Annotated in this window: 83 protein-coding genes, 1 other RNA gene, 3 pseudogenes, 1 riboswitch and 1 other annotated feature (1 of these 89 only partly in view); of the genes and pseudogenes, 78 read left to right on the top strand and 9 right to left on the bottom strand. The window is 39.7% G+C overall.

The window, feature by feature from the left end:
- The 10 genes and pseudogenes from ACIQYG_RS01615 to yajC form a co-directional block, all read left to right on the top strand.
- A pseudogene (locus ACIQYG_RS01615) lies at positions 1-679 on the top strand (hypothetical protein); the annotation flags it as partial.
- Positions 669-1,616, top strand: coding sequence for a phosphotransferase (locus ACIQYG_RS01610; RefSeq protein ID WP_402835200.1), 948 nt, complete (start codon positions 669-671; stop codon positions 1,614-1,616). The pseudogene ACIQYG_RS01615 and the gene ACIQYG_RS01610, both read left to right, overlap by 11 nt.
- A gap of 102 nt (positions 1,617-1,718) precedes the next feature.
- Positions 1,719-2,318: a YhcN/YlaJ family sporulation lipoprotein gene (locus ACIQYG_RS01605; protein ID WP_402835199.1), complete on the top strand. Its 600-nt coding sequence runs from the start codon at positions 1,719-1,721 to the stop codon at positions 2,316-2,318.
- A 100-nt stretch (positions 2,319-2,418) separates the two neighbouring features.
- Complete coding sequence (locus tag ACIQYG_RS01600) at positions 2,419-2,928, top strand: BofC C-terminal domain-containing protein (RefSeq protein ID WP_402835198.1); 510 nt, start codon at positions 2,419-2,421, stop codon at positions 2,926-2,928.
- A gap of 344 nt (positions 2,929-3,272) precedes the next feature.
- Positions 3,273-3,887: a Holliday junction branch migration protein RuvA gene (ruvA, locus tag ACIQYG_RS01595; RefSeq protein WP_402835197.1), complete on the top strand. Its 615-nt coding sequence runs from the start codon at positions 3,273-3,275 to the stop codon at positions 3,885-3,887.
- Positions 3,888-3,898: 11 nt separating this feature from the next.
- Entirely contained in the window at positions 3,899-4,897 is a 999-nt protein-coding gene (gene ruvB / locus ACIQYG_RS01590) for a Holliday junction branch migration DNA helicase RuvB (protein WP_034308811.1), read from the top strand.
- On the top strand, positions 4,894-5,100 hold the full coding sequence (locus ACIQYG_RS01585; RefSeq protein ID WP_034308809.1) for a DUF2905 domain-containing protein: 207 nt from the start codon (positions 4,894-4,896) through the stop codon (positions 5,098-5,100). Before ruvB ends, ACIQYG_RS01585 begins: the two co-directional genes overlap by 4 nt.
- Before the next feature lie 38 nt (positions 5,101-5,138).
- The gene (queA, locus tag ACIQYG_RS01580) at positions 5,139-6,167 is read left to right on the top strand and encodes a tRNA preQ1(34) S-adenosylmethionine ribosyltransferase-isomerase QueA (RefSeq protein WP_402835196.1); all 1,029 of its coding nucleotides are present in this window, start codon (positions 5,139-5,141) and stop codon (positions 6,165-6,167) included.
- A 36-nt stretch (positions 6,168-6,203) separates the two neighbouring features.
- Entirely contained in the window at positions 6,204-7,343 is a 1,140-nt protein-coding gene (gene tgt / locus ACIQYG_RS01575) for a tRNA guanosine(34) transglycosylase Tgt (protein ID WP_034308807.1), read from the top strand.
- 43 nt (positions 7,344-7,386) lie between these two features.
- Entirely contained in the window at positions 7,387-7,671 is a 285-nt protein-coding gene (gene yajC / locus ACIQYG_RS01570) for a preprotein translocase subunit YajC (protein WP_402835195.1), read from the top strand.
- A gap of 46 nt (positions 7,672-7,717) precedes the next feature.
- Here yajC and ACIQYG_RS01565 read toward each other — a convergent pair whose 3' ends face one another.
- A complete protein-coding gene (locus ACIQYG_RS01565) occupies positions 7,718-8,089 on the bottom strand; it encodes a TIGR04086 family membrane protein (protein WP_096337820.1) in 372 nt (123 codons plus the stop codon).
- 193 nt (positions 8,090-8,282) lie between these two features.
- Between ACIQYG_RS01565 and ACIQYG_RS01560 the strand changes: the two genes are divergently transcribed.
- Positions 8,283-8,939, top strand: coding sequence for a DUF421 domain-containing protein (locus tag ACIQYG_RS01560; protein ID WP_402835194.1), 657 nt, complete (start codon positions 8,283-8,285; stop codon positions 8,937-8,939).
- A gap of 28 nt (positions 8,940-8,967) precedes the next feature.
- Here ACIQYG_RS01560 and spoVB read toward each other — a convergent pair whose 3' ends face one another.
- On the bottom strand, positions 8,968-10,530 hold the full coding sequence (spoVB, locus tag ACIQYG_RS01555) for a stage V sporulation protein B (RefSeq protein WP_402835193.1): 1,563 nt from the start codon (positions 10,528-10,530) through the stop codon (positions 8,968-8,970).
- 167 nt (positions 10,531-10,697) lie between these two features.
- Between spoVB and ACIQYG_RS01550 the strand changes: the two genes are divergently transcribed.
- The 6 genes from ACIQYG_RS01550 to dtd all read left to right on the top strand — a co-directional run bounded on the left by ACIQYG_RS01550 (position 10,698) and on the right by dtd (position 19,467).
- A complete protein-coding gene (locus ACIQYG_RS01550; RefSeq protein ID WP_081088676.1) occupies positions 10,698-11,006 on the top strand; it encodes a post-transcriptional regulator in 309 nt (102 codons plus the stop codon).
- A 195-nt stretch (positions 11,007-11,201) separates the two neighbouring features.
- Complete coding sequence (gene secDF, locus ACIQYG_RS01545) at positions 11,202-13,463, top strand: protein translocase subunit SecDF (protein ID WP_402835192.1); 2,262 nt, start codon at positions 11,202-11,204, stop codon at positions 13,461-13,463.
- Positions 13,464-13,612: 149 nt separating this feature from the next.
- Entirely contained in the window at positions 13,613-15,988 is a 2,376-nt protein-coding gene (gene recJ / locus ACIQYG_RS01540; RefSeq protein ID WP_402835191.1) for a single-stranded-DNA-specific exonuclease RecJ, read from the top strand.
- A complete protein-coding gene (locus tag ACIQYG_RS01535; protein ID WP_034308789.1) occupies positions 15,979-16,491 on the top strand; it encodes an adenine phosphoribosyltransferase in 513 nt (170 codons plus the stop codon). The genes recJ and ACIQYG_RS01535 overlap by 10 nt, the downstream gene beginning before the upstream one ends.
- A gap of 318 nt (positions 16,492-16,809) precedes the next feature.
- Positions 16,810-19,008, top strand: a complete 2,199-nt coding sequence (locus ACIQYG_RS01530; protein ID WP_402835190.1) for a RelA/SpoT family protein — start codon at positions 16,810-16,812, stop codon at positions 19,006-19,008.
- Positions 19,009-19,023: 15 nt separating this feature from the next.
- Positions 19,024-19,467, top strand: a complete 444-nt coding sequence (dtd, locus tag ACIQYG_RS01525; RefSeq protein ID WP_402835189.1) for a D-aminoacyl-tRNA deacylase — start codon at positions 19,024-19,026, stop codon at positions 19,465-19,467.
- Positions 19,468-19,532: 65 nt separating this feature from the next.
- Here dtd and ACIQYG_RS01520 read toward each other — a convergent pair whose 3' ends face one another.
- Positions 19,533-21,302, bottom strand: a complete 1,770-nt coding sequence (locus ACIQYG_RS01520; RefSeq protein WP_402835188.1) for an N-acetylmuramoyl-L-alanine amidase family protein — start codon at positions 21,300-21,302, stop codon at positions 19,533-19,535.
- 129 nt (positions 21,303-21,431) lie between these two features.
- On the opposite strand from ACIQYG_RS01520, the gene ACIQYG_RS01515 reads away from it, so the two are divergent.
- From ACIQYG_RS01515 to ACIQYG_RS01415, 21 genes and pseudogenes are all read left to right on the top strand, one after another.
- The gene (locus ACIQYG_RS01515; RefSeq protein ID WP_251428958.1) at positions 21,432-21,605 is read left to right on the top strand and encodes a hypothetical protein; all 174 of its coding nucleotides are present in this window, start codon (positions 21,432-21,434) and stop codon (positions 21,603-21,605) included.
- Between the two features lie 78 nt (positions 21,606-21,683).
- Positions 21,684-21,920, top strand: a binding site (T-box leader).
- A 100-nt stretch (positions 21,921-22,020) separates the two neighbouring features.
- Positions 22,021-23,292 (top strand): histidine--tRNA ligase, encoded by a 1,272-nt coding sequence (gene hisS / locus ACIQYG_RS01510; protein WP_034308774.1) that lies wholly within the window; start codon positions 22,021-22,023, stop codon positions 23,290-23,292.
- 12 nt (positions 23,293-23,304) lie between these two features.
- A complete protein-coding gene (gene aspS / locus ACIQYG_RS01505) occupies positions 23,305-25,074 on the top strand; it encodes an aspartate--tRNA ligase (protein WP_402835187.1) in 1,770 nt (589 codons plus the stop codon).
- An 86-nt stretch (positions 25,075-25,160) separates the two neighbouring features.
- Positions 25,161-25,346: non-coding RNA, 6S RNA (ssrS, locus tag ACIQYG_RS01500), on the top strand.
- Positions 25,347-25,762: 416 nt separating this feature from the next.
- On the top strand, positions 25,763-26,734 hold the full coding sequence (locus tag ACIQYG_RS01495) for a nuclease-related domain-containing protein (RefSeq protein ID WP_402835186.1): 972 nt from the start codon (positions 25,763-25,765) through the stop codon (positions 26,732-26,734).
- A gap of 279 nt (positions 26,735-27,013) precedes the next feature.
- Positions 27,014-28,162: a M20 family metallopeptidase gene (locus tag ACIQYG_RS01490; protein ID WP_402835185.1), complete on the top strand. Its 1,149-nt coding sequence runs from the start codon at positions 27,014-27,016 to the stop codon at positions 28,160-28,162.
- Between the two features lie 111 nt (positions 28,163-28,273).
- Positions 28,274-29,035 (top strand): tRNA threonylcarbamoyladenosine dehydratase, encoded by a 762-nt coding sequence (locus ACIQYG_RS01485; protein WP_125160028.1) that lies wholly within the window; start codon positions 28,274-28,276, stop codon positions 29,033-29,035.
- A 188-nt stretch (positions 29,036-29,223) separates the two neighbouring features.
- Positions 29,224-30,411 carry an ABC transporter substrate-binding protein gene (locus tag ACIQYG_RS01480; protein ID WP_402835184.1) on the top strand — a complete coding sequence of 396 codons (1,188 nt, stop codon included), beginning with the start codon at positions 29,224-29,226 and terminating at the stop codon, positions 30,409-30,411.
- Positions 30,412-30,486: 75 nt separating this feature from the next.
- The gene (locus ACIQYG_RS01475) at positions 30,487-31,365 is read left to right on the top strand and encodes a branched-chain amino acid ABC transporter permease (protein ID WP_402835183.1); all 879 of its coding nucleotides are present in this window, start codon (positions 30,487-30,489) and stop codon (positions 31,363-31,365) included.
- A gap of 13 nt (positions 31,366-31,378) precedes the next feature.
- Positions 31,379-32,350, top strand: a complete 972-nt coding sequence (locus ACIQYG_RS01470; protein WP_402835182.1) for a branched-chain amino acid ABC transporter permease — start codon at positions 31,379-31,381, stop codon at positions 32,348-32,350.
- Positions 32,325-33,104: an ABC transporter ATP-binding protein gene (locus ACIQYG_RS01465; protein WP_402835181.1), complete on the top strand. Its 780-nt coding sequence runs from the start codon at positions 32,325-32,327 to the stop codon at positions 33,102-33,104. The genes ACIQYG_RS01470 and ACIQYG_RS01465 overlap by 26 nt, the downstream gene beginning before the upstream one ends.
- Positions 33,104-33,811: an ABC transporter ATP-binding protein gene (locus tag ACIQYG_RS01460; RefSeq protein WP_402835180.1), complete on the top strand. Its 708-nt coding sequence runs from the start codon at positions 33,104-33,106 to the stop codon at positions 33,809-33,811. The genes ACIQYG_RS01465 and ACIQYG_RS01460 overlap by 1 nt, the downstream gene beginning before the upstream one ends.
- A gap of 546 nt (positions 33,812-34,357) precedes the next feature.
- Positions 34,358-35,536 carry an ABC transporter substrate-binding protein gene (locus ACIQYG_RS01455; protein WP_402835179.1) on the top strand — a complete coding sequence of 393 codons (1,179 nt, stop codon included), beginning with the start codon at positions 34,358-34,360 and terminating at the stop codon, positions 35,534-35,536.
- Between the two features lie 139 nt (positions 35,537-35,675).
- Positions 35,676-36,554: a branched-chain amino acid ABC transporter permease gene (locus ACIQYG_RS01450; RefSeq protein ID WP_063232912.1), complete on the top strand. Its 879-nt coding sequence runs from the start codon at positions 35,676-35,678 to the stop codon at positions 36,552-36,554.
- A gap of 13 nt (positions 36,555-36,567) precedes the next feature.
- Positions 36,568-37,533: a branched-chain amino acid ABC transporter permease gene (locus ACIQYG_RS01445; RefSeq protein ID WP_034308749.1), complete on the top strand. Its 966-nt coding sequence runs from the start codon at positions 36,568-36,570 to the stop codon at positions 37,531-37,533.
- Positions 37,505-38,287: an ABC transporter ATP-binding protein gene (locus ACIQYG_RS01440; protein ID WP_034308746.1), complete on the top strand. Its 783-nt coding sequence runs from the start codon at positions 37,505-37,507 to the stop codon at positions 38,285-38,287. The genes ACIQYG_RS01445 and ACIQYG_RS01440 overlap by 29 nt, the downstream gene beginning before the upstream one ends.
- On the top strand, positions 38,287-38,994 hold the full coding sequence (locus ACIQYG_RS01435; RefSeq protein ID WP_402835178.1) for an ABC transporter ATP-binding protein: 708 nt from the start codon (positions 38,287-38,289) through the stop codon (positions 38,992-38,994). The genes ACIQYG_RS01440 and ACIQYG_RS01435 overlap by 1 nt, the downstream gene beginning before the upstream one ends.
- Before the next feature lie 171 nt (positions 38,995-39,165).
- A pseudogene (locus tag ACIQYG_RS01430) lies at positions 39,166-39,347 on the top strand (IS1595 family transposase); the annotation flags it as partial.
- 150 nt (positions 39,348-39,497) lie between these two features.
- Positions 39,498-39,992, top strand: a complete 495-nt coding sequence (locus ACIQYG_RS01425; protein WP_402835177.1) for a DinB family protein — start codon at positions 39,498-39,500, stop codon at positions 39,990-39,992.
- A 776-nt stretch (positions 39,993-40,768) separates the two neighbouring features.
- Positions 40,769-42,652 (top strand): S8 family serine peptidase, encoded by a 1,884-nt coding sequence (locus tag ACIQYG_RS01420; protein WP_402835176.1) that lies wholly within the window; start codon positions 40,769-40,771, stop codon positions 42,650-42,652.
- Positions 42,653-42,909: 257 nt separating this feature from the next.
- Positions 42,910-44,907 (top strand): CDP-glycerol glycerophosphotransferase family protein, encoded by a 1,998-nt coding sequence (locus ACIQYG_RS01415; protein ID WP_402835175.1) that lies wholly within the window; start codon positions 42,910-42,912, stop codon positions 44,905-44,907.
- Between the two features lie 208 nt (positions 44,908-45,115).
- Here ACIQYG_RS01415 and ACIQYG_RS01410 read toward each other — a convergent pair whose 3' ends face one another.
- Together ACIQYG_RS01410 and ACIQYG_RS01405 are read right to left on the bottom strand one after the other, a co-directional pair.
- Positions 45,116-45,307, bottom strand: a complete 192-nt coding sequence (locus tag ACIQYG_RS01410) for a hypothetical protein (protein WP_048681418.1) — start codon at positions 45,305-45,307, stop codon at positions 45,116-45,118.
- A gap of 417 nt (positions 45,308-45,724) precedes the next feature.
- Positions 45,725-46,903, bottom strand: a complete 1,179-nt coding sequence (locus tag ACIQYG_RS01405; RefSeq protein WP_402835174.1) for an MFS transporter — start codon at positions 46,901-46,903, stop codon at positions 45,725-45,727.
- Positions 46,904-47,734: 831 nt separating this feature from the next.
- Between ACIQYG_RS01405 and ACIQYG_RS01400 the strand changes: the two genes are divergently transcribed.
- The 6 genes from ACIQYG_RS01400 (at position 47,735) to ACIQYG_RS01375 (ending at position 51,448) form a co-directional block, all read left to right on the top strand.
- Complete coding sequence (locus tag ACIQYG_RS01400) at positions 47,735-47,872, top strand: baseplate J/gp47 family protein (RefSeq protein ID WP_402835173.1); 138 nt, start codon at positions 47,735-47,737, stop codon at positions 47,870-47,872.
- 106 nt (positions 47,873-47,978) lie between these two features.
- Entirely contained in the window at positions 47,979-48,101 is a 123-nt protein-coding gene (locus ACIQYG_RS01395; RefSeq protein WP_402835172.1) for a hypothetical protein, read from the top strand.
- An 8-nt stretch (positions 48,102-48,109) separates the two neighbouring features.
- On the top strand, positions 48,110-48,223 hold the full coding sequence (locus ACIQYG_RS01390; protein WP_483878380.1) for a hypothetical protein: 114 nt from the start codon (positions 48,110-48,112) through the stop codon (positions 48,221-48,223).
- A gap of 634 nt (positions 48,224-48,857) precedes the next feature.
- Positions 48,858-49,010 (top strand): hypothetical protein, encoded by a 153-nt coding sequence (locus ACIQYG_RS01385; RefSeq protein ID WP_402835171.1) that lies wholly within the window; start codon positions 48,858-48,860, stop codon positions 49,008-49,010.
- A gap of 169 nt (positions 49,011-49,179) precedes the next feature.
- Complete coding sequence (locus ACIQYG_RS01380) at positions 49,180-51,054, top strand: hypothetical protein (RefSeq protein ID WP_402835170.1); 1,875 nt, start codon at positions 49,180-49,182, stop codon at positions 51,052-51,054.
- A gap of 79 nt (positions 51,055-51,133) precedes the next feature.
- On the top strand, positions 51,134-51,448 hold the full coding sequence (locus ACIQYG_RS01375) for a hypothetical protein (protein WP_402835169.1): 315 nt from the start codon (positions 51,134-51,136) through the stop codon (positions 51,446-51,448).
- A 27-nt stretch (positions 51,449-51,475) separates the two neighbouring features.
- On the opposite strand, the pseudogene ACIQYG_RS26925 reads toward ACIQYG_RS01375, so the two are convergent.
- Positions 51,476-51,721 (bottom strand): annotated as a pseudogene (locus tag ACIQYG_RS26925) (DUF3898 domain-containing protein); the annotation flags it as partial.
- A 235-nt stretch (positions 51,722-51,956) separates the two neighbouring features.
- Entirely contained in the window at positions 51,957-52,256 is a 300-nt protein-coding gene (locus ACIQYG_RS01365; RefSeq protein ID WP_402835167.1) for a helix-turn-helix domain-containing protein, read from the bottom strand.
- A gap of 407 nt (positions 52,257-52,663) precedes the next feature.
- On the opposite strand from ACIQYG_RS01365, the gene ACIQYG_RS01360 reads away from it, so the two are divergent.
- The 27 genes from ACIQYG_RS01360 to ACIQYG_RS01230 all read left to right on the top strand — a co-directional run bounded on the left by ACIQYG_RS01360 (position 52,664) and on the right by ACIQYG_RS01230 (position 86,593).
- Positions 52,664-53,347 carry a YveK family protein gene (locus ACIQYG_RS01360; RefSeq protein ID WP_402835166.1) on the top strand — a complete coding sequence of 228 codons (684 nt, stop codon included), beginning with the start codon at positions 52,664-52,666 and terminating at the stop codon, positions 53,345-53,347.
- A 43-nt stretch (positions 53,348-53,390) separates the two neighbouring features.
- Positions 53,391-54,068 carry a CpsD/CapB family tyrosine-protein kinase gene (locus ACIQYG_RS01355; RefSeq protein ID WP_402835165.1) on the top strand — a complete coding sequence of 226 codons (678 nt, stop codon included), beginning with the start codon at positions 53,391-53,393 and terminating at the stop codon, positions 54,066-54,068.
- 132 nt (positions 54,069-54,200) lie between these two features.
- A complete protein-coding gene (locus ACIQYG_RS01350; protein WP_402835164.1) occupies positions 54,201-54,974 on the top strand; it encodes a tyrosine-protein phosphatase in 774 nt (257 codons plus the stop codon).
- Positions 54,975-55,221: 247 nt separating this feature from the next.
- A complete protein-coding gene (locus tag ACIQYG_RS01345; RefSeq protein ID WP_402835163.1) occupies positions 55,222-57,042 on the top strand; it encodes a polysaccharide biosynthesis protein in 1,821 nt (606 codons plus the stop codon).
- Positions 57,043-57,060: 18 nt separating this feature from the next.
- Positions 57,061-57,945: a UTP--glucose-1-phosphate uridylyltransferase GalU gene (gene galU / locus ACIQYG_RS01340; protein ID WP_402835162.1), complete on the top strand. Its 885-nt coding sequence runs from the start codon at positions 57,061-57,063 to the stop codon at positions 57,943-57,945.
- A 170-nt stretch (positions 57,946-58,115) separates the two neighbouring features.
- On the top strand, positions 58,116-59,372 hold the full coding sequence (locus ACIQYG_RS01335; protein ID WP_402835161.1) for an oligosaccharide flippase family protein: 1,257 nt from the start codon (positions 58,116-58,118) through the stop codon (positions 59,370-59,372).
- Between the two features lie 128 nt (positions 59,373-59,500).
- Entirely contained in the window at positions 59,501-60,676 is a 1,176-nt protein-coding gene (locus ACIQYG_RS01330; RefSeq protein WP_402835160.1) for an O-antigen ligase family protein, read from the top strand.
- 28 nt (positions 60,677-60,704) lie between these two features.
- Complete coding sequence (locus ACIQYG_RS01325; protein WP_402835159.1) at positions 60,705-61,829, top strand: glycosyltransferase; 1,125 nt, start codon at positions 60,705-60,707, stop codon at positions 61,827-61,829.
- 22 nt (positions 61,830-61,851) lie between these two features.
- Entirely contained in the window at positions 61,852-62,919 is a 1,068-nt protein-coding gene (locus tag ACIQYG_RS01320; protein ID WP_402835158.1) for a glycosyltransferase family 4 protein, read from the top strand.
- 228 nt (positions 62,920-63,147) lie between these two features.
- Positions 63,148-65,235, top strand: coding sequence for an alginate lyase family protein (locus ACIQYG_RS01315; protein WP_402835157.1), 2,088 nt, complete (start codon positions 63,148-63,150; stop codon positions 65,233-65,235).
- A 15-nt stretch (positions 65,236-65,250) separates the two neighbouring features.
- Positions 65,251-66,489: a glycosyltransferase family 4 protein gene (locus tag ACIQYG_RS01310; RefSeq protein ID WP_402835156.1), complete on the top strand. Its 1,239-nt coding sequence runs from the start codon at positions 65,251-65,253 to the stop codon at positions 66,487-66,489.
- The gene (locus tag ACIQYG_RS01305) at positions 66,482-67,762 is read left to right on the top strand and encodes a nucleotide sugar dehydrogenase (RefSeq protein WP_402835155.1); all 1,281 of its coding nucleotides are present in this window, start codon (positions 66,482-66,484) and stop codon (positions 67,760-67,762) included. Before ACIQYG_RS01310 ends, ACIQYG_RS01305 begins: the two co-directional genes overlap by 8 nt.
- Positions 67,763-67,780: 18 nt before the next feature.
- Positions 67,781-68,383, top strand: coding sequence for a sugar transferase (locus ACIQYG_RS01300; RefSeq protein ID WP_402835483.1), 603 nt, complete (start codon positions 67,781-67,783; stop codon positions 68,381-68,383).
- Positions 68,383-69,015 (top strand): acetyltransferase, encoded by a 633-nt coding sequence (locus tag ACIQYG_RS01295; RefSeq protein WP_402835154.1) that lies wholly within the window; start codon positions 68,383-68,385, stop codon positions 69,013-69,015. Before ACIQYG_RS01300 ends, ACIQYG_RS01295 begins: the two co-directional genes overlap by 1 nt.
- Before the next feature lie 17 nt (positions 69,016-69,032).
- Entirely contained in the window at positions 69,033-70,196 is a 1,164-nt protein-coding gene (locus ACIQYG_RS01290) for a DegT/DnrJ/EryC1/StrS family aminotransferase (protein ID WP_402835153.1), read from the top strand.
- Between the two features lie 259 nt (positions 70,197-70,455).
- Positions 70,456-71,610, top strand: coding sequence for a non-hydrolyzing UDP-N-acetylglucosamine 2-epimerase (gene wecB, locus ACIQYG_RS01285; protein ID WP_402835152.1), 1,155 nt, complete (start codon positions 70,456-70,458; stop codon positions 71,608-71,610).
- Between the two features lie 1,012 nt (positions 71,611-72,622).
- Positions 72,623-73,564: a glycosyl hydrolase family 28-related protein gene (locus ACIQYG_RS01280; RefSeq protein ID WP_402835151.1), complete on the top strand. Its 942-nt coding sequence runs from the start codon at positions 72,623-72,625 to the stop codon at positions 73,562-73,564.
- A gap of 575 nt (positions 73,565-74,139) precedes the next feature.
- Positions 74,140-75,213 carry an acyltransferase family protein gene (locus tag ACIQYG_RS01275; RefSeq protein WP_402835150.1) on the top strand — a complete coding sequence of 358 codons (1,074 nt, stop codon included), beginning with the start codon at positions 74,140-74,142 and terminating at the stop codon, positions 75,211-75,213.
- A 760-nt stretch (positions 75,214-75,973) separates the two neighbouring features.
- Positions 75,974-77,176 carry a nucleotidyltransferase domain-containing protein gene (locus ACIQYG_RS01270; protein WP_402835149.1) on the top strand — a complete coding sequence of 401 codons (1,203 nt, stop codon included), beginning with the start codon at positions 75,974-75,976 and terminating at the stop codon, positions 77,174-77,176.
- A gap of 1,793 nt (positions 77,177-78,969) precedes the next feature.
- Positions 78,970-80,910: a lasso peptide isopeptide bond-forming cyclase gene (locus ACIQYG_RS01265; protein WP_402835147.1), complete on the top strand. Its 1,941-nt coding sequence runs from the start codon at positions 78,970-78,972 to the stop codon at positions 80,908-80,910.
- 15 nt (positions 80,911-80,925) lie between these two features.
- Positions 80,926-81,057, top strand: coding sequence for a paeninodin family lasso peptide (locus ACIQYG_RS01260; protein ID WP_127778420.1), 132 nt, complete (start codon positions 80,926-80,928; stop codon positions 81,055-81,057).
- Between the two features lie 125 nt (positions 81,058-81,182).
- On the top strand, positions 81,183-82,121 hold the full coding sequence (locus ACIQYG_RS01255) for an HPr kinase/phosphorylase (RefSeq protein ID WP_402835144.1): 939 nt from the start codon (positions 81,183-81,185) through the stop codon (positions 82,119-82,121).
- Positions 82,118-82,402, top strand: coding sequence for a lasso peptide biosynthesis PqqD family chaperone (locus ACIQYG_RS01250; RefSeq protein ID WP_402835142.1), 285 nt, complete (start codon positions 82,118-82,120; stop codon positions 82,400-82,402). Before ACIQYG_RS01255 ends, ACIQYG_RS01250 begins: the two co-directional genes overlap by 4 nt.
- A 33-nt stretch (positions 82,403-82,435) precedes the next feature.
- Positions 82,436-82,918, top strand: coding sequence for a lasso peptide biosynthesis B2 protein (locus tag ACIQYG_RS01245; protein WP_402835140.1), 483 nt, complete (start codon positions 82,436-82,438; stop codon positions 82,916-82,918).
- A 203-nt stretch (positions 82,919-83,121) separates the two neighbouring features.
- Positions 83,122-84,921 (top strand): ABC transporter ATP-binding protein, encoded by a 1,800-nt coding sequence (locus ACIQYG_RS01240; RefSeq protein WP_402835139.1) that lies wholly within the window; start codon positions 83,122-83,124, stop codon positions 84,919-84,921.
- A 416-nt stretch (positions 84,922-85,337) separates the two neighbouring features.
- A riboswitch (cyclic di-GMP riboswitch) is annotated at positions 85,338-85,421 on the top strand.
- Positions 85,422-85,439: 18 nt separating this feature from the next.
- Positions 85,440-85,544, top strand: a complete 105-nt coding sequence (locus ACIQYG_RS01235) for an anti-repressor SinI family protein (RefSeq protein WP_283915243.1) — start codon at positions 85,440-85,442, stop codon at positions 85,542-85,544.
- 917 nt (positions 85,545-86,461) lie between these two features.
- Positions 86,462-86,593, top strand: a complete 132-nt coding sequence (locus ACIQYG_RS01230) for a YwzD family small protein (RefSeq protein ID WP_402835137.1) — start codon at positions 86,462-86,464, stop codon at positions 86,591-86,593.
- 943 nt (positions 86,594-87,536) lie between these two features.
- Here the strand turns inward: ACIQYG_RS01230 and tagU are convergent.
- Positions 87,537-88,466, bottom strand: coding sequence for a polyisoprenyl-teichoic acid--peptidoglycan teichoic acid transferase TagU (gene tagU / locus ACIQYG_RS01225; RefSeq protein WP_402835136.1), 930 nt, complete (start codon positions 88,464-88,466; stop codon positions 87,537-87,539).
- A 696-nt stretch (positions 88,467-89,162) separates the two neighbouring features.
- Between tagU and ACIQYG_RS01220 the strand changes: the two genes are divergently transcribed.
- A complete protein-coding gene (locus tag ACIQYG_RS01220) occupies positions 89,163-89,462 on the top strand; it encodes a hypothetical protein (protein WP_402835135.1) in 300 nt (99 codons plus the stop codon).
- 142 nt (positions 89,463-89,604) lie between these two features.
- A complete protein-coding gene (locus ACIQYG_RS01215) occupies positions 89,605-90,009 on the top strand; it encodes a hypothetical protein (RefSeq protein ID WP_402835134.1) in 405 nt (134 codons plus the stop codon).
- Between the two features lie 563 nt (positions 90,010-90,572).
- Here the strand turns inward: ACIQYG_RS01215 and ACIQYG_RS01210 are convergent.
- A complete protein-coding gene (locus ACIQYG_RS01210) occupies positions 90,573-91,844 on the bottom strand; it encodes a replication-associated recombination protein A (protein ID WP_402835132.1) in 1,272 nt (423 codons plus the stop codon).
- A 344-nt stretch (positions 91,845-92,188) separates the two neighbouring features.
- Here ACIQYG_RS01210 and cymR point away from each other — a divergent pair, with 344 nt between their 5' ends.
- From cymR to recD2, 5 genes are all read left to right on the top strand, one after another.
- Positions 92,189-92,608 (top strand): cysteine metabolism transcriptional regulator CymR, encoded by a 420-nt coding sequence (gene cymR, locus ACIQYG_RS01205; RefSeq protein ID WP_034308657.1) that lies wholly within the window; start codon positions 92,189-92,191, stop codon positions 92,606-92,608.
- A gap of 60 nt (positions 92,609-92,668) precedes the next feature.
- Entirely contained in the window at positions 92,669-93,814 is a 1,146-nt protein-coding gene (locus ACIQYG_RS01200) for a cysteine desulfurase family protein (protein WP_402835131.1), read from the top strand.
- 29 nt (positions 93,815-93,843) lie between these two features.
- The gene (gene mnmA, locus ACIQYG_RS01195; RefSeq protein WP_402835130.1) at positions 93,844-94,959 is read left to right on the top strand and encodes a tRNA 2-thiouridine(34) synthase MnmA; all 1,116 of its coding nucleotides are present in this window, start codon (positions 93,844-93,846) and stop codon (positions 94,957-94,959) included.
- Between the two features lie 122 nt (positions 94,960-95,081).
- Positions 95,082-95,747: a tetratricopeptide repeat protein gene (locus ACIQYG_RS01190; protein ID WP_402835129.1), complete on the top strand. Its 666-nt coding sequence runs from the start codon at positions 95,082-95,084 to the stop codon at positions 95,745-95,747.
- A 36-nt stretch (positions 95,748-95,783) separates the two neighbouring features.
- Positions 95,784-97,412, top strand: partial view of an SF1B family DNA helicase RecD2 gene (gene recD2 / locus ACIQYG_RS01185; RefSeq protein ID WP_402835127.1) — the 5' portion only. The gene runs 777 nt beyond the window's last position; only the first 1,629 of its 2,406 coding nucleotides appear in the window; its start codon is at positions 95,784-95,786; its stop codon lies beyond the right edge, outside the window.

The following is a 97,412-nucleotide window of genomic DNA, read 5'->3' as shown; positions in this document are numbered from 1 at the left end:
GGGCGGTCAAAACGGAGGCCAGCCAGGTATGATGATGGGCGGCCAAAACGGAGGTCAGCCAGGTATGATGATGGGCGGCCAAAACGGAGGCCAGCCAGGTGTGATGGGCGGCCAAAACGGTGGTCAACCGTGGATGATGGGCGGCCAAAACGGTGGTCAACCGTGGATGATGGGCGGCCAAAACGGAGGTCAGCCAGGTATGATGATGGGCGGCCAAAACGGAGGTCAGCCAGGTATGATGATGGGCGGCCAAAATGGAGGTCAGCCAGGTATGATGATGGGCGGCCAAAACGGAGGCCAGCCAGGCATGGTGGGCGGTCAAAACAGTGGTCAGCCAGAGATGATGGGCGGTCAAAACGGTGGCCAGCCGTGGATGATGGGCGGTCAAAACGGAGGCCAGCCGTGGATGATGGGCGGTCAAAACGGTGGCCAGCCGTGGATGATGGGCGGTCAAAATGGAGGTCAGCCGTGGATGATGGGCAGTCAAAACGGAGGTCAGCCAGGGGTGATGCCGGGACAATTTGGCGGTCAGCCAGACATGATGCGCGGTCAGCTTGGGGGGCAACCTGAAGCAATGTTACCTGGACAAATGGGAGGCCAGCCAGGCCAATTCGGGGGCGTTCGTGCGCCTGAAACATTTGGGATCCCGACATATGTAGATGAAAGCGATGACTATTAATCATCAAGGAGACAGTGTTTTTAACACTCGTCTCCTCTCTTATTTAAATCGTAAGCCAAAGAATGTCCACCATATTCAAAGCAGTGTCTATTTAATAACTTTTGAAAAGGGTCATTCAATGATTCTTAAAGGATTCGACAGTTTTGAAAAATGGGATCGCCAAAGAGAATTGACTTCTTTGTTAAAACAAAAGGGATTTCATCAAACGTATTATATTCATCAGAATTTAATGCCCTTTCAATTTAAAGGGAAATGGTATGGCAGTATGGACTATTTTCCGCCGAGTAAGAAAAAATTCAGATTTTCCAATCATAAGGACCGCTTAGAAGGCGTTCAGTTACTGGAAAGCTTCCATGATGTGTCGGAAAATCTCTCCATTAACGCGCCTGTGTTCAATCAATCTAAAAAGTGGAAAGAACGCTTATCACTCTTTAAAAAGAATTTTTCTTATGTTCGCCAATATGTTTCCGAAGATATTATCAAGGAATGGATTAGATGGGGGGAATGGTCGCTAGAGGGGTTTGATAAAAATCAGTCTTTATGGGATAAGGAAAAGAAAGTCATCATTCATGGTGATTGTGCCCACCATAATTTCTTGCGCAGAGCGGACGGCACTTTGACTTTAATCGATTTTGACTTAATGGCAAATGCCCCGAGGTGCATTGATTATTTACAGTATGCAAATCGAATTTCACCACATTTGGAAGATGCGGCCAACGAGCTGTGGGAAGTGCCGCAATTGCAAAGGTATCAGTCAGACCTGGCCTTTTTATATGCTTTAACTTATCCTACCGATATTTTCCGTGAATGGAATCGTCTTAATAAAAGTTCTTCCCAGCTTCATTCGGTCTGGAAAATGTCCGTGGAAGGTTTTTCGGAGCGGATGGAGATGAATGAAAAATTGGCGAAAAGGATTTCTTCCCTTAATAGGAATTAAAACGGGTATTTGGCCGTATCTTACAGAGTACATTTCCCGTTCGACACCCATGCTAATTATGAGCGGAATATAGCTCATTCTATTGCAATGGGAGGGTTATTGGTGCAGAAAATAAAATGGGCCCAGCCGCTATGTACGGTATTGGCCGCCGTCAGTTTGGTTGGATGTGCTAATAATGATACAGCGGAAAATGAAAATATCACGAATGATACAGGTTACCATGAAAAAGATGCATTGGTACGCAACATCAATTATGAGAATATGGTGCAAGGTTTATACAATAAAGATGATGCGTACAGTAAGAGTGACCGTAACTACCATGGACATGAAAGTAAGCCGCTTAAGGCAAAATCATCTTATTATAATTCTTATGAAGGCTCTTTAGCCGACAAAGTAAATGGTGTCGCCAATAAAGTGGAGCCGGTTATCGATGCCAGAACAATCATCATGAAAGATGAAATGCTGGTAGCCTTGCTGCTTGATGACTACAGCCAAGCAAAAGATGTTAAAGAAAGAATGAAGAAGGAAATCGGACCGCTTACCAATGGCCGTACCCTATATGTAACCACCGATGAAGGTGTCTATTTCAGGACGATGACTCTTGATAACAATCTTCGGGATGGCGATACGAGGGAAATGATCATTTTGGATGCCAATGACCTGTTCGATAACCTTAACATTCACGAAAATCACTTAAAATAATTTGTGGGCTGACCCGATGTGGAGTCAGCTCTTTTTGATTTTTTTCTGGTTAATAATCCTTATTTGGGTCAAACTACATAAAAAGTAAACGCCTTAAGAGGTGAGTATATTGTTTAATCAACTTAGAATCCAATTTTTCATGACACTCTTCATATTGCCATTTTGCTTAACCGTTTTTGCCGAAGAAACCGTTCAAAAGGAAAATGATCCAATTGAAAGGAAGGTCATTCTTCAGCGTATGTATCTGGATGGCGAGTTAAGTGAAGAGAAATTGACAGAAACGATTTGGTCGATGGAAGACTTTTGGGCAAAATATGAAGGATGGAAAGTAGTCGATCAAAATGAAGAGCAGATTGTCATGAAGAAAATTGAGAATGACATATCTCCGCTTTTAAAAGCGAATGGTTACCTTGGGATGAGGGAAGATGGTACGTTATCCATTTTTATCGGAAGGCCTGAGCACGCCAAGATCATTCATACATTCTACCAAATAGACGTTGGTAAACTTGAAGCATACAAGCAGGAGGAACTGCAAAAAGGGATTCCGATCATGAATAAAGACCAATATAAACAGCTCATTAAAGAATATGAGCCATATTCGGTAAACTAGGGGGGACGATCTCCCATCCTCCAGGCTGTAGACTAACTCGATAATGATGGAGTTTGTCTACAGTTTTTTTAGTATTCCCATTTGACCGTTGACTTCCACTGCAGGCACCGGCTTTCAGCGGGCGGTCCGCCCTCGGCGCTTTTGCGCCTGTAATGTCTCCCTTTGACGCGTATATCCCGCAGGAACCTTGCACCCCGTTCCAATCACCTTTGTTTTTAAGGATGATAGTAAAACCCGGAATTCCTTGTGAAAAGTCTTTGCCGAGTATGAAATAACTTTTAATGAACAACACCCCTTTTTTATGATAAAATGAGAGGTACAGCAAAATCAGGGAGAGAATTAATTTGTATGATTATATAAAAGGCAAGGTCGATTATATTGGGCCTGAATACATAGTTGTGGAAAATGGGGGGATCGGATATCAAGTGATGACGCCGAATCCTTTTATTTTTTCCGCTCAATACCAGAGAGAAATCCAAGTTTTCTTATATCATTATGTTCGTGAGGATATGGTGGCGTTATACGGATTCCAGACTCGTCAAGAAAAGGCGTTATTCACAAAATTATTGAATGTAACCGGAATCGGGCCGAAAGGTGCTCTAGCGATATTGGCATCAGGCCAGGTTGATCAGGTGGTGCAGGCGATCGAAAATGAAGATGAATCGTTTTTGGTGAAATTCCCGGGTGTCGGAAAGAAAACGGCACGGCAGATGATTCTCGATTTAAAAGGGAAACTTGAGAACATTATTCCGGATGCGTTTCCCAACTTGTTTAACGAAGGCGTCACGGCTGCAATCAGTTCAAATGGTTATACGGAGGAATTGGATGAAGCCGTTCTTGCATTGAAGGCTCTTGGTTATTCTGAAAAGGAAGTCCAAAAGGTAGCCAAGAAATTGCAAGCTGAAGATATGACGACCGAGCAATATATTAAGAAAGCATTGCAAATGATGTTAAGATAAGGAGTGGCGCAATGGAGGAGAGAATATTCAATCAGGAAGCCGATTTGAACGAACTGTCCTTTGAACAAAGCCTGCGGCCGCAAAACTTAAAGCAATATATCGGACAGGATAAAGTGAAAGCGAATTTGAGTGTATACATCGAGGCTGCAAGGATGCGTGAAGAAACGCTCGATCATGTACTTCTATATGGACCGCCTGGACTTGGAAAGACGACGCTTGCCGTCATCATCGCCAATGAAATGGGTGTGAATATCCGCACGACTTCCGGTCCTGCCATTGAGCGGCCGGGAGATCTGGCGGCCATTCTGAGTGCACTTGAACCAGGTGATGTATTGTTCATTGATGAAATTCACCGCCTTCCCCGTGTCGTTGAAGAAGTGCTATATCCGGCTATGGAGGACTTCTGTCTGGATATTGTAGTCGGTAAGGGACCGGAAGCCCGTTCGATCAGGATCGACTTGCCGCCGTTCACCCTCGTAGGGGCCACGACACGGGCAGGCTCACTGTCTGCACCGCTCAGGGACCGCTTTGGCGTTTTGAGCCGTCTTGAATATTATACGGAAAACCATTTGACTGATATCATCATCCGTACAGCAAGAATCATGGATACGGAAATGGATGATCAAGCAGCGGCAGAACTTGCAAGAAGGTCAAGGGGAACCCCGAGAATTGCCAATCGGCTTTTACGGAGGGTCAGGGATTTCGCCCAGGTACGCGGTGATGGGACGATAACGGCCGAGCTTGCCGATTATGCACTTGAATTAATGCAGGTCGACCGTTTAGGACTCGATCATATTGACCATAAATTACTTAAAGGGATCATTGAAAAATTCCGTGGCGGGCCCGTGGGTCTGGAAACGATTGCTGCAACGATTGGCGAAGAGGCACATACGATCGAAGATGTGTATGAACCATATCTCTTGCAAGTCGGTTTTCTTCAGCGTACCCCAAGAGGCCGGATGGCAACACAGCTTGTTTATGAACATTTCGGCATGGAGATGCCCGAATGATGAATATACCAAAGATGGTCATGATTCTGGGTGTGATTATATTCGTGATTGGTTTTGCGATGAAATATATCCATCTCGGCAGGCTGCCGGGGGATATTTTTCTGAAAAAGGGGAATACGACGTTTTACTTTCCTATCGTTACATCAATCATCGTCAGTGTTGTGTTGTCCGCGATTTTTTATTTGATCGGCCGTTTTAAATAATGATTACAGCTTGATAGACACGTAAGGAAGTGGAACAGATGAAATTGGATATGTTTGATTTTCATTTACCGGAGGAACTGATTGCCCAAGTTCCTTTGGAGGATAGGGAAGCAAGTAGATTGATGGTACTGGACAAAGAAACCGGTAAGCTCCAGCATGATGTATTCAGCCATATCACGGAATATATCAAACCGGGAGATTGCCTGGTGTTGAATGATACAAAAGTGCTTCCGGCCCGACTATACGGCAGTAAAGAAGGGACGGGTGCAAAAATCGAAGTATTGCTGCTTAAGCAAGATCATGATGATGTATGGGAAACGCTTGTGAAGCCGGCCAAACGGATTAAAGAAGGCTCGACGATCGTTTTCGGCGATGGTAAGCTGAGTGCCGTCTGTACAGGTGTACTCGAGCATGGCGGCCGAATCCTTGAATTTAAATATGAAGGCATATTTTATGAAATACTGGAGCAGCTTGGCGAAATGCCGTTACCTCCATACATCAAGGAACAACTCGACGACCAGGACCGCTATCAAACCGTATATGCGCGGGAACGGGGATCTGCAGCGGCACCTACCGCTGGACTGCATTTTACGGAGGATTTGCTTGAGAAACTTAAAGGGATGGGTGTCCACATCGCCTTCATAACGCTGCATGTTGGGCTTGGTACATTCCGCCCGGTAAGTGTCGACGATATTGACAGCCACGAAATGCATTCGGAATTTTATCAAATGACGGAAGGCACAGCAAGATTACTGAATGACGTGAAGGAAAAAGGCGGGAAAATCATTACGGTAGGCACTACGTCCACAAGGACATTGGAAACGATTGCGTCCCGCAATGATGGGGTTTTCAAGGAAGAGAATGGCTGGACGAGCATCTTCATTTATCCTGGTTATGAGTTCAAAGGGATCGATGCAATGATAACGAACTTCCATTTGCCCAAATCGACGTTAATCATGCTTATTTCTGCACTTGCAGGCAGGGAGAATGTCCTTCATGCCTATGAAACGGCTGTGGAAGAAAAATACAGGTTCTTTAGTTTTGGAGATGCAATGTTAATTAAGTAATATAAGAGTGAGAAGCTCTTGAAGGGAGTTATTGCGTTGACTGCAATACGATATGAGTTAATCAAAACATGTAAACAGACAGGGGCACGGCTAGGCCGGGTCCATACGCCGCATGGTTCTTTTGAAACGCCGGCATTTATGCCGGTTGGAACGATGGCTACTGTCAAAACGATGTCACCGGAAGATTTGAAACAGATGGGGGCAGGCATCATCCTGAGCAATACGTACCACCTATGGCTGCGTCCGGGGCATGAAATCATCAAGGAAGCTGGCGGACTGCATAAGTTCATGAACTGGGATCGGGCGATTTTGACCGACTCAGGCGGCTTTCAAGTCTTCAGTTTAAGCGAGTTCCGCAAAATTGAAGAAGAGGGTGTGCATTTCAGGAACCATCTGAATGGCGATAAATTATTTTTATCTCCGGAAAAAGCGATGGAAATACAAAATGCGCTTGGCTCCGATATCATGATGGCATTTGATGAATGTCCGCCATTTCCGGCTACAGAAGAGTATATGAAGAAGTCGGTTGAACGGACATCACGCTGGGCGGAACGCTGTTTGAATGCACATGAGCGTCCAAATGACCAAGGGCTGTTCGGTATCGTTCAAGGCGGGGAGTTTGAAAATCTTCGCAAACAAAGTGCAAAAGACCTTGTCTCCCTTGACTTCCCGGGTTATGCTATTGGAGGACTATCCGTAGGGGAACCGAAGGATATCATGAACCGCGTCCTTGAGTTTACAACTCCGCTGCTGCCATCTGACAAACCACGTTACCTTATGGGGGTCGGTTCACCGGACTCATTGATCGATGGTGCACTCCGCGGTGTTGATATGTTTGACTGTGTTCTGCCGACGCGAATCGCGCGTAATGGTACGCTCATGACGAGCAATGGGCGGCTGGTTGTGAAAAATGCGAAGTATGCACGCGATTTCGGTCCTATCGATGAAAATTGCGATTGCCATGTTTGCAAGAATTATAGCCGGGCATATATCCGCCATTTAATTAAATGTGAAGAAACCTTTGGGATTCGTCTTACGACTTACCATAATCTTCATTTTCTGTTAAACTTGATGGAACAGGTCAGACAAGCTATTCGAGAAGATCGCCTTGGAGACTTTAGGGAAGAGTTTTTTGAGCAGTATGGTTTCAATGAACCAAATGCGAGAAACTTCTAATTCCATAATTATTTTAATGAACGAAAGGAGTGAATATACTTAAATGGGTAATTTAACACAAATACTTCCGTTGATTTTAATGTTCGTATTGTTCTATTTCTTATTGATCCGCCCGCAGCAAAAACGCCAAAAGGCTACGCAAAACATGCAAAGCAGTTTGAAAAAAGGTGATAAAGTTGCTACTATCGGCGGCATGCACGGAACAATCGATGCAATCGATGAACAGCAAATCGTCATTAAATCACCAGACGGTACAAAACTGACTTTTGACCGTGCGGCAATCCGTGAAATTACGGAAAGCGCACCGAATAAAGAAACATCCCTATAAAACAAACGAAAACCGGGCCATGTGCCCGGTTTTTTGCTGTCTTTTTTTAATCGGAGCGTGAGTCGGAACTCATGTTGACCCCAAGAACGCCGCCCATCATGGCCGTAATCACAAAACAGCCATAGTATATCCATTGCTTGATGGTGAAAAGGGCATCGTGACCTAAATATTGAAAAAGGAACACGACCAACAGATAAAGCAGCCCAGTGCTTCCGCCCAAGAATAGTCCTTGCTTCTTCCCTTTGCCTCCTGAAATGAATCCACCAATGAACAGCGATAAAAAGGATACGATCATGACCACGTATGTCAGGGATGATTCCGTCAGTGAAGTAAAACGAAGAAGGATGGAAACGATTAAACTAGCAATCATCGCTATGGCAAAGATGGAGCCTACGCCATAAATTACGGCGACACTCATTTTTTTAGTTTCGATGGGTATTCCTCCTTTTTAAAAGGCTGGTACGTATAGCCTGTTTATGTGTTTGTACAAGCATATTCCCGATATCGAACCTTTAGACCAGGTTTAAGTAGCTTCCCGTAAAATTAGAAAAGATTATGGAGTAATTTTTCAGTTCCCAAGCCATGCTATGGATGAAGGAAGTGTTGTTGAAGTGGATATCTATCTAGGGATTATTTTTCGAACGACGGTAATCTATCTGGTCATCTGGTTCCTTTTTCGAATGATGGGTAAGCGGGAAGTTGGGGAACTGAGTGTTCTCGATTTAGTGGTATCCATCATGATAGGGGACATTGCTGTGCTATCCTTTGAAGATTTGGAAAAACCGTTTATCCGACAGACGATCCCAATGTTTGTCCTCGCGATCCTCCAAATTACATTGGCATTTGCCTCATTGAAAAGTGTTAAATTTCGCTATTTCATGGACGGTAAGCCGCAGATCATCATTAATCAAGGGAAAATAGATGAAAAAGCGATGCGCAGACAACGATATAATTTTGATGACTTATTGACCCAACTTCGTGAACAAGGAATTATTGATATAAACGAAGTGCAATTTGCCATCCTTGAAACTTCAGGAAGGCTCTCGGTGATTAAAAAAAGCGACGAAGAAGGGTCGGAAAGTCAGGTACCATTCCCGCTGATTGTCGACGGAGAGATACAGGAAAAAAATCTTGATAAAATTGGGAAAAACCATTTTTGGCTTCTGGATCAGTTAAAAGAACATGGAGAAACGAAGGTTAAAGAGATTTCGATTTGCGGGTACATAGATGGCCAATTTTACATTGATAAAAATGATATGAAGAAATGACCGAAGCCTTTGAGTGCTTCGGTTCATTTTATTTCCAAGCCAATTTTGACAAAAAGTCGCCAACTACAGGAATCCTGATCAGATCGGCCTTTTTTATGCTGCCGGTCATGAGCAGGAAAAATGTGAACAGCAGGATAACGACGGTTACAGAAAGCAAAAGCCGTGTGCCGATAGTCTGTGAGGAGAGCGGGAATTGATAAAGATAATAACCGCCCCATCCTGAAATTAAAGCAAGGACCAAAGCTGAAATATAGCTGCGGAAATGAAGCGTGAAAGGGACGACCTTCAGCACGGTTGAGAAATGCAGGAAAGTGACGAGCATCGTACCGACAGCTATCCCGATTGCGGCTCCCATGATCCCGAAACTTTCCTTTGAAGCCAGTAGCCAGATCACACCGATTTTAAGGATGTTCCCAGCCAGGCTGTTGAACATTGCGGCCTTTGCAAGATCCAGTGCTTGCAGCATGGATTGCAGCGGATATTGAAAGTAATATAGGATGAAAAAAGGTGCCAGGAATTTAATGAAAACAGCAGCATGCGAAGACCCATACATGACTTGTAATATCGGTTCGGCAAAGATGAACAGAATGACGATAGCTAAACAGCCTGTGATAAAGGTGATTTTCAGGGCTTGTTGAAGCCTGTGTTCAACGAGTAAAAAGTTTCCGGTCGTACGGGCTTCGCTCACTGCTGGGACAAGTGCCGTCGCCAATGATGATGTAACGAAGGAAGGAAGCATGAGTAAAGGCAGAGCGTACCCTGTTAACTCCCCGTATTGACTTGTGGCTGCGGCCGCGGTGACTCCGGCAAGTGCCAAACTCTGGGCGACCACTATTGGTTCGAAAAACCATGATACCGATCCGATCATCCTGCTTCCGGTGGTAGGAAGGGCGATTCCCATCAATTCGGTGAACGTTCCTTTTCCGGATTTGACATTCTTGAAGAAACCCTTTCTGAACTTGAAATGTTTCTTTATTTTAAAGCTGGTCAATAAGTAGATGAGAGATACAAGCTCACCGATAATCGATGCAAACATTGCCCCGGCTGCCGCATATTCGATTCCATATGGCAAAAAGGCCTTGGTCAGGACGGCTATGAAAGTGATTCGGGCCACCTGTTCGATAACTTGTGAGAAAGCGAAGGGCTTCATATTTTGCTTGCCTTGGAAATAACCGCGCAGTACGGATGAAATGGCAATGATCGGTACGATTGGGGCAATCGCCATGAGCGGCCATATCGTCCGTTTGTCAGTGAATAGGTATTCTGATAGTACCGGCGCGAAAAGCAGCATCGCGGGAGTGAAAATCATCGATAGAGTAAAGGTGCAGGCCAAAGAGACGACAAGGATTTTCTTGATTTTTCGTTCATCACCTCTGGCATTGGCCTCGGCCACGTATTTCGAAATGGCGATTGGCAGGCCTAACTGGGTTATGTTCACGACGAGAAAGAGTGTCGGTAAAGCCATCATATATAAACCAACGCCTTCTTCGCCGATGAAGCGGGCGATGACAATACGGTTAATGAAACCAAGAACCCTTGTAATCAGGCTTGCGATTAATAAAATCAGCGTCCCTTTTAAAAATTTGGACATTGAACTCCCTCCCTGCCTTCTCAAAAAAGCGGTTATGCTATACAATTATCTATATGCTTGTACTTGGACAAAGCATGACAAAAGTGTTTGTTTGCGTTCTAACAAATGATAAGAAACCCTTCTAAGAAAATGCGCATTCATATGAGAATCATTTTACTGGAGGCAAAATGATGGCAAAAAAGAATCATCCCTATCAAAGGTATTATCTAAAGGTGCGTCCATTTTTGAAGAGTAAGCGTGAGGAATTCCAAATGGTCGGATTGAATGCCGTAACAGAGGAAGACATATGGGGAACCTTAACCAAAAATAAATGGAAGCGCCCGCAGGAAAACATTCACCTTCATGAACTTGTCGCAGATATCGTGACATTTTCGAGCAACCAGTTCATGACCTTCCAAATGGTCGAAGCTTATAAATCACCGAACCTATTCGAGCCGCTTTCCGAAGAGGAATTGAAGGAGCTTTTGAAAGAATAACGCAAAGATATACTTAAATTGACAGCTGTTTGTATATGACTCATAATAGATATGGTTATGCTTTTTTTGGAAAAAGTATGGAAAGCTGTGTCTTTTTCTCAAAAAGCAAAGGGTATGCAGTTATCATATAAACAAAAAATGAAAGTTTTTTTAACTTCAGGAACAGGCGTATTATAGAAAGGGGCCTACTACATAATGGTAAAAAGAAGCAGGATCGTTGCGTTTTTTCTAATCGCACTTTTGATTTTCGCAGCGATGGGGACGACTTCAAAAGGAATCCTAAAGGATATCAAGCTGGGTCTTGATCTTCAAGGCGGTTTTGAAGTGTTATATGAAGTAAAACCGCTGAATGGGGAAAAGATCACCCCCGATGTTTTGAAGGCTACAGTAAGCTCACTTTTGAAGCGTGTCGATGTTTTGGGCGTTAATGAACCTAACATTCAAATTGAAGGGAAAGACCGGATTCGCGTTCAATTGGCCGGAGTCAAAGACCAAAACAACGCTCGGGAAATCCTTTCGACACAAGCTAAATTATCCTTCCGTGATTACAACGATAAGGAAATGATGACCGGTGCCGACCTGAAAGAAGGCGGCGCGAAACAAACGTTCCAAGATAATCAACCGGTTGTCGAAGTCACGCTGAAAGATGAGAAAAAGTTTAAAGAAATCACTCAAAAAATATCCTCGATGGAAAGTCCGACTAATGTCCTTGCAATCTGGTTGGATTTCGAGGAAGGAAAAGATTCCATTAAAGATACGGCTTCTCAGGACAATATGATTTCAGCTCCAGCTGTCAGTGAAGTTTTCAATACGAAGAAGGTGTATATCACCGGTCAATTTACGGTGGAAGAAGCAAAAGAGCTGGCAGATCTTCTGGATGCTGGTGCCCTGCCTGTAGATTTAAAAGAAAAGTACTCCACCTCTGTAGGTGCCCAATTTGGTGCAGGTGCACTGAATGATACTATTTTTGCAGGAATCATCGGAATTGCACTTGTTTTTATCTTCATGCTTGTGTATTACCGCTTCCCGGGATTCATTGCAGTCGTCACTTTAAGCATCTACATTTTCTTGACGCTATTAGTGTTTGATTGGATGAATGCAGTCCTTACGCTGCCTGGTATTGCGGCACTGGTACTCGGGGTCGGGATGGCCGTCGATGCCAATATCATAACGTATGAACGAATCAGGGATGAATTGAAACTTGGCAGATCCGTTAAAGCGGCTTATAAAGAAGGTACGAAAAACTCACTTGCTACGATCACGGATGCGAACTTAACGACCTTACTTGCTGCTGCCGTTCTGTTCTATTATGGAACAAGCTCGGTTAAAGGGTTTGCTACCACTTTGATCATTTCGATTTTAATGAGTTTCATTACAGCCGTCTACGGCACACGCCTCTTCATGAGCCTGTGGGTGAATAGCGGGTTCTTGGACAAACGTACATCATGGTTTGGCGTGAAGAAGAAATACATTCACGATTTATCCGAGAAAATGGATTTAATGTCATTGCCGACACGCTTTGATAAAATCGATTTCGTCAAATATCGGAAAGTTTTTTATGGCATTTCAATCGGTGTCACCATTATCGGGATCATTTTCCTGCTCGTCTTCAGATTGAATCTTGGGATTGATTTCACGAGCGGTACCCGAATCGAGATTGCCTCCAAAGACGTCTTGACGACTCAGCAAGTTAAAACCGAAATGGGCAAGGTCGGTATTGATGAGAAGGATATCAAGGATGTCAGGCTCGCTGGACAAGACAATAAAAATGCTGTCGTTCGGACAGTCGGTGTCCTTGATAAGCAAGAGATTGCTGAATTGAAGGACCATTTCAAGAAGGATTACGGAGCAGAACCGAATGTCAGCACCGTATCACCGACAGTAGGAAAAGAACTTGCGAAAAATGCCATGTATGCTTTAGCGATTGCATCAATCGGAATCATTTTGTATGTATCGATACGATTTGAATGGCGAATGGCTGTACCAGCCGTGGTTGCGCTTATACATGATGCATTCTTCATCATCACGATATTTAGTGTATCTCGGCTTGAAGTGGATATCACCTTCATTGCTGCGGTTCTGACGATCGTCGGTTATTCGATCAATGATACGATCGTAACCTTTGACCGTATTCGTGAAAACCTGCGCTTCAGCCGTAAAATCAAAACCGTCGAAGAACTTGAGAACATTGTGAACATCAGTATCAGGCAAACGCTGACGAGATCCATTAACACGGTTCTGACCGTTCTCATTACGGTCATCGCGTTGATGATCTTCGGCAGTGAAGCTATCCGCAACTTCTCCATTGCCCTGTTTATCGGTTTAATATGCGGCGTGTATTCATCGCTATTGATCGCTTCCCAATTCTGGCTTGATTTGAAAATCAGGGAATTGAAGAAGAAAGGTCCGCTGAATACCGCAAAAGAAAAGAAACAAAGTCTTGAAGGACAAGTTTAATAGGGGAGAGGGGGCTGGCATGATGCCAGCCTTCTTTTTTTTGTTGAACCAAGCTTATTGAATAGGAAATTACAGCCAATTATGAGTTTAAAATAAAATTGAAACTGGTATATTCGTTTTGTATAATGAGTAGGTTGAGGGGTGAATAAATGTTAAAGCCAAAAACCCGGTGGAACTTGCGAACTGCCGATGAAAACAAAGTTGCTGTACTAGCTGAAGAGCTTCATATCACACCTTTGGTTGCAGCCCTGCTTGTGAATCGAGGCCTGGATACGATTGAAAGCGCCCGATCGTTTTTATTTGTAAAAAATCAAACTTTTCATGATCCATTTTTATTGAAGGATATGGATAAAGCAGTATATAGAATAAGAGAAGCCATTCAAAATGGAGAAAAAATACGTATATTCGGTGATTATGATGCGGATGGCGTGACATCGACCACAGTGATGATGACGGCGCTGACGAGATTGGGGGCCGATGTTGATTTTTATATCCCGAATCGGTTTACAGAAGGATATGGTCCGAATCCGGTGGCATTCCGCCTTGCAGCTGAGCAAGGTGTGAAGGTATTAATAACCGTCGATACCGGAATTTCCGCAGTCGATGAAGCGAAACTTGCCGCAGAGCTGGGCATGGATTATATTTTGACCGACCACCATGAACCGGGGCCGCAACTGCCTGAGGCATTGGCGATCATCCATCCTAAACTTGAGGACAGTTCCTATCCATTTAAAGACCTTGCCGGAGTAGGGGTCGCATTTAAGCTGGCACACGCCTTGCTTGGGGAATTGCCTGAGGATTTGCTTGAAATAGCGGCAATCGGCACGATAGCGGATTTAGTGCCTTTACAAGGGGAAAACCGAGTCATTGCCGCGAAAGGCATCGAGCAATTAAGATTGACTCGCCGCCCGGGACTCGTTGCGTTAATGAAAGTGGCGAATGTCCAGCAGGAAACATTGAATGAGGAATCGATCGGCTTTGCAATGGCACCGAGGATTAATGCTGTCGGACGGCTTGGAGATGCCGATCCCGCTGTTGATTTATTGATGTCCGAAAGTCTGGAAGAAGCAATGGAACTTGCCAATGAAATCAATGATATCAATAAAGAGCGGCAGGAAATGGTTGCAGCAATGGCGGAGGAAGCGATTGCTGAAGTCGAGGAAAACTTCCCGCCGGAGTCCAATGGCGTGCTCATCATCGGCAGGGAAGGCTGGAACGCCGGAGTTGTGGGGATTGTGGCCTCTAAACTTGTTGAACGCTTTTACCGGCCCACGATCGTATTGAGCTATGACCGGGAAAAGGGATTAGCTAAAGGTTCTGCTCGGAGCATCGTTGGTTTTGATCTTTTTCAAAGTCTTTCCGAATGCCGTGAAATGCTGCCTCATTTCGGTGGACATCCGATGGCTGCTGGAATGACATTGAAAATTGAAGATGTTCAGGAGCTTAGGGACCGCATGAACTTGATTGCGAAGGAACAACTTAACGAAGAGGACTTCACACCGATTACAAACTTGGACGGGGCTACGACTTTAGCTGAAGTTTCCATTCAAACGATTCAGGAAATGAGCTTGCTGGCACCATTTGGGGTTACGAATCCTAAGCCGAAGATTTTGATAGATTCCGTACAGCTTTCAAGTGTCCGCAAAATTGGTGCCAACCAAAATCACTTGAAGGTTCAGCTAGAAGATGGTGGAGAACACAAACTTGACGGTGTTGGCTTCGGTCTCGGTCATTTTGTCGATGAAATAGCTCCGCACGCTGAAGTTTCGGTTATTGGAGAGCTCTCCATCAATGAGTGGAATAATATGAAAAAGCCCCAGATCTTTGTCCAGGATGTCTCTGTGAACCATTGGCAGTTATTCGATTACCGCGGAAAGGGACAGGCTGAGAAGTGGCTTGCCGACATTCCTGTACAAAACCGGAAGATCGTCATTTTCTCGGAAGATATTTATGGCAGATATCCATTTTTGCAAAACCATCCAGATCTCGTTACTATCAAGAATGAACTGGATGCTGAGCAGCTCGACTGCTTCGAAGGTCATTTGGTATTCATGGACATGCCGCCGTCCAGGGAATATTTGAAACGCGCGGTTGCCAATAAGAACCCTTCTCGTATCTACGCTCACCTTTCACATGAACAGGACCATTTCTTAAGTACGATGCCGACAAGGGATCATTTTAAATGGTTTTATGCCTTCCTTGCCAAAAAGGGTCCGCTAGACGTGAAAAGATATGGTGATGACCTAGCCAAATATCGGGGCTGGTCTAGAGATACAGTGGATTTCATTTCGAAGGTGTTTTTTGAGCTTGATTTTGTTACAATAGAGAATGGGTTAATTATGCTCACAACCAATGCGAAAAAACGCGATCTCAGTGAATCTGAATCGTATACAAGAAAGAAAGAGCAATTTGAGCTTGAACAAGAGCTTGTTTATTCTTCCTATCAGCAATTATTCGATTGGTTCAATCATTATTTAGTTCATGAGGCAACAGACCTTGAGGAGGAAACAAAGCAATGGATTTAAAGCAATATGTAACAATTGTGCAAGACTGGCCAAAACCGGGTATCGTCTTCAAAGATATTACAACATTAATGGATAACGGCGCAGCTTATAAATACGCAACAGACCAAATCGTCGAGTATGCTCGCGATAAAAATATCGACTTGGTGGTCGGGCCGGAAGCACGCGGATTCATTATCGGATGTCCAGTCGCATACTCATTGGAAGTGGGCTTTGCGCCAGTGAGAAAAGAAGGAAAACTTCCACGTGAAACGATAAAAGTCGAATATGGATTAGAATACGGCAAGGATGTATTGACAATCCATAAAGATGCCATTAAACCGGGACAGCGTGTCCTGATTACGGATGATTTGCTTGCTACCGGGGGAACAATCGAAGCGACGATCAAACTGGTTGAACAGCTTGGCGGAATTGTAGCCGGGATTGCCTTCCTTATTGAATTGACCGACTTGGATGGAAAAGATAAATTAGACGGCTATGATGTCTTGACATTAATGAGCTTTTAATAAAGGAGAGCACTCTGATTAGGGTGCTCTCTTTCTGTTTTCCTCATTTTAGCTGGATTTTGTCGAATTTCCAGTGAAAAAATGCACTATTCTTAATAAAATACACGTTTAACTCTTTACATCCTTGCCTTTTTTTTCGATAATAGTAATAATAAAGAGTTTTTCTGCTAATAAGTTTATTTGCACTTTTATCCGTTTAAGCGGATTTATTTTTTTTCGCAAAAATTGTCACGTTTTGCAGAATAAAGGGAAGTGCTACCAATCATACTCAATCCGGATCATATCCGGTGGCAGTTAAAGTGGGGTTAAGGTGATTAAATGGCTAATGATCAAATATTGACTGCCGAGCAGGTTGTAGAACGGGCCAGCTTATATCTTCAGCCGGAAGAAGCTGAATTTATCCATAGAGCGTTTAAGTATGCAGAGTATGCTCACCGAGAACAATTCCGTAAATCGGGGGAGCCGTATATTATTCATCCGATTCAAGTGGCGGGCATTCTGGCTGAGCTTGAAATGGACCCTGCAACCATTGCGGCAGGTTTTTTACATGATGTTGTTGAAGACACGGAGATCACTTTGAAGGATATTGAAGAAAATTTCAGTCCTGAAGTCGCCATGCTTGTGGATGGCGTGACCAAGTTAGGGAAAATCAAGTACAAATCACAGCAGGAGCAACAGGCGGAAAACCACCGGAAAATGTTCGTGGCGATGGCCCAGGATATACGGGTCATCTTGATCAAGCTTGCGGACAGACTGCATAATATGCGGACATTGAAGCATTTGCCGCAGGAAAAGCAGCGAAGGATATCGAACGAGACGTTGGAAATTTTCGCACCGCTTGCCCATCGTCTTGGTATCAGCACGATTAAATGGGAACTTGAAGATACTGCACTAAGGTATTTGAATCCTCAGCAGTATTACCGAATCGTCAACTTGATGAAGAAAAAGCGTGCAGAACGTGAAAAGTATCTGGAAGAAGTCATTGATGAAGTGCGTAAAAACGTTGAGGAAGTCAACATTAAGGCTGACCTTTCCGGCAGACCGAAACATATATACAGCATTTATCGCAAAATGGCATTGCAGAATAAGCAGTTCAGCGAAATTTATGATTTGCTTGCAGTTCGGATCGTCGTCAATAGCATAAAAGATTGCTATGCCGTTTTGGGGATCATCCATACATGCTGGAAGCCGATGCCTGGCCGATTCAAAGACTATATCGCGATGCCGAAGCCGAATATGTATCAATCGCTTCATACGACGGTGATCGGACCGAAAGGCGATCCGCTGGAAGTGCAGATCCGCACCTCGGATATGCATCGCATTGCCGAGTTCGGGGTTGCCGCGCACTGGGCTTATAAAGAGGGAAAAGATGTCGGCGAACAGCCTTCACTGGAAGAAAAATTGACATGGTTCCGGGAAATTCTTGAATTCCAGGATGATGCGACTAATGCCGAGGAATTCATGGAATCCCTTAAAATAGACCTTTTTTCTGATATGGTATTTATTTTCACGCCAAAAGGCGATGTCATCGAACTGCCATCAGGATCCAACCCGATTGATTTCGCTTACCGGATTCACTCGGAAATCGGAAACAAAACGATTGGTGCCAAAGTGAACGGGAAAATGGTACCGCTGGATTATAAACTGAAAACTGGCGACATCATAGAAATCTTAACATCGAAGCATTCATATGGTCCGAGTCAGGATTGGCTTAAACTAACGCAAACATCTCAAGCGAAAAATAAGATCCGCCAATTTTTCAAGAAGCAGCGCCGGGAAGAAAATATCGAAAAAGGCAAAGAGCTTGTTGAAAAGGAAATCAAGGATATGGAGTTCGACCTGAAGGAAATCCTGACTGCCGAGAATATCAGGCGTGTTGCAGATAAGTTCAACTTCCTGAATGAAGAAGATATGTATGCAGCGGTCGGATATAACGGAATAACGGCCCTTCAGGTAGCAAACCGCCTCACCGAAAAATGGCGTAAGCAGAAAATGGTCGAGCAAGAAGCGGATATTTCTGAAGCGGTGGCCGATCTGAAAACCTTCTCCAATACATCGAAAAAACGTGACTCAGGTGTCCAGGTACCGGGTATTGATAACCTGCTTATCCGTTTATCACGCTGTTGCAACCCAGTACCAGGGGACGAAATCGTTGGTTATATTACCAAAGGCCGGGGAGTTTCAGTTCATAGACAGGATTGCCCGAACCTGGATAGCGGGGATGCCGATCATCGCCTTGTACCGGTTGAATGGGAAAGTACGATTAACGAACGCAAGGAATACATCGTTGAAATTGAAATCAGCGGCTATGACCGTCGGGGCTTATTGAATGAAGTTCTTCAAGCCGTAAATGAAACCAAGACCAACATTTCAGCGGTCTCAGGTAAATCCGACAGAAATAAAGTGGCGACCATTCACATGTCGATTTATATTCATAACATTGCCCATTTGCAAAAGGTTGTCGACCGTATTAAACAAATTTCAGATGTTTATTCCGTTAGAAGGATCATGAACTAAGGAGTTTTTATTGCCATGCGTGTTGTTTTACAACGTTCCAAAGCGGCAAAAGTAATCGTCGCAGACCAAATAATCGGTCAAATCGACAGCGGTCTAGTCTTGTTGGTTGGTGTCACACATGGAGATACCATCGATGATGCCGCGTATTTGGCCGATAAGATTGTCAATCTCAGAATATTTGAAGATGAAAATGAAAAGATGAACCACTCACTATTGGATGTGGGAGGTTCGATTTTATCAGTTTCACAATTCACCTTATACGGCGATTGCCGTAAAGGCCGTCGACCGAACTTCATGGACGCCGCCCGTCCTGAAGAAGCGAATGAAATATATGAAGCATTCAACGAGGAACTGCGCAAAAAAGGCGTCCATACGGAAACAGGTCAATTTGGTGCCATGATGGATGTTCAGCTTACTAATGACGGCCCCGTCACATTAATACTTGAAAGCAAAAAATGACCTGCTGCGGCAGGTTTTTTTTTGTAGAAAAGCCAGCTTCGATTCGAAGCTGGCTTTTCTAGTTCTTATTTAAAATACCGCGCCAAGCCATTATAAATGGCCGATGTGATTTTTTCTTGATACTCATTCGATGTTAATGTCAATTCTTCCACTGGATTACTTAAATAACCTAGTTCAATGAGTGTAGCTACCCGTTTATTTTCACGGGTAACATGAAAATTCCCGTATCGTGATCCGCGGTTGGGCACCTGCATGGTGGAACCGAGCGAATTGGCCAGTGTAGCTGCCAACGCACGCTGGTAGTCATGATAGTAGTATGTGGTTATCCCGCTGGTGATCTGGTCCTTGGTGCTATCATAATGGAGGCTGATGAAAGCATCCGCGTTATGTATATGAGAAGTGCTGACCCGGGAAGGGAGTGGAACATAGGTATTTCCGCTTCTGGTCAGGATCACTTTAGCTCCTGCAGCCTGAAGTTTGTCACGCAGCAATTCTGCCGTTCGAATCGTCAGGTTTTTCTCAAGTGTCCCGCCGACCCCGATTGTACCGCTATCCCTGCCGCCATGACCGGGATCGATCACGATGATTTTATCCTTTAGGTATTTCTCAACGCCAGGTCGTTGGATCTGCTCGGAATTCCCTTCGATCGTCACGATCCATCCGGCCACATAAGCTGTTTTTCCGCCCTTTAGTTTAATGGAATACCAGTCGCCTTCCATACCTGATGCGGAGAACGTTTCACCTGCATTGGCCTGCTCTACAATCTTCGAGTTGCCATCAGGCTCACTTCTAAGTATCGTGCCATCATGAATGATGGTAATCTTATTTCCTTTTACATCAACCTTTTTTTCCTTCGCAGTTTGCTCAACATTCTCTTTTTCCAGGTACCAACTCACGACCCAGCCCTTTTTTGAACCAGTAAGCCGGATCTGTGTCATATTTCCCTTTGTTTGCAGCACGGCGTAAGTCTCATCCTTGTTCACCGAACCGATTACCTTGCTTGAGAGCGAGGCTTCTTTCCTGACATTTAAACCCGTGGCGGTCACCCTGGCAGTGGCGCCTGCCGTATCATTTTTCATATCAACATTATCTTCGCTTACTTGTATGTAAGGTTCAGCCACCCAACCGCGGACTCCTTGGAAATCAATTTCAGCCCAATCATTTTCAACCCGGTAAACGGTCACTGACGTATTTTTATTCAGCTTTCCGAGCGAGGCACTGCTTGTCGATGGTTCCGAACGGACATTGAGCCGGTCCACCAAAGTTACCCCGGTTTTTACGGATTGATTCGTTTCTTTTTCTTTAGTTGAATCTTTCTTCGCTGCATGTCCTGATGCGGCAGGAAGCTCCAAGTAGTCCGATGATACCCAGCCTTCGATATCCCCCGTTTTGACCTTTATCCAATTCTCATTCTTTTCAATGATGTCAACAAAAGTTCCTTTACTCAAGGATCCAACCGTTTGAAATGTGGTGCCGGGACCTGTACGGACGCGGACGGAGCTGCCTGATACCATTCCTTGTCCGGATTCCTTTTTGACCTGATTGGTATCAGACCCCGTTTGTCTCTCCACTAACCAATTGGCAACCCATCCTGTTTTGCCGGTGCCGATCCTGATTTCGATCCAGTCGCCATCTTCATTCAGAATGGGATACGATTCCCCTTTTTCCAGTTTTTTTACGATAGGGAAACTGAGACCTGCACCTTCACGGACATTGACCACTTGGTTCGTCACGATATTGTTCCCTCCATCTTTTCCAAAAGCGTGATGTACCGGGAAAATCGCTGAGAATATCAGCATCAGTGTCAGGCCGAATAAACCCGATTTCTTCTTCATAAGTTGTCTCTCCCTTTTAATGTCTATATGTATGTATTCTCGTTCCATGAAAATTTCCCTCTTTCCCTGTGCAAAAAACATTTTTTTTAGGAAAGAATAGAGCTTATATAACTGTAGGAGGGAAACCACATGAAATTCAGCGAAAAAGATCAAACGAGCTTAAGCGGAGGCAATCAAGTACTTGGTGTCGATTTTCACGATTTCATCCAAAAGGAACAAAGCGCAAACCTTGTTGAAATGGCATCCGAATTCGGAGTCAATGTCCGGACGATCAAAAATCTGAAAAAACATTTAAACCAATAAAATGCGACAAAATCCTCAGTCTGCCTTGACATTTGATGTTAACGTCCGTATGATTATAAAATATCAGACTTATTACTGCAATAACCAATGATGGAGAAGAGTAATTAAGAAACACATGAAAAGAGAGGAAATGCCGAGGCTGAAAGCATTCCACATGATGACTTAATGAAAGAACCCTCCGTAGGCTTCACTCCGAACGGATTTACTTAATAGGAGATGGACGTAAAACAGGCGTTAACTGTTTTTGAGCGGGGGCACTTTTTTTGTGCTTCAACTAGGGTGGCACCACGGGATATCCAAACTCTCGTCCCTTGTAACATATAAGTTACAAGGGGCGGGAGTTTTTTGTTTGGAAAAAATCAGTATAGCGTGCCGTATCAGAAAGGGCGCTTTGCTTTAAAGGAGGAAATACAAAATGTCTATTCAGATCCCTAGAGGTACCCAGGATTTATTGCCTGGCCAAACGGAAATTTGGCAGTATATCGAAAACACAGCGCGTGATATTTGTCACCGTTACCAATATAAAGAAATCCGTACACCGATTTTTGAGCACACGGAATTATTTCTGCGTGGTGTAGGGGATACAACCGATATCGTTCAAAAAGAGATGTATTCATTTCAAGATCGCGGTGAAAGGAATTTAACCCTTCGTCCGGAAGGCACCGCATCGGTTGTACGGTCATATATCGAGAACAAAATGTTCGGGTGGGCCAATCAACCGGTCAAGCTTTATTATATCGGGCCAATGTTCCGTTACGAACGTCCGCAAGCAGGTCGATTCCGCCAGTTCGTTCAATTCGGCATCGAAGCTTTAGGAAGTAAGGATCCCGGAATCGATGCAGAGGTTTTGTCACTTGCGATGAACCTGTACAAGGAACTGGGTTTGAAAAAGCTGAAACTTGTCATCAACAGCCTTGGTGATAAGGAAAGCCGGACAGCGCATCGCAATGCGTTAATCAAACATTTCGAACCCCGCATCGGCGAGTTTTGCGGCGATTGTCAAAACCGCCTCGAAAAAAATCCTTTGCGTATCCTGGATTGCAAAAAGGATCACGATCACGAATTGATGAACACGGCTCCTTCCATCATTGAATATTTAAATGATGAATCCCGTACTTATTTCGAAAAGGTGAAACAGCACTTAACCGATTTGGAAATCGATTTCGTCGAAGATCCGACCCTAGTGCGGGGCTTGGATTACTATAATCATACCGCATTTGAAATCATGAGTGATGCAGAAGGTTTTGGCGCCATCACTACACTTTGCGGCGGCGGCCGTTATAACGGGCTGGCTGAAGAACTTGGCGGACCGGAAACACCTGGAATCGGCTTTGCACTTAGCATCGAACGGCTGATTGCTGCCCTCCAAGCAGAAAACATCGAGCTTCCGATCAAAAAAGGAATTGACTGCTATCTTGTTTCATTAGGTGAAACAGCCAAGGATTATACCGTCAAACTTGCCCATCAACTGCGGAATGCCGGTTTTACCGTCGAAAAAGACTATCAAGACCGTAAAGTGAAAGCACAATTCAAATCAGCCGACCGCCTCGAAGCAAGATATGTGGCGACACTCGGGGATGATGAATTGGCAAATAATAAAATCAATGTGAAGTTCATGGAAACAGGTGAACAAGTCCAAATGGATCTTGCTACATTCGTTGAACAATTCAAAAAGCTACAGGCTTAAGGGGGAAATACCATGTTTGGCAGAACATACTTCAATGGTGAAGTGACAGAAGCAGCTATTGGTGAAAAAGTAACATTAAAAGGATGGGTACAAAAACGCCGCGATTTGGGCGGGGTCATCTTCATCGACCTACGTGACAGAAGCGGGGTCGTCCAAGTCGTTTTCAATCCGGACATTTCGGCAGACGCGCTGGCCACAGCCGAAAAAATCCGTAATGAATACGTCCTTGATATCCAAGGGACAGTCATCAAACGTGATGAAGCCAACTTCAATCCGAACGTAACAACAGGGACCGTCGAAGTTCAAGCCGAAAACGTTACTATTTTAAACGAAGCAAAGACCCCTCCATTCATCATTGATGAAAGAACGGATGTATCAGAAGACATCCGCTTGAAATATCGTTATTTGGACCTGCGTCGTCCAGCGATGTTCGAAACGTTGAAAATGCGTAACAAAACAACAAAAGCGATCCGTGATTACTTGGACGGTGAAGGCTTCCTTGATATCGAAACACCTATCTTAACAAAAAGTACACCTGAAGGAGCACGTGATTATTTAGTGCCTAGCCGTGTACACGAAGGGGAGTTCTATGCACTTCCGCAATCACCGCAAATCTTCAAGCAGCTATTGATGGTATCGGGTTTCGAACGTTATTATCAAATTGCCCGCTGTTTCCGTGATGAAGACTTACGTGCTGACAGACAGCCTGAATTCACGCAAATCGATATTGAAACAAGCTTCATGAGCCAAGAAGATATCATTAACACCGCGGAAAACATGATGGCTAAAGTGATGAAAGACGTAAAAGGATTGGACGTAACACTGCCATTCCCAAGAATGACATACAATGAAGCGATGGGCCGTTACGGTTCCGACAAACCGGATACACGCTTCGGAATGGAACTTAAAGATGTTTCCGAAATCGTCAAAGACAGTGATTTCAAAGTGTTCACCGGTGCTGTTGCAAACGGCGGACAAGTCAAGGCGATCGTCGTTAAGGACGGAAATGCGGATTATTCCCGTAAAGACATTGATGGCTTGGCTGAATTTGCAGCGATTTACGGTGCTAAAGGCCTTGCATGGCTGAAAGTTGAAGAAGACGGAGTAAAAGGGCCGATCGCCAAATTCTTCGCAGAAGACCAAGAGCAATTAGTATCCGCAGTGGAAGCTGAAGTGGGCGATCTAATCTTATTCGTTGCGGATAAGAAAGGCATAGTCGCAGATGCACTTGGAGCACTTCGTAACAAGCTAGGTAAAGAAAGAGGCTTGATCGATCAAAGCAAATTCAACTTCCTATGGGTGACGGACTGGCCATTACTTGAATATGACGAAGAAGAAGGACGCTACTATGCAGCACACCATCCATTCACAATGCCATTCCGTGAAGACATGGACAAATTGGAATCAGACCCAGCAAGCGTCCGTGCACAAGCATATGACCTTGTACTGAACGGCTACGAACTTGGCGGTGGATCACTGCGGATATTCGAACGCGACGTTCAGGAAAAAATGTTCAAAGTTCTTGGATTCTCCGAAGAAGAAGCAAACGCACAATTCGGCTTCCTAATGGATGCATTCGAATACGGAACGCCACCACACGGCGGAATTGCCCTTGGACTGGACCGCATGGTCATGCTGCTTGCAGGCCGCACGAACCTTCGCGACACCATCGCGTTCCCGAAAACAGCAAGCGCAAGCGACCTGCTCGTTGACGCACCGAGTACTGTAAGTGACAAGCAATTGGCCGAACTTAACCTAAGACTTGCTGCACTTAAAAAATAATTCATTTGGCAAAAATATGAAAAAATACCTAGGTGTTTTTTCTTGAAACAGAGTTAAGCATTATGCTATGATGTTTTCAATAAGTAAGAGTCCTGATGTGTTCGTTCTTTAACCTATAAGTTTTGACCGAACACTTATAGTTACCGGGAGCACTAGTTTCCTGGCCGCGTAAAAGCCTCCCTCGAAGAGGACTTACAAACGCGAGGAACCGAGCACCCACCTGCGGAGAGCGGGTTCAAAACAAAGGCGTAAACGGCACAATTGGGACTCTTACACCTTACAAAGCAACTCATGTTAAATAACATGGGTTTTTTTGTGCGTTAAAATAGTTAACTCACGAGTAAATGATCTAAACTCACGAGTAAATGGTGAAAACTCACGAGTAAATGGCGTAAACTCACGAGTAAATGGCGCAAATTCACGAGTAAATGGCGAACTCACGAGTGAAAGAGCCCAATTCACGAGTAAATGGTGAAAACTCACGAGTAAAAGAGCCCAATTCACGAGTAAATGGTGAAAACTCACGAGTAAATAGCCCAATTCACGAGTAAATGGCGTAAACTCACGAGTAAGCTACAAATCTCAAGAATTAAACAGAGCAAACTTACGGTAAAACGTCTGATTTCAGATCCTGGCAGGAAAAAAGGGCATTAACAAAGAAGCTAAAGGAGAAGGAGTTGATGTATGGATGCTAAAACCGTGTGAAAGGCCTATGAAAATGCTCAAACTGGAGGCATTAAGCAGGAGGCTATCAGCAAATCATCCAAAACAGGAAAGAATAAAGAACGATTTTCGGAAAATCCGTACAGGATTTAACGGGGAGTGGAGTATCGGAAAGGAGTTGAAGGATCTTCCGAAAGAATATCGAGTATTTCATGATTTGAGGTTAGACTACGATGGGAGCCGTTATTTTCAAATGGATTTCCTAATAATCACCCGGAATTACTGTATCATCATTGAAGTGAAAAACTTTGCGGGAACGCTTTATTTTGACCGCACCTATCCCCAATTGATTCGTTCAAAGGACGGACAGGAACAGGCATATCTGGATCCGCTAATCCAGGTCGACATGCAAAAATCCCGATTAAATGATTGGCTTACTTTTCACAAATTCCCCTCGCTGCCGATTGAAACGTTAATTGCCAATGCAAACTCGAATACCATCATCAGGACTACCCCGGGCTTTACCCCCATTTTCAAAAAAATCACGGGAAAAGAAACCCTGATCACCAAAATTCATACCCTTGAAGAAAAGTATCCTTCTGAGCAATTAACCCAAAGGCAAAGCAATAGACTTTCAAACACGATTCTGCAAAAAAACACTCCGCATAATCCTGATATACTCAATTTATATCAAATCGATGAGCAAGATCTATTAAAAAGCGTTCAATGTCCTGAATGCTCTGCTCTACATATGCACTATCACTGGGGAAAATGGTCATGCAGCCAATGTTCTTACGCCTCCAAAGATGCCCACATTCAAACTCTTCGCGATTTTGCTCTCCTCATAAAACCCAGTATTACGAATAAACAAGCACGGCACTTTTTACAAATAGATTCAATTGATATCATGCAACGGATGTTGTCTGCACTTGAATTGCCTTATTCGGGGCAATTTAAAAATAGAGCTTATAGACTTGATGGATTAATTCACGAGTAAATCGTGCAAATTCACGAGTAAACGGCGTAAACTCACGAGTAAATCGTGCAAATTCACGAGTAAACGGCGTAAACTCACGAGTAAAAGAGCCCAATTCACGAGTAAAAGAGCCAAACTCACGAGTAAACGGCCCCAATTCACGGGTAAAGACCCCAAACTCAAAAAAAACCTAAAAAATCATCGAATAAACTTCAAATATTCCCTTTTAAGGAACATTCCGCAATATAGATTCGTAAATTATAGTAAGGTTGAGCAATAGTCAGCCAAGGATAGAAAGTAGTGAGGGCTTTGAAAGATTTATTGTATGCAAAGAGGATGGAAATGCTTCAATTAGTGGAGCGGCTAGTGAATATAGATAGTGGTTCTCATACGAAAAAGGGTATTGATGAAATTGGTTCGATTTTAAAAACGAAATTTGAAAGCCTGGATTTTATTGTGAATACCGTTGAGCAACAGAATTATGGCAATCAGCTGGTCATCCAGCATCGTGATGCGCATCAACCGCATATTCTGGTCGTTGCCCATATGGATACGGTTTTTCCGGAGGGCACTGCGCAAAAACGTCCTTTTAAAGTGAAAGGAAATCGGGCATACGGTCCTGGTGTAGCGGATATGAAGTCTAGTTTGGTTGAACTTTTTTATGCGATCCTTTGCCTGAAACAGACGGGGCAGACAGGCTATAAGCATATCCAAATCATTCTTAATAGTGATGAGGAGATCGGGTCTCCGTCGTCCGCTTCACTCATATCGGAAAAAGCAGCCAATAAGAAGTTCGCGTTAATTCTTGAACCGGCAAGGACGGACGGTTCGCTTGTCACGGCAAGAAGGGGCTGCGGTCAGTTTAAGGTGGATATCGTTGGGGTGGCCGCCCATTCAGGGATCGAGCCGGAAAAGGGACGAAGTGCAATTGAAGAATTGGCCCATAAGATCATCGCCTTACACCGATTGAATGATCAACAGAATGGAATCAGCGTTAATGTCGGCATGATTGAAGGAGGTTCCGCTGTCAATACGATCGCTTCCCATGCTGCTGCTTTTGTGGATGTACGGATTTCGGAAAAAAGGCAGGAAGGCATCATCCTCAAGCAGCTGAAAAAAATCTGTGCTGAAACCTATATTCCAGGAACGAAAACGACATTGAGCGGGAAAATGGACCGTTCCCCCATGGAAAAGAATGAGAAAACGAACTTGCTATTAGAGACGATTCGTCAGGCTGGGAAGGAGATCGGCATCGAAATTACGGATACGGCCACGGGTGGAGGTTCGGATGCTTCCATCACTTCTGATTTGGGAATCGCGACAGTGGATGGACTCGGGCCCATTGGAGGGAATGCACATAGTGAAGAGGAGTATTTGGAAATTCCGAGCCTGACGGAAAGGGCACTGCTATTGGCAACCGTCATTCAAAAATTATCAAAAATGACCTAGCGCACTAATTCCGATTAGACTGCTCATATTTCGCTTGTCATAAATGATGTTTATGATATATTGTTAATTGGGAAGCTAAATAAGAACAGAATTTATTGGAGTTGAATATATATGCTGCATCAGTTTTCACGTAATGAATTGGCAATTGGCAAGGAAGGAATCGATATTCTGAAAAATACGACCGTTGCTGTCCTGGGTGTAGGGGGCGTTGGTTCATTTTCAGCCGAAGCATTGGCACGCACCGGGGTAGGCCGTATTATTCTTGTGGATAAAGACGATGTCGACATCACAAATGTTAACAGGCAGATCCATGCTCTATTATCAACAGTCGGTCAACCGAAAGCGGAATTGATGAAAAATCGCATTCAAGACATCAATCCCGACTGCGAAGTCATCGCCCTTAAAATGTTCTATACAGAAGAGACGTTTGAGGAATTTTTCAGCTATGGTCTGGACTATGTCATTGATGCATCGGATACGGTCATTTATAAGATGCATGTGATGAAGGAATGCCTGAAACGGAATATCAAGGTGATTTCAAGCATGGGAGCCGCTAATAAGATGGACCCGACGCGTTTTCAAATTGCCGATATCTCCAAAACGCATACCGATCCGCTTGCCAAGGTCATTCGCACTAGATTGCGTAAAGAGGGCATAACAAAGGGAATTCCCGTTGTCTTCTCCGACGAGAGCCCTATTGTCATTCGTGAGGATGTGCGGAAAGAAGTCGGCAATGATGAGGCAAAAATCCGTAAAGCCCAAATGCCTCCGTCTTCGAATGCTTTCGTACCATCCGTAGCGGGCTTAATTGCAGCAAGCTGGGTGATCAATGATATATTAAAGGACATTGAAGTTCGCCGTGTAAATGATTGATAAAAAATCAACTGACTCTATAATGGGTCAGTTTTTTTTGTGTCGAATAGTAGATATTTCTTTTAATAACTTTTTTATCCATATCATATAGACGGGGTCGAAAGAATGAGATAAACTATTTTCAGAATATTATTTTTATTCAGATATTCTGTTTTTTTAAAAGAACACACAAAACAAGGGGGTTTCAAATGAAGAAGAAAAAGCTAGCAGGAGTGTTTCTATCACTTTCATTGGTTGCAGGGGCGCTGGCAGGATGTAGCGGCGACTCGAAAACTAGCAGTTCAGGTGGGGGTTCATCAAAATCAGGTGACACAATTAAAATTGGGGCCAACCTTGAATTGTCCGGAGGTACGGCATCATTCGGCCAATCGGCTGCCGATGGTTTGAAACTGGCCATCGATGAGATTAATAAAGAAGGCATCGACGGTAAAAAACTGGAAATCATTAAGGTTGATAATAAATCAGATGCAGCAGAAGCTACAAGCGGTTCGATCAAACTGGTTAGCCAGGACAAGGTTGTGGCTGTAGTCGGATCTGCAACAAGTACGAATACATTGGCACAGGTTCAAGTCGCACAAGATAATAAAGTTCCTCTACTCACACCAACTGCAACAAATCCCGACATTACCAACAAAGCTGGAAAATTAAATGATTATGTGTTCAGAACTTGCTTTATCGACCCATTCCAAGGTACGGTGGCAGCCAATTTCGCATCTGACGAAATTGGGGCAAAGACGGCTGCGATCTATGTGGACAGCGCAAGTGATTATTCTAAAGGATTAGCCGCAGCATTTAAAGAAGCGTTCACTGCCAAGGGCGGTAAAATCGTGGCGGAAGAGGCTTATGTAACGAAAGATACTGATTTCCGCTCTACCTTGACACGTATCAAATCCGCAAAACCTGAGTTCGTTTTCCTCCCTGGCTATTATGAAGAAGTCGGATTGATCTTAAAACAAGCACGTGAAGACGGCATAGACCTTCCATTCATGGGTGGGGACGGCTGGGATTCCCCGAAGGTCGTTGAAATTGCCGGAGCGGATGCTTTAAAAAATACGTATATCACGAATCACTATTCCCCTGAAGATGAAGATGCAAAAATCCAGGATTTCGTTGCAGCCTTCGAAAAAGAATACGATAAAACACCGGATGCCTTTGCCGCACTAGGCTATGACACTGGCTACTACCTGGCAGATGCCATCAAGAGATCTGGAGATGCTTCGCCCGAAAAAATCAGACAAGCGTTGGAAGATGTCAAAGATCTTCAATTAGTTTCCGGAACACTGAACCTTGATGAAAATCATGATCCGATCAAATCGGCGACAATCTTGGAATATGTGGATGGCAAACAAACATTCAAGACAAAAATCAATCCATAATAACTTACGTGGATAGGGGGCAAGTCCCCCTATTCTATATTCACTTAAAAAACACCTTAACGGGGAGAGTGCGATATGGAACTGATTCAGCAATTGGTAAATGGCATTTCACTCGGAAGCATTTATGCTTTGATCGCGCTTGGCTATACGATGGTATACGGAATCGTCAAGCTCATAAACTTCGCCCATGGCGACGTATTCATGGTTGGTTCATTTGTAGGATTTTACGCCATTACCGTAATGGACTTATCCTTCATCCCGGCTTTATTGATTTCGATGGTCGCTTGTGCCATCTTTGGCGTTTTAATTGAACGCATTGCTTATAAACCCCTTCGTAATGCAACACGGATTGCGGCTTTGATAACGGCCATCGGTGTTTCCCTTCTGATTGAAAATGGGCTGATTTACATCCGGGGCGCCCAGCCGGAAGCCTATCCAAATAATGTCCTTCCGATGGATAAACTCGATATATTGGGAGTTTCCATCAGCAGTCAATCCATTTTGATCTTATCTGTATCCATCATTTTAATGATCATCCTACAATTCGTTGTCCATAAAACCAAAATCGGCAAAGCGATGCGTGCCGTTTCATTCGATTCCGAAGCGGCTAAGCTGATGGGAATCAATGTGAACAATACGATTTCAGCTACGTTCGCCATAGGTTCGGCCCTGGCAGGTGCGGCTGGTGTCATTTTTGGCATCTACTATATTAAAATCGAACCGTTGATGGGTGTCCTTCCTGGCCTTAAAGCATTTGTTGCAGCCGTCTTGGGCGGCATCGGCATCATTCCGGGAGCGATGGTCGGCGGTCTGCTGCTTGGGGTGATCGAGGCTTTGGTCAGTGCAGCCGGTTATTCATTATGGCGCGATGGCGTGGCTTTCGTCGTACTTATCTTGATTTTGATTTTCTTGCCGCAGGGACTGTTCGGTAAAAATAAAAGAGAAAAAGTATAGGGGAGACATGGCGATGACTACTTTAAAGAATTCAAAGGGTTTTTGGCTCTCGATCGTGCTCGCACTTATTTTTTTCGGAATCATGCAGTACCTTATTTCAAACGGTATCCTCAATCCATTTTATATCAACACGCTCATGTTCATCGGCATCAATATCATGCTGGCGACGAGCCTTCATTTAATCATTGGAATAACCGGGCAGTTCTCGATCGGGCATGCAGGTTTTTTAGCGGTTGGGGCCTATGCTTCGGCAGTCATGACAATGAAGCTGGAACTTCCTTTCATCATAGCTGTATTGACTGGGGGCGTCATCGCCGCTGTTGCGGGCATGGTGATCGGGATACCCAGCTTGCGCCTGAAGGGGGATTACCTGGCGATAGCTACCCTCGGTTTTGGGGAAATTGTCCGGATCGTCCTTTTGAATATTGAATATGTAGGCGGTGCAAGCGGGATGCAGGTATCCCACCTGACCACTTGGCCATGGGTTTTTGCCTTTGTGATGATCACCGTCTTAGTCATCAGGAATTTCACCAATTCGACTCACGGGCGTGCATGCATATCCGTAAGGGAAGATGAAACGGCGGCTGATGCGATGGGAATCAATACGACCTATTATAAAGTGGCGGCTTTCGTCATCGGAGCTTTTTTTGCCGGAATTGCCGGTTCTCTCTATGCCCATAATTTTTATATTATCCAGCCATCGAATTTCGGTTTCCTGAAATCCTTCGATATACTGATTTTCGTCGTACTTGGCGGGCTTGGAAGTCTTTCAGGTTCGGTTTTGGCCGCCATTTTACTGACGATCGTGACGACATTCCTTCAGGATTATCCGGAAACGAGGATGATCATTTACAGTCTTGTCCTGATCCTGATGATGATTTTCCGCCCGCAGGGTTTAATGGGAACAAGAGAAATCACATCATTGTTCACACATAAAAAAACGAAAGGGGGCCAAAAGGATGGTAGCCACAATACCGTTGCTTAAAGTAGAATCGGTGGGAATCCGTTTTGGCGGATTGAAAGCGGTGTCCGATGTGAACGTGGAATTATTTCCAGGGGAACTTGTAGGCCTGATTGGGCCAAATGGAGCTGGGAAAACGACCTTCTTCAATTTATTGACGGGTGTGTATGTCCCTACAGAAGGAACGATTGCCTTGAACGGGGAAAATCTCAATAAGCAGCCGCCTTATAAAATTACCCGAAAAGGGATCTCGAGAACCTTTCAAAACATTCGCCTCTTCAGTGAGTTATCCGTGATCGATAATGTGAAGGTTGCATACCACTCGCTTGCCAAGCATGGAATTCCAAGCTCCATATTCCGGTTGCCCGGACATTTTTCAGGGGAAAAGGAAATGGATGAAAAGGCGCTCGAATTTTTGCGGATTTTCAATCTTGACCATTTTAAGGATGAAAAAGCGAAGAATCTTCCATACGGACAGCAAAGGCGGCTGGAAATCGCCCGTGCCCTTGCCGCCAATCCGAAACTTCTTTTACTGGACGAACCAGCAGCCGGGATGAACCCTCATGAAACAAAAGAATTAATGAACCTCATCGCTTTTATCCGGAAGGAATTCAACCTTACCGTTTTGCTCATCGAACATGATATGTCACTGGTCATGGGGGTATGCGAACGGATTTATGTCCTTGATCATGGACAGCTTATTGCTCACGGAAAGCCGGAAGAAATCCGCAACGATCCAAAGGTTATCGAGGCATATCTAGGGGAGGAGGTTTCCTGATGCTGAAAATAGAGGACATCAATGTTTTTTACGGCAATATCCAAGCGCTAAAAGGGGTTTCCATGGAGATAAATGAGGGGGAAATCGTGACTTTGATCGGGGCGAACGGAGCGGGAAAAAGCACGCTGCTCAAAACGATTTCCGGTCTGTTAAAACCAAAGCAAGGAAAAGTTCTGTTCGAAGGCGAATCGATTGGAGGAAAAGCTGCACAATCCATCGTGAAAATGGGCATATCCCATGTACCTGAAGGACGACGTGTCTTCGCCAACATGACGGTGGCCGAAAACCTGGAGCTTGGGGCTTATTTGCGAAAAGGCAAAGAGGGCATCAATAAGGATATGGAAAAGGTATATGAACTATTTCCGAGACTGCTGGAGAGAATCAAACAGCAGGCTGGCACGCTTTCAGGCGGCGAACAGCAGATGCTTGCGATGGGCCGGGCTTTAATGGCGAAACCACGATTATTACTGCTCGATGAACCTTCTATGGGCCTTGCACCGCTTCTGGTAAAGCAAATATTCAACATCATCCAAGAAATCAGTGCGTCCGGCACAACGATCCTTTTAGTCGAGCAAAACGCCAACCTCGCCTTATCCATTGCAGATCGGGCGTATGTCGTTGAAACGGGCCGAATCGTCCTTTCGGGCAATGCCGAGGAACTAACATCAAGTGAAGAAATAAAAATGGCCTATTTAGGAGGCCACTGAACCGCCGTTTGGCGGTTTTTTTGTTTGTTGATCGGTTATGCAAAATATGCAGGAAGATAAAAATCACAGGGTTTCATGCATGATTTTATACATCCAATATAGCATTATTCAATTTTGATATAGGAATTAAGACTAAAAAAGCACGAAAAAACTGGGTTTAATTCCCTATCATTATACTTGTATTTTGGTAAAAATGTAATTAATAGGATGAAAAAAATAAGCGAATGAATAAAATTTTTTGATCCGAAAATAAGGAGTTTTCAATATCAATATAATTTAATTATCTGTTTTTTCTGATTATATCGCCTGTTTTCACAATATTTAAAATATATAAAGATAAAAATGATATAGCACTACCTGTGAAAAATATCCTATTTACCGAAATCTTCTCGCAATTATTGTATAGACGGAATGAAAATTATGCGGTAAACTATTTTTCGAAATATTAATTTAATTTGAAACATTTCATCTAATCAATTTTTTTCTGAAGCATCATGAATAAATATTCATGCATCAGAGCTTGATTACAAAATGGGGGGATTATTTATGAAAAAGAAAAAATTAGCAAGTGCATTCCTTTCTCTATCACTTGCTGCGGGAGTGCTAGCGGGTTGTTCCGGCTCTGGTTCATCCGAAAAATCAAGCGGGGATGGAGATACGATCAAGATCGGTGTCAACCTTGAATTATCAGGTGGTGTCGCTTCATATGGACAATCGATTGCAGAAGGTTTGGAGCTTGCAACTGCAGAAATCAATAAAGAAGGCATTGACGGTAAAAAAATCAAACTAATTAAAGTCGATAATAAATCTGAAGCGTCCGAAGCGACAAGCGGAGCGATCAAGCTGACATCACAAGATCAGGTTGCAGCGATCGTAGGTGCAGCGACAAGCACGAACTCGATTGCACAAGTACAGATTGCCCAAGATAATAAAGTGCCGGTCATCTCACCTTCTGGTACAAGCCCTGAAATCACTTTCAGCAAGGATAAATTGAACGATTACGTTTTCAGGACAAGCTTCATCGATCCGTTCCAAGGGACGGTAGCTGCGAATTTCGCCACTAAAGAAATCAAAGCGAAAAGTGCAGCCATCTATATTGACAGCGCAAGTGATTATTCAAAAGGATTAGCCGCAGCCTTTAAAGAACAATTCGAAAAAAATGGCGGAAAGATTGTTGCTGAGGAAGCTTACATTGCGAAGGATACTGATTTCCGTTCCACATTGACTCGTTTGAAATCGGCAAAACCTGATTTCATTTTCCTTCCTGGTTACTATGAGGAAGCTGGTCTGATCGTGAAGCAGGCACGGGAAACTGGACTTGACGTTCCATTCATGGGCGGCGACGGCTGGGATTCTCCTAAGCTAGTTGAAATTGCCGGTGCAAAAGCTCTAAATAATACGTTCATAACGAACCATTATTCTTCAGGTGATCCTGATGAGAAAATTCAGAATTTTGTGTCAGCGTTTAAAGCGAAGTACAAAGATAAGTCCCCGGATGCATTCAATGCCCTAGGATATGACACAGGATACTTCCTTGCTGACGCGATTAAACGTGCTGGTTCAGCGGATTCGGAAAAAATCAAAGAAGCGCTGGAAAAAACGGCCGACCTTGAGCTTGTTACGGGTACATTCACATTGGATGAAAAACATAATCCAATCAAATCTGCTACCATCCTTGAATTTAAAGAAGGAAAACAAGTATTCAACACAAAAATCAATCCTTAATTTCGGAGAACAACTCCAAACCTTTCGCCGGCCCTTCAGTAATAAGAAGGTGCTGGCGAATTCTCATTTTTCAGGCATGCCAGGTCGTTAGAGTCTGGACTAATCACTCATAAAATTAGATTTTCAAGGAGAGTCGAACATGGAATTGATACAACAGTTAATAAACGGGGTTTCACTAGGAAGTATTTATGCCCTTATCGCTCTCGGATATACGATGGTTTACGGGATTGTTAAATTGATAAACTTCGCACATGGCGATGTATTCATGGTCGGCTCATTCGTTGGGTTTTATTCGATAACGGTTCTGGATCTGTCATTCGTGCCAGCCCTATTAATCTCGATGACAGTCTGTGCGCTGTTTGGGGTATTGATCGAGCGTATCGCGTACAAGCCATTGCGTAACGCAACACGTATCGCGGCACTTATCACTGCCATCGGTGTTTCCCTTTTGATCGAATACGGATTCATCTACGTCCGCGGTGCACAGCCGGAAGCTTATCCGAATGATGTATTGCCGACAGACAAGTTCAATATTTTTGGAGTTTCCATCAATAGTCAATCGGTTTTGATTTTTGGAGTGGCTGTAGTTTTGATGATCATCCTTCAAATCATCGTTCATAAATCAAAAATAGGAAAAGCGATGCGTGCCGTTTCCTTCGATGCGGATGCAGCTAAGCTGATGGGAATAAATGTCGATAATACGATTTCTGCCACCTTTGCAATCGGTTCCGCATTGGCTGGGGCAGCAGGGGTCATTTTCGGTATTTACTATATTAAGATCGAGCCGCTCATGGGTGTGCTTCCGGGATTGAAGGCATTCGTTGCCGCCGTACTTGGAGGGATCGGGATTATACCGGGCGCGATGGTCGGTGGCCTATTGCTAGGTGTCATCGAAGCTTTGGTCAGTGCCGCCGGTTACTCATTATGGCGTGATGCTGTAGCCTTCGTCGTACTGATTCTTATCTTGATTTTCATGCCACAAGGCTTATTCGGTAAAAACAAAAAAGAAAAAGTATAGGGGAGACAAAGCAATGACTACAATTAAGCGAGCAAAAGGTTTTTGGCTCTCGATTTCACTATCATTGATCTTTTTCGCCGTAGTTCAAGTGTTAATCGGCGGCGGATCGCTAAATCCTTTTTATCAAAATACGCTCATGTTCATCGGGATCAATATCATTCTGGCAGCGAGCCTGCACTTGATCATCGGGATAACCGGGCAGTTCTCCATCGGACATGCCGGATTCCTGGCAGTCGGTGCCTATGCTTCAGCCGTCATGACGATGAAGCTGGAAATGCCATTTTATGCGGCATTGATAGTCGGCGGTTTGGCGTCAGCGCTGGCAGGATTGATCATCGGAATTCCAAGCTTACGCTTAAAAGGTGACTACCTGGCGATTGCGACCCTGGGTTTTGGGGAAATCGTCCGGATCATGCTTTTGAATATCGATTATGTCGGCGGGGCGAGCGGCATGCAGGTTTCCCATTTGACCACTTGGCCGTGGGTATTCGCTTCCGTCATCGTAACGATCATCGTCATCCGAAACTTTACTAGCTCGACCCACGGAAGAGCCTGCATATCGATCCGCGAGGACGAAACGGCTGCCGATTCGATGGGAATCAACACGACCTATTACAAAGTTGTCGCCTTTGCGATCGGTGCTTTTTTTGCCGGTATCGCTGGGGGGCTTTACGCTCATAACTTCTATATCATCCAGCCATCTAACTTCGGATTCCTGAAATCATTTGATATTTTGATCCTTGTCGTACTTGGCGGTCTAGGAAGTCTTTCCGGTGCCGTATTGGCTGCGATATTACTGACGGTAGTCACGACTTTCCTGCAGGATTATCCGGAAACACGAATGATCATCTACAGTCTTGTGCTTATCGTGATGATGCTCTATCGCCCGCAAGGTTTAATGGGGACAAAAGAAATAACATCCATGTTCAAACGTAAAGGAGGAAGCAGCCATGAAAAAAATAAAAACACCGCTGCTTAAAGTCGATTCGGTCGGCATCCAATTCGGAGGGCTTAAAGCCGTTTCTGATGTTAACGTCGAGTTATATCCAGGAGAACTAATTGGCTTGATCGGACCGAACGGCGCTGGAAAAACAACTTTCTTTAACTTGCTGACAGGAGTTTACGTCCCGACGGAGGGCACTATTTCCTTGGAAGGTGAGAACTTAAGAAAACTGCCTCCATATAAAATCACGCAAAAAGGGATCAGCCGGACATTCCAGAACATTCGCTTATTCAGTGAACTATCCGTGATCGATAATGTTAAAGTGGCTTACCATTCGCTTTCGAAGCATGGCATCTTAAGTTCGATCTTCCGCATGCCGATCCATTTTAAAGGCGAAAAGGAAATGGATGAAAAAGCGATTGAGTTCCTGAAGATCTTCAACCTTGATCAATATAAGGATGAAAAGGCAAAGAACCTGCCATATGGTAAACAAAGACGTTTGGAGATCGCCCGTGCACTTGCCGCCAACCCGAAACTGCTTTTGCTCGATGAACCGGCAGCGGGGATGAACCCCCAGGAAACGCACGAACTCATGAACCTGATTGCTCTCATCCGTGAGAAATTCGATTTAACCGTATTATTGATAGAACATGATATGCCGCTTGTGATGGGTGTTTGCGAACGCATATATGTACTCGATCACGGACAACTGATCGCTCAAGGAAAGCCAGAGGAAATCCGTAACAATCCAAAAGTCATCGAGGCCTATCTGGGCGAGGAGGTTTCATAATGTTAAAAATCGAGGACATCAACGTCTATTACGGAAACATTCAAGCCTTGAAAGGAATCTCGCTTTCTATTAACGAAGGCGAAATCGTAACCTTGATCGGGGCGAACGGAGCCGGGAAAAGCACGTTGCTGAAAAGCATTTCCGGCCTATTAAAACCAAAACAAGGGCAGATCATATACGAGGGGCAATCCATCGGCGGAAAGGCAGCACAATCCATCGTGAAAATGGGCATCTCCCATGTCCCTGAAGGCCGGCGGGTCTTTGCTAACATGACCGTCGAAGAAAACCTTCAGCTTGGTGCATATCTACGTAAAGATAAGGCAGGCATCAAGCAGGATATGGAGAAAGTCTATGAATTATTCCCGCGTTTGCTAGAGCGTCTGAAACAGCAATCCGGAACCCTTTCCGGCGGGGAACAGCAAATGCTCGCGATGGGCAGGGCCCTCATGGCCAAGCCACGGCTTCTGTTATTGGACGAGCCATCGATGGGACTTGCCCCATTATTGGTGAAGCAAATCTTTAATATCATCGAAGAAATCAACAAAACAGGTACAACGATTCTGCTGGTTGAACAAAATGCCAACTTAGCACTATCCATCGCGGACAGGGCCTATGTTGTCGAAACCGGCCGAATCGTCCTATCAGGCAAATCAGAGGAACTGACAGCAAGCGAAGAAATCAAGAATGCCTATTTAGGGGGACATTAAACCGTTTTATAGTGGTTACAGACTGCAGATGAACTCGAGGAAAAGCGAGTTTGCCTGCAGTTTTTGTTTTTAAAAAGTTCCAGTTGATTTCAGAAATCCGCTCCCTTTCAGCCGACTGTCTGCCAAGCCTCCTCACCGTAGGCGGCTGTGGGGTCTTGGCCAGCCAGTAATATGGAGCGTTTCAATGGTGTAGCGATTAAATATCTAGACCATTATTTGAGCTGGTTCCAATTCTTAGATACCATCAAACATATAAAAGATAACTTTACGATGACCAAACGGTTTTAGAAAGTTGTTCTTTCTCAGTTAACACAACTTATGATAAACTAAGGTTATCAGAATATTCCAAATAATGGAGCGTTCATTGTTCCGATAAAGGGCCAGTTTAATTGAACAAGGAATTGGTATGACACCTTAATTAGTGATCTATCTACAACACGCCAAAAATGAATTTTGACCAAAGGGATTATCTATTAAAGGGATTAAATTGGAGGGAAGAGAAAATGGATGTAAAGACACTTTTGTTACAACAATGGGCAAGCTGCTTAGATGAAGAAGACTGGTTTCCACCACTTGAAAAAGTGCTAGAGGACATTACTTTTGAACAGGCAATTTGGAAACCAGCTGATGGGGTAATGAATTCCATTTGGGAATTAGTTTGTCATTTACTTTTCTATGAAAAGAGATTTCTGATGCGATTTCTTGGTGAAACAGCGAAGGAACCACAGGCGGAAAATAATGAATCTACATTTCGATTACCAACTGAGACGATAGAAAATTGGAAGGAAACAAAACAAGAATACTTTTATGTTCATCGTGAACTTGGAAAAATACTAGCAAAATCAGAACATGAAGATTTGTATAGACAGGTCCCAGGAGAAGATAATTCATTAGTGCTTGAACTGAAGAGTTTAGCAATGCACGACGCATATCATATTGGGCAAATTGTATTCCTAAGTAAAATGCAAGGGGCTTGGCCAGAGAAACGCAGCTTTTAAAAAAGCTTCATTAGCTTTACAGTTATTCGATTATAGGGGGCTTTAATGGAATAAGAACGGGAACGTCCAGATCGGACGTTCCCATATTTTATACCTGAAAAACAACAATACTACTTAACAAAGCCTTATTATAAAAAAAGATCCAGTTGATTTCAGAAATCGGCTCCCTTTTCCGCCGACTGTCTGCCAAGCCGCATAAAAGCAAGCGGCTGCGGTGTCTCGGCTAGCCATTTATTCGGCAGGAGTGCCGCAAATTTCTTCAATCCAATAAGGATTACATTAAAAAAACATTAAGTATAATCTAGTCTTGTTTTAAAATCATGGTTTAGGATTAGACCAATCGGAACTCCCTTTATTAGACAAAAGTGCTTCTATCTGAATTTTTCAAACGAAGTTGATTGGAACGGAAGGCACGAGACTCCTGCGGGAAAAGCGAGTCCAGGGGAGACCCCACAGGCGCGAAGCGCCGAGGGGGCTCCCGGACCGCCCGCGGAAAGCGAGTGCCTGGAGTGGAAATCAAAGTGCAAATTTTAAAGTAATCAATTATTATCAAGTTTGTCTACAGTCAACCGCTTTGTTAGAACGCTATATTGTCGACAATCTGAGACTGCTTTATAGTGGTTTTTTTGTTGTGTAAATAAGTTAATTTAACTAGATAAAAAGGTTAGTAAAACCATATCAGTCGGTATACAATCTAGTTAGGAATAATAGTAGAAATGGTTCATGATATAACCTCATCGATAGCTATTCTTAATCAAATTTTTTGGAGTGATTGTATGCACAAACTTATTCAGGCCATACTGCCGGTATTATTACTGTTTATGATTCTGCCAATCTACCAGCCAGATGCTGCATCTGCAGAAGAAACGCCGCAATCTGATGGTGTCATCGTCAAGTATAAAGAGACGGACGATGAGCCGATCAACGAGTTGATAGAAAAGGTGGAGGTTCCTAAAGGGGAAACGACCGACAACCTGATCGAGGAGCTTGAAGAACAGAAGAATGTGGAATATGCAGAACCAAACTATCTTTTCAAGAAGATGGAAAGCCCGAACGATCCAGCCTACATAGACCAGTGGCACCATAAAAAGCTTGGTACGGGTGCAGCATGGACAAAATCCATGGGATCGAAGGAATTGATCGTGGCCATCATTGACGACGGCGTCGATCGCAACCACGAAGATTTAAAAGGGAGGATCGTCAATGCCTATGATACGATACGCAACCGGAAGCATATCGTACCAAAAGGGACGCATGGAACGCATATCGCCGGCATCATTGCCGGTTCTGCGAACAATGGCATAGGCGGAACGGGTGTTGCTCCGACCGTTAAACTTATGCCAATTAACGTCTTTGATGGAAAGTATGCCGATACTGCCGATATCATTGACGCAATACATTATGCCGTTCAGCAAAAGGCAAACATCATCAATATGAGTTTAGGCGACACCAGTTATTCGGAATCCTTGAACAAGGCCGTCCAGGAAGCCTATAAAAAAGGCGTACTGATCGTCGCGGCTGCCGGGAATGAAGGGGATATGGGGAAAAATGTACAGCGTGTGTACCCAGCTGCATTCAGCCACGTCATTTCCGTTGCTGCCACTAACTCAAGTGACAAGCGTCCCAGTTATTCCAACTATCATTCATCAGTCGATATTGCGGCCCCTGGAGATGATATCCTTTCAACCTTGCCAAATGATAAATACGGCTGGATGAGCGGAACATCGATGGCCACGCCGATGGTGGCGGGTGTAGCGGCACTTATTTGGTCCCATGAGCCCAAGCTCAACAAAACGGAGGTCGAATACCGCCTCTATGATTCAGCCGTGGACCTAGGTACAAAAGGGAAAGACATTTACTATGGAAACGGGCGGGTCAATGCCAAAAAAGCACTGGAAATGAAGACGCTGACCAAACCGGCCGTGACCGCGATATCCGATAAGGACACCAAGATCAATGGGAAAATCCCTGCAGATTTCAAAACGGGGACCGTCTCCATTTATACCGATAAAAAACAACTCGCCACAGTGAAGATCAATGGAGAAAAAACGTTTACAGCGATTATCGCAAAACAAACAGCCGGCACGACCATCTCTACTAGGCTCATCGATAAAGCGGGAAATAAAAGTATACCCGTTTCATTTAAAGTGGCAGATAAAACGGCTCCTGCAAGACCGTCCGTAAATGCGGTGGGTGACAATACCGTAAAAGTAACCGGCAAAGCGGAAGCAAGCTCTTCCGTCACCGTCAAAACCGGCAGTACGGTTCTAGGCAAAGCAAATTCCAACAGCGCAGGGAATTTCACCGTAACGATGTCAAAAAAACAAAAAGCCGGAAAAGTCCTATCCGTTACAGCAACCGATAAAGCGGGAAATATTAGCTCGATCAAAACCGTGACCGTTGCAGACAAAACAGCACCAAGTAAACCGACGGTCAATACAGTCACGACAAAAACGACAATAGTAACGGGCAAAGCAGAGGCTAACTCCACAGTGTTCATCAAAGCATCAAAAAAAGTGATCGGCTCTGCCACAGCAACGACCAAAGGTACATTCTCGGTTAGAATCCCCAAGCAAAAAGCCGGGAAGAACCTATATATTCATGCCAAAGATAAAGCAAAAAACGTAAGCGAATCAAGAAAAGTAACAGTTAAAAAGTGATAGAAAAACAGGAGCAGCCCCCAATAATCTAATTGGGGGCTGTTTATGATTATGGCTACAATAAGGGAAAGTTACACGACGGCTATTTGGATGAACAAACAAAAGATAAAGTTTTTTTAAATTATAATTACAATGAAGTGTATAACTAGTATAATATCATAGGTATATTGTCTTTTTTTCAAAATATAGGCTGTGACAAAGGTACCGGCAAAATATGCCGTAGGATTACAAGTACCGGAAAACATGGGGGGAAAGCTTTGAAACAAGAAACTGTTTATGGTCATCTTGAAAATGGAAATCCTGTTTTAGCAGATGACTATTGCCTTTTCAATGGCACTAAGAGTATTAGTAAAAAAAGAAAATATAATATGAAGTATTTCGTCTATAGTCAAAAAACGAACAATACGGTTACTCTTTCAGGATATGAACCAATGACAATCCTGCAAACGATCACTTCAAAGAAAGGAAATGTTAAGGAAAGAATTATTTTCTTCGTTGATACAAACTGCAAACTTTCTTTCGTTAAAACAAATCAAAAAAATCTGCAGATAGACAAAACATTGGATAAGATAGAGAAAAGCCCGTTTTTCAAAAGTTTAGTATTCCTTTTATTTTTTCACTTCCTATTTGTTGGGGTCATGCGCAGCAGAAATTATTCGTTTAAAGACGTGTATTTATCTTTCGGTTACGATAAAAGCATAAATTTCAAAGTGCATTTTCTCTTTCCAGTCAAAATAAGAGAGAAATTTGCAATGAAGACAGGGAAGATATCCATATTCATTCATACCTACTGGTCTTTCATACCAATGAAGGAAATTTATAAACATTATGTAAACACTAGCGAGATTAATACGCCTATTTTTATCAAGCTCAGTCACGCTGATCATGATTATTGGTATAATTTTAAATCAGACTCTAAGCACAAATACAATAAAAATCACTATCTGTACAACACCCGCTCCTATCGTTTGGGGCAGATGAATAATGAACTTTTCATTCGAAAGTCTATAACAGGTCAATACGTTATCGTATTAACAAGTATAATGAGCAAAAGCATTATCATTAAAGAAAGATTTGCTTATCTGATCAGCCTTTTTTCACTAAACAAAAAAAAATACGATATCTATTTTGAAAAATTCAGTGCAGGGGCTTCGGAATCTGCCTTTGAACTGTTTAAATATGCATTCAAGATGGGGGATTCCTGCGTTTATATCTTAGAAAAAGGCCACCCCGAATTCCAAAATCTTAAGCAGCAATACGGCAGGGCCCTTGTTGGGAAAAATAGTTTTCTTGCTTTCTATCACATCTTTTTAGCCAGAAGCTTTCAATCTTCCGATCTTGTGGGCCATATACAACGCCGATTGTACGATAACGATTACTTAATTAAGAAAAAGGTTCTTTCAACTGATAAAAAAATAATGTTGCAGCATGGACCATGTATGGCAACCAATATTTTCGAACGCGGTTACTTTAACCGTAAAGTGCCGATTGCACCGGATTACATGCTCGTAAATTCCAATTTTGAGAAAAACTTATTCCTTAAAAATACAGGTTATACGGAAAAAGAACTGATGGTAACAGGGCTGCCTAATATTGATTTATATGTCAAGGAACAACAAAATGAAAAAAATCAAATTACATTTATGCTTACATGGAGGCCATGGGACCTCACAGGAAGCATTGAAGTTGGAAGCTATTTAGACCGGTATTTCTCATTCTTAGAATTGATCCGAAAAGAGAAGTTCTACAAAGATAAAAAAATCAATGTCATTCTCCATCCTAAATCAAGAATCATACTTCAAGAACAGTTCCCGGATATATATGATAAATACGAAGAATCGTTTTATGTAGGGGACATAAAGGATGCTCTATTAAACAGTAAAGTTGTCATATCCGATTATTCTTCTATTACTTTCTATGCGTTTGCAGGTGGAAGTAATGTAATCTTCTATTGGGAAGACAAGGCTCTGGCAGAGGTGGAATATGGTGCGCCAAACATTCTTCAGAAAGAAATTGCTTTTGGCGGCATAGTAGAGAGATTCAAAGATTTGCACTCTGAAATTGTTTACAATTACAATAACCCGCAATCACCTTTCCATATTGCACAATTCTCAAAATTAATGGAGTGCACAAGCGGTCACAATACAGAAAATACCTATGACTACATCCAAAACATCATTTTCCAAAATGAACATGACCCATTAGAGGAAGAGAGTGCATTTTCTATTTCTGAAAAGCAATCTTCTGCTTCTTGATTGTTCTGAATGGAACTTGGAACAAAAAAGGATATATTTGCAGAAGGCCACCAAATGGTGGTCTTTTGAATATGCGATAATTAAATCATGCATTCAAATTAGAGTAATATATCTTCCAAGGGACAAACGGCAACGTTATTGGGACACAAAAAAGAAGCAATAGCCAATATTGCTTCTTTGATTACATATATCGACTTCATGAAATTCTTTAAATCTCACCCTCTTCAAGCCTCCTATTATATTCAACTTTACTGATCAATCCCTTTGCATTACAGGTAAGACAATCTGTATAAATATCGTAGGCACCTGTACCTGCACAAACATGGCATTTAACATGAGTTTCCGGTATATCCTTATGCATGAATGAAAAAACTTTTCCAATATACTGCAGAATAATCATTCCCAAAACTCCTTTTTTTTCTATCATACAACGAAAAAGTGAGAAGGAAACGGGAAATACAATAACATTACTTAAAACAAATAAAACCATAACATAGTTTACATGGGGTTAAAAAAGTGCTGATGCAAATGCGATAAACTGTTCTACAAAATCACGCTGTTTTCGAATGCTTTGTTGCCATTTACCAAGTAATGTGGTGTGGTTGATTTTCCCTCCAGATGCTCGCTTTCCGCGGGGCGGGCGGTGAGCCTCCACGGCGTAAACGCCTGTTGGGTCTCACCTGTCCCGCTGCTCCCGCAGGAGTCTCGCACTTCCGCTCCAATCAACCTTAAATAGTTTCGTTTTAATAACAACAATCTTTACTAAAAGAGCCTTTCAAAAAAAAGAACATCCATAAAGATGTCCTATAATGTGTAATTACTTCATTTTTCTTAATATCCATAAGTAGGCCAATATTGAAATCCCCACAGAGACTGCTGCCATTATGTAAATGCTTATATACCCGAATAGATAGCCGATTTGTCCGAAGAGGATGGCACCGAAACCGATTCCAAGATCAAAGAAGGAATAGAAAGTGGCATTGGCCATGCCTTTTCGATTTCGGGCAGCGTGTTCAAGAGACCACGCTTGAAGAGCCGGTTGGACAGCACCGAATCCAATGCCATATAAAATGGCTGCCAAATACAGAATCATGTTACTTGGCATCCAGGCAAGCAATAGCATCGCCGCTACGATAAAAAGAGTGGATGGAATGAAGACAGCTTGATGTCCTTTTTGATCATAAATCTTTCCAGCAAACATACGTGTGAAAATAAGAGCTAAAGCATAAAGAAAAAAGTATCCCTGAATACCTGTCAGACCTTTTTCGATTGTATAAAGCGGTAAGAAGGTAGCAGTCCCGCCAAAAGTTACCGTAATGAAAAAAACAAGAACGGACGGAGCAACAGCGCTTTTTTCATAAATGTCAAACCTATTAGTCTTACCTGGGGCAGGAGCATAATCTACTTTTTTATAAGTAATCGTTGAAGCCATGATCCAAGCTGCAAGAATTAATACTCCGCAAAATAAAAACAAATGTTGAAAGGTTAAAATTTCCGCTAAGAAAAGCCCAAATGAAGGTCCAAAAGCCATCGCTAAATTACCCGATAAAGTGAAGTATCCCATTCCCTCACCCCGACGCCTTGCTGGGATAAGATCGGAGGCAATCGTACCTGATGCCGTGGTCGTATATCCCCAGCCAATCCCTTGTACAATCCTTATGGCACATAGAAGGAAAATACTCATCATAAATCCAAACGAACCAATCGCTACAGCCAAAAGGGCTAGTCCGAATAGGAAAACAAAACGCCTGCCTTTTGTTTCCAAGGCCTGTCCAGCAAAGGGGCGGACAATCAGGGCAGAAAATAAAAACATGCCAGCAACTAACCCAATATACCGTTCATTTCCGCCAAGCTCCTTTACAAAAAGCGGAAGGGTAGGGCTAGTCATCTGAAAGGATAAAAAAACAAAAAAGTTAGCCAAGAAAATCATAATAAAATCACGCGACCAAATTTTATCAACAACCGGAAGCTCTTCTTTTAACAAAGGTACACCCATAATAGTTATTCTCCTTAATTGATAGTAATTATCATTCTCGATATCATTTTACTAGAGTTGTAAGGGATAATCTATAAGAATTAGGAATGAAAAAATAAGTGACTGACCAACATCTGAATAATTTTGCCTATTATTACGTCAGTAAAAATTATGAAAATAAAGTGGAATAAAATTATAGTTATTTGTGAAAAAAGGAAATATACACACGGTATGAGATGGAAGAGTACAAACGAAATTAAACAACCTCAGTGTGAATTGTCGACTCCGTTTAAATTTTTATTAGGTTAGGCAACTATATTAACGGACTCCCATACACTCTACAATACGTAAAATCAATCGGTCGAATCACGATAGGTCGAACGGTAGGAACTTAGGTAAATCTATTATTTTAATAACGTTTTTAATCCTATGTTTTAGATTTAGTTATTAATGCAACTATCATATCTGAAAGGGGAGTGGCGTTTGCAATTCGAATTGTTTTCAACGCTGCGAATTGAACGAGCTAGTCGGCGACGAAGACGTTACCGATGATTTGCTCGACGCTGATGTCCCTCGGATAAGTTTACGAGGCACTGGCGTACAACGATCGGATTGAAGATATACAGATGACTTTTACCGGGAGGCAACAAGTTGTTCATTATACGTTGTAATAACGGAGGAGGTGGAAGTGAATATATGAATATAAAACGCAAGAAGCGATAATCGAGGCGATGTTGGTCAGGTGGACGATTGATAAGCGGGAAGGGTTGCTAGCTTACCACTTATTTTATCCGTTAGCAATCGAGCTATCGCTTGCATACGTCGAGTTGGACGCGGTTATGGTGCCTGCCTTTGCGGAAACCAGAAGGGCAGTGGCTCGACTTACGGGCGGGAGAATTCGGCGTGACGGGTAAGCAAGCAGTTAAGGCACAAGGGTCCGTTTCACTTAACGGCCCAAACGGGCAGGCGGTACCAGTGAATACACTATAAATGACTGACGATGCCGAACAGATCTATTTCTTAACGCTAAGAGACGTCACTCTTACAGGTGGAACGGCAAGGATAGCCTAGGCAGAAGCCGGAGGGGTGATTCGCGGTGGTAGGTAGAATCATGGCACTAGCGCCGGGAGATTTATCCGGAGTGATTACGGCAACAAACGGTATACCTTCAACGGTGGTGCCGACGAAGAGACAGACGAAGAATTACTCGGACGCCTAAAGGGGTGCGTGCAGAAGCCGGCGACCAGTGGTAACGCAAATCATTACTTGCAATGGGAGAAGGAAGTCGTCGGAGTAAATGATGCGAAGGTTTATCCGTTATGGGCGGACCTGGCACGTTGAAAGTCGTGCTATAAAGCTCGGACAGAAAAGCGCCGAATCAAATGGTCATCGACGTAGCATCTACGTATATCGAATCGGTACGTCCTTTCGGGGTAGCGGTAACAGTGGTGGCGTGGTCGAGGATTCTATTCACGTTACGGCAACACATACGCTGCAGCTGGCGGAGACATCTTCGCGGTTACAGCGGAATTTGAAGCGGCACTAGACGAGTATCTTGAAGGCATAGCGTTTACGGATGCGGTTGAAGGTATTCACGGATTGCGAACTTACTGCTCGACATTACGTCCGTAGTTTATTACAGAGACTTACTATAAACAGAGGTACGGCTAACATCGTCATTCCAGACTGGCAGGTTGTCGTTAAGGGGAGACGGTGAGCTTGACGTGAACAATACTCGCGATATAAAACATGCCATGTTCGACTACATGCCTACGTATTACGAAGAAATTAGCGAATCTGAGGTGATTATCAGCGCGGAATCATGGAGACCTACAGTTAATGCGCGACATAGACGATGTGTTTTCGAAGATGCTCGTCGATAAACAACGTGAGGACTGGTGCGTTGGCAAGAGCTACTTGGTATTAAGGTAGGCGGAGACAACTCGTTTTGGGATGCTTGGAGGCAAGTCAGAAAGTGTTCGACGACGTAGAGACGATGGACTGGGTAGAGCCTATGGAGGAAGCCGAGGTGACTATCGGTGCTCTTCAGCAAGAAAAAGGAGAGCTGAAATCACGACTCGAAATCGTTGAAGAGGCGCTTATCATGATTATGGACAGCGTGAACTAATGAATGGGGGGCAAAGTATGTACGCATTTATACTCGGCATGTTGTGGGTCCGACGGAAATTTTCTGAAACACAGATAAAGATTTATGTGTCGAAATTTATAACCGCCGAGAAGCGGAATTAATAATAGCTACGCTACAAAACTAAGCGTGACGAAAGGGTGATGATTGAATGAGTAGCGAAAAACATGAGAATTTAGGACAGGATAAATCAACAGATTACGTATTGAGGACGGAGTTTAACGATAACTTCGGGAAGAGTGAAGAAAAGGATGCAGAGGTTCCAGCGGAGGTGGCGGAAACTACAAATGTACAAGGGGTTAACGTTGAAAAATTTATTACAACAAATACAGATGCAGGAAGAACACAAGCTTTCAAGGATGCTTTTGCTCATATAAAAACGAACGGAGAAAAGGTATTGCGTATTCCTGAAGGGGAATTTGTCGTTAACAATACAATATTAGAACTAACAGCAGATGATTATCTAGAAGGTATTGAGATTATCGGAGCTGGGAGTACCAAAAGTATTATCCGAATCAATCCCACTAACGATACCACGCCTTTAATCAAACTAGATCAATACAGCCTTAATTACTTGCATATCCGAGATATACAGTTAGCGGGAACGAGTAAAAAAGGAGTTGCGTTAAAATTCGGAAACGTTGTAACAGGAAAAAATGTATCTCGTTCTACATTAGATCGTGTATATATTAAAGATTGCAAAATGGGCATAGATGCTTACGGTTGGATTGTGAATTTTAATAGCTGTGATGTTAGGTATTGCGAAACAGGAATAAAGAGTTATATAAACGCCTTTAATCTTGTTGGAGCTAATCTTGAAAATAATGTAATCGGCGTTCAAATTGATGATGGAATGAGTGTGAACTTTTTAGGTGGAACTATTGAAGGTAACGAAAATGGACTAGTGATAAAAAAAGGCGTAGATATTAATTTATTCGGGGTTTATTTTGAACATAATACAACCTCACATATACTGGCTGGAATATCCGTTGGAGATTCTATTAAGTCGCTAAATATACTTGGATGTTCATTTTCGTTTGTTAATCCAGTTACTTTCGATAGAGTAGATAACCTTAAAATTATAAACACAACCGGAATTAATAATCTTGGATACTTAAATGTTACAGAAAATGTAAAACGATACGATGTTGATTTTTCAGAATCGGGCAATACCTATCGAAATTTTTTTCCTAGTAAAGCATTACCTAACCAAAGTAAAACTCCGTTTTTTTCTACTGATTTATCAGAAATAAATTCAGTGGCTAATGGGTTTGTGGATGTATTAAAGAATGTCGTTAAACTATACAACACTCGTACTGATGCAGTTTTAGAAACATCTGATATACTAAGTGGGAAAGGTGTTAAATACACGTACCAAATCGGACAATTAAACAGTGGATTCAGTATTTTCTTTTATTCACCAATTTTAAATCGCAAAAAATTTAGTGTTTCTCTTAGAACGAAAATGAGTAACGGTGTACAAAAATTTCGGAGACATGTTATAGTCAATTATAAAGATACGCTGAACGTGGCGAAAACTTACACTATATTTGATGATAATCTAGATGTTGCAACGTACACGGGAATGAAAAATACATTCGTAACTCATGTTGTACCAGTTGATATGAATGTATTTACTACCAACGTCAAGGATGTATCAACTATTGATTCCATCACAGTTAACGCTAACATTGTGACATCTCCGGCACTTGCTACAGTAGAGTATATTATTCTTGATGGTTTTGATTTATATAATTCGCTGTATCCTTCAAAAACCGAAAATGAGTTAAAAACCAACGCAAGCAAGCCTTATGTTTTTCAGCCTAGTATTGTCCAGATAGATGAATATATGACATTGGGAAAAAAACGCCACTCATTCGGAACAACAGCACCAACAACGGGGTCATGGGAACAAGGAGAAATAGTGTATAACACCTCGCCTACTTCTGGTGGTAAACTAGGTTGGGTATGTGTTGCCACAGGGACTCCTGGAACATGGAAAGCATTTGGAGCCATTGACGCATAACAAGTAATGATAACAAGATGTGCGGTAGTTAAATAAACTTACTAACACCAGGCGCTCCTCATAATGGACGTCTTTTTTTTTGTTTGATGAACGGACGGTACGGGTGCCGTCCGTAGAACGTGTAAACGAAAAAGGAGGAATCTTCTTACAGTTCCTATTCACTTGGGGAACTAAGGGGCAAGACGGTATACTATTACGTTTATATTTATTCTCGAAAGAAAAACTGGTAGAAACGGTGTTTAGTAGGAATTGCGTGGATGAAAAGATGAAGCCCTTCGAATATAATGTGAAGAGTGGAAATAGGACCATAATTATTCATTCAGATTTAATGAAACTAACAGAAGAAGAGAACGAGCGCAATAGTACAAGGACCGGTTTTATCGGGTATATTTAAAGCAATTAATAATTGTTATCGAAAGTATTAAAAGGATGAGTATACGGGAATCATTCCGAGATGAAAAGAAAAAGCAACCGCAATGGCCGCATACATATCAATAAAGGGTAGGAATAAGAACTCGATAGGGCTGATGCTTTTCTCAAAAATAATTGAATCCGACTCAATTATCGTTACATATTTACCGTTTAATTTAGCGACATGAACTGATTCGCCGAAGTCCGAAAGTAGGGCGTTAACTCCGACGTGATCGAGCTTCATTTTTAAGTCAATCAATCCCTTAGCATGGAGGAGCCGGAACAAGATTTGGAAAGCATGAATAAAGTTACAAAAAGAGCTGCCGAATGCAACGATTCTAATCAGTTCACCAAACCCATTCGCAAATGGTAAAACGGAGTTAAGGTTAATAAAAGGGGAAAAAGTGGCTATATCCACTTTTTCCCCTTTTAAAGTTTACTCGTTGCACCTAAAAGAAAGTGGTATCATAATTTCTCAATCCTTAAAGACATCACTTTCTATCTTGAATAAATTCGCGCATTTCCTCTTTCGATATTCCAGACCCGATAACATCCTGCATGATTTCCATCCACTCTTCATCCATGCCCTTGTCTGCTTGTTCATTCAACAGAGCATCGACCTTAATACAAAGGATTCTAGCGATTTTTTCTAAAACTAATATAGTAGGGTTTGTTTGAAGGTTTCTTTCCAGTGAGCTTATATAGGATTTGGCAACGCCGGATTTTGTGGAGAGTTCACTTATTGACATTTTCCTTTCTTCCCTAAGCGACTTAACTCGGTAACCTATCATTTTGACCACACCTAACCATTAATATAAATAATATGCTGATTTAAATTATCACTTTTCAGTTTACACATTTCCCTATCATTTTTAATGATAAATAGGCACTAAAATACTTGACACAATTATATGTATAAACGGATTTTTCTGTTTTGGTAGGCATTTAGTTAGGTTTATTAAAATTTAAGTCACAAATATTTTGGAAAATGGGTTATATAAATGTGATCAATACAATATTTAAAGAATCAGCAATTATTTCTTTTGTATTGCTGTTTTCTTTTTTGTAAAATTACTTTGGCATTTGAAAAGTATTCTTTGATTGTAAGTTTCATGTAAATTCCCTTAAAAATACATAAAAACTAGGTAATAGTATGGTATAATGCAATAGGTCATTTTTAACATATCAGGAGGATGAAATGGAAGAAACTATTAGTATTAAAGATATTTTTAAAACATTAAAGAAACGTTGGAAGCTAATCATGCTGCTGACATTAATTGCCGCTTTGATTAGTGGGTCAATTTCTTATTTCTTATTAACACCCGTTTACCAATCTTCAACACAGATCTTGGTTAATCAGAAACAATCGGAAAACCAATTGGACTCGATTCAAATCAAATCGAATATTGACATGATCAATACATACAGTGTGATCATAAAAAGCCCTGCCATTTTGGAGAAGGTAATTGATGAGCTTGAACTAGACCAAAGCGTAGACCAACTTAGTAAAAAAATCACGATTAACAGTCAAGAAAATTCGCAAGTCTTCTCTTTAATGGTTCAAGATAGTAATCCATCGAAGGCAGTCGAAATCGCAAACACGGTTTCTGAAACCTTCCAAAAAGAAATTAAGGATATTATGAACGTCGACAATGTTAGCGTTCTTGCCAAGGCAGAAATTAAGGAGAATCCTAGTCCTATAAAACCTAATCCAGAGCTGAATATTGCTCTTGCGGTGGTGGTAGGATTAATGGCTGGAGTCGGCTTGGCATTTCTACTGGAGTATATGGACAATACGATCAAGGACGAGGAAGATATTGAGAGACTTTTAGAATTACCTATACTTGGATCGATTCAAAAGATTACACAGGTACATAAATAAAGGATAATCCGGATAAAAAGTAGTAGGAAAGGAAGCGGGATTTTTGAGGAGTAAAGAGAAAAAACAGGTGAATTTGATTGCACAGACTAATCCAAAGTCACCTATAACTGAACAATATCGATTAATTAGAACGAATATTCAATTTTCCTCAGTGGATAAAGACATACAAACCATCGTGGTAACTTCTTCGGAGCCTAATGATGGTAAATCGACCACAGCTGCCAACCTCGCCATCGTTTTGGCACAGGAGGAGAAAAAAGTTTTGCTTGTGGATGCAGACTTAAGGAAACCATCCGTTCATTATGCTTTTAGCCTTAGTAATATAGAGGGACTTACGAGTGTGCTAACGAAGAAAATGAGCATAGAAAAAGCACTTATGAAAACGAATGTGCCTAATCTGGAAATTCTGACGAGTGGACCAATACCGCCTAACCCTTCGGAATTATTAAATTCCAAAGCGATAGAAACAGCGATTGATGAATTAAAAGAAATGTATGATTATATCATTTTTGATACACCGCCCGTTCTTGTAGTGCCGGATTCCCAAATTGTAGCCAATAAATGTGATGGCGTGATCATGGTAGTGGCGAGCGGCAAGACAAACAAACAAAGTGCAGTAAAAGCAAAGGAGCTTTTAGTGAAAGCTAATAGATCCTTGCTTGGAGTTGTATTGAATGGTGTAGAAACAGATAACAGCAATTATTATTACTATCAATCTTAATGAAATTAAACAAAATTCGACAAAATAACACCCTGTTTAATGGCAGTTTTATATGCTACTATTAGTCAGGGTAATAATTCCTATATGATTTCTTAGTAATAAGCCCATTATCTCGTTTTTATAAAAGGAAGTGTGAGAAATTTGATTGACATACATTGTCACATTCTACCAGGGGTGGATGATGGATCTGCGGACATGAAGGAAAGCATGGACATGGCAAAGAAAGCGGTAGAAGCTGGAATCACCCATTTATATGCAACGCCACATCACTTAAATGAGAAATATGTAAATGTTAAAAATAACATCATTGACCGTGCAGTGAGGTTAAATGAGAGCTTACAACAAAACAACATTCCTCTAACCATTCATCTCGGACAAGAAGTAAGAATTCATCGGGACATATTTAATTCACTTGAAAAGAAAGAAATCCTAACGCTAGATGATAACAATACATATTTGCTGCTAGAGCTTCCGTCGGGAAAGGTTCCTACATATACACAAGAAGTGATTTATGAGCTGTTAATTAAAGGAATAACACCGATTATCGTACATCCGGAGAGAAATAAAGAATTGATCGAGAATCATAAACTATTATTTGAATTGGTTCAGGAGGGTGCGTTAACTCAACTTACCTCTGGTAGTATTATCGGTCTCTTTGGGAAAAATGTTAAATCGTTTTCAAAAAAAATAATTGAGCACAATTTAACTCATTTTATTGCAACAGATGCACATAATTTAGGATCTAGAGGGTTCACGTTACAACAAGCCTATGAAACAATTACAAAAGCATATGGGATAGAACGTACATTTTATTTCAAAGAAAATGCTGAACAATTATTAAAGGACCAAAGACCTGCTGTTGAAAAACCTGTGCCATTCAAAAAGAAAATATTAGGAATCTTTTAGAATATTAGATATTAAGGAAACGCTTTCAACATTATAAAAAAATTTTGTCTTCATGTAAAGTTCTACGTTAAATAGTTATTGGGATGAACAATTTAAATTGATAAACTACTCATTTACATAGAGACTTTTTTCAACGACAAATAGCCCTTAGATTATAAGGACATTTTAATGTATGTGAAATAGAATACAATGCTTTAAATACTGTATTTTAGTGAGAAATCAAACAATATTTAAGGGGGAAATGTGGTTGGCCTACCGAAAACGATTAACACTCCTGGCCCTATTAGACTCATTAATAGTATTATCGGCCATTTATGTAAGTTATTTATTCTTGTATCCCTATTTAGAAATATTTAAATTACCAACACTATTAGTCACATCAGTCTCTCTATTAATCAGCCATCATTTTTTCGCTTCTATTTATAAACTGTATAAGAAGGCTTGGGAGTATGCAAGTATTGGAGAGTTACTGTCCATTGTTAAAGCCGTAAGCCTATCGGTTATTACTGTAATCGCCATCCAGTTAATGGTTTTTCAAGATGTTTACGTAAGAGCTATGGCATTGACCTGGATGATGCATGTCATCCTAATTGGTGGTTCCCGCTTTTCGTGGAGAATGCTTCGTGACCGTTTGATAAATAAGCAAAAGGAAACCAGAAACACATTGGTAATCGGGGCGGGTTCTGCTGGAACCATGGTTGTACGTCAACTTCTTAATAATCATGATACGGAACTAAAACCAGTAGCATTCATAGATGATGATCCAAAAAAAGATAAGCTAGACATTTTAGGTATACCCGTTGTGGGTAATTCTACACATATCCCTGAAATGGTTGAAAAATATCATATAGATAATATTGTCATTGCGATACCTTCATTAAGTAAGAAAGAATTGAAGGTCATTTTTGATGAATGTGTGAAAACAAATGCAAAAACACAAATCATGCCGATGCTTGAAGATATTATGTTAGGAAAAGTAGCCGTTAATCAGTTTAAAGAAGTGGAAGTAGAGGATCTTTTAGGAAGAGAACCCGTTGAATTGGATATAACTAGTATATCTGAATATGTAACGGGCAAGACGATCTTGGTTACTGGGTCTGGGGGCTCAATAGGTTCAGAGATTTGCCGTCAAATATGTAGATTCTCACCGGGAAAACTTATTCTCTTAGGACATGGAGAAAATAGCATTTATCAGATTGATATGGAACTAAAAAAGTTATATGCCGATCAAATTGAGATCATACCTGTCATCGCAGATATTCAAGATCGCGATAGGATTTTTGAAGTGATGGAAACCTACCAACCTGATGTTGTTTACCATGCGGCTGCCCACAAACATGTTCCACTAATGGAGTACAACCCTCGTGAAGCAATTAAGAATAATGTTTTTGGTACAAAGAATGTTGCAGAAGCCGCTGATACTTTTGGTGTGGGGGCATTTGTGATGATTTCATCTGATAAAGCCGTTAACCCAACAAACGTCATGGGATCGACCAAGCGGATTGCTGAAATGATCATCCAGCAGTTAGCGAAAAATAGCTCAACAAAATTTGTTGCGGTTCGCTTCGGAAATGTTTTAGGCAGCAGGGGGAGTGTCATTCCTTTATTTAAAAAACAAATCCAGGCAGGTGGACCAGTCACTGTAACCCATCCAGATATGACAAGGTATTTTATGACCATACCCGAAGCATCTAGATTAGTCATTCAGGCAAGTTCTTTGGCTCGGGGAGGAGAGATTTTCGTTCTTGATATGGGTGAACCTGTTAAGATTGTAGAATTAGCGACAAATCTTATACAACTTTCGGGTTATACAGTTGAGGAAATTGGAATTGAATATTCAGGAATCAGACCTGGTGAGAAAATGTATGAAGAACTATTAGGGGAGAAAGAGATTCATAGTGAAGCTGTGTTCCCTAAAATCTTTATTGGAAAAGCAGTATTAGAACAGGAAGAGGAAATACAGTACCTGCTAAGCGCACATGATACTCTATCTTTAACAGAACTTAAAGAATTCGTAATAAATTTAGCTAATAGGAGAAAGAACAAAACATTTTCGGTAGTGAAATAGATTTAAGGAGGAATATTCTTGAAGAAAGTCAGAAAAGCAATAATTCCGGCGGCTGGTTTGGGTACTCGGTTTTTACCTGCTACAAAAGCGATGCCAAAAGAGATGCTCCCAATTGTTGATAAACCAACGATTCAGTACATAGTTGAGGAAGCCGTTGCATCAGGAATAGAAGATATTATAATCGTAACTGGAAAAGGCAAACGTGCAATTGAAGATCATTTTGATTTTGCTCCTGAACTTGAACAAAATCTAATCGAAAAAGGAAAGGTAGAATTGCTCAATAAGGTACAGTACTCTAATAACCTTGCGAATATTCATTACATTAGACAAAAGGAGCCTAAAGGATTAGGTCATGCAGTATGGTGTGCACGTAAATTTATTGGGAATGAGCCTTTTGCTGTACTTTTAGGTGATGATATTGTACAGAGTGAGACTCCATGCTTAAAGCAGCTGATTAATCAGTATGAAGAAACAAATCATTCTATAATTGGAGTTCAAACTGTACCTAATGAAGAAACGAATCGCTATGGAATAATTGACCCTGCTTTTCAAGATGGCCGACTTTACCAAGTTGAAAACTTTGTAGAAAAACCAGCATTAGGAACAGCCCCTTCTAATTTAGCAATAATGGGACGATATATTCTTACCCCTGGAATCTTCAGTTTTCTTGATCAGCAGGAAGCTGGTGCAGGAGGAGAAATTCAATTAACAGATGCGATACAAAAGTTAAACCAAATACAACAAGTTTTTGCTTACGATTTTGAAGGTAAGAGGTATGATGTTGGCGAAAAAATTGGGTTTGTGAAAACTACGATTGAGTTTGCTTTACAAGATAGAGAAATCAGAAAAAACCTATTAGAGTTTTTAGAAGAAAAGGTAGGTAATTATTCTTTACCAAAATAATGTTCACCAAGAACTTATTCTCATAGTAAAATCCTTGTTTATGGCTATATAAAAATAGAAGCTTTTTAACTATACTTAATTTTGATTTGTTTAAAAATGCCAAACTAGTAACTCTTTCAACTTATCGAAGGGTAATTGATCAATCAGGTTAATTGGAAAAGGTGTACTTTATGCTGTTTTTAAGAAAAAAATTTCCTCAGATAAAAAAAAGCAAAATTGCTGAAAATACAGGTTGGATGTTGCTTGGGTACCTATCTAAAATTGGGCTTCAGGCTATTACATTTATATTTCTAGCTAAGGAGTTAGGAGTAGAAGAGTTTGGAATGTTTTCTTCATATCTGGCAGTTGTAGGTATAATAGCTCCTTTTGTTTACCTAGGTGCTTATAACTTAGTGATTGAGGATATTTCAAAAAAAAATCCTGTTTCAAGGGCTATAGGTAATAACCTAGTAAGTAGTCTTTTCGTTTTACCTCTCGGTGTATTTCTCGTGATAATTATATCCTTTTATTTGAAAACACCTATTATAATATCAATATTTATTAGTATTGGAGTGTTTTTAGGTGGAGTTCTAATTAGTATTAATAAAGCTGTCAATATTTCACTAGGTACTTTGAAATATAACACATACCTAGAGGTGCTTTTGGGTGTTTTACAGTTATTTTCAATTTTTCTATTAACTATTTTTAATGGAGCGGTAATAGAATGGTCTATTTATTATATGGCTTGTTATTTATTAACGGGAATAATTGCTTTGGCTACCTTAATTAAAAAATATGGTCGTATAAGTTTTAATTTTTCGGGAGTTAGAAATATTTTTAAGGTTGGTATACACTTTGCTTTTGCTGGGTTTGCAACTAATGGTTTGAGTGATATAGATAAAACTATGATTACTAAATTTAGTTCAGTTGAGTCTACAGGTATATATAGTGTAGCCCAAAGAATTACCAGTATGGCATTTTTACCGATGTTAGCCTTTTTGGGAGCTGTTTATCCTAAATTTGTGAATTTTGAGGAAGGCGGATATTTAAAATCTAGAAGGATAGCATTTAAAATACTACCTTTAATTTTAGCCTATTCCTTAATAATAGTAATAGCAATTTGGATATCTGCACCATTCATTGTAGGGTTAATGGGAAAGGAATTCGAAGAAGCAGTTAAAGCAGTTAGAATTTTAAGTTTTTTACTTGTAATTCAAGGACTGCAATATCCTTTTGCAGACGCACTTACTGGGAGTGGGAAACAGAAAGTTCGCACATATGGCCAAGTATTTATTTTAGTATTAAGCATTATTATAAATATGTTCTTAATTCCTGAATTTGGTTGGGTTGGTGCGGCATGGACAAGTCTAATTTGTCAATTGATTTTTTTGATTATCTTATATGTTGTCCCTATTTTTTTAAAGAAAAAAAACTACTTTGGTTTTTGAAATATACATTTATACTATGGAGAATAACAAAGCCGAAGTGAAAATAGTTGTTATACATTCGTCTCTTAAATGATGTTTTTTAAATATTAACTTTACTTGTTTAAGGACTTTGTAGTTAAGGAGTATTAATGAAAAAAATAGCTTACTGGTTTTTATATATATTTATCTTCACTTTACCCTGGGAGGATATGTTTGTTGTAAGTGGTCTTGGTGCGGTAAGTAAAATATCAGGCTTTTTATTTTTAGTTACATCTTTAATCTATATTATTTCCCGTGGTTACATATATAAAATAAATATTTATTATTTATATATTACAATTTTTGTTTTTTGGGTGACCTGCAGCTTTTTTTGGAGTATAAACAAACCTCATTCTTTTATATTAATTTTTACAGCATTTCAACTCTTTTTAATGTTTTTACTAATGAGTCAAATTGTAAAACAGGAAGAAGTCTTGATGAATTTGCTTCAAAGTTTTGTTTTCGGTGGCTGGGTCTCAAGTATTGGAATAATAAATAGTTATTTCTCAAACAATAACCCATATAATGAGAGGTTTTCTGCGGGTGCCTTTGATCCTAATGAATTAGGAATCATTTTGGTAATTAGTATAACAGTATCTTGGTATCTAAGTTTACGAATAAAAAGTATTTTTTTAATAAATGTTAACAGAGTATATATTCTATTAGGGGCATTTGCAGTTTTTCTTACAGGTTCACGGACTGCCTTTTTGGCCTTAATAGCCTCAGTTATATATATACTTTTTTTAACCAACTTTAAAAAAGGCAAAAAAATAGGATTTTTACTAAAAATTATTCTTGGGTTCTTTTTGCTATATAGCATATTACTTCTAGTGCCCGATACGACGACTGAGAGGATATTAACTACATCTTCTGAGCTTAGTACAGGTGATTTTAACTCAAGACAAGATGCTTGGTTTGGTGGATTTGAATTAATAAAAGATAATCCGATACTTGGTGTTGGAATCGGATCATTTAGGATTGCGTTAGGTGAAAAGTTAGGCTTATATATGGTTGCCCACAATATTTATATATCTGTGTTGGGTGAACTGGGGTTAGTAGGTTTCATTATATTACTTATAATAATCTATTTAATTATAAAAAAGATTATAAGTCTTAATAATGCGAATAAATACTTTTTACTGACTGTATGGATAATTTGGTTTTTGGCTTCACTAACCTTAACATGGGAATATAGCAAAATAACCTGGTTATTATTTGCACTTGTAAATATTTACGACAAAATGTCAAATGTTAAAAGCAACAGTTTTGATAAAGAATTAAAATAAATGGACATTTAGATTAGGTGGTTTAGGAATGAATTCAAAAATAAAAATTATGCACATAATTAATAGCTTTTCATTAGCTGGTGCTGAAAAATTAGTTTTTGACATAGCACTTAAAATTGATAAACAAAAATATGAAGTTTATGTATGTGCTATAGGTAGTTCAACAAATAAAGAGCTTGAGAAAAAGATAAAAAGTGAACTAGAAGATAATTCTATAAGGATTTTTTCTATAGATAAAAAGCCAAAAAATAATAGAATTTCTACAATATTTAAACTAACTAAAATTATTAGAGAAAATCAAATGGATATCATTCATACACACTGTCCATCTCCTGATTTCTACGGTCGTATAGCTGCTAGGATTACAAGAGTAAAAAGGGTATACACAACTATTCATAACACTGCGGGATATTCTCGAATATTTGAGAAAGCCATAGGAAAGTTCACAAAAGGATATATTGCTATATCAGAACAAGTTAAAAGATATATGGTTGAGGATTTGAATATAAGTGAAGAGAAAATATCCCTGGTTCCCAATGGAATAGATGTTCAAAAATACTCAGCAAGTTCAATTGAAATAGATAGTTATAAAAAAAGCCTGGGTTTACAATCAAAGGATATCGTAATAACTAATATCGGTCGAGTTACTGAACAAAAGGGCCAAATATATTTGATAAGATCTATAAAAAAAGTGAAAGAAAAATATTCCAATATAAAAGTTTTAATAATTGGAAACAAGGATTTAGATAAATCACTTTATAACAAACTCCAGACTTATGTTATTAAAGAAGGTTTAGAAAAAAACGTTATTTTCTTAGGCGATAGAAGTGATATTCCAGAATTGCTAAAAATAACTGATATATTTGTTTTCCCATCTTTATACGAAGGTTTTTCTTTGGTTACACTGGAAGTTATAGCTTCTTCAACTCCTATAATAGCAACTGATGTTGGAAGTATAAGAGAAATAGTTACCCACAACAAAAATGGGTTAATAATTCCCCCCAGAGATTCAGAAGCCATTTCAGAAAATATCCTTACACTATTAGATAATCCACTCCTATCTAAATCTATGGCTACAACAGGAAATATTGATTTAATGGCGAGATTTTCTATTGATCAAACAACAAAGAAATTAGAAGAAATCTATATGTAATGTGGAAGGGAAATGAACGATTATGGAACATAAAGTACTTCTTGTAGGACCTAACCGTAAAATTGTTGGTGGTGTAGCTACTCACATAAATATTTTACGTAAATCCCTTGAAAGAGTAAATGTAAAAACAGATATATATGAACTTAAAGACTATTCGAATAAAAGCAAAATATTTAAAAAAATAAACGATATTATAAAGATTAAAAGTATTCGAACAATTGCTGATAAACAATATCTGGCAATACATCTCAATCCTTCTATTTATAATGGTTCTTTTATAAAATTAATTCTAACATTGTCAAGACTAAGGCATGAGAATATAATTGTTCAGTTCCATGGTGGTTCCTTTGAAAATATAGAAAAATTGAATAATAAGCTATTAAAATGGTTTTTTAATAATGTACTTAAAAAAGTAAAATGTTTTATTTTTTTAAGTACAGATCAAAAAGAAGGTTTTTTGCAATTATTCCCTTCTTTGAAAGAAAGAGTATTAGTTCTACCGAATTTTATTGATGTTGTTGAAACTCCTCTCAAAAAGAAATTTAATGAAAAATTGTCAGTTTTATTTTTAGCTAGATTAGTAAAGGAAAAAGGAGTATTAGAACTAATTAAGGCGGCATCGGAAATTAATGAAAAAGATATTATAGTTAATATTATTGGTGAGGGCCCTTGTGAAAAAGATATCACAGCATTGATAAAAGAAAAAAAGTTGGCAAATAAGGTGAAATTCTTAGGACCGAAATTTGGTGAGGAAAAAGAAGAGTATTTAAAAAATGCAGATGTCTATATTCTTCCGTCAAGTTGGAAAGAGGGAATTCCATATACTATTTTAGAAGCTATGAAGTTTAGGACAACTGTACTATGCACTCCTCAAGGGGGACTAAAGGATATAATTACCGATGGGCATAATGGTATCTTTATTAAGCGAGACGTAGAAAATATTACATATAATTTAAATAGATTAATAAAAAGTAGACCGATAATTGATGAGGTTAGTGAAAATGCTCACCAGTATCTGGTAGAAAACCTTTCTATTGATAAGGCAGGCGAAAGTTTTAAAAGTATTTACTTAAATAGTAAACGCTCATAAATTGAAGTGGCCTAATATTATAAATGAAAAATAACCTTAGAAGTCCTAGTCTTTTTTATCATAGAGCGATTCAAAAGGAAATATAAAGAAAATTCCTTGCAATCGGTTATTGGTTTTCTATTTTTATCCTATAAGTCCGTGACTAAGGTTATCATGAATTATATTTGTCGTTAAATTTATTTCGTTTGAAAATTCAAAGTTAATTTATTGCATGGAAGGGATTACAATATGTACAGAAAGTTTGAACTAATAAAAAATATGGGACTTGGCTGGACTACTTATAGAAGTCTCTATGAATTGAAGAAAAAGACAGGTCTATTAGAAAGAAAATATCCATGCGTTTCTTTGAATGATAAGCAGTTTGGATCTAAATTAAAATTAGATGCCTCAGTAAAAGACAATTTCGTATACTGGTGGAAACAAAACACTGCTCCCTTTTTTTTAGGAATTAATGAAAATAATAAAGATACAATTAGAGAGCTATTGAAAAATGATTGTGACTCTGTTTTGCTAGAGGCGGATAAAATATGTAATTATACATTTACTTATTTTAATAAATGGAAAGTTAAGTATAAGGAATTAGATTGGCATTATAATCCAATTACAAAATTACATTCACCAAAAGACAAACACTGGTTAAAGATTCCAGATTTAGGTGGCGACTTTGGAGATATAAAATACATATGGGAACTCTCAAGATTTTCATTTGTATTCACACTAGTTCGTGCATACTCAATTACCTCTAATGAAAAATATGTAAAAGTATTCTGGGATATAGTAGAAGATTGGATTAAAGAAAACCCTAATCAATTAGGGGTGAACTATAAATGCTGTCAAGAAATGTCTATTCGTATGATGGCTTGGATTTTTGGTTTGTATGCATTTAAAGATCATAACTTATCTACCGATGGTAAAATATTTAAATTATTTAAAGCAATATATTTACATGCTGATCATATAGAGAAGCACTTTGAATTTTCTCTTAGAGCAGTAAAAAATAATCACACTATTACAGAGGCTGTTGCGATTTATACTGTAGGTTTATTATTTCCTTTCTTTGATAAATCTAAAAAGTGGAAAAAAAAGGGCTTGAAACATCTTCAACAAGAAGCATTTAAGCAAATTTATGAAGATGGCGGTTATATTCAGCATTCCATGAACTATCATAGATTGATGCTTCAAGATTATACATGGGCGATTCAATTAGGAAAACTAAATGGAGAGGTTTTCTCTGAAGTGTTTTTAGACAAAATACAAAAAGCCACACTTTTTCTCTACACTCATCAGGAAGAATCTTCAGGGAGGTTACCTAATTATGGAATGAATGATGGATCAATAATTCATCCCTTATCACAATGTGATTATTTAGATTATAGACCTCAAATAAATGCAATTTATCATGTTTTAACAGGACATAGGCTTTACAATGATGGGATCCATGATGAGAATTTATTTTGGATTTCTGGTGCTAAGGCATTGAAATCCCCAAAAGACAATATTGAAAAAGAATCAATATCATTTCCAAATGGGGGTTATTATTTCCTTAAAGGTATGGATTCCCAAGGGTCTATACGTTGTACCACGTATAGACAAAGACCTTTTCAAGCAGATATGTTGTCTTTTGATTTCTGGTATAAAGGAAATAATATACTAACTGATGCAGGTACATTTTCCTACAATACTGATGAAAATTGGATGAGTTATTTTAATGGAACTAAATCTCATAACACTATTATGGTTAATAATAAGGACCAAATGGAAAAGGGCTCTCGATTTATATGGTATAAATGGATAAAAGCAAAAACCTTAAAATTTAATAAAACAACTGATTTTACTGTATTTGAGGGAGAACATTATGGATATAGTCCTTACATTCATAGAAGGGCGATTTTCAACACAGAAGACGTATGGGTAATAATTGATGATATAATAGCCTCCAAATTTTACGAAGAAATTAAATTTAATCAACAATGGCTGTTTGGAATTAAGGATGTTGAATTTAAGAAAAATAACTCCTCTATTGGATTAGGAGATTTAGAAATGTGTTTTTTAAATGGTAATCCGCAAAAAAACAGTTTATATTTTGGTGATGAAAATCAAATACGAGGTTGGTCTTCTTCCTATTATGGTGAAAAAGAACCGGTGCATCAGTTAGTGAGAGAGTTTTCTGTTAACAAAAATACAAGACTGATTACAGTTATTAAGCCTAAGGATAAGAGTGTTAATCTATCAAGTAATACTTGTATTAACTTCCAAGGTAAAAAAATTGGTTTAAATCAAATAGGCGAAAAGGAAATTATAAAATATATTTATTAAGAAGGAATCATAAAAATGAAAATATTAATTCTACATCAATATTTCCTAGGTAAAGATGATCCAGGGGGTTCTCGGTTTAATCAATTTGTGAAATTTTGGGAAGAGATGGGACATGAGATAACTGTAGTAGCTGGAACAGTTCATTATGCGACTGGTCAGAAAGAAGAAAAGTATAAAGGTAAATGGATTATTCAAGAGAAATATTCCGAAAAGACAATGGTACTTCGGACGTATGTGTCTGAAGCGTATAATAAATCCTTTATTGGCCGTTTATGGGGCTATTTTTCTTTTACTTTATCCTCACTAACAGCGATTTTATTTAAAGTAAAAAAACATGATGTTTTAATAGTCACGTCTCCACCTTTATTCGTAGGTATCACTGGTATACTTGCGAAAGTATTTAAACGCATACCAATGATATTTGAAATTAGAGATTTGTGGCCAGAATCAGCAATTGATACTGGTGTATTAAGCAATAAATTAATTATTAAACTAGCTTATTTGGTTGAAAAGCTTTCGTATAAATTTGCAGATAAAATAAATGTACTGACACCAGCTTTCAAACAAGTACTAATAGATAAAAAAGGTATTAAAGAAGATAAAATAATTTTTATACCAAATGGGGCAGATTTGGATATATTTCAGCCCGGACCAAAAGAAAATTGGGTTCGTGAACAATATAATATAAAAGATAAGTTCGTTATTACGTATATGGGTGCCCATGGGGTAGCGAACCATCTCTATTCTCTTCTTGAGTTGGCGAAAGAATGTCAAGACCAGAAAGATATTGTAATAATGTTTGTTGGAGACGGTATGCAAAAGAAAGAACTTATAAAGCATGCAAAAGAAGAAAAATTAGAAAATGTAATATTTGTTGATTCACAGCCGAAAAAGGTAATTCCTGATTTCTGTAATGCTTCAGATATTTGTACAGCTGTTTTAAAGAAGGTAGATACTTTTAAGACGGTATATCCAAATAAAGTGTTTGATTATATGTCATGTGCCAAACCAATTTTAATTGGGATTGATGGAATTGCTAGAAAGCTAGTGGAAGAGAGTGAAAGTGGCTATTATGTCGATCCAGAAAATCCAAAAGAATTTAAGGAAAAGGTTATGGAGCTTTATCACAACAAGCAACTGCAGACAAAGCTAGGGGAAAATGGTCTTGCATTTGTAAGGGAAAACTTTAGCCGTGAGAGTTTAGCGGAAAAATATGCGAATGAAATTAAAAAGGTGGTAAAGGTAAATGAATAATAGAAATTTATGTGTTATAGGTTTAGGGTATATTGGCTTACCTACAGCAGCTATGTTTGCCAAAGTAGGATGGAATGTTACAGGTGTTGATGTTAATCCAGTAGCGGTTGACAAATTAAACAAAGGTGAAATTCATATTGAAGAGGATGGGCTTGAGGATTTAGTGAAAATTGTAGTTGAAGCAGGAAGCTTACGGGCTCAATTACAGCCCACTGAGGCCGATTGCTTTATTATTGCTGTTCCTACACCACATCATGAAGACAATACAGCTGACTTAAGTTATGTAATAGAAGCAACGAAAGCAATGGTACCGTTCTTAAAAGAGGGTAATACAGTTATTGTAGAATCAACTATTCCACCACGTACCATTAATGATATAGTGGCCCCTATTTTAAGTGAAGCAGGTTGGATACCAGGAGAAGACATATATCTTGCCCATTGTCCTGAGCGTGTATTACCTGGCCGCATTTTAATAGAGTTAGTAGAGAATACAAGAATTGTTGGTGGTATAAACCACGTTTCTGCTCAGAGAGCAGCTGAGATGTATCGTAGTTTTGTCACAGGTGCTATATTAATCACTCGTGCGGTCAGTGCGGAAATGTCAAAGTTGATGGAAAATACGTATCGTGATGTGAACATTGCGTTAGCAAATGAGCTTGTAAAAATCTCAGAAAAACTTGATGTAGATGCCCTTGAAGTCATTCAGCTTGCTAATCATCACCCACGTGTGAACCTACACCAACCAGGACCTGGTGTTGGAGGACATTGCCTTGCAGTAGATCCGTACTTTATTATTGAAAAAGCTCCTGAGCAATCTATATTGATTGCAAACTCACGTCAAATTAACAATTCTATGCCTAAATTTGTTGTTAATCAAGTAACGAAACTTCTTCAAGATAAAAATTCTAAAATTGCTGTTTTTGGATTAACATATAAAGGTAACATTGACGACATACGTGAAAGTCCAGCTATGGATGTATTAAGTCTTTTACAAATGGAAGGATACAAGTTAGGAATTTATGATCCACATGTAAAGCAAGAACGAGTAAACTTTTACTTATCTTCATTTGAAGATGCCATAGCAGATGCAGAGTGTATTTTAATATTAACAGATCATAGTGAATTTAAACAATTAGATGAAGAAGCGGTACTGAATCATATGAAAAATCCTCTTGTATTTGACACGAAAAATTGTGTAACCATTAGTAGTTCAAAAATTAATTACTATAATTTTGGTAGTTTGGCTAATATTAAATCTCCACTAAAAGTTTAATGATTGAAGGTGATTCATATTAAGAGGTTATTTGATATTACTGGTTCTTTTGTAGGTTTAGTCATTTTGTCGCCAATCATAATAATTACTTCGATACTAATACGTCTCAAACTTGGTTCACATATTGTCTTTAAGCAACAACGTCCAGGCTTTAACGGTAAGCCTTTTTATGTATATAAATTCCGTACAATGACGGATGAGAGAGATGAAAACGGGGAGTTACTGCCTGACCAAGACCGTTTAACACAATTTGGCAAGGTACTCCGGAAGCTAAGTTTGGATGAATTACCACAGTTATTTAATGTATTAAAAGGGGATATTAGTCTTGTCGGCCCTCGGCCTTTGTTACTAGAGTATTTGGAGTACTACACACCAGAACAGGCACGACGTCATGAAGTCCGTCCTGGTATTACTGGGTGGGCACAAGTCAATGGGCGTAATGCGATATCTTGGGAAGAAAAATTTAAATTAGATGTATGGTACGTAGATAACCGCTCTTTTTGGTTGGATATGAAGATATTATTTATGACGGTACTTAAGGTGTTTAAATCAGAGGGGATTAGTCAAACAGGACATGTAACAATGGAGAAGTTTAAAGGTTCGGAAGGCGGAGAGTATTAATGAAGCCTATTGTCGTGATTGGTGAAGGTGGCCATAGTAAAGTTATTCAAGAAATTATTTTTGTTGAGGGAGTATATAAGGTAATCGCTATTTTAGATGATAAATATACCGATACAATAAAGAATAATAACATCTTATTTGGCCCTGTAACTTTTGCAAAGGAACTTAATAAAAATATGAAAGTAGAGTTTATAATTGCGATTGGTAATAATAATATTCGTAAAAGGATTGCAAACAATCTTAAAGAATTAGGAGTGAAGTTTGCGGTAGTTATTCATCCTGCTGCCTATGTTAGCCCCAATGTGCAAATAGAAGAAGGTACTGTTGTAATGGCTGCAAGTGTTATCAATGCTGATGTAACTATAGGTAGACATGCTATTATTAACTCTGCTTCTGTAGTAGAGCATGATAATAGCATTGGGGATTTTGTTCATATTTCTCCAGGTGCCATTTTAACAGGTAATGTAAAAATCGGAGAAGGTTCACATATCGGTGCGGGAGCAACTGTGATACCTGGGAAAATGATAGGGGAATGGTCTATAATTGGAGCTGGTGCTACTGTTATTGATCATATTCCAAATGGTGTAACAGCTATTGGATTACCTGCAAAAGTGATTAAGTATTTAAATTAAATTGAAAAGGTGATTATATGCCAAACTATTCAAGAATTTTCCTTTCATCTCCTCATATGAGCGGGCAAGAGCAAAAATATATTAACGAAGCATTCGAAACTAACTGGATTGCGCCACTTGGGCCCAATGTGGATAAGTTCGAGGACGAACTGGCGTTATATGCTGGGGTACGTAATGCAGCAGCCGTTAGTTCAGGAACCGCAGCTATTCATTTGGCATTGAGATTACTAGACGTTGAACTGGGGGATAAAGTATTTTGCTCTTCTTTGACATTTATTGCGAGTGCCAACCCTATCTTGTATCAAGGAGCAGAACCGGTTTTTATTGATTCTGAACCTGATACTTGGAATATGTCACCCATTGCATTGGAAAAAGCCTTTTTGGATGCGAAATCTGAAAACAAGTTACCAAAAGCTATAATTGTAGTAAATTTGTATGGACAAAGTGCCAAGATGGACGAAATTATTGAGATTTGTGATAAATATGGTGTTCCTGTAATAGAAGATGCAGCGGAATCGCTTGGTGCGGAGTATAAAGGTAAGAAGAGCGGTACATTTGGCAAGTTTGGTATCTATTCGTTTAATGGCAATAAAATTATAACAACTTCAGGTGGCGGAATGCTGATTTCTAATGATGAAGAAGCATTAAAGAAAGCTCGCTATTTAGCGACGCAGGCTCGCGACCAAGCGCCACACTATCAACATAGCGTAGTAGGATATAACTACCGGATGAGTAATATTCTGGCGGGAGTTGGACGAGCACAGCTTGAGGTGCTTGATGAACGGGTTGCAACGAGAAGGGCAAAGTTTGAACGATATGTGGAAGCACTAGGTAAGATTGAAGGTATAAACTTTATGCCTGAGCTTGAAGGAACCTTACATAACCGCTGGCTTACAACTATGACAATTAATCAGGAAAAACTTGGTTTATCATCATTAGAACTAATTAATGGTTTGGCAGAAGAGAATATTGAAGCTCGTCCGGTATGGAAACCGCTTCATTTGCAACCGGTTTTTGAAGGTGTGAAGTATTATCCTCATAAAATAGGCAGAAGTATCTCAGAAGAATTATTCGGAAGTGGAGTCTGTCTACCTTCTGGATCAAACATGACTGAAGAACAACAAGAACGGGTAATTGATAAAGTCATAAATGTGATAAACAGTTACGCAGGTATCCGTTAATGGAACAGATGCTGGGAAAATTGACCTCAGCAACTAAATCAAGGCTTCCAGAAAAGGTACATGCTTATTTTAACTAGAAATCTTATTTATTGTACTATCGGAGATATATTAAGAAAACAGCTTCTTTTATTTTAGCTTAACAATATACTGAATATAGAAAGAAAGATGGGAAAAAACAAATACATGTTGTTATTCCGTTTGTATTTGTTTTTCATCTATGAGCTTACTGCCTCCAGTCTCCTAGAAAGGGAGTAAAAGAATGAATAAAATAAATAAAAAAATAAAAATAATGACAATTTTTGGTACAAGACCAGAAGCGATTAAATTGGCACCTCTAGTATTAGAATTAGAAAAACATCCTAAAGTTATTGAATCTATTGTAACTGTTACAGCTCAACACAGAGAAATGTTAGATCAGGTTTTAGAGGCATTTAAAATTACGCCGGATTATGACTTGAATATAATGAAAGAGCGACAGTCTTTGACAGGAGTAACTTTAAATTCATTAATAGGTTTAGAAAATGTAATGAAAGAAGTACAACCAGATTTAGTTCTAGTTCATGGAGATACTTCAACCACATTTGCGGCAAGCCTTGCTGCTTTTTATAATCGAATTTCAGTTGGACATGTTGAGGCAGGCTTAAGAACGTGGAATAAGTATTCTCCTTTCCCTGAAGAAGTAAATAGACAATTAGTAGGAGTATTAGCAGATTTCCATTTTGCACCGACTTATAAGGCAAAGCAGAACTTATTAAAAGAAAATAAAAAACCTGAAACTATTTTTGTAACAGGTAATACAGCCATAGATGCATTGAATACCACTATTAAAAAAGATTATACACATGAAATTTTAGAGCAACTTGGAAATGATAAGATGTTGCTTTTAACTGCCCATCGTCGTGAAAATCTGGGTGAACCTATGAGAAATATGTTTAGGGCTATTAAAAGGCTATTAAAAGAACATAATGATTTGCAAGTAGTATATCCAGTTCATCTAAATCCTGCTGTCAGAGAGGTAGCAGATGAAATACTAGGTAATGATACAAGAATTCATCTTATAGAACCATTGGGTGTAATAGATTTTCATAATATGGCATCAAAAGCATATATAATTTTAACTGATTCAGGTGGGGTTCAAGAGGAGGCTCCATCATTGGGGAAACCGGTACTTGTTCTTAGAGATACAACAGAAAGGCCTGAAGGGATAGAAGCTGGAACTTTAAAATTAGCAGGAGTTAATGAAGAAACTATTTTTAATTTAACAAATGAGTTGCTTAATGATAGAAAAAAATATGAAAAGATGACCAATGCATCTAATCCATACGGAGATGGTAATGCTTCATCTCGAATAGTGAAAGCTATATTACATCATTACGGAAAAATAGAAAGTGTACCAATCGCATTTGGTGGTTAAGTATTGTAAAGAGTATATGGAAATTAAGACAAAAGAAATTATATAAATAAAATTTTGGACTACATTTGTACTTTAACCTGAATAATGGATTACGATATATCCTTTATTCGGGTTTTCTATGTTCTATGACTAGAAACCGGTTATTAAATCAATAAAGATATGAGCGGAGGAAGGAAATGAATAAGATTTTGTTTAATGTATTTAATATAATGGATTTTCAAATACTCTATAAAAATTATATATTCTTGACTCGTATCACTACTACAAAGATATACATTTGAATCTTCAATTTGATAAACTCTGCAACCGCGGCCAACCTACCAAATGGCCTCTAGAATACCCATCCGATACTGAAGAAACTAAATGAAACTCTTATTCTCTCACCATCACCTATTTTATGTAAAAACTGGAAACTTATTTAGTGATAACCAGACTTACTCAGAGCATTTTCATTGAAAGGTATATTGAATTGTTGAAGCCCTATGCTAGGCGCACCGAACCTTTAACTTCATTTTTAAAGCATTTAACTTATTCATTAAACCCAAGAAGTAGATAGTAAACTATTAATTAAAATACCCATGTATATTAACCCTGTTGTAACGCTTCTAGAGAGCAACACGGTAGAAATGATTTAGGAGTGGTTAACGCCACCCTTCCATTAAATTTTGTCACAGGGATGATTCGAATATGCATAAGGCATTCTTGAGAGGCACCTCAGCTGTTTATATTAACAGCCGATTGCATTTACTTCATAACCTGTTCAAAAAAGTGAAAAAGTACTTGAAACAGAATTTCCTTTATATAAACGGTGTTTAGCAGGAACCGGGATACAGTAGATCCTTCCAAACTTTTAAATTGGTAATTTCAAAAGTAAGTATAAATGAATTAGGAAAAAAACGGCTAAATTGTCTAGGACAAGCTAGAAGTCATTTTATTTAAAATCTCTAACAATTCTACATAATTTAGATTCCTACTTTTAAAGGAGCGATGACTTATTAAGAATATTGTTTTAATGCTATTTTCTGCAGTTATAATCGCCTTTTTATATAGTCATTTTCATAATAACTTTGACATTAGGGATAATAATAATAATGTTAAAATTGATCTTCAAAATGTTTACGAATATAGTGTACTTAAATATGGAGCAAAAGGTGATGATTTAGATGATGATTTACTAGCTATACAGAGAGCAATTAATCAAGCAAATAAAGATGGTGGAGGGGAGGTTTATGTACCTAGAGGAAAATACTATGTTGAAAAGACAATTCAAATTAAATCTAATGTAAAACTTATATTAAATAAAGGCGCAACCCTGTATGTGAAAAATAATGTTAACGTTGTCCAAATTCGATTAAATGGAAGTATTCAAGGAGGGACTATTAATACAGGTTTAGTGAAAGATTATAACTCAAGTGTCATTTATCTAGACGGACAAGATGGATTTTCTTCAGGAAACCATCAAACTATGATTTCTGATATTAATATCTTAGGAAATGGAAACGGAAATGCTATTTATTTTAATGCGAAAAATCATCTTGATTGTATTTCTTGGGTACAAGTGAGGAATCTCAATATTTATGGTTTTGGTAGGGCGATTTATTTTAAAACAGCTACATTAAAAGATTCTAATATAATTTGGATTAATGGGAATACGTTTAATCAAGTAAATATTAGTAATTGTAAATTTGGTATTTTCCTTGATGGTCATGCTTATTTACCTAATGAAATAGCAGGTAACAGTTTCACCAATATTCAGATTCAAATTTCAGAAATTACGGAATATGGTATATTTGTTAAAGGGAATCGCAATTACTTCGAAGCTACAATTTGGGATAGCCAGGGTACCAATGCTGCTAAATTTGATGTAGATTCTTATCGAAATAAATTAGTAAGTAATATAAAAATGAATAGCTTAATAGATTTAGGAAAAGAAAATATAATAAACTTTTACTAACATAGTGTGATGGTCAATTAGAACCTTTTGAAGTTATTCGTATTTTAAACTGTCTGATTAACTTACGTTAATTGAATCAGGTTGATTATTTTAGATTCATTGAGATCGTGAAATGGGAATCGAAAAGTGTAAAGCAATATATTAGGGGAAAAGATAGATGAAACATAATTATGTGTGTTTAAGGTCAGTAAATGCAGAAACTGATACGAAGCAATTTAGTTAATCAAATTATCAAATAACAAAATGCTTGTAAATTAAATTATTTTGTTCTTATTTTGCAATTGTAATTTGTTTGTTGTTGACTTAGTAGATTGAACTTTCCCATGAGTTGCCTTTTGACATAGTATGGAATCGTTCACAATTCTAACAAAATGTTGTACAACATTTCTTCTGGGGATATTGGTTTTCACGTTATAACCACTGCAAATGGGGGTGAAGACATCCGTCTGTCTCTCTATGATAAATTTTATGAACTTCGACAATATTTAGGAAAATAAGTTTTAAAGGGTGTTCTCTTTCCGAGAGTAAATTTTCTCTTTTTTCTTGTAGACTTATACCTTAACAAGGGGGAAAAAATGAATACTAATTTTACTATACAAGGTTTAAGAGGTCTTTGTGCTTTAATAGTTTTTATCTGTCATCTTGTAGGCATGGCAGGGGTGGCCGGTTTTTTGCACTTCAACGAATTTTGGGAAATTAAGAATGAAGTGATTGCAGCAACAGGTGTAAATTTATTTTTCGTTATAAGTGGATATTTAATTTCTCATAGTTTAATGAAGCATAAACTAATAAAAAAATTCCTATGGAATCGAGTTTTGAGAATTTACCCAGTTTATTTATTATTGTTTGTTATTATGTTTACAATTGGACCAATCATTGATTTTGAATGGTTTAAGGACATAAGATCTCTAGACTATTTTAAGAATTTATTTGGGAACCTATTTATGCTTCAAGGTATATTTCCTATTCCACAAGCCGTACAAAATTCTTGGAGTTTGGGGTATGAATTCGCCTTTTATATAAATGCATGTTTGATTTTCATTATCCTTCAAGGCGATTTTGTTAAAAATCGTTATATAAGGGGTTTTTGTTTAATACTAACGATATTAATATCCCTTACTATATTATTTTATAGACCTCGTGCAATGTTCTTTTTAGTAGGTGTGTTTTTATACTTTATTCAAAGGAAGAACAAAGAGAATGCTAAATCAAACGTCTATAGCTCCTATAATTTGCTTTTGAAAACAAGGGGTATTATATTTTTATGCCTGACTATAATTAGTTTTGAGTATAGTACATTTATTTCGGTAGTTTTTAGCTTTTTCTTTTTTGTAGACATAATCAAAGAAAAAGGTATTCTAGCATCTGTATTAAGGAGTAGAGTATTCCAGTATTTTGGATCGATAAGTTACAGTCTTTATTTATGGCACCCATTTGGTATTTTCCCATTAAAGATTTTATTGCCAAAGGTTATTCCTAATAATAATTTGACAACCTTTGTGATATTTGCGCTATTTGGAACAATTTTTTCCCTACTTCTTTCTCATTATTCTTATAAGTACATTGAAGTATGGTTCACGAATCAAATGAGGATTAAAAAGCTTTATACAAAGATGACTAAGAATCACTCAACAAATCAGGCAAGCTAATGCCTTTCTAAAGAGGACTGATCTTTCATCCTAATATTTGACATAGGAACAACGTATGTGAGATACCCCTTAGAATAGTTAATCTGTAACTATGTATGGTTTATTTTGAGTGAAAGTATACCTTTATCAAAGTTGTCTTGCATAGGACAGTTTCTTCTGCTATACATAAGAAACACAATAAAATTACGAAAGAACCAAAAGTAGACTGATGTGGACAATAGAATTTTAATACATTGACACAAATAAGTTGAGTTTTTAGCGGTCCTCCTAATTTGAATTTTCAATCATTCGATTAGGGAGTTTTATTCTCATGTTACTATGTATTCTTTTGCGGTTATACTAGGCTTCAATAAAATGAAACCTGGGAAATTTCACTGTATTAAAGTCTATATATTGTATGTTGTTGACTTTCTTTATTTATGAGGCATGAAAGGCTTTGAGAGATACTATCGAAGGCAACCTCTTTCACTAACGTATTGTATAATTTAATGTGTTGAACCGTCGAGTAAACTCACTACTGGTATATTGTGCTTCTCTTTCCATACAATTTATTAGAATAGTCGGATTAAAGAAGACATTAGGTAGAAAGTAAAAAGTGGGTTGCATCGTAATTAGGAATTACCGGAAAAGGTAGATGTGTTATTAATAGTCTTTGCTATATTACTGGGTTAAAGAGGGAAATTTATCTAAGTAGCTATGTTTGTGAAATTTAGTAAAAAAGTTAAAGGGGAAGTTAATTATTAATAATTACAGTATCGATTTGTCTAGCATACCACAGGAATTAAGATTATTAATTGAAATTATGAAGATAGATAATTTCGATAGTAGTAAAACATATTTAAAAGATGAATTGTTTGCAGACATTGATTGGGAGATATTTCTCCTATTGGCAAAACATCATCGAATTTATCCATTAATTTATTCAAAGTTAAAAAGTATAGGAGAAAAAAGAATTCCTTCACATGTCCTTAATGCTTTGTACCAACAATACAAAAACAATACATATTATATGCTCCAGTTGTGCGGCGAAATGGAACAAGTAAGTAAATTATTTACTGAAAATCAAATTAGTCTTATTTTCCTAAAAGGACCAGTAATTGCTGCTGATATTTACGGGGATATTTCCCTCCGAACTTCCAAAGATTTGGATATTTTAATTCAAATAAACGATTTAAAAAAAGCAGAAGAACTTCTATTGACTCAAGGATATAAAAGAGAAGAAGGTTCAAAAACAATTTACGAGTGGAAATGGAACAAACACCACGTAACATACTTCCATCTTCAAAAAGGAATCGAGATTGAACTTCATTGGAGACTTCACCCTTCCCCTACAAAAGAACCAAGTTTTAATGAATTGTGGGAACGAAAAAGGGTTAGTATGATTACAAGTTATCCTGTTTACTTCTTAGGAAAAGAAGATTTGTTTTTATATCTGGTTACTCATGGGGCTAGGCATGGGTGGTTCCGTCTACGGTGGTTGGCAGATATTGATCAAATAATAAGGAAGAGTATAATTATTGAAAATAATAACGTATTTCTAATTCAAAAGCACTACTTAGGAAAACAAGTACTTATATTATCCTCACAAGTATTAAACAATCCAAAAACAGAAGAGATGAAATCATTTACCGGAGGAAAACGTTCAAGAAGGATAGCGCAATTGGCAATATTTTACATTGTAGAAATGGGTCATTCGCATATCAATGAGTCTAAAGGTGAATTGGCTATAAACGATAAACATCATCTATTTTCAATAAAGTCAAATCTGCAGAGGTCCTTCGTCTTAAATCTTTATCAATTTTTAATAAAGTCAAATCTGCAGAGGTTAATCTTTGTTATAAAATTTTTTTTTCCGAGTTCAGAGGATGTAAAGACTTTGAGGTTGCCTAAACCCATTTATTTTTTATATTTTCCGTTACGTCCCTTTTTATGGGCTTGGAGAAAAACTAGGAAGCCCATATAAATATATAAGGATTATTCGGAAATGGAAAGTGTAAAATAAGCCGTAAAAGCATTCATCTTTTACAAAGGTGGATGCTTCTCTTTACTTTTTTACAGGAAATCACTACCAAAATCTAATGAATCCTTTTTTATTATTACTAACTGTTAACGGTCTCATTTTAGGACTTTTTGTAAGAGTAATTCGACTACTCTAACACTTGAGAAGGAGCAACAAATTTAATAGTCATTTTTTTAGAAGTTTCAGACATGACAAAAGAAGGAAAAGGTAGAATAAGTATAATAACGTTTGGTAAAAAAATGTAAATTTCAAATTTCCTTCCAAACCTAAAACTTTGGGGATTTAGGTACAACGTCTAAAAACTAGGAATACATTTTTTGCTCATTACCTGCAATCTTACTAGACAGCTAAACGGTTAAAAATGATTGAACGAGAAAAGTATTAGATGATTAGGTAACTTGCAATTTAGATTGAATTGAATCAAAAGGTAAGTATTACCTCAAAGATGACGAGTGAATGGGTGGCTCCATTTGTTAACTAAGCGATAGGTCGTCCCTTTCGATTCTGCCTCTAGGCATTCTGATTCTACTTTATCAGGGGTGAAATTTAAGGGAGTGTATACTGGTGTAAAATCTTCTATAGCGAAAGATTAGGCATAAGTTTTTTAACATCAGGAGGATTGGTGGATCTAATATAATACTAATTTTTCCCATTGGTGATGTATCGGCAAGTCAAGATTTCCTTTATACGTTATTTCCTTACATGGGTTAATACTTATAGTCAAAGCATAAAAGTCTTCATTGTAAGGAAGTTTGGCACCTTATATCCAAAAGATTCGCCTGTCTAGCTCCAGATTCTCTCAATAGTGTGTAAAAAGTATATGAACATTATCTCTTGAAGTGTTCTCTATAAGATATCTAATTAATTGGATGTTTCCAGTGAATTAAGATACTCTTACTGCTCTCCAATTTGATTTTTCATAGTGAATCTTTTTCTTTCCAAGCAGTATAAGAAGCGAGGGAACGGTAAAAGATTCTTGTATTCCTGCTTTTTAAGGTATGACTCTTAACGCAATTTCATTAAGTTTAGCAATATTAGTTGGAAAAAAGGCAAAAGCCTGTAGTTCAACTATTTTCGCTTTTTGTGATGAGGGATTAAACCATTTCACTTAGTAAGTCAACGTAAAACTTTAGGGTTCATTTTAAGTAATTTCTTAATCGATATTAAACAGGAAGATTGATTAATGATTGAGAGGTCTTTTTGGAAATATATGTGGAAATAAAAGTTATTGACATAGGTATAAATAGGTGGTATTTTTAGCTTGTTGCATTCGTTATTAAGAACAAGTTGTTCGTAAAAAAATATTAGGGAGATAGCAACTAGCATACAAATTGAATCATCTCATTAATAAACACCTTAAATTATTGATTACCAAAAAGGTAAAGATGATTTTTAATTAATGATATTAGTTTATATAAATGAAATTTACAAAATGTACTCCTTTGAAAATTCTAAACAAGGTTCATATTCAAAATAATTAATTATATGTGTTAATTGAGTTAAAAAAAGAAAGGATGAAATATAAATGCCTCTATTACAAATGAAAGAAATATGGACTCCTTTAAAATTAGTTGGCGTGAAATTTTTTAAGTCAGATGATAGAAGTATTTTCATCAAAGTAATGAACCAACGTAGGAGAAAGCTAAAATTTTAATATTCTCATTAAAATGTGCAAATAGTGGATTTAAAAGATTAGTATTCACAATCTAACATAACAAAACAATCAGGGGGATAACATGAGTGCTATAGCCGGTATTTATCATTTTAATGAAGAGCCTATAAATCTTCAACAATGCCATATTATGATGACGGCTTTAAAAAAGTACCCTGCTGATTCTATCCAAATGTGGCATAGAGAAAAGATTTTTCTCGGTTGTCATGCCCAATGGATCACGCCAGAGTCTGTTGGTGAGCAGCTCCCGCTTTATGATTATGAAAGACGCTGTACCATTACTGCTGATGCCATTATTGATAATCGTGATGATTTGTTCCAGAGGTTACAAGTTAAGCCATCCGATCGAAAGGGCATGACAGATAGTGAACTGATTCTACTTTCTTACTTTAAGTGGGGTGAAGATGCCCCCAAGTTCTTAATAGGGGATTTTGCTTTTGTCATTTGGGACGAAAAGAAACGGAAGTTGTTTGGGGCAAGGGATTTTTCAGGAAGCAGAACTCTTTATTATCACCAAAACTCTCGGAAATTTGCCTTTTGTACGACTATGGAACCGCTATTAAGATTACCTTTTATTGAAAAAAAGTTGAATAAGCAGTGGCTTGCTGAGTATTTGGCCGTATCGGGAATGATTGATGCAGTAGATTCTTCATTAACGCCATATACAACGATAAATCAGATACCACCATCACATAGCTTAATAATAGAGAACAATAGGGTGACTTTAAAACGATATTCCTATTTAACTCAAGGGGATAAGTTAAAACTTAAATCTACTGAAGATTACATCGAAGCATTTCAAAGTGTCTTCCAGGAAGCTGTTACATCCAGATTAAGGACGCATCGGAAAGTTGGCGCCCAGTTGAGTGGTGGGTTGGATTCCGGGGCTGTTGTTGGCTTTGCTGTAAATCAATTGCAGCGGGAAAGCAATGCACTCCATACATATAGTTATATACCTCCCGAAGATTTTAAAGATTTTACGCCTAAATATTTTTTGGCTGATGAGCGGCCTTTCATCAAATCGACGGTAGGACATGTTGGCGGCATTATTGATCATTATTGTGACTTTAAGGGCAAAGACTCCTTTTCTGAAATGGAAGACTTCCTTGACATCATGGAGATGCCCTATAAGTTTTTTGAAAATTCTTTCTGGTTGAAAGGGATGTTTGAAAAAGCGAATGAGGACGGCATAGGTGTTTTGCTTAATGGAGATAGGGGGAACTTTTCAATTTCCTGGGGATTCCCGTTGGAGTATTACTCCCTCCTATTAAAAAGGCTAAGGTGGGTTCGACTATATCAAGAGTTGGACCAATATAGGAGAAATGTCGGAGGATCTAGATTGCGAAAGGTGAAAGCAATTGCTAGAATCGGCTTTCCAATCATAGATCGGATCTTTCCGGAATGCGGGTCATATAAAATTCCATCCTTAATCAATCCAAGGTTTGCAGAAGGAATAGGCGTATATGATAAATTTAAAGAATTCGGCATGGATGAAACAGGCTGGTATTCGAATTCTGATATTTTTAATGAAAGAAAAAAGCACTTTGAAGATATCTTTCAGTGGAATGCAGGAAATACGCTTTCCACAAAGCTCTCCTTACGATACAAATTGTGGAAGCGAGATCCGACCAATGATATCCGTGTTATTCGCTTTTGTTTATCACTCCCGGAAAGTCAATATGTACAGAATGGGATGGATCGTGCCCTGATTCGAAATGCTACAGTGAATGTCTTACCCGATAAAGTAAGGCTAAACCAACGGTACAGGGGTGTGCAGGGAGCTGATTGGGTTCACCGAATGCTTCCTAAATGGAGTGAATTCATAGAGGAAATTGAGCAGCTGAGCACAGATGATAAAGCCCTGGAGTTCCTTGATGGTCAGGCGATAAAGAATGCTCTAGGAACGATTAAAAAAGGAACTAGTCCCGAACTTGCTACAAATCCTGACCATAAATTCCTAATGCGGAGTTTAATCGTGTATCGATTTTTAAAACGATTCAATTAAAAGGAGGTGAATACTATGAAAAAGGAATGGAAAAAACCTGAATTGGAAATTCTTGATGTTAATCAAACAATGCTTGGAACTGAAGGGGAATATACAGATGCTGCTTTCCCATCAAACACACCTAAAGGTGACATAACTTTTAGTTAAACTTATTCCGTTACTAAGTCTGTTAGGATTCCCCTAAGCCCCTATTTATCCAGTTAATAGGGGTATGACTTATACATTAAAGCTAGTCTAGCTAAGAGACGTTATTTATGTGCGGGGGTATTTATATGATCGGTATCAAAACAAGAACTGTATATGAAGCGTATGGTTTAACCGTTACAAGTGATATAGCTTTGCCCGAATTGCTTCCTATTAATATAGAGGATGATAAAGCTGATATTGTTATTGAAAAAGCGGATCTCCATGCATTATGGTCTGAGCATTCTGTTCCTAATGATGATTTTGTCATTAAGAAAGACTGGATCATGTTTCATGTTTCCAAGACGGCCATTTTCTTGATTCAAAGCGGAAATAGAATAGAATTTTGTCCAATTGATGCAGCACAAGAGGATGAGATTCGTCTTTATATCCTCGGAACATGCATGGGAGCCATTTTGATGCAAAGAAAAATTCTTCCTATACATGGAAGTGCGGTGGCCATAGATGGAAAGGCCTATGCAATTGTTGGTGATTCTGGTGCTGGCAAATCCACTCTTGCTTCAGCTTTTTTAAAAAGGGGCTATAAGCTCATGAGTGATGATGTCATACCAGTAACACTAAATGATGAAAATATTCCAATTGTAACACCTTCATATCCACAACAAAAATTATGGCTGGAGAGCTTAAATCATTTTGAAATGGATTCAAATAACTATCAGCCACTCATTGTTAGAGAAGATAAATTCGCTGTTCCGGTCCAAAATCAGTTTATTACCGAACAACTCCCGCTCGCTGGTGTATTTGAATTGATCAAGGGAGAAAATGACGAGATAGATATTACGCCTATACCATCCCTTCAAAGATTTTATAAATTGTATCATCATACATACCGTAATTTTTTTATCCAAAAATCTGGATTGATGGACTGGCATTTTAATACTTCTGCGAAAATGATTAAGAAAATCGAGTTTTTCCAATTACGTAGACCAACGAATCGCTTTACGGCGCCAGACTTATCGGAAATAATTTTAAACGTATTAAATAAAACGGGAGGTAAGAGTTCATGATTATTAATCAACTTGATACGAAATATAGCCAAAGTCCAGGAAACATAGTAAGTGACATGGATGGGGAAAAAGTGATGTTAAGCGTTTCTAACGGTAAATATTATAATTTAGGTGAACTGGGCGGGGAAATTTGGGAGTTAATGAAGGAACCCATCACGATTCAAGAGTTAGTTACAACATTACAGTCACAATACAATGTCGATCAAACCGATTGTAAAGAGCATGTCACGGACTTTTTAAGTCAATTGCTGGAACAAGGCTTAGTCAGCATCCATTCCTAGTATCATGAATCTTTAGTCTAGGAGGCTAAAACTATGAATATCGTAAAGAAAGCTCAGACTTTTCTTCGATTAGATTTCAAGATAAAGCTGCTGTATATCGAAGCCTTTTTACAATTAGGCAGGGCCCGTTACCTTAAAAGCATTTCCTTTTCAAAAGTCGCCCCAACACTTGGTGAACAGATGAAAGAGTCATCATATGAATTAAATATAGAGGATAAAGAGATTTTAGCAAATGTATCGCAGGCTATAAATATTATGAGCCGCTACACCATATGGGAAAGCCAGTGTCTTGTAAAGGCAATGGCGGCTATGAAGATGCTGGAAAAACGTGAGATTGATAGCACTCTTTATTTAGGGACAGCCAAAGGTGATAATGGAGGGCTCATTGCACATGCTTGGCTGCGCAGTGGACCTTTTTACATAATGGGAGCTGAAGTGATGGATAGGTTCACTGTTGTTTCTAAGTTCTCTAAAGAGAACGTAATTAAAGGTCTGAAAGAACAAGAATCTAGTTAATCTGATAACATTCTATTTGAACCAAATAAAACCTTTCACCAGGAGTCCACGCGTCACTAACCCCACATATACTCATTTATATCTTCATTAAATAATAATTTTAGAAAAGTGATAGCCAATTCCTTTCCTTCCATTTTCGCGCTTTACCACATGTAACATGGAGGAAAACGGTTAAATATGGCCTGTAAATGGAGGATATGGTAATGAAGCATCTTTTACTTTTTACGAAACAAATACATGATTATTCGGGGAAAATATTATATATCAATCTTATTTGTATGATTTTAATAGGCTTTTTAGAAGGCGTAGGAATTTTCTTATTGATCCCATTGATTGGATTGAGCGGTGTAATGGACATAAACACGGATGACGTTCCTTTCTTAAGCTGGATTAATGGATTATTCACAGGAATTCCGGAAACCCTCAGTCTTTTATTAATACTTGGTGTTTATGTGATATTAATGGTCGGACAAAGTGTATTTAAGCGGAATCAAACAATCTTGGGAGTTAAAATCCAACAAGGTTTTGTTAGAAAGTTAAGGGATGAGGCGTATGGCAGTCTGCTGCAGGTCAATTGGGGATTTTACTTAAAAAAGAGGAAATCCGATATTATCAACATCATGACAAATGAAACCTTCAATGTAAGTGCAGGGATAAATTTATTTTTACAGTTTATATCTTCTCTTATTTTTACTTTGATTCAAATCGGAATAGCTTTTTATTTATCTGTTCCAATGACGAGTTTTATCATAGCCTTTGGGGGCATTCTCATTTTTTCGTCACGGAAATTTGTGAAAAAGTCTCAGTCTATTGGAAAGGAAACCTTTCAGCTTACACAAACCTATTTAGCGGGCATGACTGATCATCTCAACGGAATGAAAGATATCAAAAGTAATTCACTAGAGGACTCTCATTTGAATTGGTTTCTGTCTTTAAGTGAGAGAATGGAAAAAAACAGAATCAAGTTAACGACTTTAAATACGACGTCCCAAATGATCTTCAAAATTGTATCTTCCGTCTTAATTGCCATTTTTGTGTTTTTTTCGATAAAGATGTTCTTGGCCCAGCCAGCTCAACTAATGCTGATAATGGTTATTTTTTCAAGGTTATGGCCAAGGTTTACTAGCATTCAATCAAATTTAGAGCAAATAGGATCTACGCTTCCATCTTTTAAAGCGTTGTCGGATTTACAAAACGAATGTAGAGCTGCAAGAGAGTTATATGAATCCGATTATAAAAATATCATGCCTATTGAAATTAAACGAGGGTTGGATTGCCGTAATGTTTATTTTAGTTATGATCAAAAAGAGAGCACATATGCCCTGAAAAATATAAGCATACACATTCCCTCTAACTGTATGACCGCTATTGTAGGACGATCAGGTGCAGGGAAAAGCACCTTAATAGATATATTAATGGGATTGAATCACCCTAATAGGGGCGAAGTCAGAATAGATAATGTTCCCCTTACTAATGACCGATTATTATCACTGCGGAGGTCCATAAGTTATATCCCGCAAGATCCATTTCTCTTTAATGCAACAATAAGGGAAAATTTGCTGATCATTGACCCTGATGCAAGTGAGAAATCCATATGGGAGTCTTTGGAGTTCGCGGCAGCTGATGAGTTTGTCAGTAAGCTTCCACAAGGTCTGGATACACTCATTGGTGACCGGGGTGTCCGACTGTCAGGAGGGGAAAGGCAGCGTCTAGTGTTAGCCAGAGCGATCTTACGTAAACCGGCCATCCTGGTATTGGATGAAGCGACGAGTGCTTTGGATACGGAGAACGAAGCGAAGATTCAATCCGCTATTGAAAGATTAAAAGGAAAAATGACCATCATCGTCATAGCTCACCGATTATCGACGATTCGCAATGCCGATCAAGTGCTGGTCATGGATCAGGGAGAAATCATACAGGTCGGCGAATATAACAAGTTAGCGAATGAAAAAAGAGGAATGTTTAGCAGTTTATTAGGTATCCAAATGGAATCAAGTGTGTAAATATTTACGAGAGTTTACGAACAGTCAGGTTACAGCCCATCTTATGGTTTGTAATGCTGGCTTTTTTTCTTGAGGAGAATTAATAAAACTGAATTAATTATTCGGAAGTTATTTTTTCAGAATAGTAAATGGGAGTTAATTTGAGCGGTGATATCTCTATTTTATATAAAAGTGTTTTAAAGAAAACGCAATATAACAGCGTTTTTCCATTGTGATGTCATTTTTTGATGAAAGATGCTGAAAAATGACATAAAAAAACGAATAATATTATGAGCTATTATTACGTTTTTAAGTATAATTAACATTAATATAGTTTTAATTAAGGGGAAATGTTTTAGGGCAAGATTGTTTATTTAGTACCATGGAAATAGGATTCAAGAGATTTATTAATCTTGGTTAATAATAATGTGAAATATTATTGAGAAAATTAAACCTATTGAAAAATAGGGACGCAAAATTACAGGTCTAAGGCTACATGCTAAGACGGCTGTATTACCACAAGTTGGGTGGGATTTATCATGGAAGCTAACAATGAACGGGAAGAATGGGTTTATCTAATTTTAGAGGCTAAAAATCTAGGATTATCTATTGAAGATGTGCGGAAGTTCATAAAAGGAAAATGAAATATCAGGGGATAAAAATTATGTTAGAGGAGGCTGTTATACAGTCTTCTTTTTTTGTTTCCATTCCCGGAAATTACAAAGGTATCTAAAATAAAGAACATGGTGATAATAATAAAATTGCAACCTAATTGAGAGGGATTCTTATTATGGATGGTCTTAATGCTTTTATAAAGGGATTAATATGGGGAACTTTATTCAGTATACCACTATGGTTGTCATTTATTGGTTGGATAAAAATAATAATGACTATTATCAAGTAAGCGCTTAATAAATTAGATAAATAAAATGATATCTAGGCAGGATTTAACAGGATGATGATAGAATTTAGTTATTATACATAGTGCGTTAGTCGTAACTTTCTTTGAAATTAAGAAATATATCCTATAAAAAAATAGTTAATAATACTTAAGGATTTTTGGTTATGTGCCGATACTAATTATAGAGATCAAGCAAAGGGACTTCGCAAAGGCGATGTCAGATAGCAGCCATCAAAATATAAGGAGATTATTTGATGACAAAAAACAAATTTATTACGTTCGAGGAAGTTTATGAAAAGAAACAGAGAAGCAAGAAAATTTTTATAGGGACTTATATTACTATTACTTTAGTATTGATTTCATTAATGACTTATTTTATGGGACAAGCATAATATGGAGTGTCGAGGGGCTGAGGAATCGGCCTTTTTTTGTTTTCTTTAAATCACATAAATAATTTAGTTTTACTAGTATTCCTTTCTACTAATGTTTAGTAATTGTTAATTTTCTGTGAATTCTCTATTGCTAAACGAGTTTCCTCTTGCCAATCCCTACTATATATGTGATTATCAAATAAGTGAGCTATATTCCTTATTTTTGAAAAAAGGATTAGGACAACAGTATGAATGGTGGCTCAATTATATATTGGAGTGGAAATTTCAAATGGATTTTTTTGATATTTTAAAAGACACTTTTGCAAAAGGAGAGTCTGGTCAGGATATTACAGTAAATGAACTTGTGGAAGAGATTAAGGAGAAATTAAGCGGGATCATTGAAGAACCTGGTAGTATATGATTCGTAGATACTTCGTCACAATCTTATTGATTTTGGGTGATTGGAAACTAACCGGTGGCCGTACCCCTTTATGGCAGGATGCCATGCTGGACATGTTTGGCGTTTGCTAGGAAGCTTCTTTTCTTGTTTCGATGAAGAAGCCGCCATTGAATCTGAAGAACTCATAGGGCTACATATTATGAAGGAGCATGTCTATAACATGCTTCTTTTTTGTTGTTTATGAATGATAACCTGTGTTGCGCGAGGAGAAAAAGTAAGAACCTAATAAATATTTTACACAGTATATAGATTTGTAGACTGATTAATAAAGTAAAGAACTGGGGTCTGGATTAGGTTGGGAGGCAGCATAAACTAGCCTATGAAATACCAGAGTTACACAGGTCTTCATTTCTCGCTATGGGATGTTTATTTTGGAACAAAATTGCTATGTCGTAAAGGAAAAAGGCGAATGGTGTTTGCTATGGGATTAGTTAGAATAGATTCCTCTCCTTTTTCAGGCTCAAGTTCGTTTTATTGAAAAGGGAGAGGCGATGCTCTCATGTAATGGCGAAAAGAGTTACTTCTCATGAAACATATTTCATTCTTGAACGGTCACTGATGGCTTTCAGAATAAACATTTTGTCCTGTTTGCTTAGCATAGCCCAGCTGCCTGCTTTGATTTTCATTTAAATCCACTCCTTTTGTTTAAGATCATTTATTATAGTTGATGAATGATGGTTGATGGAATTCCGGGTCCAAAGAATAATTAGTGTCAAGTGATGATAGGGGCAAGGGGAAGATGGAATTGTCAGCTCATATTAGATTATACCGTCTTTTTATGCCTAATAAACAACAAATATTCCAACAAATCTCTACAATTGGTGTTCGTTTTTTGTCAGAATATTGGATGTGGAAAATGAAAAAGCTGTCAGGATGCGGGTCCGGACAGCTCTTACATTTTTTCTTATTTGATGGATAATTGTTCTTTTAATTCGGATTGAACCTTTTCTTTTTCTTCATCCGACACAATATTATAGTAGACTCCGTCGATTTTCGTTCCATTTCCTGGAATGGTTGCTTGGGTTATGCTTTTGCTTGCGTCCCTGTAGTTCTTTTGGATGTCCATCATGTCATCAAACGTCAAATTCGTTTGGATATTTTTACTTAATGCATCGAAAACATCATCATATTTTGTCAGCGATGAAAGGCTAGCGCCTTCCTTGATGACGGCCTCGATGATGGCACGTTGTCTGGATTGACGGCCATAATCACCGTTAGGATCTTCATACCTCATTCGCGAATATTTAAGTGCATCTTCTCCATTAAGATTAATGCTTCCCTTTGCAAAATGGACGCCTTCATAAGTGAAGTCCAAATCGTTTTGCACGGTCACGCCGCCGACTGCGTCAACGATATCCTTAAAGCCTTCCATATTGATCTTCATATAATAGTCGATTGGGATATCCAGGAAGTTTTCAACGGTATCCATGGACATTTTCGCGCCCCCGAAGGCAAATGCATGGTTGATTTTATCTTGTGTCCCATGACCGACGATCTCCGTCCGTGTATCACGCGGAATGCTTAGCATTTTGACCGATTTGTTTTGTGGATTGACTGTCAAGACGATCATTGTATCTGAACGGCCTTTGTCGCCATCACGTTCATCGACACCGAGCATGAGCATTGAGAAGGGCTCCTGATCTGAGAGTGCAAGGTCTTTCGTTCGTTTATCCGTGGTACGGTCTATTGGTGTATGCATCGTGTCAACGGTTTTTGTCAGTGAATTCCATACGGAGTAAGCAAAGGCTCCTCCAGCTAGTATAAAAAGTAGGACAATTATACCAACTATCTTCAGCCATGTCCGTTTCTTTTTCTTCTTTTTTTCATGTCTCATAGTTTACTTCCTTCCTCTTTTTGTAACCACTTCATCTATTATATTTAATTTCATAGTAAAAGAATAGTATATTTTGCTATTTTATAATACCTTTGGCATATTTTAGTGAAACTTAACTAGAATAATTCTTCATTTAAAGTTTTTTGCTAAAGGAGTGGCTGATCGGAAAATCTCCACTTCTCTGGTTATTGGTTGTGCAATTTGGCCTAGTGTTTATTTCTTTTTTAGATTACAGATAATTGTTGCATAGCTTTTTTTATATTGCGCTTGGGTAATCATGATCTTACAGCCAGCTTTACTGCCCTTGATGTTTGAAGTGGGGAAGATTTAGGGGGTGTTAGGGGCCAATGGATAATTCATTCGGATTAACGATGGTGAGATCATCTCCAAGGAAACTGTCGAGGGTCTTCGTGAATCTAGTGGGAAATCAGTAGTCGGTTGGCTAAAGGGAAATCATAGCTAAATGAAGGAATAATAAAATAGCTTCGGAAAAGATTCCGATGCAAGGAGAAAAAAACTTTGAATCTAATAAATTTGACCAAGTAAAATGGATTCCTAAAAATTTCCGAATGAATGAATGAATTTTTACTTCAAAATGGGTGATAAGCAAAGTCCCTATTAGAAAGAAGGCGCATATATATGCAATACGGATATCCCTAAAGAATTAATAAATAAATATTGGAGGCTAAAGCATAAATGGAATATTTAACTGAAAGTTCATCATACGACGAAAGTAATTCAACGGAAAGTTCATCATACGAAAGTGATTCAGCGGAAAGCTCATCGGTCGAGGGCGATTCAGCGGAAAGCTCATCGTACGAAAGCGATTCAACGGAAAGCTCATCGGTCGAGGGCGATTCAGCGGAAAGCTTATCGTACGAAAGCGATTCAACGGAAAGCGCAGCGGTCGAGGGCGATTCAACGGAAAGCTCATCCGACGAGGGTGATTCAACGGAGAGCTTATCAGAAGATGAAAGTAGTTCAACTGAAAGCTAATCAGCTTTAACAAATAGTTAAATTAGAAAGAAGATTTCCTTTAAAATGGGTGATAAGCAAAGTCCCTATTAGAAAGAAGGCACATATATATGCAGTACGGATATCCCTAAAGGATAAATAAATATTGGAGGTTAAAGAATAAATGGAATATACAACGGAAAGCTCATCGTACGAAAGCGATTCAACGGAAAGCTCACCGTACGAAAGTGATTCAACGGAAAGCTCACCGTACGAGAGTGATTCAACGGAAAGCTCATCGTACGAAAGTGATTCAACGGAAAGCTCATCGTACGAAAGTGATTCAACGGAAAGTTCATCAGATGAAAGCAGTTCAACGGAAAGTTCATCAGATGAAAGCAGTTCAACGGAGAGCTCATCAGATGAAGGCATTTCAGATGAAATCCTTTCCGAGGCCGCAGAAGAAGAAACTGAAAATTCAGCCGAGGGTGAGGAGAATGGCAGTCCTCGTCGTGTGAATATATTTAAGAAAATGTGGCTGGATAATATGATTAAAGCATCGAAGGGTATCTATAAAGACGAAGATTGACCATAAAGGTACAGCAACCAAAGAGTTGTTGTGCCTTCTTTTGTATAGGGACATGCCGCTAGACTCGTAATGGACATATCCTATTACGCTAGGGTTGTAATCCATTTACTAGATTCGAACAGCCTGATTTTTCTGCGGCTAATAGTGTGCGGATTACAGTCTGGAAAAATCTGGATTTAAACGTTGTAAAATTTATCGGTCTGGAATCATATATTGAAATGTTTCTGCGGGAAAAATTAGCCAAGCAAGGCGATTCAAAAGGAATTTAGCCTAAGCGGTTCCTTACTAAGAAAGGCCTGGCCGGAGCGTTTGGCTGACAGTTGTACATACTTCATGTGGATGATTTGGATACAATGGCTTACTGGTGGTTTTTAACTGAATATGGGTCAATATATAGAACTAGATTTTAATTTAAATGAAATATAGCTGTACACTTTTCTGTATACAAACCAATATTCTTGTCGTGCTCAATTTAGTTATGCATTCGCAGATTATTAGTATGAGGCATGTTAAATGTTTTCATTTTCCACAATAAAAAACTCCGGATTTGAAGTGATCCGGAGTTATTTCTTTTTCTCGATATTTTCATAGACCGAGGCAAGGGCTTGTTCGAATTTCCCGCTCTTTTTCGGTTTGTAGTATTTTTTGCTGCGCAGTTTGTCCGGTAAGTATTGCTGCTTCACCCAGCCATTTTCGTAGTCATGCGGATAAAGGTAGCCGATGCCGCGGCCGAGTTCTGTGGCCCCTTTGTAATGGGCATCCTTAAGATGATCTGGTACATCGCCACTATGGCCGCTGCGAATGTCTGACAGAGCTGCATCAATTGCGACAATGGCCGTGTTCGATTTAGGTGATAGGCATAACTCGATCACTGAGTTGGCAAGTGGAATCCGGGCTTCAGGGAAACCGAGCCGTTCAGCGGCTTCGACTGCAGCGAGGGCCCTGGGACCAGCCTGGGGATTGGCAAGAGCTACGTCTTCGTAAGCGATGACTACCAAGCGGCGGGCAATGCTTACAAGATCGCCGGCTTCGACCAAGCGCCCCAAATAATGAAGGGCTGCATTCACATCACTGCCGCGAATTGATTTTTGGAAAGCCGACAGAACATCATAATGGGCATCTCCATCCTTGTCATGCGAGAAGCTTTTTTTCTGCATGCATTCCTCGGCAATTTGCAGATCTATATGAATCGTTCCGGACTCATCGGGTTCGGTGGAGATGACGGCGAGCTCAAGTGCGTTAAGGGCACTGCGGACATCTCCGTTCGAAGCAGTCGCGAAATGTGTAAGGGCATCAAAGCTGACCTCGGTTTTATACGCACCAAGTCCACGCTCTTCATCATGAAGGGCCCGTTCCAGCGCTTTGGTTATATCATTGGTTACCAATGATTTGAGCTCGAAAATCTGGCACCGGCTTCTGATGGCCGGGTTGATGGCATGATAGGGATTGCTGGTCGTTGCACCGATCAAGGTGATCATCCCGTTTTCAAGATAAGGCAATAGGAAATCCTGCTTCGCCTTATCGAGCCGGTGAACCTCGTCAAGCAGCAGAATCACTTTACCGGACATCTTAGCTTCGGCTGCCACGATTTCCATATCCTTTTTATTATTGGTCACCGCGTTCAGCGTCCGGAAAGCAAACTTCGTGCTTCCGGCAATCGCACTTGCAATCGATGTCTTGCCAATTCCCGGCGGACCGTACAGGATCATGGAAGAAAGCTGTTTGGCTTTCACCATCCTTGCGATAATTTTTCCTTCACCGACCAGATGCTCCTGCCCGATGATCTCATCAATCGATCGAGGCCGCATCCGGAAAGCAAGCGGTTTAATGTTCATTGCGCACCTCTCCTTTTTATATAAGGTATCACAACTGATGGGGGAAATGCGCTGATTATGCTGTAAAAGGGGGGGATTTCCTATTATGGTGGTCCCTTTGGGGATTTAATTTGTCTGTAGGATTTATAAATCGACCTAACCTCACGATAATCCGGCTGTCCTAGCAAATAATTCGATCTATCCCCAACATCAATCGGTTACATTTCATTCTTTATTTTCACTTTTCCTACCTCTCCAATTAGGATAATTTGACAAAGGAAGGGCGGGTGAATGCATTTCCGGCGGGAATATGCTATAATTTCAAAAGAATTTAGAAACGGATAAATAATTTGAGGTGTATATGTATGAAGATATCTACTAAAGGCCGTTATGGTTTGACGATCATGATCGAGCTTGCAAAACATTATGGAGAAGGCCCGAAGAGTTTGAAATCGATTGCCCAGACGCATAATCTGTCGGAGCATTATTTGGAGCAGCTGATTGCGCCGCTTCGTAATGCGGGGTTGGTGAAGAGTGTCCGCGGTGCGTATGGCGGGTATGTCCTTTCTAAAGATCCTCAGGAGATTACTTCGGGTGATGTCATTCGTGTATTGGAAGGGCCGATTACGCCAGTTGAGGGAATTGAGGATGAGGAGCCGGTGAAGCGTCAGCTTTGGATCCGGATTCGCGATGCTGTGAAGGATGTATTGGATAATACGACGCTTATGGATTTGGCAAGCTACAAGGATACGGGTGAAATCGATTCTTATATGTACTATATTTAAGTGATTAGCAATGCGCCTATTATGTAGGCGCTTGCGTTTTTTAATGGAGGCGACGAAAAAGTGGACAGAATATATTTAGATCATGCTGCGACTTCACCGATGCATCCGAATGTGATCGATACGATGATGAGGGTCATGAGCAATGATTTCGGAAATCCGTCGAGCATTCATGCTTTCGGACGGGAGGCGCGCCATGTTTTGGATGAGGCGCGTGCGAGCATTGCAGCAAGCATCGGTGCTGGGCGGAATGAAATCATTTTCACGAGCGGCGGAACCGAGGCTGATAATACGGCGATCATTGGTGTTGCGAATGCTTATAAAGAACAAGGGAAGCACATCATCACGACGGAGATTGAGCATCATGCAGTCTTGCATACTTGCCAATACCTTGAGAAGTCTGGCTTTGAGGTCACATATTTACCTGTGAATGAAGCGGGGCTTATTTCAATTGCCGATTTAAAGGCGGCATTGAGGGACGACACGATTTTGGTTTCGGTCATGTTCGGCAATAATGAGGTTGGCACGATCCAGCCGATTGCTGAAATAGGGCAGGTGCTCAAGGGTCATCAAGCCATTTTCCATACGGATGCGGTTCAGGCATATGGTTTGATCTCCATCGACGTTCATGAGTTGGGTGTGGATTTGCTGAGTGTTTCCGCGCATAAAATCAACGGTCCCAAGGGAATCGGCTTTCTTTATATTCGTGAAGGATTGAAGCTGAATCCGCATTTATATGGCGGGGAACAAGAACGCAAGCGCCGTGCTGGTACGGAGAGTGTGCCGGCAATTGCCGGTTTTTCAGAAGCGGTTTTAATTGCACAAAGCACGATGGAAAAGAAAAAGGAGCAATACAATCGATTTAAAGACGTATTGCTTGCCGTCTTTGATGAGGCGGATGTACAATATGAAATTAACGGATCTATGGAACAGTCGCTGCCGCATTTGCTGAATGTTAGTTTTCCGGGTACGAATGTGGAATCGATGCTCGTTAATATGGACTTGGCAGGTGTTGCTGTATCGAGCGGATCCGCTTGTACTGCCGGGTCAATCGATCCGTCGCATGTGCTTGTGGCGATGTTCGGGAAAGATTCGGAGCGGACGAAGAATTCGATTCGTTTCAGCTTCGGTCTGAACAACACGGAAGAGGAAGTAAGGCAAGCGGCTGAAACCACCGTGAAAATAGTTAATAGATTAGTGAGAAGATAATTCTTACTTTAAATAAATGAGGTGACAGAATGAGAAAAGCACCACAGGACACCCGCGTCGTCGTGGGTATGTCAGGAGGCGTGGATTCTTCTGTGTCTGCCCTGCTATTGAAGAATCAAGGCTATGATGTGGTCGGGATTTTCATGAAGAACTGGGATGATACGGATGAACACGGAGTCTGTACGGCAACGGAAGATTACAATGATGTAATTGCCGTTTGTAATCAAATCGGCATCCCTTATTATGCGGTCAATTTTGAAAAGCAGTATTGGGATAAAGTTTTCACTTATTTCTTGGATGAGTATAAAGCGGGCCGTACCCCGAATCCGGATGTAATGTGCAATAAGGAAATCAAGTTCAAGGCTTTTCTTGAACATGCGGTAAGCCTTGGTGCCGATTACGTGGCTACAGGTCATTACGCACAGGTTGAATACCGGGATGGCGAATACAAAATGCTTCGCGGTGTCGATAATAATAAAGATCAAACGTACTTCTTGAACCAGCTTACTCAAGAACAATTGGAAAAAGTCATGTTTCCGCTTGGACACATTGATAAGAAGGAAGTACGTGAAATTGCGAAAGAAGCGGGCCTTGCCACGGCAACGAAAAAAGATTCTACAGGGATCTGTTTTATCGGTGAACGCAATTTCAAAGAGTTTTTAAGCAATTATCTCCCAGCTCAGCCCGGTGATATGGTCACGATGGATGGCAAGGTAATGGGCAAGCATGACGGATTGATGTATTACACGATCGGTCAGCGTCACGGTCTGGGGATTGGCGGCAGCGGCGAACCTTGGTTTGTTGCGGGAAAAGACTTGAAGCGCAATGTACTATATGTGTGTCAAGGCTTTGATAATGATGTGCTGTATTCGAATTCCCTTCGTGCAGTGAATGTCAGCTGGGTAGCGGAACATACGCCTGCTGATGAATTTACATGTACGGCAAAGTTCAGGTACCGTCAAGACGATAGCGGTGTTAAGGTGAAGGTCTTGGAAAATGGTGATGTCGAAGTCATCTTTGACGAGCCAGTCCGCGCGATCACACCAGGACAAGCAGTCGTATTCTATGATGGTGAAGTGTGCCTTGGCGGCGGTACGATTGATGAAGTATTTAAAAAAGGTGAAAAACTGACTTACGTAGGGTAAAATAGGCATGTCCCCAGCTGTGTTTGCGGTTGGGGACTTCTTTTGGATTGCGGGTGTACCGCCTGAATTCGACCACTGGCTTATGCTATACTTTTTAATATAAAAATGGAGTGTGAATGGATATGGATAAGAATCAACAAGGAATTGAATTTATGCAGCAAGGGAAATACGAAGAAGCGGCGAAAGTTTTTAATGAAGCGATCGAGGAAAATCCGAATGAGCCTGTTGCCTACATAAACTTTGGGAATGTATTGACTGCCGTGGGTGAAACGGATAAAGCGGTCAAGTTTTACAAAAAGGCGATTGAGCTGGATGAAAATGCAGCAGCGGCATACTATTCATTAGGAAACTTGTATTATGAATCCGATTCTAAACTGGTCGAAGCGAAGGATATGTTTGAAAAGGCCATCCGTTTGGGACTGGATAACAGCGATGCTTACTTCATGCTTGGATTGACATTGATGGCGTTGGATCAACCGAAATTGGCGATGCCTTATCTACAGAGAACGGTGGAGCTGAGCCCTGAGGATGTTGATGCGAGATTCCAATATGCACTATGTCTTGCTAATGCGGAATTGTATGATGAATTGATCAATCAACTGAATTTAGTTGTGGAACAGGATCCGGGCCATGCGGATGCTTATTATAATTTAGGCGTTGCGTTTGCAGGGTATCGTGAGGATGCGAAAGCCGCGATGGGTTATTTTAATAAGGCTTTGGAAGCACAGCCTGACCATATGCTTGCTGCCCATGGTAAGAAACTGTTGGAAGAAATGAATGCTGAGTAAATAAAAAGCATATGCATGGAAAGGTGGGGAGAAGCGTTGAGCCAGCAAGATTCATTGGATTTGTTTTCAGAAGAGAAAATGTTCATGAAAGGAAGTCATTTAGTGACGATTTTTCATAATGAAGAAAATATGTACTCGGTTGTAAGAATTCGTGTGCATGAAACGAATCTGAATTATGAAGAAAAGGAAGCGGTCGTAACAGGTTATTTTCCAAGGATGCATGAGGATGAGATCTATATTTTTTATGGGGCCATGAAGGAACATCCGCGTTTTGGGCTTCAATTTCATGTAGAGCATTTTCGTAAGGATCTGCCTCAATCCAAGGAAGGCATCGTCAGTTATTTATCAGGTGACCTTTTCAAGGGCATCGGGAAAAAAACAGCCGAAAGCATTGTTGAGACACTGGGTGAAAAGGCCATTTCAAAAATTCTGGCTCAGCCTTCGCTACTTGATGATATCCCGAAGCTATCCGGGGAGAAGGCAAAGGGCCTATATGATACATTAGTCGAGCATCAAGGTCTGGAGCAGGTGATGATCGCCCTGAATCAATACGGCTTCGGTCCGCAGCTGTCGATGAAGATCTATCAAATGTATAAGCAGGATACGATCACGATGGTTCAGGGAAATCCGTATAAGCTCGTAGAGGATATTGAAGGGATTGGGTTTGGACGGGCGGATGAGCTTGGGCATCAGCTGGGCATTTCCGGCAGCCATCCCGACCGGATCAAGGCTGCGTGTTTGTATACGCTTGAATCCCAATGCCTCCAGGACGGAAATATCTACATAGAAGCCGAGCAGCTTTTGGAAGCGGTCAAACGGCTGCTGGAGGAAAATAAGCGGGATCGCATTGAGTTCACGAACATTTCCTCGGAAATAATCGAATTGACGCAAGAAGGGAAAATAGTTGTCGAGGATCAGCGAATTTATCCGCCTTCGCTATTCTATTCGGAAAAGGGAATCGTGATGAACATCAAGCGGCTGCTTGCTCAAACCGAGTATGAGGACCAGTTCCCCGAATCGGAGTTCTTGCTGGCACTTGGGGAGCTGGAAGAGCGGCTGGATGTTTCCTATGCCCCGGCCCAAAAGGAAGCGATCCAGACAGCCCTGCAATCACCCATGTTAATCTTGACGGGGGGACCGGGTACCGGTAAGACGACAGTCATCAAAGGCATCGTTGAGCTATATGCAGAGCTGCATGGTGTATCCATGGACATTAACGATTATAAAAAAGAAGGAAGCGATCCATTTCCATTCGTACTTGCGGCTCCTACTGGCCGTGCAGCGAAACGCATGGCCGAATCGACTGGGCTCCCCGCAGTTACGATCCACCGTTTGCTGGGGTGGAACGGGAGTGAAGGCTTTTCCCATGATGAGGATAATCAGCTGGATGGCCGTATCGTGATCATCGATGAGGTTTCGATGGTGGATACGTGGCTGGCCCATCAATTGTTTAAAGCTCTGCCGGAAAATGTCCAAGTGATATTGGTTGGTGATGAGGATCAGCTGCCATCTGTTGGCCCTGGGCAGGTTTTAAAGGATTTGCTTGCATCGAATTGTGTACCGACTGTCAGTCTGGAACATATATATCGTCAAGCTGATGGCTCATCGATCATTGAATTGGCCCATGAAATCAAAAAAGGAAGGCTTCCGGATGATGTCACGAAA

It is taken from the genome of Peribacillus sp. NPDC096622, from assembly GCF_044762665.1.
GTDB lineage: Bacteria > Bacillota > Bacilli > Bacillales > DSM-1321 > Peribacillus > Peribacillus frigoritolerans_B.
Note: the sequence above shows the minus strand (reverse complement) of the source record. Positions and strands in the feature narration are given on the sequence as shown.

Coding starts and splice junctions, on each gene's coding strand:
- ACIQYG_RS01330 (WP_402835160.1), top strand. CDS start 59,501: ATGAAAAAAATAGCTTACTGGTTTTTATATATATTTATCTTCACTTTA.
- ACIQYG_RS01290 (WP_402835153.1), top strand. CDS start 69,033: ATGCCAAACTATTCAAGAATTTTCCTTTCATCTCCTCATATGAGCGGG.
- wecB (WP_402835152.1), top strand. CDS start 70,456: ATGAATAAAATAAATAAAAAAATAAAAATAATGACAATTTTTGGTACA.
- ACIQYG_RS01315 (WP_402835157.1), top strand. CDS start 63,148: ATGTACAGAAAGTTTGAACTAATAAAAAATATGGGACTTGGCTGGACT.
- ACIQYG_RS01495 (WP_402835186.1), top strand. CDS start 25,763: ATGCTAAAACCGTGTGAAAGGCCTATGAAAATGCTCAAACTGGAGGCA.
- ACIQYG_RS01470 (WP_402835182.1), top strand. CDS start 31,379: ATGACTACTTTAAAGAATTCAAAGGGTTTTTGGCTCTCGATCGTGCTC.
- ACIQYG_RS01450 (WP_063232912.1), top strand. CDS start 35,676: ATGGAATTGATACAACAGTTAATAAACGGGGTTTCACTAGGAAGTATT.
- ACIQYG_RS01535 (WP_034308789.1), top strand. CDS start 15,979: ATGGATTTAAAGCAATATGTAACAATTGTGCAAGACTGGCCAAAACCG.
- ACIQYG_RS01405 (WP_402835174.1), bottom strand. CDS start 46,903: ATGGGTGTACCTTTGTTAAAAGAAGAGCTTCCGGTTGTTGATAAAATT.
- ACIQYG_RS01480 (WP_402835184.1), top strand. CDS start 29,224: ATGAAGAAGAAAAAGCTAGCAGGAGTGTTTCTATCACTTTCATTGGTT.
- ACIQYG_RS01455 (WP_402835179.1), top strand. CDS start 34,358: ATGAAAAAGAAAAAATTAGCAAGTGCATTCCTTTCTCTATCACTTGCT.
- ACIQYG_RS01380 (WP_402835170.1), top strand. CDS start 49,180: ATGAGTAGCGAAAAACATGAGAATTTAGGACAGGATAAATCAACAGAT.
- ACIQYG_RS01255 (WP_402835144.1), top strand. CDS start 81,183: ATGATCGGTATCAAAACAAGAACTGTATATGAAGCGTATGGTTTAACC.
- mnmA (WP_402835130.1), top strand. CDS start 93,844: ATGAGAAAAGCACCACAGGACACCCGCGTCGTCGTGGGTATGTCAGGA.
- ACIQYG_RS01440 (WP_034308746.1), top strand. CDS start 37,505: ATGAAAAAAATAAAAACACCGCTGCTTAAAGTCGATTCGGTCGGCATC.
- ACIQYG_RS01365 (WP_402835167.1), bottom strand. CDS start 52,256: ATGATAGGTTACCGAGTTAAGTCGCTTAGGGAAGAAAGGAAAATGTCA.
- tagU (WP_402835136.1), bottom strand. CDS start 88,466: ATGAGACATGAAAAAAAGAAGAAAAAGAAACGGACATGGCTGAAGATA.
- ACIQYG_RS01445 (WP_034308749.1), top strand. CDS start 36,568: ATGACTACAATTAAGCGAGCAAAAGGTTTTTGGCTCTCGATTTCACTA.
- ACIQYG_RS01295 (WP_402835154.1), top strand. CDS start 68,383: ATGAAGCCTATTGTCGTGATTGGTGAAGGTGGCCATAGTAAAGTTATT.
- ACIQYG_RS01515 (WP_251428958.1), top strand. CDS start 21,432: ATGAAATTCAGCGAAAAAGATCAAACGAGCTTAAGCGGAGGCAATCAA.
- queA (WP_402835196.1), top strand. CDS start 5,139: ATGAAATTGGATATGTTTGATTTTCATTTACCGGAGGAACTGATTGCC.
- ACIQYG_RS01610 (WP_402835200.1), top strand. CDS start 669: ATGACTATTAATCATCAAGGAGACAGTGTTTTTAACACTCGTCTCCTC.
- spoVB (WP_402835193.1), bottom strand. CDS start 10,530: ATGTCCAAATTTTTAAAAGGGACGCTGATTTTATTAATCGCAAGCCTG.
- ACIQYG_RS01250 (WP_402835142.1), top strand. CDS start 82,118: ATGATTATTAATCAACTTGATACGAAATATAGCCAAAGTCCAGGAAAC.
- ACIQYG_RS01465 (WP_402835181.1), top strand. CDS start 32,325: ATGGTAGCCACAATACCGTTGCTTAAAGTAGAATCGGTGGGAATCCGT.
- ACIQYG_RS01245 (WP_402835140.1), top strand. CDS start 82,436: ATGAATATCGTAAAGAAAGCTCAGACTTTTCTTCGATTAGATTTCAAG.
- secDF (WP_402835192.1), top strand. CDS start 11,202: ATGGTAAAAAGAAGCAGGATCGTTGCGTTTTTTCTAATCGCACTTTTG.
- ACIQYG_RS01305 (WP_402835155.1), top strand. CDS start 66,482: ATGAATAATAGAAATTTATGTGTTATAGGTTTAGGGTATATTGGCTTA.
- ACIQYG_RS01435 (WP_402835178.1), top strand. CDS start 38,287: ATGTTAAAAATCGAGGACATCAACGTCTATTACGGAAACATTCAAGCC.
- ACIQYG_RS01530 (WP_402835190.1), top strand. CDS start 16,810: ATGGCTAATGATCAAATATTGACTGCCGAGCAGGTTGTAGAACGGGCC.
- ACIQYG_RS01265 (WP_402835147.1), top strand. CDS start 78,970: ATGAGTGCTATAGCCGGTATTTATCATTTTAATGAAGAGCCTATAAAT.
- yajC (WP_402835195.1), top strand. CDS start 7,387: ATGGGTAATTTAACACAAATACTTCCGTTGATTTTAATGTTCGTATTG.
- ACIQYG_RS01410 (WP_048681418.1), bottom strand. CDS start 45,307: ATGATTATTCTGCAGTATATTGGAAAAGTTTTTTCATTCATGCATAAG.
- ruvB (WP_034308811.1), top strand. CDS start 3,899: ATGGAGGAGAGAATATTCAATCAGGAAGCCGATTTGAACGAACTGTCC.
- ACIQYG_RS01520 (WP_402835188.1), bottom strand. CDS start 21,302: ATGAAGAAGAAATCGGGTTTATTCGGCCTGACACTGATGCTGATATTC.
- recJ (WP_402835191.1), top strand. CDS start 13,613: ATGTTAAAGCCAAAAACCCGGTGGAACTTGCGAACTGCCGATGAAAAC.
- ACIQYG_RS01475 (WP_402835183.1), top strand. CDS start 30,487: ATGGAACTGATTCAGCAATTGGTAAATGGCATTTCACTCGGAAGCATT.
- ACIQYG_RS01565 (WP_096337820.1), bottom strand. CDS start 8,089: ATGAGTGTCGCCGTAATTTATGGCGTAGGCTCCATCTTTGCCATAGCG.
- ACIQYG_RS01260 (WP_127778420.1), top strand. CDS start 80,926: ATGAAAAAGGAATGGAAAAAACCTGAATTGGAAATTCTTGATGTTAAT.
- ACIQYG_RS01360 (WP_402835166.1), top strand. CDS start 52,664: ATGGAAGAAACTATTAGTATTAAAGATATTTTTAAAACATTAAAGAAA.
- aspS (WP_402835187.1), top strand. CDS start 23,305: ATGTTTGGCAGAACATACTTCAATGGTGAAGTGACAGAAGCAGCTATT.
- ACIQYG_RS01420 (WP_402835176.1), top strand. CDS start 40,769: ATGCACAAACTTATTCAGGCCATACTGCCGGTATTATTACTGTTTATG.
- ACIQYG_RS01235 (WP_283915243.1), top strand. CDS start 85,440: ATGGAAGCTAACAATGAACGGGAAGAATGGGTTTATCTAATTTTAGAG.
- ACIQYG_RS01460 (WP_402835180.1), top strand. CDS start 33,104: ATGCTGAAAATAGAGGACATCAATGTTTTTTACGGCAATATCCAAGCG.
- ACIQYG_RS01425 (WP_402835177.1), top strand. CDS start 39,498: ATGGATGTAAAGACACTTTTGTTACAACAATGGGCAAGCTGCTTAGAT.
- ACIQYG_RS01210 (WP_402835132.1), bottom strand. CDS start 91,844: ATGAACATTAAACCGCTTGCTTTCCGGATGCGGCCTCGATCGATTGAT.
- ACIQYG_RS01585 (WP_034308809.1), top strand. CDS start 4,894: ATGATGAATATACCAAAGATGGTCATGATTCTGGGTGTGATTATATTC.
- ACIQYG_RS01190 (WP_402835129.1), top strand. CDS start 95,082: ATGGATAAGAATCAACAAGGAATTGAATTTATGCAGCAAGGGAAATAC.
- ACIQYG_RS01310 (WP_402835156.1), top strand. CDS start 65,251: ATGAAAATATTAATTCTACATCAATATTTCCTAGGTAAAGATGATCCA.
- ACIQYG_RS01230 (WP_402835137.1), top strand. CDS start 86,462: ATGGATTTTTTTGATATTTTAAAAGACACTTTTGCAAAAGGAGAGTCT.
- ACIQYG_RS01215 (WP_402835134.1), top strand. CDS start 89,605: ATGGAATATACAACGGAAAGCTCATCGTACGAAAGCGATTCAACGGAA.
- cymR (WP_034308657.1), top strand. CDS start 92,189: ATGAAGATATCTACTAAAGGCCGTTATGGTTTGACGATCATGATCGAG.
- hisS (WP_034308774.1), top strand. CDS start 22,021: ATGTCTATTCAGATCCCTAGAGGTACCCAGGATTTATTGCCTGGCCAA.
- dtd (WP_402835189.1), top strand. CDS start 19,024: ATGCGTGTTGTTTTACAACGTTCCAAAGCGGCAAAAGTAATCGTCGCA.
- ACIQYG_RS01275 (WP_402835150.1), top strand. CDS start 74,140: ATGAATACTAATTTTACTATACAAGGTTTAAGAGGTCTTTGTGCTTTA.
- ACIQYG_RS01335 (WP_402835161.1), top strand. CDS start 58,116: ATGCTGTTTTTAAGAAAAAAATTTCCTCAGATAAAAAAAAGCAAAATT.
- ACIQYG_RS01325 (WP_402835159.1), top strand. CDS start 60,705: ATGAATTCAAAAATAAAAATTATGCACATAATTAATAGCTTTTCATTA.
- ACIQYG_RS01220 (WP_402835135.1), top strand. CDS start 89,163: ATGGAATATTTAACTGAAAGTTCATCATACGACGAAAGTAATTCAACG.
- ACIQYG_RS01550 (WP_081088676.1), top strand. CDS start 10,698: ATGATGGCAAAAAAGAATCATCCCTATCAAAGGTATTATCTAAAGGTG.
- ACIQYG_RS01320 (WP_402835158.1), top strand. CDS start 61,852: ATGGAACATAAAGTACTTCTTGTAGGACCTAACCGTAAAATTGTTGGT.
- ACIQYG_RS01240 (WP_402835139.1), top strand. CDS start 83,122: ATGAAGCATCTTTTACTTTTTACGAAACAAATACATGATTATTCGGGG.
- ACIQYG_RS01485 (WP_125160028.1), top strand. CDS start 28,274: ATGCTGCATCAGTTTTCACGTAATGAATTGGCAATTGGCAAGGAAGGA.
- ACIQYG_RS01280 (WP_402835151.1), top strand. CDS start 72,623: ATGCTATTTTCTGCAGTTATAATCGCCTTTTTATATAGTCATTTTCAT.